Genomic DNA, 114,115 nt, shown 5'->3' with positions numbered 1-114,115 from the left:
TTTCCTGGACGCTGATACCTTGGAGCCGTTCGTGACGTGGGGAACCAACCCGGGCCAGGGCGTATCCCTGTCGCAGACTATCCCGTTCCCGTCTGTTTTTGGTGATGAGAATGCCAAGGCCGCTGCTGAGCGTGCACTGGCCTACATGGACTTGGAGCCCGGTACGCCCATGAAGGACATCCGTGTTGACACGGTGTTCTTGGGTTCCTGTACTAATTCCCGCATTGAGGACCTGCGCTCCGCGGCGGATATTATCCGCGGCCGCGAAAAGGACCCGAACATCCGCATGTTGGTGGTTCCCGGTTCTGCCCGGGTCCGTTTGGAAGCAGAAGCCGAGGGTCTGGATAAGGTGTTCATGGACTTTGGTGCAGAGTGGCGATTTGCTGGTTGCTCCATGTGCCTGGGCATGAACCCGGACCAGCTGGAACCGGGCGAGCGCTGCGCATCCACGTCCAACCGCAACTTTGAAGGCCGCCAAGGCAAGGGCGGGCGTACTCACCTGGTCTCTCCCGTGGTGGCAGCTGCTACCGCTATCCGCGGAACCCTCAGTTCGCCCTCGGACCTTGAACCAGCCACCCTCGAACCCGCCAACTCAGTAGCGTAAGGAGCTCACCATGGAAAAGTTTTCTACCCACACCGGCGTTGGTGTTCCGCTGCGCCAGAGCAACGTTGACACGGACCAGATCATCCCTGCCGTGTATTTGAAGCGGATTACCCGCACCGGTTTCGAGGACGCCCTGTTCTCCAGCTGGCGCAAGGATCCGGAATTCATCCTGAACCAGGAACCATACACGGCCGGGTCCGTGCTGGTTGCCGGCGCTGATTTTGGTACGGGTTCCTCGCGTGAACACGCGGTGTGGGCATTGAAGGACTACGGTTTCAAGGCCGTGCTGTCTTCTCGCTTTGCCGATATTTTCCGTGGCAACTCGGGCAAGCAGGGCCTGGTTGCTGCTGAGCTAGCCCAGGATGATATTGAGTTGATCTGGAAGGTGTTGGAGAACGCTCCGGGCACCGGGATCACAGTGGACCTGGTAGCCAAGATGGTCACGGCAGGCACCGTGGTGGCCCCGTTCCAGATTGATGACTACACGCGCTGGCGCCTGCTCGAGGGCCTCGATGACATTGGCCTGACACTGCGCAACGAACCCGACATCACCGCGTTCGAGGCTACGCGCCCCTCGATCAAACCCACAACCCTGCCAGCCAAGGTCTAACTTCAGCCGTACGGTAGTGATAGCCGGCCCGTCCCTTCAGGGGTGGGCCGGCTTTTTGGTTTACGAACAATGCCGGCCTCGAACTGCTAAGGAATGGGGGCAACTTCACTTATTTGAAGGCAACCCCGCAGCGTGCAGCAGTGCCACCAGCCGGCGTGCATCACGCAAGTCATCCCAAACCCAACGCACCACCCTATAACCTCGCGCACGGAGCCGGTCCTCGCGTATCTTCTCCGCCACAACCACCTCCGACGGTGTTTTTCCCTTGAGGTATTTTTGCGCGGAGTACTTCTCATACCCATCAAATTCGCCCAGTACCTTGAATTCCTCCCAGTCAAAATCCGCCAGTCCAATGAAACCTCGGTCATCCCAAAATGCTTGTTGTAGGAAGGGGCTCGGGAAGCCGTTGAGGATCATGATGGCGCGGCTCCACGATTCGCCGGCAGACTCAGAGCTACCGTTGGCGAGCCTGACCACCCGTTCCACCCGTGTTCGTTGTACCGCGCTTTTCAGCAGGGCAGCGCTGGCAATGACATGGTTTTCAGTGAAGTTGAGCTGCGTGTGTGGTGGGGAGCCTGGCAATATGTGGTGGCTCAACACCTTGTCCATGACGGGTAATGCGTGGGTGAGTGGCAAGCGGATAGCAAGGTCTCTAGCTACCTGAGGTGGTGGTGTTACAAGCAGCCCAAACATCCTCCAAGGCGGAGAGTCTCCTTCTACAGCAAGAACACGGCGAACTCCGTGACTGCTCTGACCTCCCTTGGCGGTGGGAAGCAGAACACTCTGTACCTCTTGAGGGATGCGTAGAAGAGGGAGCCCCATGATCTGGGCAGCCGATTCTCTGGCAAATACCGGAGGATTTTGTGCCAGTTCGTGTACGGCTTGAATAGTGACCCGATACTTCTCCCACGGTTTGTAGCTGTTCCATAGATCAGCAGGCAGGTAGAGGCCACGCCGAACACGCACGAGTGCTCCGGACTTTGCCTGTACTGACAGCCTCTGGGCAGAATACTCGTCAATGTATTTGTTGTCCGGCCTAAGGAACTGTGGCACCTGAAACGTATCCATCAACCCAGCTTGCCTGCCATTCGCCAGCCCAGAGCTCGTGGTGCTGCAAAGTGTGAGCCACAAAGTGGTTAACCCTGGCTGTGCAGGAATATCCGCACAAGATTGTGGGCAAAGTGGCTCAGTTCAGCGCGCTAGAAGGGCAAAAATAGACAGGAACGGAACCAGCGGAGTCCGTTGTTAAGATTCGAGGCCTGTTGACGGGCCTCAAATCCTAACAACGGACTCCCCGCCTTTTCGGGGCGAGCTTAGAGGCCCGAGCCGCCACGTTTTACGCATCCTGCGCCGGAGAAACTATGCTTGACGCAGGCCCCGGACTATACCGGGGACCCCGGTGTGAACCGGGCAGCCCGGTGGGCCGGGACAACCCCGGTGTGAAACCGGGAGCAAAGTGTGGAACAAAGGAACTAGGTGACCATGAGCAGAATTCTGACAGTCCGTGGCGGTGTCCCGCTCAAGGGACGTGTACAGGTGCGCGGCGCCAAAAACCTGGTCCCCAAGGCGATGGTTGCCGCATTATTAGGCAATACGCCCTCGATTTTGCGTAACGTCCCTGAGATCAAGGATGTTGAAGTGGTGACATCACTGCTGCAACTGCACGGTGTCACAGTGGTCAAGGACCCCCTAACAGGCGATCTCACTTTGGACCCCGCCAATGCCAAGAAGGCCAATACGGCTGAGATCAACACCCATGCCGGTGACTCCCGCATCCCGATCCTGCTGTGCGGACCCTTGATTCATTCGATCGGGCACGCCTTCATTCCAGATCTTGGCGGGTGCAAGATTGGTGACCGCCCCATCGACTACCATCTGGAAGTGCTGCGCAAGTTCGGTGCCGTGGTGGAAAAGACCAGCGGCGGCATCTCCATTACCGCGCCGCTGGGCCTAAAGGGCACCAAGATTTCCCTGCCGTACCCCAGCGTTGGGGCCACCGAGCAGGTACTGCTCTCGGCAACACGCGCCGAGGGCATCACCGAATTGACCGGTGCCGCCACCGAGCCGGAGATCATTGACCTGATCGCCATCTTGCAGAAGATGGGTGCTATCATCTCCGTGCAGACTGACCGCACCATCCGCATCGAGGGTGTGCAGGAACTGACAGGTTATGATCACACCGCCCTGCCCGACCGCAACGAGTCCGCGTCCTGGGCCTCAGCGGCCTTGGTGACCGGAGGCGATATTTATGTTGAAGGCGCCAGCCAACGCGACATGATGACGTTCGTGAACACCTTCCGCAAGATTGGCGGCGGCATGGACATTCACGACGACGGCATCCGGTTCTACCATCCCGGCGGCGCCTTGAAGCCACTCATCTTGGAAACGGACGTGCACCCCGGCTTCATGACGGACTGGCAGCAGCCCCTGGTGGTTGCCCTGACCCAAGCCGAAGGCGTCTCTATTGTCCACGAGACTGTCTATGAAAACCGCTTCGGTTTCACAGAGGCACTGACCCGCATGGGCGCCAACATCCAGCTCCATCGCGAGTGCCTTGGCAGCATCCCGTGCCGCTTCGGCCAGCGCAACTTCATCCACTCGGCCGTCATCTCAGGTGCCACACCACTGGTGGGCGCTACCATCAACGTCCCCGATTTACGTGGCGGCTTCAGCCACATGATCGCAGCCCTGGCCGCCCAAGGCACCTCCACGGTGACGGGCATTGACGTGATCAGCCGCGGCTACGAGCACTTCACTGAAAAACTTGACGGCCTAGGTGCCGACTTCGACATCCGCGATTCAAATAAGGCGCTGATTTAGAAGTGGCCAAGCGCACCATGTCCCGGCGCACCCGGGCGTTCTTTGCCCTTTTGGCAGGGATTGCCCGGCCCCTCATGAACGTTCTCACGGCCAAGGAATGGCACGGCACAAAGAAGCTGCCCCACGGCGAGGGTTTCATTGTGGTGCCCAATCACTGCACGGAAATTGATCCGATTGTGGTGGGCCACATGCTCTACAACCAAAAGATCATGCCGCACTTTTTGGCCAAGGACGGGCTGTTCAAGACTCCCGTGCTTGGCGCGGTGCTGCGCGGTGCCCACCAGATCCCGGTGGAACGTAGCGGAGCAGGTGCCGGAAAGTCACTGGATGTGGCCAAGGAAGTCCTCGGGCAAGACGGTGCCGTGGTGGTCTATCCCGAAGGGACGCTCACGCGGGATCCCGATCTTTGGCCCATGAAGGGGCGCACCGGTGCCGCCCGGCTCGCGCTGAATACCGGTGCCAAGGTCATCCCGGTTGCCCATTGGGGTGCTCAGGAAGTTTTCCCGCGCTACGCCAAGGGTTTTAAAATTTTCCCCCGCAAAACTACCCATGTGCTGGTGGGGGATCCCGTTGACCTGAGTGAATTCATGGGTAGCAGCGGGGACAAGGCCACTCTTGACGCCATGACTGAGAAGATCATGGGGGCCATTACCGAGCTGCTGGAAACCCTCCGCGGCGAGAAGGCGCCCGCCGAACGCTGGGATCCTGTGGCCCACCAGCAAAAGTCTCACGGCAGGTTCGTGGAACGCGGTGCCGAGTCCCAGAAGAAGAGCAACACTGACGACGCCGGAACAACACAAGCAGGGGATCTTCAGTGAGCTACGTGGATGGTATTGCGCCTGTCAAGATAGCAGTGTTGGGTGCCGGTAGCTGGGGCACCACCTTTGCCAAGATCCTAGGCGACGCCTCTGCCGGCACAGATCGCAAGATCGTGTTGTGGGGACGCCGGCAGGAGGTAGTGGATCAGATCAATGATCTGCACCGCAATCCACGCTATCTCTCCACCACGGAGCTGCCCGCGAATATCTCCGCCTCCACTGATGTGCAAGAAGTGCTCAAGGACGCCGAGCTCGTGGTCCTGGCAGTTCCTGCCCAGACGTTGCGCGAGCAATTGCGCGGGTGGGCCGGGCACCTGGCCCAGGACGCCGTCGTCGTGAGTTTAATGAAGGGGCTGGAACTGGGCACGGACCAGCGCATGTCCCAGGTGATCGAGCAGGAATTTTCCATCTCCGCGGACCGCGTGGTGGTTATTTCAGGCCCCAACCTGGCCATGGAAATTGCGCGCCAGGAACCCACCGCCTCCGTGGTTGCCTGCACGGATGAGGACACGGCCAAGTGGGTGGCCAACGTGTGCAAGCCAAGCTATTTCCGCCCGTACACCGTCAATGACGTGGTGGGCGTGGAGATTGGCGGGATCGTGAAGAACGTGATTGCGCTGTGTGTTGGCATCTGTGAAGGGCAGAAGGTGGGCGATAACACGAAGGCCTCGGTCATCACCCGCGGGCTCGCCGAGACCACCCGGCTGGCGCTGGCATTGGGAGGGCGGGCCGAAACCATGGCCGGGCTGGCCGGGCTGGGCGATCTTGTGGCCACCTGTTCGTCCTCACTGAGCCGCAACCACACCGCTGGGCGCATGCTCGGCGAGGGGCTGACGCTCGATGAGGTCAACAACCGCATGACGCAAACCGCCGAGGGCATCAAGTCCGGGCGTGCGGTCTCCGATCTTGCCGCCAAGATGGGGGTCGATATGCCCATTACCAACGCCGTTGTGGGCGTCCTTGAAGGTAAACTGACTGTCGATGATCTGGGGCCGCTGTTGTTGGCCCGCCAATTGAAATCCGAAGGCGACTAACGCGTGACTACTGATTCCCCCGCTACAACTGCGCCCACACGCGTCGCCATTCTCTTTGGCGGGCGCTCCAGCGAGCATGCCGTGAGCTGTGTGACGGCCGCTGGTGTGCTGGGTGCCATTGACCGGACCAAGTACGACGCCGTCCCCATCGGTATTGCGAAAAACGGCCAGTGGGTTTTGGCTGGCGAGGAGATCGCAGGCTGGTCCCTTGCCTCCGCTGTGCTGCCGGAAGTTGTGGCGGGCAAGCAGAGCGTTTCCCTGGCTCACCTAGATGGCGGGCACCAGCTGGTGGTCTCGGAAGCGGGGACTGTTCCGCAGGAGCTGGGTGCCGTGGATGTGGTGTTCCCGCTGCTGCACGGGCCGTGGGGCGAGGATGGCACCATTCAGGGTTTACTTGAGCTCTCTGACACCCGCTATGTGGGTGCTGGTGTGTTGGCGTCAGCTATTGGCATGGACAAGCACTTCATGAAGGTGGTTTTTGAGGCTGCCGGACTGGCTGTGGGCCCGTATGTGGCCGTGAGTGACCGCGAGTGGACTGTGGACCCCGCCGCCGTCAAGGACCGCGTGGCAGCTTTGGGATTCCCCGTGTTTGTGAAGCCGGCACGGGCGGGCTCCTCCATGGGTATTTCCAAGGTGGATTCACTGGAGGGACTGGACGCTGCCATTGCCGAGGCTCGCGAGCACGATCTTAAACTCGTGATTGAGGCCGGAATTGTTGGCCGCGAAATTGAGATTGCCGTCCTTGAAGGACGCGGCAGTGACGCTCCGCGCGTCTCCCTTCCGGGCGAGATCGCCATGCTTGACGGGGCGCACCACGCCTTTTATGACTTCGAGGCTAAATACGTTCAAGGCGGGGCGGTGAACCTCAGCTGCCCGGCAAAGATGCCGGAGGCCGATATTGCCCGGGTGCAAGAACAAGCTGCCCTGGCGTTTGACGCCGTAGGCGCTGAGGGACTTTCCCGTGTTGACTTCTTCTACACCGAAGCCGGGGAATTAATCATTAATGAGATCAACACGATGCCCGGCTTCACACCGAGTTCAATGTACCCGCAAATGTGGGCGGCCTCGGGCCTGAGCTATCCGGACCTGATTGATGAACTGATTCAGTTGGCCCTGAACCGGAAAGTTGGCCTGCGCTAACACCCGCTGGGCCGCACCTTATAAAGAACCCGGATTAGTGTTCGGTCCAGCACGCCAAGATGGTGGTGGCCATTTGGAAGGCAAAGTCCGTCCGGGAGATGTTGTTCTGGCCCACGGTTGCTGACATGGCGGTTCCGTCCACGTGGAGGACCATGTTGTCCTTGGCAAAGACCACATCACCGCCGGCGGACTGATAGCCGGACAAGCCCAGGTTGGAGAGGCCTACAACGGGTGGGGCGGCTAAGGATGTGGCTAGTTTTTTGGCCTCTGCAAGTGCCTGCGCGTCCCCGGGCATAACCTTCACGGTCATGCTAAACGGGCCAGCCGCCAGGGAGTAGTTGCAGGTGTACGTCTGCCCGTCCCACGAGATAGTGGTTGCAGGGGTGGAGGAAAGCCCCAGGATCTTGGTGACGCTATCCTTGGCTTCGGCGGAGCAGACCATAGAGGTGGCCGCCGACGGCGCTTCTACCGTGCCTGCCATAGCCGACGGCGAAGAAGGGGCACCGCCCTGTGAGGCACCATTGACTGGGTTCATCGGGGCGGTAACTTCTGCCGCACAGCCGCCGAGAAGAATTGAAGCCATGAGCAGTCCCATCACCGCGGGATATGCCTTGTTCATTGCTATTTCCTTACTAGTGGTGGAGGAACTGTTGATGGCGGATATGTTGGTGGCGTCAGGCATCGGTATGTTCTAGCGAACGGTCAGGACACCGCGCATGGAAGTGTTGGATTCGCTGTGGAACGGGTAACTCCCGGGCTTGCTCGGTGCTTTGAAGGTGGCCATTGCCCCGGCTGCCACGGCCACGCTAAAGCTGCTGCCGTCCTCGGAGGTAAGAGTGTAATTGGCAGTATCCATATTCATCACGGTCACGGTGGATCCGGCCGCAACGGGGGTTGCATCACGGTACGCGCCTGCTTCGATGTGGATCATCGAGGCCATGCCGTTGCCAGCTTCGCTCATGCCGTCCATGGGCATCTCGGTTGACATGGGCGCCATAGCCGCCGGTGAATTTTCCGGAGCCGCAGCCATGCCACACCCTGACAGGCCAAGCAGCACTATCAGTGCGGCGGCCCCTTTGAGAGCTAGTTGCGTGTTCATAAGCGTCCAATCCAATACAATGTTATTCCGCGGTGCCGGGCCCTGCCCGGCAATGCCTGGCACCTGGGAGTGGCTAGGAGTTGTGGCTGGAGACGAGGTGTCCAAAAACAACAGTGTTTTCGGTGTATTCACCGGAGGAGGTATCAAGGCCACCGCAGGTGATGAGGCGGATCTCGGCCCTGTTCGTATTGCCGTAAACGGCAAGGGTCGGGAAGGTGGCCTTCTTGACCACCTCGAGCTTGTCGACTTCAAAAACGGCCACGGTTCCATCGGCGCGTGTCACCGAGAACTGCTCACCAGGCTTCATCTCATGCAGCCGGAAGAACAGGCCCTGTGGTGATGCCAGGTTGTTGACATGGCCAAGAATGACCGCGGGGCCCAGCTCCCCAGGCGTTGGGGAGTACTTGTACCATCCGCCGGGATCGCCGGGCTGACCGCCTGGAATCTCCATGGTGCCATCAGCTGCCTGGCCTAAAGGTTCAAGCGAGGTGTTGATGCCCACTTGCGGTACTTGCAAGCTGACGGGTGCAGATTCTGCCAGAACTGGACCCTCCGAAGCGGGCTTGACAGGTTTTGCTGCCGGGGCGGAAGTGCTCGCCTCGGCCGAGGGGGCCGGCGTCGGGCTGGTTGTTGCGGGTATTTGCGGTGCAGCTGTTTGCGCGGAGGTTGCCACCGGATCCGGGGCAGTGGCCGGCAAAGACTCCGGGGCGCACGCCGTGGTTCCTAGGACAAGTGATGTGAGGAGGACGCCGGCCGCCGCGGAAGCGGTGAGGCGCCCGCGGCGACTGGAGTTCTTATTCATGGGGTATCAGTCCGCGATCTGCTTCGAAGCGGTCTTCTTTGTGCGCAGGGCCAGGAAAGCACCCGCGGCCATCACGAGAGCTCCACCACCGGCATAGAGCGCAACATCAGGAGTGGCGCTGGTGGACTGTGTTACCGGCTGGGTCAGGCCCGTATCAGGAGCACCGCCCGGCATGGCAGCCATCTGGGAGACGGCAAGGGTGCCACACAGTGCCGGGGAGGTGGCAGCCAGCGGAAGGCTGGGAACCAAATCGCTCTTTGCATCCTGGGCAGCGGCCGGAAGTGTTGCCGGATCCAAACCATGGACCACCACAACGCCGGTGCCAGCCTTCATAGCTGCAATGGTTGCGGCATTCATGGTGAAGGTGCGCTCGTAGGTGTAGGAAGCGCCCATGCCTCCCACCTTCAAGTCCAAGGCGGCCTTGTCACTGGTGTCACCACTGGTGGATAAGGTGGTGCCAATCTTTCCGTACGAGGGACCACCCTCGGTTGTGCTGATCACTCCGTCCTTGTTGGTATCGGCATCCGGGCCAGGACACGTACCCATGGCATCAATGTGGATGTGCTGGACATGCGGGTAGGGGGCGCCATCGAATGTTGCCGCGAGCCCGCTGACGTTTTCGGTGACTGTTGCCTGATCTCCGGTCAAGGTGATCATGACACTGCCAGTGGCATTGCTGCCGTTGAGAGCTCCAAGGTTTGCCTGGTAACTCGTGGTGCCGTTGTCATCAGCCATGGCTCCTGCCCCAGAGAATGACAGTGCAGCCAACGCCAAGGCGGGGACAATGAGGAAAGCAGATTTCTTATACATAAGAGATTTCTCCTTATTTTTCTGAGACTTCAGCTTTGAGGCCTCACAGTACGTTCGGAGCCAGGCCGCCAGCGGATTGGAACAATTCCCAGGTTCAGAGAAATTGTCTTCCCGCTGATCTGCCGGGCCGCCATCGCAGGCTCGTGAATTCCGCCCAAACACGGGCCCATACCCCCTACACGCCGCGAGTTGGAGCGCCACATGATGAATGGAAAATGCGACGGGGCTTAGAGCCAGACAAAGCGGATAAAAAACCAAATGGCGTAACTTAACCCCGCTGTCTTGGCCAATAACGACTAAACTCACACCCCGCCCCTATGCTGTCCCTATAGCCGTCTGGTAGGAGGAGTGCTTTGCGATGGTCGGTCCAATAATTCGGGTGGGTATTGTTGATGACAGTGAAGTGGTGCGGATTGGCTTTTCGGCGGCTGCCGCCATGGATGCCAAATTTGCGCTCCAGGGCATCAAGGTAGTTCTGGCTGCTGAAACTGTTCCGCAACTGCTGCAATCGCCAGTAAGCATGTTAGATGTTGTGGTCCTTGATTTGTCCCTTGCGGACGCGTCGGAGCCAGGAGAAAATGTGCGCCTCTTGGTGGATGCGGGCTATCCGGTTCTGGTTTTTAGCGTGGCCGAGAACACCAACGCCATCAAATCTGCTTTGGCTGCCGGGGCCGCCGGGATCGCGCGCAAGGGTGATGACGTCAAGGACGCTCTGGACATGGTTCGCAGGGTTGCAGCAGGAGAGACCATTGCGAGCCAGGAACTGGCCATCGCCATTTCCTCGGATTCACTTTTTATGGCGGCCGAGCTCAGTGATCGCGAACGGGAAACTCTTAAGTTTTATGCCACCGGGTTTACCGGGGTCCAGATTGCTCGGCGCATGAATGTCTCGGTGAATACCGTGGGCACCAACATCAAGCGTATTCGAGAAAAATATGCGGCGGCCGGCCGGTATGCGCCCACCAAATTGGAGCTCTATCACCGCGCTTTGGAAGACGGAATCATTCCCACGGGATTGAGCTAGTACACAACTAAGCGTTTATTGACCCTAAGGGGAGCTCTTGCCTGTACCGCAACCAAACAGCGTTCTGCTACCCAACACAGTGCAGATGACGGAATTAGTGTTGGCCCGCTCCATTGGGGTGTTTTCACTACTGTTAGTGGCGTTGGCGCTGCCTGATCTGCTGCAGGATACGGGCGGTCCTGCCCACGTTTGGTACACAGTTATTGTTGTCCTGATCCCGGTGCTGGTGGTTGCCGTCATGGTGCCTACCCAACGGCAAGGGTTGCGCCGAATCTTTGCAGGTACTGTGGCCTGGTTGCTCCTGGTGGGGTTCTTGTTGTGGCATCTGGGCCTGATTGGTAATTCGCTTGGCCCGGATGCACGGCCTTGGTCGTGGGGCATTGCCGGTGCCGGGGTGGGACTGGCTGCTGTGGCCAAAAACACCCGTATGGCCAGCTTGTACGGATTTTGTTTTACGCTCCTGGTGTTGCTCATTCCCGCCATGCCGGCCGGTTCTTCCCGGGCCTGGGCGGATTCGTGGCAGGATGCTTTGCTGACAGCCGCCATGACTGCAGTCATTGTCGCCCCCATTTGGGCACTGCGTCAGGCCGTTCAAGAATCAGAATCAGCGGCAGTCACGGCATTGGAGAAGTTCGCTGCTGCGGCCCGTTCCGAAGCCATCACTGTAGAACGCATACGCCTGGATGCCCTCACCCATGACATTGTGCTGAGCACGTTGATTGTGGCCTCCCAAGCCGTGACCCCAGAGGTTGTGGCGGCGTCGCGGAAGACCGCCCGGCTGGCTCTAGCCCAGATGGATGCAGTGGGGGAGGCGACCTCTGTGGCTGCCGAACTCACCATTGCGGAGTGGCTGGGCCGGATGAGGGTGGCTGTATCCCTGCACGGAGGCTCCCTTGACGTCCCGCCCCCTGGTTCGCAGGCACCGGCAAGTCTTTCCCTGGTTGCTGGCCGGGCCATAGTTGAAGCCACCACAGAGGCGGTTAAGAACAGCATTGCGCACGCTCCCGGTTCATTGACTGCTGTGACGGTATTTTTTCCAGCGTCACAGGTCATTGGAAAGCCCCAGGTAGCCGTTGAGATCGCGGATAATGGGCCAGGTTTCGATGTAGCGGATATTGCCATGGAGCGCATGGGCATCAAGGTTTCCATCGTGGAACGAATGCTGGGTGTCCAGGGCAAGGCCGCAGTGACTTCAAGTCCTAGTACAGGGACGCTGGTGCGGCTGGAATGGAGCACGGACGGAGGGCATCATGGATCAGCTCAGAACTAAGTGGCTGGTTCTGGTCTTCGCCACGTGCATGCCCATCGCTCATGTGATTATGGGGTTAGCCAACACGGCTAAGGTCAGTTCTTTATGGCAGTACCTTTTGGCCATGGTGATCTGTCTGGGTCTGGTGGTGCTTTTGTGCGTGGATATGGACAGTGGGACCATACCGTTGAAAACAGCGTGGCTTGTTGTTGCCGGGGTTGTGGTCATGGAATTGCTGGTGACAAGTGTTCTGCCGCTTGGGATTCATCCAGGCTATGCGGCATGGCAAAACGGCGCGATTCAGATGCTCCTGGTGGCCTTAGCATTCCGAGGGCGAACGTCCCTGGCATGGCTTGGCATGGGAGCCTTCGCCGCTCTTGACATGAGAGCCTCACTGGGCCATGGGTTATCTCTTGTTGACGGGTTGGCGTTAGTGTTGACCCCCATTATGTGGATGGTGATTGCCACTGCCGTCCTGATGGTCTTGGGACGCAGTAGGAACAACATTGCGGTCTACTCGGAGCAGAGTCAGAAGGCTGCCCTCAGGCTGGCATGGGAAGAGGCCCACAATATTTACCGGGCGCAACGGCTGGTGGAATTGCAGGAGGCTACGCGTCCGGCACTGGAAGCGATTGCCTGCTCGAAGCTGACGGATGAACAGCGCAGGGAATTGACGTTTCTGGAAGCCGGGTTGCGCGATCAGATGCGCGGCAGGACGCTGGTGACCGGGGGAGTCCCGGATGCTGCCCTTGCTGCCCGCAAACGCGGCGTCAAGGTTGATCTGCTTGATGACAGGAAAGCGCCTCTGCCTGGCGCCATCGCTGCTGACGTGTCCCGGAAGCTATTGGAAGTTTTGGCCCAAGCGCAGGCGGGAACGGTGCGAGTGCGCGCCTTGCCTGTAGGGGAAGTCCCCACTGTCACGTTCCTCGCTTTCGACGAATCAGCAGACCAGTTTGAAACTTATGCTGAAATCAGCGTCCCCCACTCTGAACCGGACAGGTAGAACCTTTGATAAAGACCCCGGAATTCGGTCCTGCCCGCGTGCCTTCAAGCGCCATGGGCCGTGCGCTGGTTTTGCTACTGGCCCTGGTACTCACGGGCTGCACACTGGCGCCACCGGCCGGTGAACGGCTTGCAGCGGAGGGAACCGCCACCGCGGATGGAGTGCTGCTGGAAGTGGACCGCGCTACGGTGAGCCTGCCCGGTGGAGCCGTAGCACCAGGAACCACTGTGAGTGCCGCCATCAAAGCGGCGGTGCCACCGCCTGCAACACAACCGCCTCCAACACAACCGCCTGCAAAAGCCAGCACCGCTGGCGTGGAACTGCTTCCTGCGGCCAGTGACCAGCTGACCGTCACAGTGGGTGAAGAGCTGGCAGCAGGCACGTCAATGACTATCACCATGGCCCTGTCCCGCGTTCCGGAAAGGTCGGGGCTTGATCCCTCACCAGCTTCCTTGGCATTGGCCCACCTGCGCAGCGGAGAAGAAGTGCCGGACTTACTCAGGGTGTCGCTGATAGGAGAGACAAACACTGGCCGAATCTCCGCCCAGGTTCCGGCCGGTGGAACCTTTTGGGCTGTCTACGCGGACGTTTCCTCGCTGCTGGGCGAGGTGTCACGCTCTTTAGCGGCCACGGAAACCGCCAACAAACCACCATGCGCGGATAAACCTGTCTCGGTAGCTGGCATGAGGTTCACTGCAGCCTCAGCCACAACCTCAGCCACAACAGGCTCGTGGGCCTGTTTGCGGGAGAACAACGGCATGCTGGTGGTCGCGGTGGCGGCGAAATCAGCTGTGCCGCTGCGCGTTGCCTCCCATGAAAAGCTTCTGGGAGCCCCGGTCCTCGATGAAAAGCTGCTCCAACCTTATTTCCGCCAAGTTCTCCAGCCGTTGCTGGAACGGCACAAAGATCTGGCCGGCGCTCTGCCAGGGGTGGTGACGGAGTACGAAACCGCGGCAGCCGGCGTCGAACATCAGGAATGGGAACTGCGCCCCTACCCGGCCATGTTCCTCCTGCAATACGTGGCCACGGTGGTGCAGACCACCTTGGATGGCGCTATTGAGCCGGCCACCATTGATGCCAGCCGCACGGCCGCTTGCGTGGCGCCCTTACTCGAGGCAAACAAGGAGGAGCTTGCTCTTAAAGAATCTTGGGCTGCGCCCTTCGTGAAGGATTTCATGAATTGCGTGGCAACGTCCCTGGAGATTAGCCAGCGCATGGATGTTTTGCTCGGTGCAGTCAATGCCGTGCCAGATGTGGTGGCGGGAGCCGCAATCCTAGAATGGGATGAGCTCCAACCTGGCCAGGGCACCAGCGTAGCCATTGCCGGCGCCATGGAATGGAGCACATATTCGGGCACACTCAATGATGCAAGAATCAGTTTTGAGCACCCCGTCGGGTGGACCGTCATGGATGGCTCGGTCAACCCGCAATTTGGTGCCAGCAACGCCTTGGTGGTGTACGACCATCAGGGCAACCGTAAGGCCGCCATGAACGTGGAGGACGGCGTCCATGTCAGTGGCCCCGTTGACCTCCGTCCCGTGAGCCATCTAGGGGGCGGATCTGACGCCGCACCCACGCGCATCCCAGGGGCTGAGGTGCGGGCGGTGGCGATGGATCTTTCGTCTCAGCCGCAACTGCGCACCCGGGACTTGGCGGATCACAAGGTGCAATTGTCCATGTCCTTGTCCACGCGCAGCACGGATGGTGCGGCATTGAAGGAGCTGGCTGTTGGCCGGCTGGAGGGTCAAGTGGTGGTTGAAACCGGTGTGAGATCACGCGCACAAAACCAGACACAGCGGTATGTCATGTTTGCCCACAGCGACGGCTTTGAGACCATTGCGGCCGCCCAGGAGTATGCCAAGGGTGGTGAATTTAGGGCTATCCAAAAAATGTTGGCGTCCTTCAAGGGATAAACTGGACGCTGGTCGCATCCTGCCTCAGCACACCACGCACATCTTGGCGCAGGCAACATTCTAGGAGCCTTCCCCATGAGTACTGAGCCCGTACAGCAGCCGAACATTATTCGGTGGACCCACAACGGCGCCGAACAGAGCGCACTGTGGGTGAGCGCCAGTGGGGCAGCCATGCCCAAAAAAGTGCTGGCTGTGGATGATTCTCTCACCGCGGATGAGGCCTACCGGCTCGCTGCACAGGGGACAGCTTTGCTTTGGCTGGGCGATTACCACAATGCCCGCCAGCTTCTTTCGGCCATGGCCCGCCGGCTGCCTGTTTTTTCAAGGCTCGACGGCGAATCAGTGGCCCAAGCGTTCTACCGCTACCGCCAGGGACGGACACAAAGGGCCAAGATGCTTGGGCGCGTGCTGGTGCCGCTGGCTTCCGGCCCCGCCGTGGCATTGCGCCGCGCCCCGGATGTCAGCCAGGCGTGGCTCTTGGCAGCAGGTCCCGTGGAGGAGACCACTGTGGCTCCGTTGCAGGATGTGCTGGGTTCCATCGGTGCTTTGGAATGGCGGCGCAACGGATTGTTTGTGCAGGAACTCGATGCTGTGATCCGTCCTCATTACGGCACTTTTGCCCCCATCCGAAGTGAGTATTTAGCTCTTGTAAACTCTGCTGCCCTGCCCTCAAAGGAACTGGCCTTCGACATTGGCACAGGCACCGGCGTGTTGGCTGCCATCCTCGCCAAACGCGGGGTGAAAAAAGTAGTGGGTACTGACACTGAAGCTCCAGCAATCGCCTGCGCGCAAGAGAACGTGGCTGATCTTGGCTTCTCAGATTCCTTCGAGGCCGTCCAAATGAGCATGTTCCCGGAAGGGAAAGCACCCTTGGTGGTGTGCAACCCGCCTTGGCTCCCCGGCACAGCCAACTCCGTGCTGGACCACGCTGTCTACGATCCCAAGAGTCGTATGCTCAAGGCATTCTTGGCCGGCTTGGCCAAGCATCTGGAGCCCGAAGGCGAAGGGTGGCTCATCATCTCGGACCTGGCCGAACACCTGGGTCTGCGTTCCCGGGAGGAGCTGCTGGGATGGATTGATGCTGGCGGCCTGCAAGTGCTGGAGAAGCTTGACACGCCGGCACGGCACCCGCGATCCATGGATACCGCTGACCCCTTCTTTGCCGCCCGGTCACAGGAAGTCACGTCCTTGTGGAAACTAGCTGCCAAAGCCTTGGCTTCCTGAGACGTTGACCATTTGCGGGGTCCGGAAAGACTCGCTGTGTGCGGATCCGGTCCGGTGTTTGTGTGTGGGCGTGGCAAAATTGCGTCCATGAATGATGACGCTGAGATTCCCCTGCCTACCGGTAAAAGCTGGAAAGCTCGACGCAATGTATCCCTGCTTTTTTCTTGAGGCTGTTCCTCGTGAGAGCCATTCTTAGCGGAGCATTCGTGGTGAATCTAGCTAACAGCTCCAACAGCCAGTCAAAGTAGATCAGCGATGCCTTCTCATATGAGGCCAACCGCCTGTCAAGGCCCAGGAGGGTTCAGCGTCGAAGGCGTGCTCAACTGTCTGCACCGATGAGGGATTGGGCGCCAAGACCTTGGCCGCCATGACGCTGGGGCTCAGAGAGTTTCGAGGTGCCAACGTGCTTTCCTCTACGCTTGCCACTGTGGGGACCGGACCAAGCGTTGATGGCCAGTCCATTGCCATCAAGGACGGACGGCGCCATTTTGACTATCGCTGATGCCCTCGCCTCGGACGCTTTGGTCCTACACCTGGATAACTCCGGGTTGCGCTAAGGACTCAAGCCAAATTTCCGCCCTTATCCGGCCAGCACCGGAGTGCTGTTACTCTCCGGTTACTGCTGGGTGGCTGAGTCGCCAAGGCCCACACATCCGCCGGTAGCCGGAATCTTTGCTGCTGCCGCCGAGATCTGGGTCAGCACGGTGTCCGAGGGGACCTTGTTATCTCCCAGGATCACTTCTGTCGCGGGGTTTCGGCCATAGGTGGTGAACGTCCACGTGTCCTCACCCTCCTTGATGACCCAGTCCACACCATTGACGGTGACGCACCTGTCAGTGGTGGGGCCGGGTACCTGTACGCCGCACCGCAGAAGCACCGCGGCAGGTTCACCCCATGCCGCTGTCGATTGGCTGGAGGTGGTGCGGCGCTTCGCGTCGGCAAGTGAATCAGGCAGAGCCACCATCATGGGCGCACAGGCCGGATTGTTGGCATCGGGCGCTAAATCGATGGTCACCGCTGGGGTGCACGCCGTGAGTACGAGCAGGGCAGAAGCGGCAATGGTGGCGGTACGCAGGGCAGAAGACGCAAAAAAACGCATGATCCAAGCCTAACGGCTTGGCGCAGCGCCACGAACCCGGAGGCTGTGGCGCCGCGCTGCGGGCCTTATAGCTTTTCTAGAGCTTGTAGCTTCCCTAGAGGCCAGTGCGCTCGGGTCCTTCGATCCAGTTGCCGAGCAAACCGTTGTGCTGGCCAAGCGTCGGGGCGGGGGAGGGCGCAACTGAACCGGTCAGCCGCAGCGGTGAAGCCAGTGTCTTGAAACCGTCCGACTCTATGGCCACATTGCCGCGGTGTGCAGCATGTTCGCTGCTGAGGGCCTCATTGACGGTGTGCACCTTGGAGACCGGAACATGGTGGGCCGCGAGCAGTTCCAGTGCCTCGTCGTCCGTGAAGGGCTGCAGTGCTTCTTCCAGTGCCGCCCGGAATTCAACAGGGAATTCGTTGCGGCGGGTTTGTTCGTTGAAACGTTCATCCTCGAGCCACTCGGAACGATTCAGCGCCTCTGTCAGCCGGGGGAACAGACGATCTCCCGCGATGGCGATGGCGATGGAGCCGCGGCCGGTTTGGTAGGTGCTAAACGGGGTGGACATGGCGTGGTCGTTGCCGCAGGCCACCGGTTCTTCGCCGTGTAAGGCCCGCATGCCCACCGATTCCAGGACGGAAACCAGGCTGTCCAGCATGGCCACGTCGATGTGCTGGCCCCGGCCGGTGTTGTGCCGTTCATTGATGGCAGCAAGGGCCGCAATAGCCCCGTAGAGGCCCGGAACTATGTCACCAATGCTGATACCAACTCGGGTTGGATCCCCGCCGCGCAGGCCGGTGATGGACATGAGCCCGCTCATGGCTTGGGCGATCAGGTCATAGGCCGGCGCATTTTTGAGTGGCCCATCTTGCCCAAAACCGGAGATGCTGACAATAACGAGTCTGGGGTTTTCCACCATCAGACTTGCCGCGGAGAGCCCCAACCTGTCCATGACGCCGGGCCGGAAGTTTTCAATGACGATGTCGGAGCGCCTCACCAAGGCGAGCAGGCGCTCACGTTCCTGTGCAACCTTCAGGTCCATGGTGATGCCGTACTTGCTGCGGTTGAACAGGCGGTAGTAAGCCGATTCGCCGTTGTACCAGGGACCAAAATGGCGGGAGTCGTCGCCGTCCGGGCTCTCCACCTTGATGACTTCAGCGCCCAGATCGGCCAAGATCACGGCGCAGAACGGTCCCGCCAGGACCCGGGAAAGATCCAGCACTCGCAGGCCTTGAAGGGATCCGGGACGGTTCAGTGCGGCGGGGAGAGGCTCGGGGCTGGCGGAAGTGATCATCGCAGATATGGTCCTTAGAAGATTGCTGGGCCCGGGTCTAGGGCGCAAGTTACTTCCATCACAGCATTGAAAGGGGACGCAAAACAATTAACTGGCCCGCTGTACGTCTGTAATCACAGACTTACGCGGAATACAATGGTCGTATGAGTTCTGTGAATTTACCCCAAGTGCCCGCAGCCAGGAACGTGTTGGCTATGTTGCGCTATATCGCATCGCAAGCCGGACCCGTGGGGGCCGCGTCAATTGCCCGGGACGTGGAGCTGCCCCGCTCAACCACCTACCATCTGCTGTCAGCGCTGATAGATGACGGCTTTGTGGTGCACCTGCCCGAAGAGCGCAAGTATGCGCTGGGTGTGACCGCGCATGAATTGGGTACGGGCTACTCCCGCCAAGTTCCGTTGCAGCGCCTGGCCCGCTTCCCCATGGCCCAACTGGTTGAGCGCAGTAGACGCACGGCGCACCTTGCAGTGATGCATGGGCGTGAAGTTATCTACGTCATTGAGGAGCGGGCAAAGCGGCAAGCCACGCTGGTGACCAATCCGGGTGTCAGGCTTCCCGCCCACCTGACCGCAAGTGGGCGCGCCATGTTGGCCACCATGCCAGCGGAGCAGTTGGACGCCCTCTATCCGGGGCCTGAAGCCTTCCCCCAACGCTATGAAAACGGTGTGCATTCGGTTCAGGCGCTCAAGGAGCTATTGGCCTTGGTTCGGGAAAGAGGATTTTCCTGGGAAGAAGACGAGGTAACGAACGGTTTCTCCAGCTTGGCTGTTCCTGTTCTTGACCGCAGCGGCCATGCCCTAGCCAGCGTGACTTTGACCGTGTCCAACCGTCCCGCGTTGAGCCCGGCAGCGGCGGCCAAAAATGCCCTTGAGGGAGTGATTCAGGAGCGCGCGGTCCAGCTAGAAGATCTAAAAACGCAGTGGCTGCCCGAGGTGAACCGGTGTGCAAGGGAAATCTCCCGGCGGCTACGCCCCAATATTTAATGCGCTCGGCGCGCAGCTGGCGGACCACGCAACTATAAATTCTCCTTCGAAGCCATTGTTTTCGACAGTCTTGCGGGTATATCGTTAACTATCGTTCGTGTATCGTTCAAAAATTATTTGAGGAGAGCAAAATGCATAACTCATTCCCAGTCGGTGGGTTCGGCGGCGCCAATATTGATGGTGTCTGGCAAGCAGTTGAAGAATTGCGTTCACGGTTTGAAAAGCGCCCCGGAACCCGGGCTGGCCGCGGCGAGGTACGGGCGGCCGTACTGGCACTGCTCGCCGAGGAACCCATGCACGGCTACCAGATCATCCGGGAAATTGAGGAACGCAGCGGTGGTAACTGGAAGCCCAGCGCTGGCTCCGTTTACCCCACCTTGCAGCTCTTGGCTGATGAGGGCACCATCGCGGCCGAGGAATCCAATGGGCGCAAGATCTACTCGCTCACTGAGGCTGGGCGGGAAGAGGTCCAAGGCAGTGATGCAGCAGCGCCGTGGGACTCAACGGCCCCTGGATCTGGCGGATTTGCTGCGCTACCCAAGGCTGGTATGGAGCTTGCCCAGGCTGCCGCTCAGGTAGGGCGGACAGGGAACAAAAAGCAAGTTCAAGAGGCTGTCGAAGTCCTCGATGAGGCGCGGCGGCGGCTCTACACTATCCTCGCCCAAGGCTGAGAAGGGTGGCGTCGGAGCATCGAGACCCGGCAGAAACGGTAGTGAGTGCGGGGGCTGCCCGCGCTCGCTACCGGCGCATCCTGCGCTTTGCCGCCTGGCACCTGTTGGTGACGTGGTGGTTTGAACTGTTCCTGCCCCGCATTGGGCTGGGCAGCATCTCTGCGCGCACGCGCCCGGCGCGCATGAAGCGCTTTGCCCAGCGCTTCCGCACGCTCGCGCTGAACCTGGGTGGCTTGATGATCAAGGTAGGTCAGTTTATGTCCTCCAGACTAGATGTGCTGCCTCCTGAGCTCACTGCCGAGCTAGAAGGGCTCCAAGACGAAGTTCCGGCTGTTGCGTTTGCGCAGATCCGCAGGCTGGCCGAGGCTGAGCTGGGTGCGCCGCTGGAGGACATCTTTGTCTACGTTGACGAGGTACCGGTAGCCGCGGCATCCCTGGGACAGGCGCACCGTGCCCAGCTCCGTTCCGACGATGCCCAGCGCACCGGCCTCCAGAACGTGGTGCTGAAAGTTCAGCGCCCCGGCATTGGTGAGATTGTTGCTGTGGACCTTGCGGCACTGCGCCGGGTAGGGCGCTGGCTCAGTAGGATCCGGATTGTCTCCAGCCGCGTTGACATGCCAGCACTGATGGAGGAATTTGCGCAGGCCAGCCTTGAGGAGATCGATTATCTGCACGAGGCGGCTAGTGCAGAACGCTTCGCTGCCGACTTTGCCCAGGATCCTCGCGTGGGAGTACCCGCGGTGGTGTGGGAACGCTGTACACGCCGAGTGCTCACACTCGAGGACGTAACGGCGATCAAAATAACGGATGCGTTGGCTCTGCGTGCGGCGGGTATAGATCCGGCGCAGGTGGCCTCGGTATTTGCCAGTGTCATGTTCGAGCAGTTGTTCACGAGCGGGTTCTTCCATGCTGACCCGCACCCCGGCAATATCTTTATCACCCCCGCCGTTGATTCCGGAGCGGGCGCAGGCACGGTCTCTGAAACGGAGCCACGCTGGGAATTGACGTTCATTGATTTTGGCATGATGGGGGAGGTCACGCCTAAGACCCGCAGCGGTCTGCGCAAGTTGTTGATTGCGGCCGCTGCTCGTGACGGCAAGGGCCTCGTTGCGGCTATCAATGACGTGGGTGTGCTGGTGCCTTCGGCGGACACTGGTGAGCTGGAACGGGCGCTGACGCAGCTGTTCGCACGGTTTGGCGGGATGGGATTTGCCGAACTTCGGGAAGTTGACCCCCGGGATTTTGTTGATTTCGCAGAGGAGTTCGGTGATGTGGTGCGCTCACTGCCATTCCAGCTGCCGGAGAATTTCCTGCTCATCATCCGGGCCATGTCACTGACCTCAGGGGTGTGTAGCTCCTTGGATGCTAAGTACAATCTGTGGGATTCCGTGGAACCCTTTGCCGCTCAACTGTTGCGGGAGGAGGGCGGGAATTTCATCAAGGACGCCGCGACTCAAGCCGTTGAGGCGGTGAGCCTGACGCTGCGCTTGCCCCGGCGCGTGGACGGGTTTCTCTCACGAATTGAAGAAGGCTCGCTGCCGGTGACGAACCCCCGGTTGGAACGCCAGAATGCCAGATTGCTTGGTTTAACGCGCCGGCTGGGTTCGTTAGTGGTTTTTGGGGCACTGCTCATAGCCGGTGCGCTGGTGCGGTCTGAGGACATAGTGCTGGGCAGTGTACTGATGGGAGCGTCAGTGCTGGCATTGCTGCACGGCATGTGGGTGGGCCGCCGGCGATAAATGCCTACGCTCAACGAGCGGCTGGGTTTCTACCGCCAGAGCGTACTGCCAGTGACTAAACTCAACTAGCTTCGCTGCCACCTGTCAACGCCGCTCAGTACCGCGGCTTCGGCTTGGCGGGAGCCAACGCTGACGCGCACACCCTCGCCAGGAAAACAGCGCACACTGACGCTTTCGGCCAGGCACGCCCCTTCTAGTGCGGCCGATGCATCGCCCACTGGCAGCCAAAGGAAGTTCCCGCCACTGGCAGGAACATCGATGCCGCGAGCGGCCAGCTGCGCCTGAAGGTTGCTGCGGCCCGCACGAACCGTTGCGATATTTGCCGCTAGGGCTTCCGTATCAGCCAGTGCGGCAACGGAGGCTGACTCGGCGACGGCATTCAAGCCAAAGGGCGGTGAAACGGCACGGACGTGACGGGAAATGTCCGGATGAGCAACCAGGAAGCCGGCACGCAGTCCGGCCAGACCGTACGCCTTCGAAAAGGTGCGCAACAGGACAAGATTTGGGTACTTGACTCTCAAAGTGAGGCTGTGCTGGAAGGAGGTTTCGGCGTCGTCCGTGAATTCCAGATAGGCCTGGTCCAGGACGACCAGCACACGGGCGGGGATGCTCGCCAAGAACTCTTCCAGTTCCTGGCTGCCCAGCACTGTTCCGGTGGGATTGTTGGGGCTGCACAAGATTATGGCGGCGGTGGAATCGGTGACTGCATGGGCCATGGCAGGTAGATCGTGCCGATGGTTGGCGGTCAGCGGGACCTGAACATCTAGGGCTCCGGTGAGGCGAACCAAAATGGGGTATGCCTCGTAGCTCCGCCAGGCAAAAACAACGTCTTTGCCCGGCCCGGCAAAAGCGGTCAGCAATTGCTGAAGCACGGCGAGCGAACCGCCGCCGGTCACCAAGAGGTCTTGGGCAATGCCGAGTTGCTGGCTCAGTGCCTTGATCAGGGGATCACCGTCAATGGTGGGGTACTGCTGGCAGTGCTGGGCCGCGGAACCAATCGCGGCCAGCACCGCCGGGGAGGGAGTCAAGAACGATTCATTAGAGGAGGCGCGCCACAAGGGAGCGAGCGCGCCGCCAGCCTTGGAATAGACCGGCAGCGAGGCCACTACATCCCGTGGAACAGGCATAGATGGAAGGGATGTTGCATGTGACACTGAACGCTCCTTGCGGTGTGGCCCGGGTGGTGCCAGATGGCGCTGGTGGTGCCAGATGGCGCTGGTTTAGACGCTGGCTGTGACGTCGGAGTCGTCGGCGGGGTAGATCATCTCTGCCGGCGGGTGGTTGAAGCGCTTGGCCACTGGGTAGTAGACCGCTGCCGTGACAATCAAGCCCACAATCCAGGAAATGTCCGCGCCGCCCAGTAGCGGCGTGATGGGACCGGTATACAGGGTCTGGGCCAGGAACGGGATCTGCACCAGGACGCCCAGCAGGTAGGTCAGCAGTGCGGGGACGTTCCACGCGCCGTAGCGGCCCTTGGGGTCGTAGAGGGCAGGGACATCAACCTTTTCCTTCGAGGAGAAGTAGAAGTCAACGAGGTTGATGGAACTCCAGGGGATGAACACCATCAGCAACAGCAGCACGAAGTTTTTGAAGTTAGAGATGAAGTCATCCGATGCCACCAGGGCAATGATCACGGAGACGGAGATGAAGCCGATGACGTAGGCAAAGCGGACCCAAGGAGCGAAGCGCAGTTGACGGGTGAAGGCGCTGACCGAAGTCAGGATGGTCATATAGCCGCCGTAAGCGTTGAGCGTGTTGACCGTTAGCTTGCCCACCACAATCACGATGTACATCAGGACAGCGATGGCTCCGCCACCTGCAAGGTCACCAACGAAGGCCACTTGGTTATCAAGGAAGCCCTTGCCTGCAGGCATGGCGATTGCTGCGAACATGGCCCCAAGAGTCATGGACCACTGGGCGCCCAAGACGGCACCGGACATGCAGGCAAAGAACGTCTTGCCGGCGGGGGTGTTAGCGGGCAAGTAGCGGGAGTAGTCCGCAACGTAGGGCCCGTAGGTCAGCTGCCAGCCGGCACTGAGGGAAATTGAGAGCAGGAACGTGGTGACGGTGAAGCCACTCACGCCCATGACGGAGCCGACGTCGTGCTTCAAGAAAAGCTGGATGGCCAGGTAGCTAAAGCCAATGATGCCCACGATCGTGGAGATGCGGCCCAGCATGTGGATGTACTTGTAGCCCAGCGTGGCTACCAGAACCGTCAAGGCACCAAAGATGATGACGCCCACTGCGGGGTTGCCGGTGGGAATGATCTGATTCACTGCCTGGCCGGCCAGGACCGCGCCGGTGGCTGCGAAGCCTAGGTACATGACGATGACCAGGATCAGCGGAATGACGGCGCCGAAGACACCGAACTGGGCGCGGCTGGAAATCATCTGTGGCATGCCCAACTTGGGGCCCTGAGCGGCGTGCAATGCCATGACGGTGCCACCGAGCACGTTTCCGATCAGCAAGCCGATGATGCCCCAAAATGCGGTAGACCCGAAGATGACGGCGAGGGCGCCGGTGACGATCGCCGTGATCTGCATGTTCGCCCCAAACCAGAGGGTGAACTGGCCAAAGGGTTTGCCGTGGCGCTCCCGGGCTGGTACGAAGTCAATGGATCGGCGTTCGATGGCCGGCCCACTCTTTCGTACGGTTTGAATCCTTGACATGTCATTCCTCCGTTGGAATAGGTTTGGGTCCCCCGAATTTTCTTTAATCCATCTGAGCACGAAAGACCACGGGTCAGTGACGTGCTTCACTGAAGCCGTCTGTGTTCCGAGACTAAGGACCTATTTCTGTGATCTGGGGCATTTTTGGGGTACTTCTCGGGCTATGTTCAAGTTACGCCGCGATGTGCCGGCGGCGCGGAGGTGCGCTCTATCAGCCCCGCAAGGCTGACCGGCCAATAACCAACCATTGAAGGAGAATTCCCTTGACTGCAACATCCAATGCTGCTTCAACAGCTGCTGCAACTTCCGCGTCTCCTGCGTCTACCGCTGCCGCAGACGCCGGAGTGGAGGCTGCCATCCTTCCCTATCCTGACGGCGACTTCTTCGGCTTCGAAAGCCTGCTGCCTGCCGATGAACTGGCCCGCCTAAATGAAATCCGGGACTGGATGGAAGCCAACGTTCGCCCCATCGCCCGTGACCAGTGGAGCCGCAGCGAATTCCCCGTTCACTTGATCCCCAAGGTCGCCGAGCTGGACATGATCAGCCCCGTGCGCCGCCAAGGTTATTCACACCTTCTGGCCGGCATGATTACGGCCGCGATTCACCGCGTGGATGCTTCCTTCGGTACCTTCTTCAGCGGACATGACGGACTCTTCACCGGTTCCATTGAACTGCTCGCCTCCGAGGAGCAGAAGGCCGCTTGGCTGCCAGATATTTATGCACTGAGGAAGACCGGAGTCTTTGCCATCACCGAGCCCAACGCCGGCTCCGACGTTGCCGGGGGCACCACCACAACTGCCGTGCGGGAGGGGGACTCCTGGGTACTGAATGGTGAAAAGCGCTGGATTGGCAACTCCACCTTCTCCGACTACGTCATTATTTGGGCCAAGGACGTTGCTGACGAGCAGGTCAAGGGCTTCCTTGTTGAGACCTCTCGGGAAGGTTTCAGCGCAACCCTGATAGAGAATCGCATTGCCCTGCGTGCGGTCCAGAATGCCGATATTGTCCTGAAGGACGTGGTGGTGCCTGACTTTAATAAGCTGGCCGGCGCCAACAGCTTCCGTGACACGAACAAGGTACTCAAGACCACGCGGGCAACCGTGGGTTGGCAGGCCGTGGGCATCCAGATGGCAGCGTTTGATGTGGCGCGCCGGTACGCGGTGGAGCGCACGCAGTTTGGCAAGCCGATTGCCAGCTTCCAGCTCATCCAGGAGCAACTAGTTACCATGCTCTCCAATGCGCAGGCTTCCATGGGCATGATGGTCCGGTTGGCGCAAATGGAGGATGAGGGCACCACCCGCAACGAGCATTCAGCCATGGCGAAGGCGTTCGTGACCAAGTGCATGCGCGAAACCGTGGCCTTGGGCCGCGGAGTTCTGGGCGGCAACGGTGTGTCCGTGGACTATGAGATGGCCAAGATCTTCTGCGACGCCGAGGCCATCTACACGTATGAGGGCACCTACGAGATCAACACCTTGGTTGCCGGCCGCGCGATCACCGGCATTGCTGCGTTCGTCTAGTGAGTGCGTCTGCGCCGCAAGGGCCAGAGGTACGTTAAACCGATGCGTGTAGCTCGCGTAAAAATACGCGCAGCTCTCCGGTGGCGCTACGTCAGAGGCTGCCCGTGTAACTAGCGGAAGCCTCTTTGCAGTTATGCCACTTCCAAGGGGTAGTTGTGGCCATCAGGCACACGTTCTGGTGGTCCCAGCTACCCCTTTGCTCTCCCCTCGCAGCGGCGAGGCGGACGCGGCGGGTGAGCTGCCGGCGTCGTGCTTCCCAGAAGTCTCGTTGTCTTGGATCACAGACGCCTAGCGCGACTGGGACCTATGAATGTGGGGCGAGCAGAGGTTGTATAGAAACATAGAAACTTTCGCCGGAGCTTCCCGGCCACCAATGTACTAATAGCTAAGGAATCTCTCATGGCAACGATGCATGACCCCTCCCGCACCATCCGCGCTGACCGCGGCACCGAGCTGAGCGCCAAATCATGGCAGACCGAGGCGCCCCTTCGCATGCTCATGAACAACCTGGATCCGGAGGTTGCTGAGCGGCCTGAGGACCTGGTTGTGTACGGCGGCACAGGCCGAGCGGCCCGTTCTTGGGAAGCCTATGACGCGATTGTTGCCACGCTGAAGACCCTCGACGACGACGAGACCCTTCTGGTGCAGTCGGGCAAACCAGTTGGGGTGTTCCGCACCAACGTCTGGGCGCCGCGCGTATTGCTGGCCAACTCGAACCTGGTGGGGGACTGGGCCACATGGCCCGAATTCCGCAAGCTCGAGGCCGAAGGCCTGATGATGTACGGCCAGATGACCGCCGGCTCATGGATCTACATTGGTACCCAGGGGATTCTGCAGGGCACCTTTGAAACCTTCGCCGCCATTGGCGAGAAGCGCTTCGGCGGCACCCTCGCCGGCACGCTGACCCTGACCGGCGGCTGCGGAGGAATGGGCGGCGCCCAGCCACTTGCAGTCACCTTGAACGGTGGCGCCTGCCTGATCGTTGACGTTTCTGAAGAGCGACTACGCCGCCGTGCCGGCAAGCGCTACTTGGATGAGGTTGAGACAGATCTCGACGTGGCCCTCGAGAAGGTTCTGGCCGCCAAAGCCGAGAAGCGCGCCCTGAGCGTGGGCATTGTTGGCAACGCGGCAGAAATCTTCCCGGAAATTCTGCGCCGCCACCAGGCTGGCGAATTCACGGTTGACATTGTCACGGACCAGACCAGCGCCCACGATCCGCTCTCCTACCTGCCCACCGAATACACGGTGGAAGAATGGCACACCGAGGCAGCCAATGACGAAGAGGGCTTCACCAAGAAGTCCCAGAACGCCATGGCCCGCCACGTCCAGGCCATGGTGGAATTCCAGGATGCCGGAGCTGAAGTGTTTGATTACGGCAACTCCATCCGTGACGAGGCTCGCAAGGGTGGCTACAACCGGGCGTTCGAGTTCCCCGGCTTTGTCCCGGCCTACATCCGCCCGCTGTTCTGCGAAGGTATGGGCCCGTTCCGCTGGGTGGCGCTCTCCGGAGATCCCGAAGATATTCGTGTGACCGATGAGGCGCTGAAGGAACTGTTCCCGGAGAATGCGCACCTGCACCGCTGGCTCAACGCCGCTGCGGAACACGTTGAATTTGAGGGCCTGCCGGCACGTATTTGCTGGCTGGGCTATGGCGAACGTGCCAAGGCTGGTGTGCTGTTCAACGAACTCGTTGCCTCGGGTAAGGTGTCCGCACCGATTGTTATTGGCCGCGACCACTTGGATTCCGGTTCCGTTGCTTCTCCGTACCGCGAGACTGAGTCCATGAAGGACGGGTCCGACGCTATTGCCGACTGGCCGTTGTTGAACGCCATGCTCAACACCGCCTCCGGTGCCACTTGGGTTTCCATCCATCACGGCGGTGGCGTAGGCATTGGCCGTTCCATCCACGCCGGCCAGGTCTCCGTGGCTGACGGGACCGCGCTTGCGGGGGAAAAGCTTGCCCGGCTGCTGACCAATGATCCCGGTATGGGCGTTATCCGCCACGCCGACGCCGGCTACGAGCGTGCCGTAGAGGTGGCCGCTGAGCGTGGGGTGCGTATCCCAATGCAGGAGCAGTAAGACAAAAGGGTGGTGGCCGGCCGGGGCTGCTGGATCAGGATGAGTAAGTATCCAGATTCAGCGGCACCGGTGGGCCATTTTGCGTTGGAGACTTAGACGTTCCATATGGCGGCGTCAAGATCGCCCGGCCGCCAGCCCCGGGTGCGCGCAGCCTCATGGATAGCGTTTGAAATATGTGAGTAAGACAAATCAAGAATTCCAGCATCAATCACCCAACGCTTGATGCGGATGTCGACGGAAAACACCAGTAGACAGCCCTGTCAAGATGTCGAAATAATCCAGCGTTTACGGCCCTACGTGCTTGACCTTCCGCAATACCCTCCGCAAGGAGTCGCCGCTGCAGGACTGCATCGACAATTATGGCCCCGATGTGTTGCCAGCCACGGGAGAGCTGCACTGCCCCACTGATGCCCACTTCATCGAGGTGGCGAAGAAGATTTGTATCAGTCGTTACAGTCATGTGGGCAGGATCTCACAATGTGTCCGTACATTCGTGGGGCGCGCTGTCTAGGCTTCATTTACCCCATGGGTACGTCCGCCCCCGTGAAAATTGCAGCTTCAGGTATCCAGGGAGAATTTTCTCAGCCCACATCCCAGATGGGGGGCGGGTTCGTGGTGGTTCGCGCTGCGCATGGCGGGGAAGGCTTTAGTGGCCGGCCGGGGCTGCTGGGTACCGACGGCCGTAACATGAGGCATGAGCCTTTTGGAACTGACTGGTGATGGCATGGGTTGGCCGGGGTGGTGGGAATGGCTGGCGGCAGTGGCGCCCGTGATCGCCTCGATTATGGTCGCCGTGGGGATTGTGCCAGCGGGGATAACCATCCGCAGCGGCTACACGACGGCCCGGCTTTCGCGCTGGTGGGGGCAGGCCCAGTGGGCACTGGATGCCTCCTTCAGCCCGATTCCGGAAAAACAAAAGGCCGGTCTGCGCCTGCTAAGAGTCTTGGCTGCCCAGAAATGGCTCGGGGCCGGGGAGCTGAGGGTCCTTGAAGCTGCCGTGGAGCGGCCCCTGGCCGACGCTGCACGGGCTACAGCTGCACGGGCTATAGCTGCACCGACCGCGGCAGCCCCGTCCATCGTGGAACCACCTCACGAGGTTGCCGTGGAAGCCGCCTGGCTGAAAGTTAGCCTGGACCTTCGGCTAAACCAGGTGACGCCGGCATGGATCAAGGAAATGGCCGGCGAGGAACCGTGACGGGAAGGGTGCGGATCAGCGCTTCCATCTGTACGGAGTGGTGGTGGAGACTTTGAGTAGCCCGGAGCGTTCCAGGATGGGGCGCGAATCCTCCGTGGAATCGCTATGCGCCAGCAACTTCCCTGCGGCCAAGGCCGAGTGGGCGCGGGCTGCGGTCAGGGCCCGGTAAATCCCGCGGCCTCTGAATTCTTTGAGCGTTGCCCCGCCCCAGATCCCGGCAAAATCTGAGTTGGGCACAGGTTCCAGCCGGCCAGCGCTGACCATTTGGCCTTGGCTTTCTGCCACCCACAGCTCCATGCCGTCATTGCGGGCCAGCCGGGCCATCAGGGAGTCGGCCTGACGCGGGCTGGCAGGGTCCCCAAAGGCTTCATCGGCCATAGCGGACATGGCACGCACGTCGTCGTCAGAGAACACTTTCCGCAGGCTCACGCCGTCGGGCAGGGGCACAGCACGGGCCAACCCCTCCAGCGGGCCAACCATGATGGATTCAGCCTCATCAGGGGTGAAGCCATTGGCTAGCAGCGCTTCCTGCAAGCCGGGGGCGTGGTCATGGCCGCGAGTTTTCCACTCAACCTCAGTGATGCGCGGGTCCGCTTGGAAGTGGGATATCGCGGTGGCGACGAGGACTGCGATTTCTCCTGCGTCCGCCCCACCCAAGTCCTGATAAGTGATGAAGCCACGGCCGCCGTCGAACGTGACAAGCCGCAGCGGGCCCTCAAGGGTGACGTCGATGGCGCTGGGGGTTTCCGCATCGGTGCGCAGCTGCTGATCATAGGCCCGAAGGTACTGCTCTGTGATTGTCATTGGCTTCAGCTTCTCACGGAAGCGGCGTGGGGGAGGGTGTCCTGAGCATGTGAGTGAGACGATCGCAAAGTGGTGAGCGTGTGGCCGAGCCCGGGGATTAGCAGCGGTGAAGCAGTCAAGAAGTACAAGATTGTTCAACAACCTGTTGCTCAGATTGTTCAACAACCTGTAGTGTACTTCTCATCGCCCCTTCATGTGACGGCAGTCACCCGCAACTTAACGGATGGAATCATGGCTACTACCACTGCAAAACCGAAGCTCAGCGCTTCCGCACGGCGCACGGCAATGCTCGGTGCCATGTTCCTCATGGCCACCAGCGCAATTGGTCCTGGATTCATTACTCAGACCACTGAATTCACGGTCCAGATCGGCGCCTCCTTCGCCTTCGCCATTGTGGTGTCCATCCTGGTGGACATCGCCGTTCAGCTAAACGTCTGGCGCATCATTGGCGTCTCTGGACTGCGCGCCCAAGAAATAGGCAATAAGGTCCTGCCGGGTGCCGGCTGGGTGCTTGCAGGCCTGGTCTTCATCGGTGGGATGGTTTTCAATATCGGTAATATCGCCGGAACCGGCCTGGGCATGAACGCCATGTTGGGGCTGGATCCCAAGATTGGTGGGATCATTTCCGCAGCCGTGGCAATCCTCATTTTCCTCTCCAAGCGTGCGGGCATGGCCTTGGACAAGATCGTGGTGATGCTCGGTGCCATCATGATTCTGCTGATGCTTTATGTGGCCATAGTTGCTGCGCCTCCCGTAGGTGAAGCGCTGAAGAACGCTGTGGCTCCGGAGAATATTAACTTCCTCATCATCACCACGTTGATCGGTGGCACCGTGGGTGGTTACATCACCTACGCCGGTGCGCACCGCATGGTGGACTCCGGCGCCGCCGGTGTGGAGAACGTCAAGGACATCACCCGGACCTCAATCTTGAGCATCATTGTCACGGGCATCATGCGCGTGCTGCTTTTCATGGCCATCCTTGGCGTAGTTGCCGGTGGCGCGGTGCTGACCAGCGACAACAAGGCGGCAGAGGCCTTTGGCCACGCGGCCGGCGACATTGGTATCCGCTCCTTCGGTGTGATCCTCTGGGCCGCGGCCCTGACCTCGGTGATTGGTGCCGCCTACACCTCAGTTTCGTTCATCACCAAGTCCAGCACACCCGAGCGCACCCGGAACCTCATCACTGTCGCCTTCATTGCCGTCTGCGCGGTCATCTACCTCTTCTTGGGACAGGCCCCGCAGACGCTGCTGATCTTCGCCGGCGCCTTCAACGGTCTGATTCTGCCCTTCGGCTTCGCGATCCTACTCTGGGCCGGTTGGCGCCGTAGGGACCTCCTGCAGGGTTACGCGTATCCGAAGTGGTTGCTGATCATTGGTGTGGCTACCTGGTTACTCACCTTGTTCTTGGGTTGGAACTCGCTGGCCGGTCTGGCCAAGCTCTGGGTCTAAGCGTTAGGGTCCCATCCGGGCAGCCCTCTTTGGGAAATTTTGAAAGGAACCGTCACGCCATGACCGCAATTGACCGCAACGCTTCGCTACCGGCAAATCGTGCCGAGCTGTCCCCGGCGCAGGCACGGGAACTCTTCCGCAACGGCCTGGTTGGACCCACCGCAGGGTTCTCGCGGGGCTACGCGCAGGCAAATCTGATCATTGTGCCCAAGGACCAGGCCTTTGACGTGCTGCTCTTTGCCCAACGCAACCCCAAATCTTGCCCTATCTTGGGCGTGCTGGACGCGGGGGAGACCAGCGGGGAACTGCTGGCAGGTGGAGACATCCGCACGGATGTTTCGCAATACTGCGTTTATGAGAACGGCATCAAGATTGCCGAACCCACGGATCTGAACGAGTATTGGCGCGATGATTTGGTGACGTTCATAGTGGGCTGCTCGTTCACGTTTGAGACAGCCTTGATGGAGGGTGGAATCTCCATCGCCCACATCGAGGCGGGCGTGAACGTGCCCATGTTCAAGTCCAACATCCGCAGCGCCTGCGCTGGATCCATGTCCGGGCCCATGGTGGTCTCCATGCGCCCCATCCCCGCCTCCCAAGTGTCCGACGCCGTACGCATCACCTCGCGCTACCCGGCCGTGCACGGGGCGCCGGTGCACATTGGCAATCCCGAAGAGTTGGGCATTATGGATCTTTCCAAGCCCGATTTTGGTGATGCTGTACACATCCCGGCCGGGCATATCCCGGTGTTCTGGGCCTGCGGAGTCACGCCTCAGGCCGCGGTCATGGAATCACGTCCCGCGCTGGCCATCGGGCACGCCCCAGGGCACATGCTCATCACCGATGCCAGGGACAGCCGCTACCTGGTGCCCTAGCCGTTCCTAGGCACCGAACGAAGCCCTACAAAGCCAGAAATCACGCAATCACAGATTGTTGAACAATCTGGCTTCATGGTGCATCCTTAGAACCAACCAATTCACGAGACCGGGGTCACAAATGCCATACATCGACTTGAACGCTGACGTCGGAGAATCCTTCGGCAATTGGACCATGGGGGATGACGCGGCAATATTCGTCCCAGTTTCCTCAGCAAATGTTGCTTGCGGATTCCATGCGGGAGATCCCAGCGTCATTGCTCAGACCTGCCGCGACGCGGTTGCCGCGGGTGTCACCATTGGCGCGCACGTGGGATACCGGGACCTGGCCGGCTTCGGCCGCCGCTTCCTTGACTGTTCCCCCACCGAGCTCGCCGACGACGTGCTCTATCAGCTCGGTGCCCTCGAGGCGCTGGCGCGGGCCGCCGGATCGGGCATTAAATATGTCAAACCGCACGGTGCCCTCTACAACACCATCGTCCATCACGAAGCCCATGCCCAGGCCGTGGTTGATGCTATCCGCGCCTTCGGTTCAGACCTGCCTGTGCTCTTGCTGCCCGGTTCGGTTGCTCTCACCAAGGCTGCGGCGGCTGGACTGCGGCCTGTCGCCGAGGCATTCGCCGACAGGAACTACAACCCCGACGGCACCCTGGTCTCACGCCGGGAAGCAAATGCGGTTCTGCACGACGCCGGACAGGTCACCGAAAACATGGTCCGTCTGGTCACCGAGGCGAAAATCGTGGCCATCGATGGTTCGGTGATTCCGATGAACGTTGAGAGCATCTGCATGCATGGGGACACCGCAGGGGCCGTGGACATGGCCACGGCGGTGCGCGCAGGCCTAGAAAACGCGGGCGTCAGCATCAAGAGCTTCGTATGAGCATCCTGGCCACGCGCTTCGCAGGTTCCAAGGCGGTGCTCGTTGAGCTTTCGGACCTCGATTCGGTACTGGCCCTGGCCGCATTGCTGAGCGCTAACCCGCTGCCGGGTCAGATCGACGTCTTAGCCGCGGCAAGCACTCTTTTTATCAAGGCAGATTCCACGGCGAGCGCAGAGAAAATCGCTACCGCGGTGTTGGCCATGGAACTTTGCGCCGCGGGATCCAACACCGGTTCGCTCGTTGAAATACCCGTGCACTACGACGGCGAAGATCTTGCCGAGGTCGCCGGGCTGACCGGACTGAGCATCGAAGCCGTCATCAACGCGCATACGCAGCAGATATGGCGGGCGGCCTTCGGCGGGTTCGCGCCGGGCTTCGCCTATCTCATGGGTGAAAATCAGCTGCTCAACGTGCCACGCCGTTCCACTCCGCGCAAGGTGGTCCCCTCCGGGGCCGTGGCACTGGCCGGAAATTCCTCGGCCGTTTACCCACGCCAATCACCCGGCGGCTGGCAACTGATCGGTCACACCGACGCAGTGCTATGGGATCTTGACCGTGAAAAACCAGCATTGATCCGCCCTCAGGACCGGGTGCGCTTCGTCCCGAGCCGCGAGGCTCTGCAGGTGTCCCCGGTGCCAGCTAAAACCAACGTACCGGTGGTGCCGGATGGAACCACCTTGCTTGAAATCTTGGACCCGGGTCCGCAATCCCTTATCCAGGATCTGGGCCGTCCCGGGCTGGGGGATCTGGGTGTCTCCGCTGCGGGATCAGCCGATACTCGCTCAGCAGCCCAGGCCAACCGACTGGTGGGCAACGCGCCCCAGTGCGCCGTCATCGAAAATCTCATGGGTTCGCTGAGCCTGCGTGCTCAGAGCGATGTGGTCCTGGCTGTTTCTGGTGCTAGCGCAACCATCACGGTGGAACCGGTGGATGGAGATGACTTCCACGGTGCACGCGAACTTTCCATGGACACTCCTTTTGCTTTGCTCGATGGTGAAACCCTCAGGCTCACTCCCGCAGGCAACGGCTTACGCAGCTATCTTGCCGTTCGCGGTGGCATCGATGTGCCTCGGGTGCTTGGCTCACGCTCCACCGACTCCATGTCTGGCATTGGCCCGGATCCGCTGGCTCGCGGCACCAAGCTGCCCGTTGGAGCCATCCACGGTGCCCACATTGTTGGCAACCCGGAATCCTCAACGCTCCCCGTGCCCGACGCGCAGGGTATCTACACTTTAAGGATCAGTCCTGGCCCCCGCGATGACTGGTTTGATGCTTCGGGGCTTGCCCGGCTGACAGGACAAATCTGGAGCGTCTCGGCCGAATTCAACCGCGTCGGCATTCGTCTGGCGCTTGGGGCTAACGCCACAGCACTGGAGCGCACCCTCACCGGCGAACTGGCCTCGGAGGGCGTCGCGGCCGGTGCCCTGCAGGTCCCGCCCTCGGGCCTGCCGGTTCTTTTCTTGGCAGATCATCCGGTGACCGGCGGGTATCCGGTCATTGCCGGAGTCATTGCCGAGGACCTGCCCGCGGCCGCTCAGTTGCCCCCTGGTGCCGCTATCCGTTTTGTTTTGACCGATCTGCACGCCCCCATTCAGGCCCGCCCCGATGAAGGAATCCACGCATGAAAAAAGTATTGATCGCCAACCGCGGGGAAATCGCCGTCCGCATTGCCCGCGCCTGTGCCGACGCTTCAATGGTTTCTGTGGCCGTATATGCGGATCCCGACGCCGATGCGCTCCACGTGCGCCGAGCCGATGAAGCCTACGCACTCAACGGTTCCACGGGTGCACAGACCTACCTGAATATCCCCAAGATCCTCGAGATCGCTGCACGCTGCGGTGCCGATGCGGTGCACCCGGGATACGGGTTCCTCTCCGAAAATGCTGACTTTGCGCAGGCCGTCATCGACGCCGGGTTGAGCTGGATTGGGCCCACCCCGGAGGCCATTCGGTTGCTGGGTAACAAGGTCACGGCCCGTGAAATCGCGGTACGCGCCGGAGCCCCGCTGGTCCCGGGCACCGATGGCCCCGTAGCATCGGGTGCCGAGGTCCGCGCCTTCGCAGAAGAATTCGGTATGCCGGTGGCCATCAAGGCAGCCTTCGGCGGCGGTGGCCGCGGCATCAAGGTGGTGCGTAGCTTCGAGGAGATTGACAACGCCTTTGAATCGGCGGTCCGTGAGGCCACCTTGGCCTTTGGCCGTGGGGAATGCTTTGTGGAACGCTTCCTCGAAAAGCCGCGCCACGTCGAAGCCCAGATACTGGCTGACACGCACGGCAACGTGGTGGTGGTGGGCACCCGCGATTGCTCACTGCAGCGACGCAACCAGAAGCTCGTCGAGGAGGCGCCGGCCCCGTTCCTGAGCGAGGAACAGCGCGCCTCCATCCATTCCTCGGCCAAGGCCATCTGCCGTGAGGCCGGATATCATGGCGCCGGCACCGTGGAATATTTGGTGGCACCGGATGGACTGATTTCCTTCTTGGAGGTCAACACCAGGCTGCAGGTTGAGCACCCGGTCACCGAGGAAACCACCGGAGTGGACCTCGTAGCCGAGCAATTTCGTGTTGCCGCGGGACTGCCGCTCTCCTTCACCGAAGACCCTGCACCGGTGGGCCACGCCTTCGAATTTCGCATCAACGCCGAAGATCCTGCCCGGGGCTTCCTGCCCGGCCCGGGCCGCATCACCGCTTTTGAGGCACCCACCGGTTCGGGTATCCGAGTGGACTCCGGGGTGCGGACCGGATCTGTGGTCCCCTCACACTATGACTCGCTGATGGCCAAGCTGATCGTCACCGGAGCCACCCGCGCCCAGGCGCTGCGCCGGGCTAAGGTGGCGCTGGATGAAATGGTCATCACCGGTGTCCCCAGCGTGTTGCCGTTTCACCGTGCCGTGGTGCGCCATGGCGACTTCGCCAACGACGAGCGCTACGGGGTCTACACCACGTGGATCGAATCCGAGTTTGCGCAAGAGCTGGCCTCCAGCCCGGAAATCGCCGCCGCCCAACCGGGCTCCGAACGCGAAAGCCTCACCATCGAGATCGACGGCAAGGCCATGAACATTGGCCTGCCAGCTTCACTAGTTGAGTCCATCCGTCATGGCGCAAGTTGCACAGCACGGGATGCTGCGGTTGAAAATATTGCTGCGGCCACCGATGAAGCCGCGCTGAGCGCACCGATGAACGGGAATTTGATCAAATGGGTCCTCGAGGACGGTGCGGTGGTGGCTGAGGGTGACATCGTGGCGGTACTGGAGGCGATGAAGATGGAATCGAACATCGTGGCGCACAAGGCAGGGGCATTTACCCGTGGCGACCAGCAACCTGGTGTTGCCATTTCCCGTGGCGATATTCTCGGAACCATCGCTTAACACTTGGTGGTGCGTGGTTGGGGACGGGGTTGGATTAGATTGGGACGATGCCAATGAGCGCGTTATTTTCAGCCCAGCCCCTCGCAGAGGGGTCTACCCACGCGCACACCGGCGCCTGGGTAACTTCCGTGATCCGCGCCCGCATCGCGGAAGGCCAGTTACTTCCGGGGGCCAAGCTTTCTGAACTAGCGCTCTCCGAAGCATTGGGCGTATCCCGCAATACCTTGCGTGAGGCCTTTACAGTGCTTGATCATGAGCTGATCATCACCCGCATCCCTAACCGCGGCGTCTTTGTGGCGTCCCCCGGCGTCGCGGGCGTGAAGGAAATCTACGGTGTGCGGCGCATGATCGAACCGGCAGCTGTCCTCTGGGGAAAACAATTAAACGTTGCGGCGTTGGCGGACGTGGTGGTTGATGCCCGGGCTGCGCTCGCAGACGGTGACATTGCGGCCATGGCCGATGCCAACCAGCGCTTTCATGAGGAGTTGGTGCGGGCCACCGGTAGCGAACGCCTGCAGGAATTAATGACCCGCGTGTTGGCACAAATGCGCTTGGTGTTCCATGCCATGAGCGATGCTCCGGACTTCCATTCACACTACGTGGAACTCAATGGCACACTCGTGACGCTATTGCAGGACAACAAGCGCGAGGAGGCTGCTCACGCGCTGCGAATTTACCTAGACCGGGCAGAAGCTGAACTGCTCGAGCATTTGGAGCAGGAAAACTAAGCTGCTGGGTGCGGTCGCCGCGCACAGGCATAGCCTTTCCGGCGAGGCTGGACGCAACCTCGCCGGAACCATGGCCGGTATTCTCCCGGCTACAGCGGCGCTGGCTCTCACTGCGGTGGCTCTTAAGATGTGGACCTCACGGACCAGAAATCGCTGGCCAGCGAATGGTTGAGCAGGTACGCATAGGGCATGGTGGCGTACCCGGCCATGCCCCATCCGGTACCCCATGAATTGCGGATGGTGAAGCGCTGGCTGGCGTCGTCGTAGCCCACCGCCACCACGCAGTGCCCGCCCAGGACGCTCTCGCTGCTTGCAGGCATGGGCACCACTCCCGTACTGGCTACCTCGGCACTTTCGAAACTGTCGTAGACGGTGAAGCCGAACACGATGGGGAACCCGGCCGCTAGGCATCCCTTCATATTGCTCAATGACTGGCTGACGCGAGAGTAGCTGATGGCACGGTCGTCTTTGGCAGCGGCGTAGCACTTGGCCGAAGGCTTCTTAGCGAACTTTGTGATGTCGTAGGGCCAGAGAGTTTCATCGCACGCCCCGGTGCTGGCCACGGTCTTGATGCCATCACGGATCTGGGCGCCCGAATCTGAATCCACGGTGCCCTCAATGACCCTTTCGTTGTAGTAAATGAACAACCGTGACGGGGTGGAGGTGTCAGCTTGGCCCTCCTTCATGGCGTCAAACTGCAGCACCCCTGCGACGCCGTTTCCGGTGCAGGATCCGAGCTGGCCCTGATCGTAGACGGGAGGGCAGTTGGGACGCAGATCCACAGCCGGCGGCAGGCTGGCCTGAACAGCCGGCGGCGCCGCAAAGTGGTAGTCACGCTGGTCCGGGAGATCCGGGATCCAGCCGTATCGGGCATTGGTTCTGGGCATGATGACAGGCCTCCTCCGCCCCGCTGTGGTCGAGACAGGCCTGGAACAGCGTGGCTAACTTCGACGTTCCTCCTCCGTGCGTGGCGCGTCAAGGTTGGTCTTGCTCGGAGGCATGCTCGCGGCAATGCCAACTGAACTCATCGAGTTGAACCTCAGCAGGCATTGGTCCCGGCTTCGGCGGCTATCGGGCTTTGCTGGCTGGGATGTCCACATCGAAGACGGTCTGGTCGATGTCGATAAGTGCTAGCTTGACGGCTCCGTGGAGAACGCCACGGTCTCCCAGCTCAGAAGTTCGCAGAATGGGGTCGGAGACCAACTTCCCTGCCAGATTTTCAGTGAGGCGGCGAATGATTGCTGGGCCGCCCTGCCCAATGCCGCCGCCAATGACAATGATCCTGGGATCGAGAGTCAGCGCAATCGCCCGGATACCGAGCGCCAGGTCACTGCAATATTTATCAAGGTCGGTTTGCTCCTGGATGTCACCCTCGGTGTCCAGCATGGTCTTGATATCTGGATAGCTATCCAGCCGCGACCAGCCAAGCTCCGGCATCTCGCCGATGAGACCTGCGGCTCCCCGGTATCCTCGCACTAGACGTCCGTCCATGACTATGCCAAGGCCGACGCGATAGCCGGCGAGGATGAAGACGAGATCCTCATCGACCGGGCTGTTTGACTGCCAGACCTCACCGAGGGCGCCCAAAGCGCTGTCGCCCTCGACCTGGACCGCGGTGTCATACTTTTGTTCAAAGGCGGCGGCGAGGTCGGTGCCAACCCAGCCAGGCATGTCTGGACCACCGTAGAATGTGACGGTTCCTTCACGCAGGACCCCGGGGCTGGCGACCCCGATTGACCAAATCGCTGCCGGTGGAATATCCATTCCTTGCAGTAGCGTGTCGATTTCACGAAAGGTCGTCTCGAGCCTTTCTTCCCTGCTCTGAGTCGGGGCAAGTGAGGCTTCATGTTCGGCCAGTGGCTGCCCGTTGAGATTGCAAATTTGGATCCGCAAGGTGTGTGCGCCAACGTCCACGCCCATGATGAATCCCTGATTGGTATTGAACTGGTAAGTCTTGGCTGGACGCCCCATCAGCGAGGGGCTGTCCGGGGTCGACTCCACTGCCCAGCCGTCCTCAACCAGTTCTGCGACGATGTCGCCCGCCGCGGGGCGTGAGATATGCAGTTCGCTGATGATGTCACTGATGGTGACCGCATCATGGCGCATACGGTTTAGTGCAGATTTGGCGTTGATTTGGCGTTGCAAGGTCCGTCCCGCGACGACCGGTCGCCGTTTCTCTTCCATTCAGATTCCATCCTTGACATTGATGTAATGCAACCTTACTGTAAATGCAGATCATTAAGTAACTTACTTAACTAGCACCTGAGGATGTTCATTGACGAACACAACCATGCACCTTGCCAGATCATCACCACGTGGTGCTGGCGAAATTTCGCCATCCAAACGGCGGAAACGAACGGGCCAAGGTCGTGCTGCTGCGCTTTTCCTCCTGCCAGCCGGCCTAGGATTCGCGATCTTCTACTTCTACCCCACTGTGCGTGGACTCATACTGAGCTTCACGAACACCACCACGCTTCAGAGCGGATCCTTTATTGGAATCGACAACTACACCAAGGCGTTCAGCGATCCGCTGTTCTTGAATGCACTTGGGGTGACGTTTCTCTACGTTGTGATCAACATTGTGACCCAAACGCTTTTTGCGCTCGCCTTGGCCTTCATGTTGCATCGCGTGGCCAAGGCCGCGTTTTGGCGATCCTTTGTGCTGCTGCCCTGGCTCGTCCCCGGTGTTACAGCTGCTTTGTTGTGGATGTGGTTGCTTGACCCATCCCTGGGTCTGGTCAACGGGATTTTCGATTCTCTGGGCTGGACTCAGCTTCCCTTCTTTGCTGCCCCTGAAAGCGCAATCACTACGGTGGCCATGGTCAATACCTGGCGGTACACCGGCTATGTAGCCATTCTGCTTCTTGCCGGAATGGAAAGTATCCCAGGAGGCCTGTACGAGGCCGCCGCACTGGACGGGGCCGGAGAATGGCGAATGTTCCGTTCCATCACAGTTCCATTGCTTCGGCCCATCCTGACACTGGTACTCATCATTTGCATGGTTGGTTCGGTGCAGATCTTTGACACCATCGCGGTGGCAACTGAAGGAGGGCCACTGAACAGCACCAACGTCCTTTATTACTATATTTTCCAAAAGGCGTTTACCAACTTCGACCTGGGGTACGCAAGTGCGATGGCTGTGGTGGTGTTGGCGATTCTCGCTGTCCTCACCCTTTTGCAGTTCAAACTCTCCCGCGGCAACGAATCGGACCTCAGCTAATGACTACCAATCTGAACATCAAGCACGTGGCCAAAGCTGAGCCCGGGAAACTGAACCTTCTCAAACTCATTGGCTGGATATTCCTTATCATTTGGGCAGTCCTGGTGATCGCCCCACTGCTCTGGACCCTCAAGAGCTCCCTGAGCGTGAACGACCAGCTGTTCCAAGGTCCGCTTTCGGGGCTCACAGCACCGGTGACAATTGATAACTTCCTGAGAATTCTTGGCTTCGGATCATCCGCTGCCGCCGAGGGCGGCAGCGGGGCAACATTGCCATTTGCGCAATTTTTCGTCAACTCCGTGGTTTACACGGCACTAACGACTCTAGGCCAGGTGGTGTGCTGCACCATGGCTGCCTATGCCTTCGCCAGGCTCCGTTTCCCGTTGCGGAACTTCATCTTTGGGATCTTCCTGACAGCGTTGATGATCCCGCCGATTTTCACCATGCTCCCCAACTTCCTCCTGATGAAGAACCTAGGCCTTGTCAGCACCATGGCAGGGCTGGTGCTCCCAACTTTGCTGATGACACCCTTCGCTGTGTTCTTCATGCGCCAGTTCTTTCTGTCCGTACCTAGGGAAATTGAGGAAGCAGCAATCATTGACGGGGCAAACCACTGGACGCTATTCAGCAGGATCGTGGCGCCCATGGTCAAAGGACCGATTTTGACTTTAGGGATCATCACCGCCGTCCAGCAGTGGAACGACTACCTCTGGCCGTTGCTGATCGGAAGGAGCGACTCCAGCACGGTACTCACCGTGGGTTTGAGCAGGTTCCTCGCACAATCACCCAACGGCGCAATCGACTGGTCCGGTCTCATGGCTGGAAGCGTCCTGACTGTTTTACCTGTGCTGGCACTCTTGCTGATTTTTGGAAAAAAACTTGTGGGCGCAATTCAATTCAACGGAATCAAGTAAGGAAATACAATGAAAAAGAAGCAACTGAGCAGTCTGCTCGTTTTGACGGCCATGGGCGCCACCACTGCCTTCATGGCAGTTGGCTGCAGCTCCGGAGACAGCGGATCAGCAGACGGAACCGTCAACTTGAACTACGCACTATGGGACGACAAACAACTGCCCGCCTACCAAAGCTGTGTGGATGCCTTTGTCAAGGAAAACCCTGGCATCTCGGTGAAAGTCACTCAGACAGCCTGGGACCAGTACTGGACGAACCTCACCACGGAACTGTCCTCAGGAACAGCCCCCGACGTGTTCACCAACCACGTGTCTCGGTACCCCGAACTTGCTGCCAACAACCAGCTTCTGGACCTCCAGCCGGCCGTCGATGCGGCCAAGGTGGATATGGGTCAATACCGTGCGGGCCTCGCCGAGAATTGGGTCAAGGACGGCAAACGTTATGCATTGCCGAAGGATTTTGACACCATCGCCTTGGCTTACGACAGCCAGAAGCTGAAGGACGCCAACATAGACCCGGCCAGCCTGAATGATCTCAGCTGGAATCCCAAGGACGGTGGAACGTTTGAGCAAGTAATCGCTGAGTTGACCTTGGACAAGAATGGCAACAACGGGCTCAGTGCTGATTTCGATAAGAAGAACATTAAGACCTACGGTCTGTTGGCCTATGAACCAGGAGACGGGTTCGGCCAGACTTGGTGGGGGAACTTTGCGGCGAGCAACGGGTTCACCTATACCGAAAAAAACCCGTTTGGCACGCAGTACCACTACGACTCACCTGAATTGGCTGACACGTTGACATGGTTCCGTTCAGTGGTTGAAAAGGGTTACATGCTGCCGCCGGAGAAGCTCGGAAAGCTCGGCCCGGTGCAGCTTCTCTCTTCCGGTCAGGTAGCCATGAACACCAACGGGTCTTGGCAGATGAATGCTTTTACGGAAGCAAACAAGGACATCAAGTTTGCCAAGCTGCCCGTGGGGCCTGAGGGACGCAAGTCACTGCTGAACGGCCTGGGTGACTCTGTCTACGCCGGCACCAAGCATCCTGAGCAGGCCGAGAAGCTGGCGCTGTACTTGGTGTCACCAGAATGCCAGAACGCCGTGGCGAGCAAGGCCGTCGTGTTCCCCGCCATCACCGAAGCTGATGCCACGGCGGTGGAAGCATTCAAAAATAAGAGCACCACTCCCATCGATCCGTCGGCCTTCATTGAAACCGCCGATGAAAAGAATGGCACAGTCCTCTACCCCATCACGGAACATGCTACTGAAGTCAATAAGATCGCCGGTGACGCAATCGATGCCATTATCCGCGGAACAAAGCAGGCGCAGCCTGCTTTGGCGGAAGCACAGCAGCAGATCAACTCCCTGTTCGGAAAATAGCCAAGGACATCACCATCAATACCATTGACGTCGCAATGACGGATCTCCAATACTCCGGTAAGCCCTTGATTGCCCCGGTGCCGCCCATGGGCTGGAACAGCTGGAATTGTTTCCGCTGCCATGACATCAGCGAACAAAAGCTAATTGAGGTTGCCGATGCGCTGGTTGCCAGTGGCATGCAGGCGGCAGGCTTTGACACCTTTGTCATCGACGATTGCTGGCAGGCCCACACCCGTGGCGCCGACGGACGTCTGCGTTCTCACCCGACCCGGTTCCCATCCGGCATGGCTGCCCTGGGGCAGGAATTGAAGGCCCGCGGATTCAAGTTCGGCCTCTACGCCTCACCTGGACGCAAGACCTGTGCCATGATCTACGACCGCTACCCGGGCCGGGACCTAGGCTCCTTCAACCGGGAAGAGCTGGACGCCCAGACTTTCGCGGGCTGGGGCGTGGACTTTCTCAAGTATGACTGGTGCGAAGCCGATGAGGACGGCACCGGACTGCGCTACCCTGACGCGTTTGAACGGATGGCTCTGGCATTGGAAGGCACGGGCCGGAAGATTATCTATTCGATCTCTGAATACGGTCGCACCGAACCGTGGACCTGGGCCGGGGATTATGGGCACATGTGGCGCACCACGGTAGACATCGAGCGGAACTGGGCCTCCATCATGTCAATCGCAGACACCCAGGCACTGATCACCGAGTTCGCCGGCCCCCACCACTGGAATGACCCGGACATGCTTCAGGCTGGTAACCCTGGCCTGAACAAGGTAGAGGAGGAAACCCACTTTGCTCTGTGGTGCTACCTCGCCGCGCCCCTGATGGCCGGTCATGACCCCCGCACCATGAGCGATGGGGTCCGGGAGCTACTCACGAACCCGCACCTGCTGGGAATCGACCAGGATCCCCTTGGCAAGGCCGCAAGCCGGACCCAGCCAGTGCAGGACGTAGACGTGTGGGCTCGCCCGCTCAGCGACGGCGAGGCCTGGCTGGTGGTGAACAAGACCGAGAACACCATCCACCTCACCCATCAGGACGGAGAACTGCGCTTGGGCCAGGTCACCATCAGCCCCATCGCAGCCGGTGCACAAGTGCTGCCGCTGCGCAGCGGCAGCCCTGCACCTCTCACAGAAGGAACTCTGTGGGATATTCCCCCTCACGGATGCCTGGCAGTCAGCCACCGGGACTAAGCCAAACGCGGCCAAGAAAAATGCACGACCGGAAATGCCGCTTTGTCTGCGGGGCCCAGGCTCCCGGGCCAGGCGGCATTTTCGCGCATAAGTAATGTTGCTCCCATCTAACTGATCCGCCAGACGGTGGAGACGAACTTACCCTTCGTTCGGCACCCGCCGGCGTTGCCCGTGCCGCAGGCTAGATCTTGTCTACCGGAACAAACGCGCTGAACGATCCAGAAGTTGCAGATCGCCTCGGCCTGGCCGCCGCGAGCCAACACGAGCGACTTGCTTTCTGTCAGTTTTGTTCAGTGGTCTTGGGCACCGTTGACGATCGGGAGTTGTGGCGGGATGCGGCCGCTAACATTCACCTCTGCCCGGCCTGGGTCGAGTCGTTCCCAAGGGCCGTTGCCGTTCCACACAGGGTGGGATACCTCTGGCGTGTTTTCCCAATCGTTCCAGTCGTTGACTCGGTGACTACCCGGTGAGGACTGCCAAAAGGTGGTCCCTGCCGGTAACGAGGCAATCGCAATCCATGACATCAGTGATTCTGGGACGCCATAGGGAGTGTCCATGAGGTTGTTCCCATGGAGAGTTGCCTTACCTGTCCGGAGCGTAACGGGGGTGAGCAGAGTTGAAATATCGGACCACCCCACGAACAAGGATGGTTCGGCGAGAGCGAGCGCATCGAAATCAAGATGGGGAATGACGTCGATGGCGCTCTCCCTCCCCATGGCGGAACAACGGCTTTGACCATGGGGTCCAAAAATATCCGCATCAGCTCTTGGGCCTGTTGCTCCACCGGGGCACGGATGTGAGTGGCGCCGTCCAGGCAATCAGCGACTTGGACTACGAACCCACGATCACGCAGTTGTTGGACCGCAAAGTCGAGGCGTCCCTGAAGTTTTTTACTGATTCCAATCGACCCCGCCGTCACTCCAACGATGTCTGCTGGCCTAAGTAACCGAAGGCATCGAATCTCCAACAACTCTACTCGCACGCGCTAAGAGCAGCCTGGGACGACCGGCTTGAGGAAGGTGAGACGACACCGGGAGCGACAGAGAACTTGCACGGGCTCGAGTCGGCAGACACGATGAGAGGTCAAGGCTCAGCTGTCGCCAAGGAACGGCGTCGGCAGGTGCTGTTTGGGACCGAGCCTGCCAGCGGCAGCCCCCTGTGGGCTGCGCGCCATGTCACGGGCCAGAACCTGAGAAATCTGCTGCAAAGTGCCGGGCAGCAGCCCACCCAACGCCCGTGCTGCATATCTGTGCACACGGGACGCCCGGAGCGCCCTGATGAAATCCATGTTCCCCGTGATTAGTGGAGGCGTCTGGGCACCCGCAATACCGAGCAGGTAGTCGGGGCTGACAGCGAAGTGTTCCGACAGCGCCGTCAGCAGCCGAGGGTTTGTAACGACGCGCCCGGTTGCGTCCTTCATATAAAACCATCGGGCCCTGGAAAGGTGCACCCCACGGGCAGTGCACGCCGCCGCAATCTCGTTGAAGGTCACGAGGCTGCCCTTTTGCACGATGCTGGCATCGAGCAGCAGCTGAAGTTTGCGGGACAGCACCAGCTGTTGCGAGGGCTGCTCGGTGCCGAAGAGTTCGCTTGAGCCGGGGTTCATGGGTTCTTCCTGCCCTTTTATTGAGTGGGAGCCTCAGTGCGGCTTGGACCACCAGAGTTCGAGCTGGATGTTATCCGGGTCGCGGAAGACCAGTGCGGCACCGTTGGCCGTGTCCTCGGCGGGGGAGTGAACCACGTCCAGAGCAGCCAGCTGCTTCTGCCAGGCATCCAAGTCGGAGCGTTCGGTGACGCTGAAACCCACATGATCCAGGCCCACGCTCCTGTCGTCGAAACGGCCCACGGGGACCTCACTGTGCTGGTTCAGCCCGATGATCAGCCCCGTGGCCTGGTGCACCAGCACAATCATGATCCGGTTGCCCAAGTCCACCCGCCGCAGCCGTTTCAAACCGAGAACCTTGACGTACCAGTCCGCGCTGGCTTCTGCATCGCTGACGGAAAAATCAATGTGCGACGGCATACCGAATGTTGGCATGTCGGCCTCCTCAGTAGGATCGGACGATCTTGCTCCGAGCCTATCCCTGAGGTTGCCCGGCTGCGATGGTCGGTCTAGAATTGAATCACAGCGGTGCATCTTGATTCAGGATGAGCTTCCATCGATTCCATTCACCAACACCAGAGGGAATAAGGTGCAAGGCAATGCGCACGAGTGACCGAATCCGGCACTATCGTGAGAAGGCCGGATTGACGCAGCGGGGACTTGAAAGTCTGACTGAAATATCGCAGTCCACAATCAACCGGATTGAATCCGGGCGGCGTCCGGTGAAGCCCTACGAGCTGACGGCTATTGCAGAGGCTCTTGGCTGCCCCGAATCAAGCCTGGTTGAACATCATGAAGTTCGCGACCGCATCCAGTGGACGGCCCGGACAAACTCCACCGCAGTGCCTGATCCCAGCACCGCGAAGGACTTCCTTTTCTATTTGCTTGAAATGGACACCTATCTGAGGGGCGTCCTGCAACCGATTGAGTCCTCTTGAGGGGCCACGACCATGGACAATGAAGCGGTTGCTGCCCATGCGGCAGACAGATTTCGCGAGAAGTATGAACTGGGTGACGCGCCAATTAGCGATCTCAACGACTTGCTTGAGAGCTATGTGGGCATCGATGTGGCCATCGTTCCCATGGAACCGGGGATGGACGGAATGGTTGTGCACGATCCCCACACAGGCCAGCGCATCATTTCAGCGGCCTGCAGCCAATCTCCTGAACGGCAGCGGGCCACACTGGCGCACGAACTGGGGCACATTGAACTCGGAGACTACGCAGACGGCGGATTGATTCAGTGCCAGGTAAGAACTCCTCAAGACACTCGCGCCGACGCCTTTGCCCGACACTTGCTGGTCCCCGCCAAAGGCCTCGAGGCCTACCTTGAAGGTCAAGCATTAGCCAAGGGCCAGCTGACAGAAGCTGACATATCCAAAGCCGTAAGATACTTCGCTGTCTCACCTGCACTGCTGCTCATCCAATTGGAAAGGGGTGGATGGCTTGCCAGCGGACAAAAGGAAGCTTGGCGCAGCCTGAGCGTGCCCGGACTGGCCGCCCGCTTTGGGTGGTCCGACGAGCACCGGGCATCCCGGGTGAAATCGGCAACGCAGCAACCACCCATGCGCATAGTTGCCGAAGCCGTCAGAGCCTACGAGAACAACCTTGTGGGCCTTGAAGCCATCGCAACCATTCGAAACATGGACGTGGCAACGTTGCGGGACGAGTTCGAATCCAACGGCATCCGGCCCAAACAAGTGAATCCGCGGCCAAGGAGATTCGGGAGAAACAAGTGATGCTCCCTGGCGCGGCGGGTACGGAACATCATCAGAGCGAGTTGATCGTCCTTGACGCCGGGCCGGTCTTAAACTTCATGGGCAGGAAGGACACCACCAACCTCTACCTGAACTGTCTGAAGAACATGACCGGGAAAATTCTCATGTGGGCACCGTCAGTGACTTCACAACTCACTGGGACTGGCTGAAACGCAATGCGCCACGCGGCATGAGCCTGACCGGTAAGCATCGTGGTGAGATGGTGCTGGTTGCCCATGCTCGACTGCTTCTTGCCCAGGGCAGAGATGTTGTAGCCATGATCGACGACCAGGACGCCATCAAGCTTGCCGAAAAAGCAGGCATCGACACATTTACCACCGTCGAGTTCTTTCAGGAATGCGTCCAACGGAACTTCATCACGACCAAAGCTAGAGTTGAAGCAACTTTATGGGTTCGTATGCACCCAGGACGACGGACTGCTGCCGTTTGCCCGAACAGAGCTGGTACACGAATTCACTTCACCATCTGGTTAGCCCTGGGCCCTCCCAGCTCGCACCGGGTCCACCAATGTCACACCCTTCCGATACGGTTAATCCATGAACCTCACCGTGGCGCAACTCTCCGAATCCGAGCTTCTGGCCCGCATCTTCCCGCGCCTGCACGCCGGCACCACCACCCTGCTGGGCCCTGGGGATGACGCCGCCATCATCGCCGCCCCGGACGGACGCACCGTCATCTCCATCGACACCCAGGTCCAGGACAAGGACTTCCGCCTCCTCTGGCCCAACGGCAGCACCTCCTCCGGGTTCGACGTCGGCTGGAAGGCCGCCGCCCAAAACCTCTCCGACATCAACGCCATGGGCGCCATTGCCACCGCCATGGTGGTCAGCCTCACCCTGCCAAGTACGACGCCGGTGGGCTGGGTTGAGGACTTCGCCAACGGCCTCAGCGCCGCCATAGTTGCGCTCGGGGCACCCCAGTGTTCGGTAGCTGGTGGGGACTTATCCGGAGGCAGCGAACTGGTGATCACCGTGGCTGTGACGGGCTCCCTTAATGGGCTGGATCCGGTCCTGCGCAGTGGCGCCCAGGTAGGTGACCAGGTGGCCGTGTGTGGAAACATGGGCTTCTCAGCCGCCGGCTGGGCCCTGTGCGAGAGTTCAATTCCCCCGTCCGCGCACACACCCGCCATGGCACAAGCCGCTGCGCTCTTCGCGCGTCCGGTCCCGCCCCTGGCTGCAGGGCCCGTGGCCGCCAAAGCCGGGGCCACCGCCATGATGGACATCTCTGACGGACTGCTGCGTGACGCCGGACGGATCGCGGCCGCGAGCAAGGTCCGCCTCGACTTTGATTCCTCCATGCTGGCGGCCCAGGCAGAAAAACTGATGGAAACCGCCGTCGAACTTAAGGAAAATCCGCTGCAGTGGGTGCTGACCGGCGGGGAAGACCACAGCCTTTTATCCACATTCCCGGCCAGTCAGATCCTCCCGGAAGGCTTCGTTAGGATAGGCTCAGTAGTGTCTGTGGACGCCGCAAAAAGTGCTGTGACCGTGGACGGACAGAATTTTGAAGGCGCCGAAGCAGGCGCCCTGGGATGGGATCATTTTGCAGTCTAAGATCACCGCAACTGCACCCGTAGTCCGCCGCTGGCTGGCCATGGCCGAGCAAACATTGGCCAATCACAGTGACAGGCTCAACGCCATCAACATCTACCCGGTGGCGGATGCGGACACGGGCACCAACTTGTACCTGACGGTCCGTGCAGCCGCTCAGGGACTGGCGGAGCTGGAACCATCTGACGTGGGCACCACCATGGCTGCCGCCGGACGGGCCGCCATGGAACAAGCCAGGGGCAATTCTGGAACGCTCTTCGCCGTCTCGCTGGCAGCCATGGCGGAACCTCTTTTTGATGCGCAGCGCCTCAACGGTCCGCTTCTGGCCTCCGCCTTGCACCGCGCTCAATTGAGGGCTTGGAGCGCGTTGAGTGAGCCCATGCCGGGTACCATTCTTTCGGTGTTGGAAGCGGCTGCCCGGGGTGCGGCCTCTGTGGGATCCGCCATGAACGGCGATGAATCCAACCTAACGTTGGCGCACACCATTGAGAGTGCTGTTAGTGCTGCCCGCCAAGCCGTGGTGCTCACTGAATCCCAGCTGGTTGTGCTCAGCGAGGCTCGAGTAGTGGATGCTGGCGGTGTGGGGTTGCTGTTGATTCTTGACTGCCTGCGATCGGTGATTGTGGGCGAACCCTTGCAAGAAGACTTACTGGACGGGCTTTCCGGCTACAAAGTACAGGATCCCAACATTGCTCTTTCCATGCCGGCGCAGGAGGGTGTTGAAGTCATGTGCACCATCTCCTTGACACCGCTGGCCGCGGCCGGGTTGCGCTTGGAACTTGATGGCATGGGTGATTCCGTCATCATGAGTGCTGTTTCTGAACAGGCTGATCCCACGGGAGCCTACCCGTGGCGGTTGCATGTCCACGTGCCCTCGGCGCCCATGGCGCTGGAAGCCATCCGAGCTGTGGGTGATCCAAGCAATGTGAGTATTTCAGCGTTATCCGCCACGGCTGCCGAGGACTCCCATGAGCTTCTCTGACCTCAGCTCAGCTTTCCCCAACCCGGCTCAAGGCTATACGGATTTAGGCCTTGAACTCTCCAGACTGATCGGCACGCCCTCGGCTAAGTCGGTAGCCAAGAATCTGGAGATTCTCACAGTCGGGCAGATGCTGCACCAATTCCCGCGCCGGTACCTTGCCCGCGGGGACTTGACCGATCTGGACCTCCTACAGATCGGCGAGGAGGTCACCATCTTGGCCCGCGTGGTAGCCCTCACCACGCGGTATATGCAGACGCGCAAGGGCACCATCAGCGATGTTGTCATCACGGATAACTCCGGACGCCCGGCCTCCTTGGTCATTAGCTTTTTCAACGGTTTCAAAGCCAAAAAAGAATTACAACCCGGTGTGCTGGCCATGTTCTCCGGAAAAGTGGGGTTCTATGGCGGAAAACAGGTCCTGACCAACCCCGGTTATGTTCTTTTACCGGATGATGAATTGGCAGAGCATGAGGCGGAGCTGCACTCCGCCAAACCCGTGCCCGTCTACCCCGCCACGGCAAAGTTTCCCAGTTGGAAAACCGAAGACATCATCAAAGCGATCCTGCCGGCCCTTGACCTTGAAAAAGTTCCAGACCCCGTACCCAAGCACATTGCCGCCCGCGAGCAGCTTTTGCCCTTGGCGGAGGCCTACGAACAAATACACCGGCCTGCCGATATGGAGATGTGGCCTCTGGCCCGCCATCGTTTTCGCTTTCAGGAGGCCTTGGCCTTGCAAACGGCCCTGGCTCAGCGGCGTCTTGAAGCCATGCGTCAGGACGCCACCGGACGCGCTGCCGTCCAGGGCGGCTTGCTGGACGCCTTCGACGCGCAACTTCCGTACACCCTGACCGGCGGTCAGGTGGAGATCGGGTCATTGATCTCCCAGGAAATTGCGGCCGGACACCCCATGCACCGGTTGTTACAAGGAGAAGTGGGCTCTGGCAAGACACTGATTGCGTTGCGTGCCATGCTGCAGGTGGTGGACGCAGGTGGGCAGGCGGCCTTTTTGGCTCCCACCGAAGTGCTGGCCGCCCAACATATGAACTCCATTACGGCGCTCTTGGGGCCCTTCGGTGCGGGGACCCTGCTGGGAGGGCCGAACGCCACACAAGTTACCTTGCTGACGGGATCCATGCCTGCCGCCGCCAAGAAGAAGGCCTTGCTGGCGGCTGCAACCGGTGAAGCAGGCATTGTTATTGGCACGCATGCGCTTTTATCTGACACGGTACAATTTGCTGATCTGGGCCTGATTGTGGTTGATGAGCAGCACCGTTTCGGTGTGGAGCAGCGTGACGCGCTGCGGGCCAAGGCGCTCAAACCTCCGCACCTGCTGGTCATGACGGCCACGCCCATTCCGCGCACCGTTGCCATGACAGTGTTTGGGGATCTTGAAGTCTCCGAATTGACCGAGTTGCCGGCCGGGCGAACACCCATTCTCACGCATGTGGCACCCTTGGCCGAGCACCCGGGCTGGGAGGCCCGGGTGTGGCAGCGTGCCCGTGAAGAGATCGACGCCGGCCGGCAAGTCTATGTGGTGTGCCCCAAGATCGGGGATGAAGACTCGGCTGGGACGTTGCTGGAGTCAGTGGAGAACAACGCATCCGACACCCGCCCCATGGCTGGGGTACTGGGCGTCTTACAATATTTGCGGACAGTTCCCGCGTTGGCCGGCCAGCGCATTGAAATGTTGCATGGGCGCCTGGACAGTGGTGAGAAACAAGACACCATGGCGGCTTTCACCTCGGGAGAGATCAACGTTTTGGTGGCCACCACGGTGATTGAGGTGGGGGTTGATGTGCGCAATGCAACGCTCATGGTCATCTTGGATGCGGACCGCTTTGGCATGTCTCAACTGCACCAGCTCCGGGGGAGGGTGGGGCGCGGTGAGCACGCCGGCACGGCCCTGTTAGTGACGGGGCTTGAGCATGATCATCCAAGTCGCAAACGGCTGGAGGCAGTGGCCGCCACGATTGATGGTTTTGTGCTGGCCCAGCAAGATTTGCAGATGCGCCGCGAAGGCGACATTCTGGGAGCCAGACAATCCGGGGGAGTCAGCGGGCTGCGGATACTGAGCGTGGTGCGGGACGAGGACTTGATTGGGCGGGCTAGAGAAGATGCCACTGCCATTGTCACCGCGGACCCGGAGCTGGAATTCCACCCTGCACTGAAACTGGAAATTGAAATGTATTTGACGCAAAAAAGTGAGGCTTTCCTTGAACGTGGTTAGAAATACTGGCGCAGTGCGGGCCCTGGCATGAGCCGGATCGTTGCCGGAGCCGCCGGTGGCAGCCCACTGGTCTCAGTACCAGGAGAAGGAACACGGCCCACCACGGACCGGGTCAAGGAAGCCTTGTTTTCGCGGCTGGAATCCATGAACATGCTCGCTGGCACCCGGGTCTTGGATCTGTACGCCGGGTCTGGATCGCTCGGGGTGGAAAGTGCCAGCCGTGGGGCGGCATCTGTTGAACTCATCGAGTTCAATGACAAGGCCGCAGCCGTGTGCCAGCGCAATGCTGAACTGGTTAATAAGGTCATAGGCTCCAAGATTGTCAAAGTTCAACGCGCCAAGGTGGAATTGTTCCTTGACCGGGGCGTTGAAGCCGGTGCGGATCCGTGGGGCCTTGTCTTCATGGACCCGCCCTATCCGCTGACCGAGACGGAGCTGTCCCTGGTACTGGAGTTGCTGGCACCACGTCTGAGTCCTTTCGCCGTGGTGGTGGTGGAGCGTTCGGCGAGGACACCTGAACCTGCCTGGCCAGCTGGCCTGGAGCGCTTCGCTGAGAAAAAGTATGGCGAAACACGGCTTTGGTTCGCCGAACCCGCCGCTGCTGGAGACTGAAAGCCTGCTGCCGGCTGGAAGGGAACATTAGAAATGTGTGAGCTTTGACATGGGGCTCTTTTGTGCTGAAAAATGTCTTCCGGCCCGGACGCTCGGGGCGGCCTGCTGACGGCGTGTTGCCCGTGTTCAAGCGGAAGTGCCCTCCCGGCGGTGGCAGGCAGCAGCCAGATTCGCTGCTCGCGCTAGGGCGTGGGAGGAACCGGCGAATGCGCTCAATTATGAGAGAAACCGCCCAATTTGGTGTTCTGGTGAATTTGTTAGCCGATGCAGGTGGGCAATCATGAAGACATGACCACTACGCACAACACAGCAAAAAAATACTCCATGAGCACACTTGCTGGAGCTTCCCTTCTCCTGCTGGGGCTCTCTCTTGCCGGCTGCTCCACGAGCACCCCGGAAGCAACCACAGAGACCTCAAACAGCGCTTCCTCCACCCAAGGTGGCGCTGAGGCGGCCGTTGACGTTCAAACTCCCGTCTCCACCGCGACCACCCCGTCCGCCACGGCCAGCGAGAAGGCCAGCGAGAAGGCTGGAGCGCAAGGACGCACAGTCACCATGCATGTTGAGGGCGCCAAGAGCGATGCCCTGGTCAAGGCTCTTGTAGTCACCGACGATGGGAAGGAAAGCGGTGGTGAGATGACCAGCCAAAAGCTGCCATTCGATCAGGAAGTAACCCTGCCTGCCGGTGCCGCTTTCACCAAGGTTCTAGTCCTTGGCAAGTATGCTTCCGGTGCCACCGGCGAAATTTCGTGCTCCATCAGCATCGATGGTGTCAACGTCTCCAGCCAGAGCTCCACCAACCACAAGCCGGCCGAGTGCTTGTTTGTTGAGAAGAACACCAAGTAACACTGATGTGGCCGCAGCGCGTTAAGCCAGAGTTGTAATGCAACACTGAGATAATGGAGCACTGAGACAATGGAGCACAGAAGGACTCCCGCCCGGAACAGCTAAGAGATATGAGGTGAGCATGACAGATCCCCTTGCAGCTGATGTTGAGCCGGAAATTGTTAGGTACGGGGACGCTGGCCCGCAATTCGTGGAACTTTGGGCGCCACCGGTTGAAACGCCCAAGGGATACGCCATCCTGATTCACGGCGGTTATTGGCGCTCATTATGGGACACCACGCTCATGCTTCCCCTGGCCTACGATCTACTGGCTCGCGGCTGGGCTGTGGCGAACCTCGAATATCGAAGTGTAGGCAATGGCGGTGGCTGGCCAGTAACACTCCAGGACGTCCACGCTGGCATCCAGTGCGCCAAGGATGAACGCCCTCAGTGGTGCGCCGCGGGTGCGGTGGTCAGCATAGGCCATTCGGCGGGCGGTCAACTGGCGCTTCTTGCCGCTCACCTTGTAGATGCCGTGGTGGCGCTGGCGCCAGTGACTGACGTGCGGCGCGTCGACGCCGAAGAGTTGGATGACAATGCCGCGCTCGGCTTCATGGGCGCTCACTATGCTGACATGCCGGACGCGTACGGCTTGGCCTCACCGATCAGCCAGCTGCCTCTTGAACGGCCCATCCTCGTGGTACACGGGGATGTTGATGTGTGGGTCCCGGAAGGTCACTCGGAAGACTTTGTCCAAGCGGCTGTGGCCGCTGGCGATGATATAGATTTCCAGAAGATTCCAGGTCTGGATCATAGGGCTGCCATAGACCCGGCTGCGGCGCATTGGGATGACACTGTGCGGTGGATGGAACAGACGAAGGACTTGCTGGCCAAGGCATGAGAATTGCTGATCCGTTGGAATAGTCCAATGCCCTGCCCGCCCGGCCAATCGGAGGGGAGGCACTCTTCTGGCAATCCCGGGTCGAGATAAGGGATCTTGCGCCACAGGTCAATCATGGTGACATAGGTGGCAAACGCCTCAGCATCGGCGCCCACCTCCTCTGTAGCGACGTGTTCGTGGAACTTGATAAAGTCTCGGTGCAGGGTTGCAACCGCGTCCAAGTCCCACCATGTGGCAACTACCTCGCGTAGATTTCCGGTTACCTGCGGGCGCGAGGTGGTGAATACTACCGCCCGCTCGCCCAGATCCAAAGATTCGAGGATCTCTTGGATTTCCTGACGAAGATACTCCGGAGCTATCCACAGGCCTGGGGAGACCATCCCGCACCCAATCCAATGCAATTGCCGGCGCAATTGATGCCGGCGTTCGCGTTCGGACTCTGGGAGGGAAAAGGAGAGCAGGCACCACGGGTCCTGTGCATCCATGGAGCGGGGGTTATGGATGCGCCTGTCGCCTCGCTCCAGCATGCGTGCCGCGCGTGAATCCACCTCATACCCAGCCACCCCGCTCCGTTCGGCGGCAACTACCACGCCCTTTTTTCGCAGGCGTGTTAAGGCAGTCCGGGTCAGGGTTGCTGGAATCTGCAGCGCGTTCATCAACTCAAGGATGGACGTGGTTGACATCCATCCCCCTGCGTCCCTGAGGTACAAGCCGATGACTGTGCGCAAGAGGGAAGCGGTGCTTCCCGGCCTTGAATCCATGTCATCGAGGACCGCCGTCACGTCAGTGATACCAAGACTTCCCTGATTGCTTGGATCCCGGCCTGAACCTCGGCAAAACTGGTACTGAGCGGGGAGAGGCCAATGCGTAATCCGTGCGGTGGGCGGAAGTCTGGAATCACTCCCTGCTCCCACAGGCGGGCTGTGACTTCGCCGAAGAGCGGATGGTTCACGCTCACATGAGATCCGCGGCGGTCAGGGTCTCGAGGACTGGCAATTTCGGCACCGAGGGGCACCAACAGTTCCTCGGCCAAGGCCAGTGCATGCTCGGTCAGTGCTATTGATTTCTCGCGTATGGCATCCATGCCGACCTCGGCAATGAGCTCGGTCATGTCCTTGAGCGGCTGCATGGCCAGGATGGGGGGCGTGCCGGTAATGAACCGTCGCACAGTGGCAGCAGGCTCAAAGTTGGCTGACATCCCGAAGGGATCTGCCGCACCCATCCAGCCCCAGATAGGCTGCCGCAGCGAGGAGAGCAGCGAGCTGTTGACGTAGGCCAGCGCGGGTGCGCCGGGGCCGCCGTTGAGGTACTTATAGGTGCAACCCACGGCAAGGTCCACTCCCCATGCGTCAAGTTCCAAGGGGACAGCGCCAATGGAATGGCTAATATCCCACATCATCAACCCGCCAGCGGCTTTGACCATGCTGGTGATAGTTGGAGCATCGGCCAGGAAACCCGAACGGTAGGCAACATGGCTGAGCAGCACCACGGCAGTGCGCGGCCCAATGACGGCGCCAACATCCTCGGCAGTGACACCGGTCAGGGGATCTGGATCGATCCAAACAATCTCCGCGTCACGTTCGGCGGCGATCCCTTCAACTATGAATCGGTCGGTAGGGAAGTTATCGCGATCAATGACGATCTGATTCCGGCCCGGCTGCCCATCCAGCCCTGCGCGCAACAGCTTATAGAGCAATACGGATGTTGAATCCCCTATAAAACTCTGTCCGGGTGCTGCGCCCAGAACAACCTCGCCCAGCCGGTCGCCCACAGCGGTGGGCTCATCCATCCACTTCTCACCCCAGGATCTAATGAGAGAAGTGCCCCACTCTCCCTGGACAAAAGCAGCAAGATTACCGGCCGTGACACGCAGCGGCCGGCCCAGTGAATTTCCGTCCAGGTAGGCAATGACAGAGCCACCTTCGGGCTCAACAAAGTAATCGCGGTAAGGTGCCAGCCTGTCCTTGGCATCTAGCTGTGCGCTGGTGGGAGGGGAAAGTTCCGGGCTCTTGATCATCGGGTGTCCTAGGGGAGGAGGGGAATCAGTGCAAAGAGGAATGGAAGTCAGAAGTGGAGAAAGTGTGATGAGGAAACTGTGACGCTATTTGCCGATTTCTGTGCGAACCGCGAAGAGTTCGGGGAAAAACGTCAGGTCCAGGGCGCGCTTGAGGAAATCCACTCCGGAGGACCCGCCGGTGCCGGGCTTGAAGCCAATGGTCCGTTTGACCACGCTCATGTGGCGGAATCGCCAGGCTTGGAAGTTGTCCTCAAGGTCCACCAAGTCCTCACAAGCTTGGTAGAAACTCCACTGCGTAGTGTCCGACTCATAGATTTGTTTGAATACGGGCACCAGCGCTTCCTGAAATACCCATGCTTCGCTGACGTCTCGTTGAAGAATGTGCTCCGGGATGGCGTAGCCGCTACGAGCCAGTGCGTGCAGGAAGGCGTCGTAGACGGTGGGTTCCGCCAGGACGGTGGAGAGGAGTTTGTGGGCCTCCGGATCAGACTCAAAGACCTTGAGCATGCCGCGGTGTTTATTGCCCAAGATGAACTCCACTGCCCGGTACTGGAAGGACTGGAAGCCGGAGGATGAGCCCAGCGAACCGCGGAATTGTGCGTACTCACGGGGAGTGAGGGTGGCCAGAACCGACCACTGCTCGGTGAGTGTCTTCTGGATATGTTTGACCCGGGCCAGACACTTCAGGGCTTTGCCGATCTCGTTATTGTCCATCAAACGCCGGCACTCAATGAGTTCGTGCAGGACAAGCTTGAGCCACAGTTCGCTGGTCTGGTGCTGGATGATGAACAGCAACTCATCGTGGTGTTCCGGGGAGCTCACAGGGTGCTGGGCCGAGAGCAGGGCATCCAGATCAAGGTAGCTACCGTAAGACATGGTGGCGTTGAAGTCCGTGCGGATAGTGCCTTCTATCTCGCGGACGCCTTCGGGGGTCTGTGCGTGGGGGCAGCTCATCTAAAGACTGTATCACTATGATGACGAGCGTCAAGAAGCTGAAATAGTGAATCGGAATGTGGGTGGTGAGGTGTTTTGAGAAGAATGGTGAGGCCCCGGCCAGCACTGGCATAAATACGATGGGCGGCACACTGCCAGCGCCAAGGAATGGCGAGTATTTTTGAGAGTGGGAAACTTTCTTGGCACCAGATGTTGCCCGCCACTGTTTGACCACAACTTCATCTTGAGGCCGTGAGATCCTCCCTAGTGGGACAAGGGGTACCGCTGCGACCGTTCCTTCTCTTGAAAGGATGCAGCTCATGCAATATCTGATCCCATTCATCCCGGTCCTGGCTGTGATTGTTGCGCTGGTTGTGCTGGGACTGTTGGTCCGTGGGGCCGTAAAGCTGATATGGCAGGTGGCCGAACCCAACGAGGCTCTGATCATTTCCGGGTTCACGCGCGGCAATGTAGGCACCGCAGAGGGCATGGATTTCAAGATTGTCACCGGCACGGGTGCGTTTGTCATCCCGGGGCTGCAAACCGTCCGGGCGCTTTCGCTGACACTGAATGAGACTGAACTCCAGGTCAATTGCGTCACCTCGCAAGGGATCCAGGTGGTGGTCCAGGGCGTTGTCATTTTCAAGATCGGAGATTCCACGCCGTTCATCGCCAATGCGGCCCGGCGCTTCCTCGGCCAGCAGGCCAAAATGGAGAGCCAGGTCTACAACGTATTTGAGGGCCACCTGCGTTCGATCATCGGCTCCATGACCATGGAGGAAATCATCCGGGAGCGCGACAAGCTCGCATCTCAGGTGCGCAGCGCCAGCGGTATTGAAATGGAAAAGCTGGGCCTGGTGGTTGACTCCCTACAGATCAAGGACCTAGAAGACCCCACCGGCTACATCCAAAACCTGGCGAAGCCGCACATTGCCCAGGTCCAGATGGAGGCCAGGATCGCGGAGGCCACCCGCAACAGGGAGGCTGCAGAAAAGGAGGCCGAGGCCGCATCCCTGATCGCGGATGCCCAAAGCATCTCCGCCATCCGGCAGTCGGCAGCAGCAGCCAACGCTCAAACTGCTCAGGCCAACGCCGCTCAGGCGGGCCCTCTGGCGGACGCCACGGCACGCCAGCAAGTAGTGGTCCAGGAAACTGAAGTTGCCAAGCTCGAGGCTGACAGGGAGGAGCAAAAGCTACAAACCTCCGTCCGCAAACCCGCTGACGCCAAGGCTTACGCCCAGCGGACCGAGGCCGAGGCGCAGAAGGCTGCCGATATCAGCGCCGCCGAAGCCCGGGCCAAGAAGACGGAACTAGAGGCACAGGCAAACGCCACGGCGGCCGCGGCCATGGCCGGGGCCACCCGCGTCACGGGGGAAGCCGAGGCCGCGGCGACGAAGGCACGCGGGGAGGCAGCGGCGTCGGCCATCAAGGCCAAAGCACTGGCTGAAGCGGACGGGATCAAGGCCCGGGCCGAAGCCTTGGGCACCAATCAGGAAGCCGTCATCAGCCAGCAGCTGGCCGAAAACATGCCAGCAATTGTGGCCGCGGCGGCAGAACCATTCGCCCACGTGGGCCAGCTGACAGTCCTCAACGGCGGCGAAGGCGTCAACAACATGGTGGGTGGCATCCTGGCCCAGGTAGGGAACTACCTTCCGGCGTTGACGGATGCCTTGCGGGAATCGAACGGGCCCAGGACAGCGAAATCATCCCCACAGCAGGTGCCGCAGCGCCCGGAGGGGGAGGCACATGCGCAGTGAGCTTGATAGGTCCCTGACGGGAAAGATCGGCAGGGTCAGCGGTGGGGTGGGGCCGGACACGCTGGGGGAAGTCATGCTGGAGGTGCGCGGGGGCACGGCAGCGTATTTGGCCCGGCCCTACGACGGTTCCAGCATGTACGCCGTGGGGGAGCGGGTGCTGGTCATGTATTTGGAGCCGCCGCAGACGGTTTACGTTGAGGAGTTGCCCGAGTTTCTGCAGCGTCCCACGTAGGGTGGGAGGAAAATTGCAGGACTACTTTCGTGAAGGACTTTTTCGTGGAGCAACTTCGGGTCGGTTTGATCGGTGCCGGCGGCATTGCTGGTGTCCATATTGCCGGATGGCAGCAACTGGGTGCCCACGTGAGCGTGTATTCGCGCTCCGGTGCGGCCGGGCTGGTGGCACGGTATGCCATCAAGGAAGTTCACAGTCTTGAGGATCTGTTCCAGGCCTCCGATCTCATCAGTATCCTCACGCCCACGCCCTCGCATCACGGCTATGCCATGGCCGCGATCGCCGCCGGCAAGGATGTTATTTGTGAGAAGCCGCTGGCGGAAAATGCTGCCCGAGCGGCAGAGATTCTCCGCGCCGCCCGGGCTGCCGGGACACGGCTATTCCCGGCCCACGTGGTGCGCTTTTTCCCGGAGTATGCCGCTGCCAAGGCCGCCGTGGAGGCCGCGAGGCGTGCAGGGGGTGCTGAGGGCGCCGGGGAACCCGCTGTCCTGGCACTGAGCCGCTCCAGCGCGGGCCCGGCCGAAGGCTCATGGTTCTACAACGAGGACTTAGGTGGCGGGATTATCAGAGACCAGATGATTCATGACATTGACCAGGCCTGCTGGCTAGCCGGTGAAGTGATCAGCGTCGAGGCCTATCAGAATCCGCCCAGTGTTGAGTCAATGGTGCCCCGGCCTGTGCGAGCTCAGGTGATTTTGAAGCACCGCAATGGTGCGCTTAGTACACTGCACGGCGAATGGGGCATGGACGGCCTCCCCTTTAGCACCAGCGTCAGCATCGAGGCGGCCAACGGTGGCACCATCTTCGCTTGGCCGGAGGGGGATATGGTGCCCGCGTCGGTGAATGAACCCGGGGACTACCTGCCAGTTCAGGATGTGGTGAACAGCCCGTACACCCTGCAAAATGCGGAGTTTGCCGCGGCCCGCGCCTCTGGGGAGCCGGCTCGTGTCTCCCCGTACGACGGCGTCATGGCGGTTGCGCTGGCGGATGCCGCTTATGCGTCAATTGCGCTGGGCAGGGCTGTGGAGTTCTCGGCGGCAGCGGTGCAGGCGTTGGTGGAGCAGCCCTAGCCACCCCGCCTCGCGTCTCCTTCTGGACGCTCCCCGCTTTCGGGGCGGTAGGAGTTTGACCGTTGACATGAACTAAGTATTCGGCATAAGTTCGGGGCATTGCACCCTTGCCGAGTTAAGGCTGGAATCATGCGTCTGCGGTCCTTTTCAGTTCTCCTTGTCCTCAGTTTTTTGACCGGATACTCACTGACTGGATGCAGCGGCACGCCCTCTGGTGAGATGGCCGGGGATCCGACTGGAGATAGTCAGCTGAGCAACGGCGGCAACGGTACCGGTGGTGGTGGCGTAAGTGCCACGGACGTTGTCGTCCTAGAACCCGTCCCCGACGTAGACATCCGAACGGTCGACTTGAACAACGTTATGTGGCTGTTCTCTAACGAAGGTTTGAGCGTTCCGTACGAAGTAAAGATTGTGAATGGCGCCGCCGTGGTTGATGAAAACGGGTTCCCCGCCAACTACGCCGTCAAGGATGTGAGCTACGGAGATATTGACGGTGACGGTGACGAGGATGCAGTGGCATCGATCGTCCGCACACAAGACAATGGCTACAAAGTGCTCTGGTATGTGTGGCTGGCCCAAGGTGCTGAGGCGGTACAGCTCCAATACCCTGTAGCTCAAACCAGCAGATGCGGCACATTGGTGGAATCCTTGGTTTTCGGGGACGGTGCGCTCAACATCACCGAGTATCTCCGGATTCAGGGAAAAGATGACAGCGTCCCGTGCTCCGACCATGGCACGGGTCTGAATAAGCGCTCTATCACTGTTTATACCGAGGGCGCGGAGTCGTGGCCGGTTCAGAGCGCTCCTGTTGCCGCATGGGGCGGGCTTTGTCCGCAGACACGGTGGGACGAGACCTCACCTGGTGTACAAGATCTGTGGGCTGCGCCTTCTAAAGATTCCCCGGTTACCGCGACTGCAGGGCCTGACGGCGGAGCAATGTTTGAACTGCGGCAGGCACCGCTCGTGCAGCGTGATGGGTGGGTCCTGATTGGCGTTAAGCTCGCCGGGATGGCCGATGATCGCGGCGCCACACAGTTGCAGTGTGCTTGGGGCGCGAGCTGACCTTGCCTGGGTGCTTTAGTTGCTGGATTGAATCTCAGGATTGACCCGGTGCTGAACAAGATGAGCGACATCGCGATGGGCGGACGTTGCACAAGAATAAAAATCCGATGGAATACAGTCCAGTAACTGTGGTGCTGGACAGGCCCCCCAACAGTGTTCCCTTCCAGGGGAGCCTGCCCATGGAGTGGTAAGACAGGCCGTGTAACGGTACTCTCTCGCTAGGCGCAGCCTCGCGAGGGCTCGCTGGGTGCGGCGTGGGGGATTGAAAACCTGACGTTGACAGGCCCACGGGGCTGTCATAAGTTCAGGACACTGCACACTTGCCGAGCCAAAGGCTTCAATTATGCGTACCCGGACTGCAATCATTGCGCTCACTCTTGGAGCTATGGCATTTTCCTCACTGACGGCCTGCACTGGTGGGACTGCAGAAAAATCAGGGGGTGGGGGAGAATCAGGCGGAGCTACCATCGGCACTACCCCAACGAGCCTGGCTGGCACTGAACCTTCAGCCTTTTCAACGCCCCCCGCTGCAACGGCCTCCAGCCAAGTGGATATTAGGAGCGTTGATCTGGCCAACACCACGTGGCTGTACTCCTTCCTGGGACGTGAACTCCCGTACGAGGTGACGCTGGTCAACGGCGAGGCAACGAAGAATCCCGGGGAGTTTTCCAGCTCTTTCAAGCTTGGCCAGGTGGTCTATGGCGATGTTGACGGGGATGGTGATGAGGATGCTGTGGCCCAGCTCAACGGTGCGACGCCTGAGGGTAGTAGAGGTTTTTGGTACATCTGGATCGCTGATGTGTCCGGGGCTGTGCAGCTGAAATATCCCATAGCTGAAACCACCTGTTACGCACTAGTCCTGCCGCCGGAGATCACCGATGGGGCCATCAATCTGACGGAGTACCTGCACATTCCTGGAGTTGATGACGAGATTCCATGCTCTGAGCCGGGTACGGGTTTGAAGAAACGAACTATTACTGTCATCACAGATAGCACAGGTTCAACAGATGGCTCCGGACCAGAGATGTGGCCGGTACAGACGGCCCCGGTTGTTGCTTGGGGTGGCATGTGCCCTGGACCAGCAAATCCTGACGCTACACCAGGTCTAGTCGATCTGTGGGCGAGTCCGTCTAAGACTGCCCAGGTGGCTGCCACTACCGAACAGGACGGCGAAATTTTTGAGCAAATCGACTCTCCCTCAGACTCTCCCTTAGTAGAACGTGAGGGATGGAGCCTGGTGGGCTTTAGAATATTCGGTGTCAAATCGGACCTTGGCGGCAAGGATTTGGCCTGCGCTTGGGCGCCCAAGTGACGTGAAGCTTGGCAGGGGATCTAGCTAGGTGGTCAGCTCGTCCACGTCAGTTCCAGCCAAAACCGTTGCCGGATGCGGCCCTGCTGCCACGAGTGCCTGAGCCCAGCCGTCAGGCCACGGCTGGTTCCGCCCCAGCAAGATGATATTGCCCGGATAGCGGCGGCTAAATAGCATGCTCGTACCATAAGCGGCCACGTTGCTCATGGCTTCCTGCATGGCCTTCGTTTGGCTCGTGACCAGTGTGAAACCGGGCTCGTCACCCACATTGACCGCGAGTACCCCTCCCGGTGCCAGACGTGCTGCGGCTTCTCGGTAGAAATCTGCGCAGGCGAGGTGGGCAGGTGCCTCGGGGCCGCTGAAAATGTCCAAAATGATGACATCGAACCTCAGCTCCAGAGGCAGGGCCGCCATCTCCTCCCGAGCGTCACCTACGTGGGTGTTTAAGACAGTGCCCGCGGGCAGCGGCAAGGCTTCCATAACAAAGTCCAGCAGTCCCCGTTCCAGTTCAACGGCGTGCTGCACAGATCCGGGCCGGGTGGCTTGGATGTAGCGTGCCAACGTGAGGGCACCGGCGCCCAGGTGCAGCGCCGTGATGTGCTCACCGGCGGGTTTGACCAGATCAATGGCATTGGCAATGCGTCGCAGGTATTCGTAGAACACTTCATGCGGTGCAACAAGGTTTACGTGCGACTGCTCCGCGCCATCAATACTCAGAACGAAAGCATGATCGTGCCAAGGATCGGGTTCGATGGTGGCATGGACGCCGCTGGTGCGCAGGAAACGACTAGGTATCGCCATTAGAGCTTGTCTTTCAAGGTGGCGAGGCGTTCGGCAGCCTGCTCCAGCAAAGGCTCCTGCTTGCAGAATGCGAAGCGCAAAAGGGAACGGGTGCGGTGGGCGCCCTCGGGGTGGCAGAACACCGGGACGGGAATGGCGGCCACGCCAATGAGCTTCGGAAGCCGGCGTGCCAGTGCGGTGGCGTCGGTGATGCCCAGCTTTTGAGTATCGGCGTTGATGAAGTACGTGCCCTGTGGCAGGTAGACATCTAAGCCCGCTGCACGGAGTCCTTCGGCGAGGATGTCACGTTTGCGGGCAAGCGTTGCCGCCGCGTCCGTGAAGAAAGTATCCTCCATCCGCAAGCCAGCGGCAATGGCACCCTGGAAGGGCGTACCGGAGGAATAGCTCAGGAACTGCTTGACGGTGCGGGCCGCAGCCACCAGCTCCGCCGGGCCAGAGAGCCACCCAATCTTCCAGCCTGTAAAGGAGAAGGTCTTCCCGGCAGAGGAAATGGTGAGCGTACGGGCGGCGGCGCCGGGGAGCGTGGCCACGGGTATGTGACGGGTACCGAACGTGAGGTGCTCGTAGACCTCATCGGTGAGGATGACGGCGTCGTACTTGATGGCGAGGCGGACCACTTCGGCCAGCACCTCCACGGGGAACATGGCACCGGTGGGGTTGTGCGGGTTGTTGAGGATAACCAACTTGGTACGAGGGCTGAAAGAATTTTCCAGCGTTGCCAAATCCGGCATGAAGTCCGGTGCCAGCAGCGCCGCGGTGGTGTGGGTGGCGCCGGAGAGCCCGATCATGGCGCCGTAGGAATCATAGAAGGGCTCAAAAGTGAGAACCTCATCGCCCGGGCCCGTCAACGCCAAAACTGCGGCGGCGATGGCCTCGGTGGCGCCGGTGGTGATGATGACCTCGTGCTCCGGGTCTAGGGAGATGCCGTAGAAGCGGTCCTGGTGTTCGGCAACTGCCCGGCGCAAATCGAGGATGCCCTTGCCCGGTGCGTACTGGTTATTGCCTGCGGCGATGGCTTCCTGGGCGAGCTTGCTCAACTCGGCAGGGCCGTCCTCATCGGGGAAGCCCTGACCCAAATTGATGGCTTGGTGATGGTTGGCGAGGGTGGTTATTTCCTCGAAGATGGTCACGCCAAGGGAACCGTCAGGGCCCAGCAGGTTGGCGCCTTGCGCGGTTCGGTGCCAGGGCGTGCTCATGGGTGCTCCTAAAGTAGTGCGGGTTACGTGGCTACGTTACCGGCACGGGCGCGCTAAGCCCTAGTAGGCGGCCGGGAACTATCCGGTGCCGCCCGGCCCTGGTGGATTGCTGCCGGAGCATTACTGGTCAGTACTGTTTGGAACATGACGGTCCCACAACAAAACATTGGTCAGAGGTATGCCGCGTCGGCTAGATTCGTGGGTATGCGACGCGCCGTATGCCCCGGATCCTTTGACCCTATCCATAAGGGACACATTGAGGTGATTGCCCGCGCGTCCGGCTTGTTTGATGAGGTCATTGTGGCCGTGTCCACAAACTATGCCAAGAAGTACCGGTTTACTCTCAATGAGCGTTTGGAGATGGCCCGGAATACCTTCTCCGCACTGTCCGGAATTGTGGTGGAGCCCATGGGCGAGGGGCTGCTCTCTGACTACTGTCACGCCCGTGGTGTCTCCGCCATTGTGAAGGGACTGCGTTCATCCTCGGATTTTGACTACGAGTTGCCTATGGCCACCATGAACCGTCAGCTCTCCGGCGTGGAGACAGTGTTCCTTCCCGGCGACAGCCGCTACCTGCACCTTTCCTCCACACTGATTAAAGAAGTGCACACGCTGGGCGGAGATGTGGCGGACTTTGTCCCGCGTGCCGTGTTGCGCCGTTTGCAGGGAGACGTGGGGCCAGACACCACCCCTGTCGCAGTGGTCCAGCCCAAGCGGTAACCGCCTGTGCCCGTTGCGCTTGCACCGGCGGACGTGTGCAGATGGTTGAGGGCATTATTGTTCGGGTGGGCGAGGGGGTTCAGCCGGACCGCCAGCGGTGCCGGGATCCACCCCCGGAGGGAACGTGGTTTCCGACAGCGGCGAATAAGCGAACCAGCCGGTGCCCGGGAGTGCTGAGAAGGCCTCCAGCCGGGCCTTTTCCGCCGCGGCGGCCGCAACGAGGGCCAAGAGGGCGCTGGCGGCGGCTGGATTCGCAGCAGGAACCCCTGAGGTGAACATCCGCCGCTGTGCCCCATGCTCGTAGGAGTGGAATTCGACGGAGAACATCTCACCGAGCTCCTCGGCCAGTTTCTGCGCGAGTGAGTTTCCAGTGAAGGTGAAAGTGGCAGCCGCCTCAGGGGACACCCACTCATCATCGGCCGTCAGGGACGAGTAATAGCTCGCCTCCCACTCCTGCAAGGCCGCAACCAGTGACGGGGAGAGCGCCGAATCGTGGTACGACAGAGGGTCATGGAGCCATAGGGCGGTGCCTGCATAGTCGGGGAACAGGCGCACCTTGATGAGGCCATCGAACCGGGCACGGGCGGCAACAGCTGGCTCATCAGTCACTGATGTGTCCACGTCAACCACACAGCCGGTCACCTTCTTGTGCGGCGATGGGCCGGAGCTGGCAGGTGCGGCAGGCGGCGGGTAGCTGCCCAACGGCCTGAGTATCTGGGGTTCTCCGGGAGCGGGCACCCATGATGTTCCCTCCGGATTCTCGGTGGCATAGATCAGTGAGGACTCGGTGAGGGCAACAATGGTTCCCTGAACCCGGGGGAAACCCTCCGGGGCGGCGCCGTAGTCGGTGGCGCTGAGGATACCCGTGACGGTCAGGTGCCCGGCCACCCGCCGCGGTGCGGCCCAGAAAACGGAGAATCCTTCACATTCCAGCTCCGTGGGAAAGGTGCCCAGCTCCCCGCCGGGATGATCCGGACGGGGTACCGCAACGCAGGTCAAGGTGATCTCCGTGCCGAAGCAGCCGTAGAAACCGTGAGGATTGACGTCAGGGGTTTCCAGCACCAGCACATGATCCAGCAACTGGCCAATGGCAGGAGGGGCAATATCGCCATCGCCAATCTGCCAGTCGGGAATGTACACAGGAATGATCATGGCAATTACTATGCCTTGAAGTCGCTGTCAACGGTAGGTGGGCCGATCTGCCGAGCCAGCTATCCGGCGTCGTGCGTTCCAAGGCCCCTCAACGTCGCCGCCCTGGGGGAAAACGGGTGCTGGCGCAGGGATTTGTGCACCACCATCTGGCTGAGAGTTACATCACGCAGAGCAGTTCGCCGAGTGGGCCCTTTTTGTCGTAGACTGAATAAGGCCAATTTGGTCTGGTACCACTCATTTTGATGCCCGGGAGCTTTCGGGCTACGATAGTGCGTCGGTCATATGTTCTTACAGGAGTTCTCATTAGCGAAACCACGTTGGGCACCAAGCCCAGCCATGGCACGCCCCTCACCGTTAGTGTAAGGGAGCTTGGGCGCAGCCCAGGCAGTATGTGGAAGTTCGAAGAGCGTATACCTGTGCCGGAAGATTTTGGCACCCCGCTCATTGGCGCGGTTCCGCGATCCGAATTGGATCTGGAACTCCGTTTTGAGGCCGTTCATGAAGGTATTCTTGTTTCGGGTAACGTACTTGTTGAAGTGACAGGTGAGTGCTCCCGCTGCTTGGAGACGTTCGAGGATGACTTCGAAGTCGATGTGCAAGAACTTTTCTTCTACGAGGAGCCGTCCGCGGAATTCCTTGAACAAGAAGAAGATCAGCAACGTTGGGTCGAGCACGATTCTGTCGATCTTGAACCGGTGTTGCGGGACGCAGTGGTAACCGCCCTGCCGTTCCAGCCGGTGTGCCGGGAAGACTGCGAGGGTCTGTGTTCCGAATGCGGAATACACCTTGCGGATGAGCCGGGGCACCATCACGAGATCCTAGATTCTCGGTGGGCTGCCCTACAGGGCTTAACCGGCGAAGAAAACTAGCAAATAAGTTTTACTCATGGGCAGATGCCTGTGAGTTATCGAGAGAAAAGAGTTTGCCGTGGCTGTTCCCAAGCGGAAGATGTCCCGTGCCAATACGCGCGCACGCCGTTCCCAGTGGAAGGCCACCGCGCCTGCTCTGGTCAAGACCGTTGAAAACGGCGAGGTTGTTTACAGCCTGCCGCACCAGGCCAAGGTCGTCACCGACTCAGCTGGTACCGCACTGTTCTTGGAATACAAGGGCCGTAAGGTTGCTGACGTCTAAAACGTCCGTGCGGGCATTCGCCCGTTCGATTGGTTAATATTTAGCAGGAGTGTCATGTCCGCAGAACTTCCATCACCGGAACTCACGGACGGACACAAGCTGCTGTTGAAGCGTCTCGGTGTCAGTATTGATGCCGGGACGCTTCGTCTTGCCCTGACGCACCGTTCCTACGCTTATGAAAACGGTGGCATCCCCACCAACGAGCGCCTTGAGTTCCTGGGAGATTCCATCCTGGGTTTCTCCGTCACGGACGCGCTCTACCGCGATAACCCCACACTTCCCGAGGGGGACCTGGCCAAGCGCCGTTCCTCCGTGGTCTCCACCCGCGCCCTGGCCTCTATTGCCCGCGAGCTCGGTGTGGGTGAATTCATCTATTTGGGCCAGGGCGAACGCCTCACCAAGGGCCGGAATAAATCTTCCATCCTGGCTGACACCATGGAAGCGCTCATCGGCGCCACCTACCTCACGCACGGCATTGAAATTGCCCGCCAGCTGGTCATGCGCTTAGTTGGCCCGCTGCTGGCCGACTCTGCTGTCCTGGGCGCCGGGACCGACTGGAAAACCAACATTCAAGAAATTTCCGCCGCCCGCCACCTCGGCAGCGTTGTTTACGAGATCACCGGCACCGGCCCAGACCATGACCGCAGCTTCTCCGCGGAGCTGGTCATCGGCGGCCAGCACTACGGTTCCGGCGTTGGTCCGTCCAAGAAAGAAGCCGAGCGCGCCGCCGCAGCTGCCGGTTGGATAGTGTTGGGAGAGAAGTTTTCCCCCACTGCCAAGTACGACGCCGACCCCTCCTCCGAAGCCGGCTCACCCACCGCGTCGCCCTCCGGGCAGTAATGCCTGAGTTGCCCGAGGTTGAGGTAGTCCGCCGGGGTCTAGAACGCTGGATTGCCGGGCGCACCATCACCTCCGTTGCTGTGCCGGACCCGCGCTCCATCCGCCGTCACGCATTGGGTGTTGAGGACTTCCGCGGCAACCTGCTCGGTACCACGGTGTTGGACGTTGTCCGGCGAGGCAAATTCCTGTGGTTTCCTCTCAGTGACGATCCCTCCTCTACTGCCGTGCCACACACTGCCCTGGTGGCGCATCTGGGCATGAGCGGACAACTATTGGTGGAATCACGGGAGCAGCCGCACGAAAAACACCTCAAGGTCCGGCTTTCCTTCTCTTTGCGGCCCGATGCGCCCGAGGAACTGCGGTTTGTTGATCAACGAATCTTCGGCGGACTCTTTGTCACCTCTCTCATTCCAACCTCCGATGGACTCCCCGGAGGTAGCGGAGAATCGGGTTTGGCCTTAATCCCGGCTGAGGCCGCTCACATTGGCAGGGACCCGTTGGATCCGGACTTCGATCTGGAGGCGCTGCATCAGAAGTTCCGCGCACGGAAGACCGGGCTGAAACGTGCCCTGCTGGACCAATCATTGGTGTCCGGGATTGGCAATATTTACGCCGACGAGGCGCTCTGGGCGGCCAAGATGCACTACGCCCGCCCCACCGAGACCATGCGCCGTCCCGATACGGAGAGAATCATTCATGCCGCCCGCGAGGTCATGACCAGAGCTTTGGATGCCGGCGGGACCAGCTTCGATTCCCTCTACGTCAACGTCAATGGCGCTTCCGGCTACTTTGCGCGGTCCTTGAATGCCTACGGCCGGGAAGGCAAATCCTGCTACCGCTGCGAGGAACTTGGCCTAACCAGCATCATTGGGCGTGAAACCTTCATGAACCGCTCTTCCTACAGATGCCCCTTCTGCCAGCCGAAGCCGCGCAACGCCCGTCTCTGAGGGCATTGATTGGCACGTTTTGTAGCCGCCCCAAGTAAGTAGTTGGGTTAATAATCCAGCACAATAACAAGAGCCCTTGTGCGCCACATCACGTTATCGATAACATGTGGTTGATTCTTATCCCAGATATCTACTTTGCCTGAAGAGATTGCGAGTTCTGCAACGTGCGTAAATCAAAGTTCAAACCCAAGGCGCCGTTTGGCTGGAAGTCCGCCACGGCCGCGCTGATGGGGTTAGCCCTGGTGGGCGGCCTTGCCGCGGGTGGAGTGCAGCCGGCCCAAGCATTGGACAACGGCCTTGCTCTGACACCGCCCATGGGGTGGAATAGCTGGAACCAAGTCCGTTGCTACGGTTTGAACGAGACCATGGTCAAGGCCACCGCAGATGCCATGGCGGCAAATGGCATGGCTGCGGCAGGCTACGAGTACGTAGTGGTTGATGACTGCTGGCAAGGCGGCCGGGGGACTGACGGTGTTTTGTTCAGCCATCCAGACCGTTTCCCCAGCGGCATGAAGGCACTGGGAGACTACATTCATTCAAAAGGCTTGAAGTTTGGAATCTACGGTGTTCCGGGAACAGAGACCTGCGCGAATTTCTGGGATAGCTATCCCATCTATGGGCTGGGCAGCTTGAACCATGAACAACAGGATGCCGATACCTTTGCAACCTGGGGTGTTGACTACCTCAAGTACGACTGGTGCAGGGCTGACGAAACAGACCAGCTCAAACGCCCCGCCGCCTTTGGCAAGATGCGTGATGCTCTGAAAGCAACCGGGCGGAACATAGCGTATGGAATCTCCGAATACGGTGTCACCGAACCCTGGACTTGGGGTGCTGATGTGGCCAATCTTTGGCGCACCACCCATGACATAGCACCCAACTGGGGATCCATCACGGGCATCATCAACTCACAGGCCGAGCTTTCGCCCTATGCGCGCCCCGGCGCATGGAATGATCCTGACATGCTGCAGGTGGGCAACGGAAGCCTGACCGCAGATGAGAACCGCAGCCACTTCGGCATGTGGGCCATGTTGGCTGCACCGCTCTTTGCAGGCACCGATCTGACAAAGCTGCCGGCAGAGACTGTAAAAACCATCACCAACCGGGAGGTTATTGGCGTAAATCAGGACCCCTTGGGCAAACAGGCTGTGCGTGTGAGTAACGCAAACGGTCTGCAGGTGTGGGCCAAGCCGCTCTCTGGCGGTGACATCGGAGTGGCGCTGTTCAACACCACTGGCGCAACGGCCACCGTTGGCTCTACTGTGACGCAGGTAAATGGCCAAGGATCCTACAGTGTCCGGTCGCTGTGGGACGGGGTAGACGTGGCCAACACGTCCAGTTCGTTCTCTGCCACGGTGCCCAGCCACGGCACAGCAATTCTGCGACTGACACCGGGCGAAAAGCCTGGCCTGCCGACAACTCCGTCAGTTTCGGGTCAACTCTCACTTGCGGCCGGTGAGTCTGGCACCCTCGAGGTCAGTGTCCGCAACGGTGGCACGGCACCTCTGACGGGCGCAAGCCTGCAGTTCGGCACTGCAAGCGGTCTGACATTGCCCACAGCAGCAGTGCCTGTAGCTACAGTAGCGCCGGGCAGTACTGCCAAAGTATCTGTCCCTGTCACGGCCGCAGCGACCGCCGGCGGCAGCATTGCCGTACCGGTGACACTGACCTCAGGCACGTCCAGCTATGCCTTCCAACTCGGAGTTGAAGTCCGCCTCCCCGACACAGCCTACGTTTCTGACCTTGCGTGGATCAGCTCATCAAACGGCTGGGGCCCGCTGGAACGAGACAAGGCAGTAGGCGATAAGGCAGCCAACGACGGCCCGGCACTGAAGCTGGCCGGCATCACCTATCCCAAGGGACTGGGCGCCAACAGCCCGGCCAGTGTGAAAGTCAATGTCGGCGCCCAGTGCACCACATTCCAGGCCGTTATTGGCATCGATGATGACGTCAAGGCACGAGCGGCTACCGACAAAGTTGTTCCGCGCAGCACCTTCGAGGTGTACGCAGACGGCAAACTCGTCAGCAACACAACCATCGCCATGGACACCAACTCACCCACAACCATCAGTGTGGACGTCAGCGGTGCCCAGATTATTGAGCTGCGAAACGCTCTTGTGGGCACTGCCAACACTGCGTCATGGCATGCATGGGCGGACTGGGCAGATGCCAAGCTAATCTGCGGTGTGGTTCCAGTGGAGCCCACGGCTCCTGCGACTGATCCGGCGACGACTGCTCCTGCGACGACTGCTCCTGCGACGACTGCTCCGGCGACGACTGCTCCTGCGACGACTGCTCCTGCGACGACCGCTCCTGCAACCACGGCTCCGGCTACGACTGCTCCGGTAACCACTGTGCCCGCGACAACCGAGGCAGGCACGGGGAGCACCACTACGGCCGCACCCGGCGCCCTCGTTGCTAAGGACGTCTACCAGGGCAATGCGATCACGTTCAAGGGCGCGGGATTCCGCCCGGGCGAAATGGTCCAGGGCACAGTCTTCAGCCAGCCCATAAGCCTCGGATCAGTACAGGCCGACGCGCAAGGCACCGTGTCCATTGGATGGATTGTTCCGGTCAATTTTGCAACGGGTGAGCACAAGATTGTGCTGACAGGCGCGGACTCGGGACAGACGCTGGTGGGCTTCTTCAACGTGCTGAGCCCGGGCCAGTCCGCTGACGGAGACTTGGCCAGCACTGGCGCCAACACCAACGCTTTGTGGGCTGCGGCCAGCCTCATGGCGCTCCTGGGTGCCGGTATTGTGATTGGCAACCGTCGACGCGCAGGACTGCACAGCTAGCAACACCTAGGCCGGCTCTACCGTGTCAGGGGATTCCTGAGCCAGCCAGCAATTGATAGACAAAGGTGGGGCCCGGTGAAGCATTCGCCGGGCCCCGCCGTTGTTGTCAGCAAGATAGTTCCCATGACCCGAACGGTGTGAGCCGAACCAAATACAGCAACAAAGCCCTGCAGCAGGACAGTGACACAGCAGAGCTGGCTGCCGTTGCCATTTCGTTGCAAACAGACACTGGGACAGCGGCGCTCCCCGCTATATGCTGACAATGAAAGAGGATGACGTCCGTCTATGAGGCGGACGATTTGTTTGTGGCGGGGACTTCTCCCTCGGGGTGGCCCGAAAGGCTTGGTGAGACCATGAAAGCACGAAAACTGCTCTTTCTTGGGCTGGGACTAGCAGTAATCATCTTTGCTGGAGCTATTACCTTGAACCTTCTGCCTGGAAAGCAATCCGGGGTTCAGGGAGACGGATCCGCCGCCGCACCACCGGTTTCCCAGAGTGCGTCTCCTGCGAGTCCGCCAGCCGCAAATCAGTCAAGCAAGGCATCGCCCACTGCCCAGAGTACTGCGCCAGCCACAACTGCCAGCCTCAAACCCAAGATCACCCTGCCCGTTGAAGGGGGAGGGCCAGCTCTGAGCCCAGATCCGGGCCGTCCATTGGAAGTCAATAGTCCAGCCCCCTCAGCAACTCAAGTACTTCTTCCCAGTTCGAAACCGCAGCTACCTCTCGTGGTGGCACCGTTGCCACAGTCTGCGGATGCGGCAGGGAAATTGGCGCCGGGGTATCCAGAGCAGGCACTCCCGGCACTTGAGGGATCAAAAATCATTAGCAGCTCTGTCAGCCCCCAGAACGCCATCTTGCAAACCAGCCTGGTTGCAAACACCGCCCGCGAGCCGCTGGCAGTGAAGGCTTTCTATCAGGCTCACTTTGCGCCGCTGGGTTTTGGTAGTACAGACGCACCGGCCTCGGCCGGTTCAACGGCAACGTGGTTTACCCGTGGAACTGACAAAGTCACCGTAACAGTCACACCCATCAAAGGTGGAGCTTCCTATATTGTCTACGGCGTGCTGCACGCCGGAAAATAGGATCACTACACATGTATCTGTCCTTTTCTGACCGTAAAGGCGGCAAAGCCGCACAAGCGTGGCCTTCCAGTACGCCCTTCAAGATTTCCCCAGTGATCATTTCGCTGGGGATCGTGAGCATGTTTACCGATATTTCCTCGGAATCTGTAGCAGCTGTGCTCCCGCTGTACATCACTGGTGTTCTGGGGCTGTCCATGGTGGCTTATGGCTTCCTGGACGGCATCCACCAAGGTATCTCAGCCATTGTCCGCATTGGTGCCGGATGGACGGCAGACCGCGGCGACCGGCACAAGGCGATCGCCGTTCTCGGCTACGGCCTATCAACTTTCGCCCGGGTGTGGCTGCTCTTTGCAACAGGTTTTGGTGCCATTACAGCAGTCATTGGCCTGGACCGAATTGGCAAAGGTATTCGCACGGCACCCCGGGACGCCATGATCACCGAAGCGGCCCAGCCTGAACACCTGGCCCGGAGCTTTGGTGTGCACCGAATGCTGGACACGGTAGGTGCCACTATTGGCCCCCTGCTGGCGTTTATAGTGCTGCTACTGATCCCCAACGGCTACCACACCGTCTTTGTCGTGTCCTTGGCCTGTGGTGTTCTTGGTCTAGCAGTGCTGGGACTCCTTGTTCCAGGCCGGCGGCAAAGGGTGCTGGAGAAGCAAGCAGCTATAGCGGACACTGCTTCGCAGGCTGTTTCTCGCGCGCCCTTCGCATGGCGTGAACTGAACAATCCCCAGATGCGCCGGCTACTCCTGCTGGCAGGGATATTGGGGCTGGTCACTATAGGTGATGGCTTCATCTACTTGGTCTTGCAAAGCAAGGCCTCGTTTGCAGCAACATGGTTTCCCTTGCTCTATGTTGGGACCAACCTCGCTTATTTGGTGCTCGCAGTGCCGCTGGGCAGATTGGCGGATCGGTGGGGGCGCTTGAGGGTTTTTATCGCAGGACACGGAGCCCTGCTCGCAGCCTATCTGTGTGCGGTACTGCCCGCCACAGGAGCAGCATTCACTATTGGCGCCCTTCTGCTACTTGGCGTCTTCTACGCTGCCACTGATGGTGTTCTGGCAGCTTTGGCCGGTCAATTCTCGCCGGAAGCCAGCAAAGCCAGCGGCATTGCGGCTGCGCAGACGGTGGTTGCGGCCTCACGCTTCTTCGCCTCCGTTGGATTCGGCACCTTGTGGTTCATGCTTGGTCGTGAACATGCCATGGTGGTTGCCGCCGTGGCGCTGGCAGCCGCATTGGTTGCGGCCGTGATCCTTGTCCGCAGACTTTTACCTGGGGCTAAAAGCGGAGACTCCGCCTTGGATGCCGTATGAGTGCGCGGACCCGTATGGCATGGCTGGCTGCCATCACCATAGTGGTGCTGGGGGCTGCTGTCATCTACGCCTTGTGGTCCTACAACCAGTATCAGCTGCGTGCGCAGAGTGCCTCAGGAGTGGCGCTTTCAACGGATGAGACCTGGCACACCGGCCCGCGCATCATTTTTAGAAACACCGCGCCGGGTAGCGGATATGGGCACGTAGCCATGGTCCCACTGGAAGAGCCTGCGGGGCCCCGGACCGTCACCGAGGCGGTCTGTGACAGGGTATATGCGGCCGCAGGAACCCAAATGTGCCTGCGGACCAACGCCGGTATTGTGACAACCTTCCAGGCGGTGCGGTACGACTCGCAGTGGCGCGAACAACAGGACTATCCGTTGCCGGGAAATCCCAGCCGGGTGCGGGTCTCATCTGATGGGCAACTTTTCGCTACAACTGTTTTTGTCACGGGCCATGCCTATGCGCCGGCAAGTTTTTCCACTGCCACAGTCATTACCAAAACGGCTGGGGGAGATCATGGCAACCTGGAGGACTTCACCTTGCTGGTTGATGGGGCGCCCATAGCCCCCGTAGACAGAAATGTGTGGGGTGTCACCTTTACTCAGGACCAGAACACCTTTTATGCCACTGCCGCCTCGGGCCAGAAGACATGGCTGGTACGGGGCGATCTTGCACAACGGACCCTGACGTCATTGCGAGAAAATGCTGAGTGCCCCTCACTTTCCCCCGATGGGACAAAGATCGCGTTCAAAAAGAACCTCAAGCCTGGGCCCACACCTTTTTGGAACCTGGCGGTGCTGGAGTTGGACAGCAATACGGAAACCCTTCTGGCGCAGCCGCGCAGCATAGATGACCAAGCGGAATGGCTCAATGATTCAACACTCCTGTACGGGCTGCCTCGTGAAGGAGCCGTAGGGGATGAAGATGTTTGGTCGGTGGGGATCGAATCAGGTGCAGTGCCGGAACTTTTGATTGAGCATGCCTGGTCGCCGTCGGTACTTCGATAATCGGTGCGGGAGCTAATCAGTGCGGGACGCTGAACACCACGTCAACGAAGTAGTTTGTAGCGTTCCAGGAATTCACGGGCATCGCGCCTCCGGAGCCGTACATGTACAGGCCGTTACTGCCAGCGCTCACGCTCAACGGGCCCTGCGTAAAAGCAGTGGCGAAGAATGCGCCAGTTGAGGAATAGGCGCCGTTGGGGGCGTAGTAGGAAACCGTGTAGCTGCCTCCTGCCGTCAGGGACACCGGGGTAGCAAGAACAGCCGTTTGCCATCCCGAAGTTGTTTCATTGGTGAAGTTAGCCGTGGCCAGCCGGTTTCCAGCCGAATCCCACAGGGACCCCGTGTGGGCCCCATTATTGCCAATTCCCTTGAAGAAGCGGATGGCAGTAACGGAACCTGCCGTTGCGGGCGTAAAGCTAACGCCCAGTTCAATGGCCGAGCTGTCATCAGTATTGGACAAAACATCCGGCGTCAAGGATCCAAAAAGGCTGCTGCTGGTGCTGTTCGCGGCCACTGTCCTAAACGTCCAGCTCGTTGCGGCTAGCGCAGCGCCCTGAGCCGAAACAAGGTTATCCAAGGAAACCGTGATGGCGGAGTCCGGAGGCAAAGCGGCAGCAGGGGTGAAGTTGAGAGTCTTACCGGAATTACTGGCCGTCACAGTGCCCGCTACGGGACTTGTCCCGGCCAGTACAGTCACGGAGTAGCCGGCTGCTGGGGGGCTGGAGAACGTGGCGGAGAGGGCCGAGGTGACAGGCTGATCCAGCGCCCCAGAAACAGGCACTGTCGATAGTAGCTGCAGCGGCAAAATTGTGGCTACTGGTTCGAAGCTCACATCAACCAAGTAACTACTGGAGGAAGTCTTACCCGGGAAATCGGAGGTATAGGAGTACCGCCCCTGACCAGCAGAGACGTGGAGCGGGCCCACAGAGACATCGTTGCCGTAGCCGCCTGGACTGGCGGAATAAGTGCCTACCGGGTTCGTGTAGGCGGCAATGTACTCTGCCCCGGCCGAGACAGGCACGGGGCTGGCCAAGGTCAGGGTCTGCCACCCGGCAGAGTTTTCTCCAGAAAAGGTGCCGCTGCCAAGAACTGCACCAGCGAGCGAGTACAGCGTGCCCTGATGAGTTCCGCTGTTGCCCGGTCCTTTGTAAAACTTGATGGCGGTGATTTTGCCATTGGTGGCGGGGCTGAACCTTACGCCCAATGACAGGGGAGTTCCATCGGCAATGGAGAGCACGGCGGGTGTGGCACTGTCCTGATACAGGCTGCACGGGCACGCGCCTACTGCGGTGTCAGCATTGGCCGTGGTGATGGTCCACGAGGCACCCTCCGCAACATTCTCACCCGTGGTAGCCGTGGCGCTGAGCGTTGCTGTGTAGCTTGTGGCATTGGACAGCGCGGCCGACGGCGTGAAGGTGGCCCGGCGGGATCCGGGGTCGTAGCTGGTTGTCCCTGCAACGCTCACCCCCGCGGCAGTTTTGAGCGCGATGGCAACGGTATTCGCAGTGACAGCTTTTGAAAGCACCGTGCTGAGTGTTGTATCAACAGGCACGCTTCCCGCACCCGCAATGGGCTGCTGGTTTCCGGCGCTCAGTGGCGTAAATACAGGGTTGAACACCACATCGACAAGGTAGCTGCTAGAGGAGCTGTTGGTGGGGAAATCAGAGGTGTAGGAGAACCGCCCCTGCCCGGAGGGGACATGGAGAGGGCCACTATTAGAGTCATCGGCGTAGGCTCCCGGAGTTGCAGAGTACGTGCCTTCAGGGTTCGTATAGGCGGCAATATATTCAGTTCCGGCCGTGACCGGAACGGGAGAGGCAAAGGTGGCGCTCTGCCAGCCGGTAGTGCTTTCGGCAGTAAACGTGACGGTGGCCAACACGGCGCCGTTGCTGCCGTATAAGGTGCCGGTGTGCGTGCCGGTGTTACCTGGGCCCTTGTAGAACTTAATCCCATCGATGGTTCCCTTGGCTGTGGGGCTGAACTTCACACCCAGCGCCAAGGGAACACCATCGGCGATGGCGAGCACGGCGGGTGTGCTGCTGTCTTGATACATGCTGCAGGGGCAGTTGCCAGCCGTAGCATCCGGGAGCACCGTTTTGAACTGCCATGTCTTTCCCACTGACACGGGCATGCCATTGCTGCTGGCTGAGATGGTGGCTGTGTAGCTGGCGTTTTGTGCCAGTGCCGTGGCCGGTGTGAACAACGCAATGCGCGTTGCCGGGTTGTAGCCCGTAGTTCCAGTAACGCTGGCACCGGCCGAGGTTTTCAGCGAGATGTTGACGGACGCTGCATTGACATCCTTGGACAGTACAGCACTGACCGCCGTGGTGACGGGCACGCTGGATGCGCCATTGGCGGGTTGCTGTGCGGTGGCTGACAAAGGAGAGTTGTCGGTGCTTTCAAAGACGGCGTCCACAAAGTAGTTGCTGCCTTCGTAGCTGTCGGTGGGGAACTCTCCGGAGGTGTTGTACACCCCCGCAGCCGGTGAGCCGAAGCCACCTGCAATACTGAGCGGGGCTGCCGTGGTGCCTCTGTAGTCCCAGAAACCGCTCTGGTAGGAGTAGCGGCCCTTCGGGGCAAGGTAGGAGACAACGTAGCTTTGCCCGGCGAGTACCTGGACCGGGGATACGAAGGTGGCACGTTGCCAGCCACTGCCACTTTCAGCGGTGAAGGTGGCCGTGGCCAACTGGGCCCCTGAGCTACTCCAAAGATAGCCGGTGTGAGTTCCCGTGTTAGCTTCACTCTTATAAAAGCGCACCCCGGAAATGAAGCCATTCTGGTTGGGTGTGACGCGCATCCCCAACATCAGCGAACCGTTGTCCCCGGAGTCCACTGTGGCGGGAACCGTTTGGCCCAGAGCGCTATAAGGACCGCCCACCTGGAGGTTTATCTGGGTGGGTGTGCCTGGATAGTTGGCGCTGTCATCGATGGCCCGTGCCATCAGTGCCACTGTGCCCACTCCGTGTTGGATGTAGCTGTAGCTCCAGTTGGTGGTCCCCGTTGCCGGATGCCAGCTGATTCCGCCGTCGCTTGAAAGTTCGACGCCGGCCACCACCCCGCCGGTGTCACTGGCGGTTCCGGTGACGGTGACCTTGGCACCGTTGGCGATGGCGGTCCCGTTAGTTGGAGAAGTGATCACGGCTACGGCCGGTGTTGTATCGGTGCTCTTGCTGGCGGCGTTCAAGGCGGGGTCTCTGGTTGCCGGTTGCGCCCCCATATCGGCCAATAAGTTTAGTTGTGCCTGACGCATCCGGACATCGGCAGGTGCCCCGTCGCCGTCGTGCGTTGCATCCAAACCCCACGACCACTGAACGGACCCCGCGGAGAAGATCAATGCCCCAGCAGAGTTCTTGTACAAGGTGATGTTGTGTGTGGTGGTTCCGGGCTGCACCAGATTGCCGTAGTCCATGAGGTATTGGGGTGTTGGCCCCACAGTGGTGGACAGGCGGATCAATCCTTGGGGCCGGAAACCATTATCAATGTCCTCATTGGATTCATAACCTACGGTGTGGGGAGCCAAGGCGGCCTGGGTTCCGGGGGCCAGTTGGGTCAATGAGGTGTTGCGCCACAAGCGGGTCTTGCCTTCCGCTGCGGAGACAGTGACCGGAAGGTCAGTGTAGTTGGACATGTAGATGGTGCCGCTGAGCGCATTTTCTGGGATGCCGCCGCCATTGGCGGGTGAGGCAAAGCGGGGGTCACGCCACGTTCCCGTCCACTGATTGCTCGGATCTATTTTGCTGTTGGACCAGGTCTCCTTATAGGAAGTGATAGTGCGGTAGTTGCTGTTGTCCGTGGTGGACGGCTCGTAGCGCGTGCGCCAGTAGTCATCATTGCCGGAGAGGAATTGGAGGTTGAGACCAGCGTTGGCGGCTGCCTCAATGTTGCTGCGCTGGGCACCTGACCAGTATTCGTCATGGCCTACCGATAAGAACACCTTGTGGTTGCTCAGGAGCGAGCCGTACCTGTCAGTGTCCACACCGGATTGGTAGGCAACGTCATAGCCGTTTTGTTCTAAGTAACGCACCATGGCATATTCGCTGGCGAAGTAGAAGTCACGTCCGTCAACGTCACCTCGTGTCACCACAGGACGGTTGTAGCTGATTTTGAAGGCCCGCCCTATGTCAGCACCTTGGTAAAAATCCGCGCCTCCGTAGGTGTTGTAGGCCTGCCAGGTGGGGTCTGAGGTCTGGAAAACAACGTCGGCATGGCTGGCATCATTGCGCACCACAAAAACTATGTGACTCCTGCCGCCATCATCCTTGCGGGTCAGCAGGGCCACATAGACACCGGAGACTGCCGTGCTGGGGACGTTCCAGGTTGCGGACAAGCCCCACGTGCCACAGTCATAAAGCTGGGTGCTGACATCGCTGAGGCACTGTGGCTGAATCTGCGGAAGCGGAGCAGAGGGGATGATCGAGTCAATCTTTCGGGCACCGAGCCCGCCGTAGAATCCCGTGCGGAAGATGTCGATGGAGTAGGCCTTGGCATCAGTTTTGATTTTGAACCCAATGCTGGAACCAACATTGACGCTGATGTCAGTGGAGAATCCCTGAATGGAGTCATCGCCCGCCCCGTTAATGTCCCAAACTTGCGGATCTGTGCCTGGTTTGGAGTTTTCACAGGAGATCAGGTTGCTGCCGGGCCCGCAGGACTCGGCAGCTGATGCAGCAGCCACAACACCGCTCACCAAACCGCTGAACGCTAGAGCCGTGGCAGCAATTATTGCCAGTACGTGGCGGTGTCTAAGACCGGTGACTGCACGTAGTTTCAAGTTCGGACACCTATCTCCAGCGGCATGCCCGCCACACAGGCAGGCATGAAATAAAGTCCCGCCACCGAAGTGATGGCGAAAACCTCTTTCACCTGTGACGATAGGGTGCACACGTTGGGCTAATCAAGAGATAAGGCCACAAACAAGTGGTGTGGACGCAAAAGCAAGTAGTTGTTAGCGAAAAATATGCGTCATTATTACAGAGTCCGCATCATTACAGAGCTCGGTAGTGCTCTGCCAATCGGCTCAGTCCCTCGTCTAAGGACACCGCCGGAGTCCAGTCCAGCACGGCCTGCGTGTTCCGTTGATCAAACCAGTGGGCTGTGGAGAGTTGTTCGGCCAGGAAGCGGGTCATGGGCGGTTCGTCGTGCACCCATCCACGCGCCCCTGCAACAGTCCAGGCCTTTTCAATGACCGAGCCTGCGCCGCGGGCTAACCAGCCAGGTATGGAATAGCCAGGAGCGGGCACGCCGGCAGCCGCACAGATCCCGGCAATGAGTTCACCTACAGGGCGGGGTTCGCCATTGGTGACCACCAGAGCCTGACCGTGAGCCTGATCCATCCGTTCAAGTCCGCGCACTATGGCCTCGGCGGCGTTGTCCACATAGGTGGTGTCGATGAGTGCGCGCCCGCCGTCCAAGAGCGGCAAGCGGCCTGTCCGCGCACGTTCCACCACGCGTTCCACCAGCTGAGTGTCACCTGGACCCCAGACAACGTGGGGACGGATGGCCGTGACCCGAAATGCCGGGGAGTTCTGCGCCAGGGCAATTTCCTCAGCCGCAGCTTTGGACCGGGCGTAGTGACCGCGGGCCAAAGCCGGGTTAGCTGCCCCCGCGGTGGCGCCCACAATGGAACTGCCAGAGTGTGCCACTGAGGGGGAGGAGACAAACACAAAATCCCGCACACCCTCATGCTGTGCTGCTCTCAGCAGCTGGCGTGTGCCAACAATGTTGGTGGCGAGAAACTCATTCCACTCTCCGGTAAAGGAGACCTTGGCCGCCAAATGTACTACGGCGTCCATCCCCGCTACGGCGCGTGCCGCAACATCGGGGTCAGCAATGGAGCCCTGAATCGATTCCCACGGGGCTTGGACGGCCCGGCGTTGCAAGCTTCGGACAAGGTATCCACGCTCATGCAGGAGTTGGGCCACAGCCCGCCCCAGCATTCCACTGGTGCCTGTGACGAGCACCTTGCGCTGTGGAGAACTCCCCACATTGTGCGCCGGGGCAGCATCACCGATCACGGCTGGCCGGCTTTTTGCCCTGCCAGCAACCGTGCGGCCCAGCGTGAGAGCTTCGCCCTGTCGATCTTGGAGTTGTGCCGCACATCTGTGGGCATGGCGTCAATGGTGATCACGGCAGCCAACGGAAGTCCCACGGACAACGCCGCAGCACGCACTGCCGCCGCGAGCGGGGCAGCTGCCAACCCTGGACGCTTGATGGCGGGAGCAGTTTCTACGATCGCCACGGCAGCCTGAGTCCCCATGGGTCCAACGCCAACAACGGCAGCACGGGCAACTCCGGGCACTTGTTCCACCGCCTGCTCGCACGCCACAGGTGTTTTGACGCCGGTGGGGGTTGTGAGAATGTGCTCCATCCGGCCCTCAACCCACAGCCGGCCCTGCGCATCCAGATGCCCAACATCGCCTGTGCGGTGCCAGCCAGGAATGGAGGTGCTGTGAGTTTGCGTGATCCACAGGCGGTCATAGCGTTCCTTGACGTGCGGAGCACGCACCAGAATCTCCCCGGTGACTTCGGCGGCGGTGGTGGGCGAAAGGTCAAGCCCTTGCGCCAGCACGGGCGCTATGGCAATGGCGGCGCCGCTGACAGGGGTTCCAACACACACACCATTGCCTGCCCCGGCCGCAAGAATGCCCGGTAAGTCAATATCGGTGACAGGCAGCGCTTCCGTCATACCGTAGGGAGTGTGCAGAGCCGCATTGGTGGTCAGCTCCTGCACCTGGGTGAGTAGCCGTTGACCCAGGGGTGCACCTGCCGAGAGGAGAAGTTCGACGCCGGCCAGCACCTTCCGCAGGGCAGGCGTGAGTTCCGCAGCGGTGGCCACCACGTTCACAAGCGCGGCGGGGGAGGCGAACACCACTGTTGCATCAATGGCAGCGGCAGCTTCGGCCAAGGCCTTGGCGGTCAAGGTGCGCGGGGCGGTGACATCCATGTCGGGAGTGACAGTGGTGGCGCCCAAGGCCGGGCCAAGAAGGGCAAAGGGTGCAAAACCGGCTACCAGTGACGTGCCCGCTTCAAGCCGGTAGGTGGCTTTAAGGGTGTCGCGCATGGCGGCCAGCCGGCGGTGTGTGTACAAAACACCCTTGGCCGGTCCGGTGGAACCGGAGGTGAACAGCACTGCTGCATCGGCATCCGGTGCGGGGGTGCTAAAGGTGCTCGCATACCCGGCCAACCGGGTCACGCGACCATTGGCCAGTAACTGCGGAACCGTGCCGGCAACCTTAAAGAGGGCTTTCTTGGCTGTTGCTGTGGCAGGTGGGAAATCTTCCGCGGCAATCCTAATGCCGGGCCAGTTGTACAGACGGGCACCAGCCAAAGCACGTTCAATCCCAATCAGGAAGTCAGGCCCGGCTCCCTTGATGGCGCGGCTGAGCCCCTTGGTGCCCAGCCCCGCGTCGGCCACCACAATGACGGCGCCCAGACGCAGGCAGGCGTAGATCAAGGTAGTTAGATTGATGCCCGGCGGCACCAGCAAACTGACCCTGTCTCCGGCCTTGACACCGAGTTCACGCAGTCCTGCCGCGAGATCGTCCACATCGCAGGAGAGCTGCGCCCAGCTCAGCGAACGTGTTCCGCCGTCGGCCAACATATCCACCACCGCGGTGCTGGTATCGGCAGTGCGGGCATCGAGCTCGGCCAGCATAGGGACATACTGCGTGTTCGTGCTGTCCTGGGTGGGGGCTTGCTCAAGGGATGCGGCTTGATCAGATGTCGGGAAACGCTGCGCCAGCCAGGTGAATGTTGGTGCCGCTATGTCACGATCTTCCTGGACCAGGTGGCTAGCACCTTCAAAACGGTGCACATCGGCGTGGGGCAGGCGCGTGATCAGATCTCGCAGGTATCGATCTGAGAAGACCGGGTCCTTGGGGCCCCACATCATCAGGGCAGGCACGCCTAGGGAACGGATATCAGAGGACACAGCATCCAGTGCAGCCCAGGACGGGTGCTCTGGCGTTGCCGGAATATCGGCCACAAAATTACCTACCCCGGTACGCCGGGCCACGGAGCGGTATGGGGCCATGAATGCTGCGCGGACCTCCGCGCTCAGGGTGGGCGCAGCGAGTCCGTGCGTGACACGCAAAAAGGCCGAAGTGGTGCTGGTGCCCCATTGGTGGACGGCGGGGTGTAGGGCAAGTTTTAGAGCTGGCGGAAGGGTGAAACCTGCCGGGTGCACGGCCGTGTTGGTCAGTACCACGGCGGCCAGCTGGTCCTTGTGCCGGGTGGCCCAGCCCAGGGAAATGATGCCGCCCCAGTCGTGTCCCACACTCACCACAGGCCCGGTAAGGCTCAGTGCGGCGGTGAAGTCAGAGAGGTCGTTGATGCGGTCCTCGAGGCGGCGGAAGGTGCCCGTGCGCTCGGAGAATCCCATATCCAGCTGGTCTACGGCGATGACGCGCCACGGGCCGCCAGCGGCAAGAGTTTCGGGGGAGGTAGCCCCGGCCAGGAGGGTGCGCCACAGATAAGACCACGTGGGATTGCCGTGCACGCACAGCAGGGTGCCTCGAGGGGCCTTGCCGGTGGCCAGCACGTCGGACTCATTGTCCAGGTAGTGCCATTGCCTGCTGGTGCCTACAGGATCAACGGCGGACGTGGACGGGACCGTGAGTACCTGCTGCCACGCTGGAGAGACGCCGGGCCATGGTTGGGACACGGCCGTGTGCTCGGAAGTCACTGCTACCACGCAATTTCCATCATGGCGGTGTTCAAGCCTGAGCCCACACCCATGCACAGGACCCGATCGCCACGGTTCAGGCTCTGGGATTCCTGCGCCAAGGTCATGGGCAGCGAGGCTGGGCCCACATTGCCCCATTTGGGGAATGTGATGGGCACCCGCCCCTTGACCAGATTCACGGCCTTGATGATGGCGTTGGTGTAAGAGTTGGAGACCTGGTGGGTGACGTAGCGGTCCATGGAGCGCCAGTCCCAGCCGTCGGTGTGGGCCTCATGCCAGGCATCAGTGACCAGTTCCAGACCATTGTCCAGCAGTCCTTTGGTGTCTGTGAACATGCCGTCAGGCCCGCCCACACACAGCTGGTGGTGCTGCGTGCCGGCACGGGAGACGCCGCCCACTATGCGGTGACCTTCGGGATGCAGATCTGCCGGGCCAATAACGGCAGCGGCCGCGCCGGAACCCAGCGTCAAGGTGGCGAATTCTTTGAGATAGTCCTCACGGGTGGAGGTTTCCGCGTTCAGACGGTTGAAGGTGTTTTCCTGCGTGGCCTGGGCGTCCTCGCCCGCCACCACCAAGGCGTACTTGATCTGGCCGGAGTCGATCATGTTCGCAGCCAAGGTCATTCCGTTGACGAAGCCCAGGCAGGCGTTGGCCACGTCAAAGTTCATGGCCGAGGAGGGTAGCCCCAAACCGTTGTGCACCTTCACGGCAACGGAGGGTTCAAGATTGCGTCGAGTGACGGAGGTATTGATCAGCAGGCCCACCTGGCCCGGTTCAATCCCGGCCTCGGCCAGCGCCTTGGCACCAGCCTCAATGGCGGCGTCGTCAAAGTCTGTGCCCGGGGCCCACCAGCGGCGTTCCTCCACACCGGCCACACGCTCCAAGAGTCGTTTGGAGAGGCGCAGACGTTTCAGGCTCGGGGCTAGACGGGCGTCGAAGTCACTGGATTTGACAACAATCGGAGCCTCAATGCTGGAAACAGCGAGCAAGGCGGTGTTGTGGTGACGAAACGTAGCGTTGCCGATCAAGTTCCAGCCTTTTTCTTAGGTATCAAGTGTTCAACGTCACCGGGAAAACCAGTGACTTTGCCTTGATATGTGCTAGAACGCCTGAGGACGGCACCCATACATATCAAGACCCACCCTTAACTATGCACCTTGAGGGGTGTTCACGCACATACGCCACAACGTATACACGGATCTAGGCGCCCGGGTGGGATGGGGAAATTCACGGTAGATTGGCCTGTGAGAAACACACCCGGCGCAGGAGAAGAAAACAGTTTGCATCTAAAAAGTCTTTCCGTGCGCGGATTCAAGTCCTTCGCGTCGGCCACCACTTTCGACTTTGAACCCGGTGTGACAGCTGTTGTGGGCCCCAATGGTTCGGGGAAATCCAATGTGGTTGATGCTCTTGCCTGGGTCATGGGGGAGCAGGGTGCCAAGACGCTGCGCGGTGGAAAAATGGAAGACGTTATTTTTGCCGGTACTTCCGGACGTCCGCCTTTGGGCCGCGCCCAGGTCTCACTCACCATTGACAACAGCGACGGCGCCCTGCCGATCGACTATGCCGAAGTCACCATCTCACGCACCCTGTTCCGTGCAGGCGGCTCCGAATACGCCATCAACGGGACCTCCTGCCGCCTTCTGGACATCCAAGAGCTCCTCTCCGATTCGGGGCTGGGCCGTGAAATGCATGTCATTGTGGGTCAAGGCCAGCTGGATAGGGTGCTGCACGCCACCGCTGAGGATCGCCGCGGCTTCGTTGAAGAAGCCGCCGGAATCCTCAAACACCGCCGCCGCAAAGAAAAAACTCTCCGCAAGCTTGATGCCATGGGCGCCAACCTGGCCAGGCTCAATGATCTGACGGGGGAGATCCGCCGCCAGCTGACACCTTTGGGCAAACAGGCGGCTGTGGCCAGGCGTGCACAAACCGTGCAATTTGATGTCAGGGACGCCAAAGCTCGCCTGCTGGCTGATGATCTTGTGAGCCTGACACAAACCGTGGCACGCGATGAAGCAGCAGAACTATCCCTCAAGAACCGCCGCGAACAGGTGGAGCGGGAACTACAAGCAGCCCGGGAGAAGCAGGCGGCACTGGAACAGGAAGCCGCAGCCGCCACACCCGTCCTGAACGCGGCACGGGATAACTGGTACCAGTTATGTTCCTCCCGCGACCAGCTCAAGGCGCTGGGAATGCTCGCCGCAGAACGCCGGCGTCATCTTGGAGCCACGGAGACGGCGCCGGACCCCAGCCGCGACCCGGACCGCTTGACTGAACAAGCAGCACGGTTGCGTGAAGAGGAAGCTGAGCTGGATCTTGCCTTGGAGGAGCGCCGCTACGGGTTAGAGACAGCCATGGAAATCAAGGAAGATGCCGAGGCTGCCGTGCGGGGCGAAGAGCAGCGAGTGCGGGATCAACTCCGTGCCACCGCCGACCGCCGCGAAGGCTTGGCCCGGTTAGCCGGTCAGGTTGCCTCCGCCCGCTCACGGGTCGAATCGGCTGAAGCCGAGATTGGCCGGCTGCACCACAGCAAGGCTGCCGGCGCCGAACGGCACACCCAGGCGGCGGCGGAGTTTGCCGCCCTCGAATCCCAGGTAGCCGGAGTAGAAGAGGGGGAGGAACGCCTCGATGCCGATTACGAGGACGCAGCCGCAGCCCTTGAGGAAATGGACACGGCGCTTGAGGCGCTCACCCGGGAGCAGCTGGCTGCCGAGCGGGCCCGCGAGTCCCTGACCGCCCGCCGCGATGCGCTTGCCGTGGGGCTGCTGCGCAAGGATGCCAGTGCCCAACTACTCGAAGCCCGCCCGGACGGTGTCATGGCCGCCATGGCTGCGCTCATCCGGGTGGTACCCAGCCATGAAAGCGCCATCTCTGCGGCCTTGAATGCAGCCTCCGAAGGGGTTGCGGTCACGGGACTTTCCGCGGCACTGTCTGCGCTGGAGCTTGTTAAAACGCACGAGGGTGGCCGGGTCACCCTGGTGCTCGCCGGGTCAGCCAGCCCTGATGAGCAGCCGGCGGAGCTGGTCCGATTGCAACAAGTGGCAGCTGCTGCCGCGGCTGCCATTCCCGGCGCGCTGCTGGGACGTGCACAGGCTGATGGCCCCGCGGAGCTGGCACAAACTCTCGACGCCTTGTTGGCAGGGGTTGTGCTGGTCCCCGATGCGGCTGCAGCCCAGGAAGTTTTGGCCCGGGATACTGCGCTGACGGCAGTCACGGCTGACGGTGACGTGTTCACCCAGTGGTGGATTCAGGGCGGCTCAGCCGTGGCCCCGTCGCTGCTGGAATTGCAGGCAGCGGTGGATGAGACTGAAAGTGCACTGGCGCAGGCAACGGCCCGCGGCGAGCAGTCCCGTTTTGCGCTCGCAGGCTTGCAGGGGCGCAGGGCCGCCCTGGCTCAAACTGCGGAAACCGCCCTGGCCGCACTCAACGAGTCCGACGCGCGGCTGGCAGCCGTGGCTGAACGTCTGGGCCTGCTGGGGGCCACGTTGCGTTCGGCTGCAGGAGAGTCTGAACGTCACGTCCAGGCCGTCCACGGGGCAACCGCCAACCTTGAACGCGAACAACACGCACTGACGGAGATAGCGGCACGGCTGGCCACAGCGCAACAGGCCCCGGCCGGCCTTGAACCGTCCATGGATGAGCGCGATTCCCTGGCTGCGGCAGCCACGGCTGCCCGCGCGGTGGAGCTGGAAACCAGGCTCTCGCTGCGCAGCACCGAAGATGCCCTCACGGCTACGCGCAACCGGGCGGCGGCGCTGGAACGGGCGGCCGCCACGGAGCGGGCAGCTCGGGAGCAGGCGGCGCAGCGGGCCCGGCGTCGGCTGTTCCAAGCGAAGAAGGCCTCCGCCGTGGCGCTGGCAAGCCACCAAGTTCTGGTGCTGGTGGAAGAGTCCATCGCCTTGGCCGAACAGGTCCGCGATGAGGCCGAGGAGCAGCGGGCGGGCCGTGACGTGGAATTGATGAGCGTTCGCAGTGCCACGGTGGAGGCTCAGAAGGAGCTGGCGCGGCTGACCGATTCTGTGCATAAGGACGAGCTGGCACGTGCCGCCCAGAAGCTGCGAATTGAAACGCTGGAAAACAAATCCATTGAGGAACTTGGGCTCAGCGTGGACCACCTCCTTGCGGAATATGGCCCCCACACGCTGGTTCCGCTGGGCCCCGGTGAGGTTACGGACAAATGGGCGGCACTGCGCATGGCCGTGGATGAGGACGGCAACCAAGTCCGTGAAGGAACCCCGTTTGTGCGCGACGAGCAGGAAAAGCGGCTCAAACGGGCCGAACGGGATCTGTCAGCCCTGGGCAAGGTCAACCCGCTCGCCCTGGAGGAATTTGCGGCGTTGGAGGAACGCCACCAATTCCTGTCCGCCCAGCTAGAAGACCTGAAGGCCAGCCGCCGGGACCTCATGGACATCATCAAGGAAGTGGACGCCCGCGTTGAAGAGGTCTTCACGGCCGCCTACGCGGACACGGCTATCCAATTTGAGCGCGTCTTTGCCCGGCTCTTCCCCGGCGGCGAGGGCCGCCTGGTGCTGACTGATCCCACGGAAATGCTGACCACAGGGATTGAGATTGAGGCGCGGCCCGCAGGCAAGAAGATCAAGCGCCTCTCCCTCCTCTCAGGTGGCGAGCGCTCGCTGACGGCCGTGGCGCTCCTGGTGGCCATCTTCAAGGCCCGGCCATCACCTTTTTATGTCATGGACGAGGTCGAGGCGGCGCTCGATGACACCAATCTGGGACGGCTCATCAGCATTCTTGAGGAACTGCGTGAATCCAGCCAGCTGATCATCATTACGCACCAAAAACGCACCATGGATATTGCTGACGCACTCTATGGGGTGTCCATGCAAGGCGATGGCGTCTCCACCGTCATCAGCCAACGTATGGACCGGGCTGCTGGAGCATAAACCCCGCGCGCTCGGTGCCGCTGCCGGGATAAGGCAAGTTCCACGGTGGCTAGGCCGGGTGGGTGTCCTTCGCCGGTAGCCACAGCACCATGGCTAGAAGTGCCACGGCCGTTGCCATGAGGAACGCCGGGCCGTAGGAGAAGGCGTCCACGAGCAGTCCCGCCGCGATGGGGCCAATGATGGCGCCCAGATCGGAGCTCATCTGGAAGGTGGCCAGGACCTTGCCGCCGGAGCGCTCGTTGCCTATTACATCCGCCACGGTGGCTTGCTGGGCCGGGCCCATGAGGCCGCTGCCCAAGCCTGCGATGGCTGATATCAAGAAGAACCAGAACTCATTACCGGTGAATCCGAGCGCGCCCATGGCGAGGCCGTTGACGGCTAGTCCGCTCAGAATCATGGGCTTGCGGCCCCAGGTGTCTGCCAATTTTCCGGAGAAAGTCAGGGCAACTCCTGTGCCGATGGCAAACACGGCCAAGGAAATGCCGGCTACCTCTGGACCGGCGCCCAAGGCGGCCGTGGCAAAGAGTGGCACCAGGGCCATGCGGAGGCCGAAAGCGGACCAGCCATTGGCAAAGGCGGAGCCCAGAACGGCGCGGTAGGTAGGCAGGCCCAGAGCAACACGCAGCGGCAATACCTCTTTTTTGACGGCGGTAACAAGCCCCTTCCGGTTCGCTTGAGCAGAGGCCGCTGGCAGTTGCGTTGCCACGAGCACCGCCACCAGAACCAGGGCAGCGGCGTAGACCAGAAACGGCAGGGCCATGCCAAAGCCTGCAAGGAGTCCACCCACGGCGGGGCCGGCAATATTACCGAGCAGGAAGGAGCCTGAATACAGGCTAGATACCCGTCCACGTGCCTGGGGCGGGGCGAGCCGGATCAATAGGCCCATGGCCGCAACGGTGAACATGGTCGAACCAATGCCGCCCAAGCCCCTATAGATCAGCAGCTGCCAATAATCTTGTGCGAACGCACAGGCTGCCGAGGAGGCTGCCACGATGAGGATGCCCAGAATGTAGGTGCGGCGCTCGCCCATCCGTTCCACCAGCCAGCCGCTCAAGGGGGCAAAGGTCAAGCGGGTGAAGGCAAAGGCGCTGACAACCACAGCGGCGGCTGTCACGCTGACATCGAAGCTTTGTGCGAATTGCGGCAAAACCGGGGCCACAATGCCAAAGCCAATGGCAATCATGAAGGCGGCAGCCACCAGTACCTTGATCTCGCGGGGTAGCTTCGCTGCGGGCAGATCCTTGGCCTGTTTGGGCCGGCGTATAGACATAGACATCACTGACGAGTGTCCCACATGACGCGAAAATTGGTCCTGTGCCCACCCGTGAGGCCCCGGCAGTGAGGCTCTGCCCCGGGCGTGAGGCCCCCGTGAGAGACTAAGGGGGTGAATGAAACTCTTCCCATCCTCTTGTCCATCGTGGTTGTGCTCGCCGTCATTGGCGGTCTAGTACCCGTCTTCCTGAACGCTCGCCGGAACCGCCAGAACTACACCGGCCCCCGCGATGCCAATGACCCCGCCCCGCTGGATCCCACAAGTCAGGGGGACGCCCAAGGTGGCGGGACTCTGGTGGAGGACCGCCCGGAAACCATCGCTCCGCAGCCGGCCATTTTGCCGGAAGAATTGCTGGAGCCGCTTGCCCCTGCCGCCCCGTCGCTCGAGACCCCGCTGCCTGTTGAGGGCCGGTTGGTGCGCCTACGGGCGCGGCTGTCCAAGTCCAACAATGCGCTGGGCAAGGGCCTGCTGGCGCTGCTCTCCCGCGACACCATTGACGAGGACGTGTGGGAAGAGGTTGAGGAGACACTGCTGCTGGCCGACATCGGCACGGATTCCACCATGGAATTGGTGGACACACTGCGTGACCGCGTGAAGGTTCTGGGTGTGCGTAGCCCAGAGCACGTCCAGTCGATGCTGCGTGAAGAGCTCATCAAGCTTGTGGATCCCTCCATGGACCGCACACTGAACATCACCCGCCATGATGACCGCCCGGCCGTGCTCATGGTGGTGGGCGTCAACGGCGTGGGCAAGACCACCACCGTGGGCAAGCTGGCCCGCGTGCTGGTGGCCGAGGATAAGGACGTGCTGCTGGGGGCCGCCGATACTTTCCGAGCTGCCGCTGCCGAACAGCTGGCCACGTGGGGTGCGCGGGTGGGCGTTCCCACTGTGAAGTCCGACGTCGACGGAGCGGACCCTGCCTCCGTCGCCTTTGAAGCAGTCAAGGTGGGCATTGAGACGGAAGTGGACGTGGTCATGATTGACACCGCAGGCCGCCTGCAGAACAAGATCGGGCTCATGGATGAGCTGGGCAAAGTTAAGCGCGTCATTGAGAAGCAGGCCACGGTTGATGAGGTACTGCTGGTACTGGATGCCACCACGGGACAAAACGGTCTCACCCAGGCGAAGGTTTTTGCGGAAGTAGTTAATATCACGGGCATTGTGCTGACCAAGCTCGATGGCACGGCAAAGGGTGGCATTGTGGTGGCCATCCAGAAGACACTGGGAGTCCCCGTGAAGCTGGTGGGCCTGGGCGAAGGTGCCGATGATCTGGCCCCCTTTGACGCCGAAAGTTTTGTTGATGCACTTCTAAACTAATGGAATTGGCGGGAGTCCAAGACTCTGAGCTGAACAACAAAAAATGTCCGCCACGGCGGGCTTTTTTTGTTTAAACCGCCATCAGAGATTCTTACTCCGGGGGTCCGGTGCGGCGTGAGATTACCTCCGTGGGGTGCGGCAGGGGCGGCCTTGAAATCAGCGGTTTGTGTATCTAGGCATCCTTTTCTGGGAACGGATGATCTTTCATGGTCTAGTGCTTGTTGAAAACGTTTAACGCACGAAGCGTCGAAAAACCGTGACGCTGCGCATGGCCACCGTGGTCCTGCGCCTGCGCCTGCGCCTGCGCCTGCGCCTGCGCCTGCTCAACCGAGGTGGCGCCGGCCTGCTCAGCCATTCGGCCCGCACAACGCTCATGCGCCGCAGCAGGAACATTGATCAAGAGCAGCGCAGCAAATTTGACGGTCTTAACGTGCGCGAAGGCGTCGCTGCCCACGGGATCAGTGAGGTCATGACCAAGGCCGGCATCGTCTAGCCACCCCGAACTCCCGGGAAGCGAACGGCTGGGGCAGTGAGCGGCTTGGCTGGAAACACGCCGGAAACGTTGTTGACGCGGTAAGTTAACTCCCCAGCGCAAGACGTAACGCAGTGGAAACTTATTCCACGTCCGCGTGAAACACGCAGCAACTTTCATTGTAAGAGTCCACCATGCACAGCCCCGAAGACGCGGCAGGCAACAACTCTTGCAACGAAAGGCCAGCAACATGAATACTGGCGATACAGCATGGGTCCTAATCTCAGCAGCCTTGGTGCTGCTCATGACACCGGGGCTTGCATTCTTTTACGGCGGCATGACACGTGCCAAAGCCGTCCTAAACATGATGATGATGAGTTTCGGCGCCATTGGCGTTGTTGCCGTTCTTTGGATCCTGTTCGGCTACTCGGCTGCCTTTGGCACCGACCTTGGCGGGGGACTGCTGGGGAACCCCTGGGAAAAGCTGGGTCTGCGAGGAGTCCTGGACACCGGTGACGGCGCCCCATTGGTTGGCTCTGTCCCCGAAGTTGTCTTCGTAGGGTTCCAAGCAACCTTTGCCATCATCACCGTAGCGCTCATCACGGGGGCCATCGCGGACAGGGCAAAGTTTGGTGCCTGGCTGACCTTTGCCGCCATCTGGGTCACTGTGGTGTATTTCCCGGTGGCACATTGGGTTTTTTCCTTCACCGAGGATGCCAATGGCAAGCCGACGGGTGGATGGATAGGCCAAGGACTCGGAGCCATTGACTTTGCCGGAGGCACTGCTGTTCACATCAACGCCGGTGCCGCAGCCCTGGCACTGGCCTTGATCCTTGGCCGGCGTAAAGGATTCGGAAAAGATCCCAGCCACCGGCCCCACAACCTCCCCTTCGTGATGTTGGGGGCAGGGCTACTCTGGTTTGGCTGGTTTGGTTTCAATGCGGGGTCCGCGCTCGGTGCCAATGCCGTGGCTGGCTATGCCTGGATCAACACGCTTGCCGCACCTGCAGCTGCCATCCTTGGCTGGCTCTTGGTAGAGAAAATCCGTGATGGACACGCCACCTCACTCGGGGCAGCATCGGGGGCCGTGGCCGGACTTGTTGCCATCACCCCCGCATGTTCGGCAATAACGCCGCTATGGGCGCTGGTGCTGGGGCTCTTGGCCGGGATGCTTTGCGCGCTAGCAGTCGGGTTGAAGTACCGTTTGGGGATTGATGACTCACTGGACGTTGTTGGGGTTCACCTGGTGGGTGGCCTCGCAGGGACCTTGTTCATTGGCTTGGCGGCTGATCCGAATTCACCCGCCGGTGGCCGGGGTCTGTTCCACGGTGGCGGGCTGGAACTTCTGGGCAAGCAGGCCATCGCCGCCGGGGCGGTTATGCTCTATTCCTTCCTCGCGGCCTATGCCATCGGGTGGATCATCAACAAGACCATGGGATTCCGCATCTCAACAGCCCACGAAGCTGCCGGAATTGACGTCTCAATCCACGCCGAATCCGCCTATGACTTAGGCGGCCGCGCCACGGGCAGCTTCCAACCACTCTCCGGCAAGAGGCCCGCTGCGGGTCAGTCCGGAACCGATCACCTCACACCAGGGCGCAAGTCCGCAACACAGGAAGCCACGGTGGACGCATGAAACTCATTACAGCCATCATCAGGCCGGAACAATTAGATGATGTCCGCAGCTCGCTTGAAAGTTATGGTGTGCAGGGGCTGACGGTCAGCTCAGCGCACGGTTATGGGCGCCAGCGCGGCCACACCGAAATCTACCGAGGTGCCGAATACGCTGTGGACCTGCATGCAAAAATTCGCATCGAGGTCTTGGCCACGGATGAGGTGGCCTGGGACTTGATGGACATTATTGTGGGCAGTTCCAATACGGGTAGTCCCGGAGATGGCAAAGTGTGGATGGTGGCCGTGCTGGAGGTTATGCGAGTGCGCACAGGTGAGAGGGGCACCGCAGCCATCTAGAGAGTTAGTCGTTACTGGTGGTCCAGGCCTGCGGGCCCGAGGAGCCGGCCGCATAGTTTTCCATGGGGACGGCTCCGGACGCCCAGGCGGCAAACGTCGGTTCCACGATCCGCCAGCACTCTTCGGCGGTATCGCCACGGACGGAGAGCAAGGGATCTGCGCGCAGGATCCCTTCCAATACTTCGCCATAGGGTAGGAGAGGGTCACTGCCCAGTTCTGCTTCCAACTTGACTCGGTCAAGGGTGAAGACATCTCCCGGGCCGTTGACATCGAGGTCCAAGACCAGCGTGTCCGGTCCGAAACCAATATGCAGGCGCGTGGGGGAGTCTGTGCCTTTGAAGCCGACGGGCAGATGTGGAACCGGTTTGAATGTGACGACCGCTTCCTTACGGGCGTTGCCTAGGGCTTTCCCTGAGCGCAAAATGAACGGCACTCCCGCCCAACGCCAATTGTTTATGTACACTTCAACCTCTGCGAGGGTCTCGGTGTCATTTGCTGGGTCCACACCGTCTTCATCGATATAGTTCGGGACCTTGCGCTTTCCAATAGTTCCCGAAGTGTAACGCGCCCGGCGTGTGTACTCGGCCAAATCGTGACCGCTGCGGCCAATGGTGCTGGCTCTTAGTACGGTGGCAATGCTCGAGCGGACGTCTTGCTCACCCAACGTTGCCGGGGGTTCCATGGCCATGATGCCCATGACCTGCAGCAGGTGACTTTGGATCATGTCACGCCCTGCACCAGCATGATCGTAATAGCGGGCTCTGTTTTCCAGAGTGAGTGCTTCATCAAAGAAGATCTCTACCTTTTCAATGTGTTCCCCGTCCCACGAATGCTCCAACAGCCGGTTGGCAAAGCGCAGGCCCAAAATATTCAAAACTGTGGACTTACCCAGGAAATGATCCACTCGGTGGATGTGGTCCTCAGGAACCAAGGTGGCCAAGGTGGCATTGAGTGCGCGAGCCGATTCAACGCTGGAACCAAACGGCTTCTCCATAACCAACCGGGTGCCTTCTGGCAGATCCTCGGGAGTCAATGCCGTGCACGCTTTCTGGCTCACCGCCGGGGGTAGGGCAAAATACAGTGCCACTGGTCCGGGAATATCTTTGAGGAACTGGCCCAACGCTCCCTTGGCGGTCACATCAAGTTGGTGGTAGCTACTTCCCTCTTGGAGCTGGTGCAATTCTTTGATCCCGGTGTCCGTCGAAGCCCCGTCGGGTTCCATAGCCTCGGAAAAGCTGTCCTTAAGCCGGTCCTGCCACTGCTGCGGAGACCAATCATCACTGCCAGCTCCCACAAGATTGAGCCCCGGTGCCCGGCCCGAAGCAATCAGCCGGGCCACGCCCGGCAACAAGAGACGGCCTGTGAGATCTCCCGAAGCCCCCAAAATCACTAAAGTCTTGATCCGCCCGCCGGGGTCCGCAACTGAAGCCGGGGAACCGGCGTCGGGCTGGTTGGATTGTGTGGAGCGCTGATTGCTGGAAGCTGCAGTGTTTTTCATCACGTCTTCAGCATGCCACCAATTGGGGCCCTTTTCATGGTCTGGCACAAGCGCCCACAATTTTCTTTGCCGTGATGTAGTTGCTGGCGAACATGAGGGGTATGCAACGAAGAGGCGCCGTAGTTGGTACCCTTGATAGTTGAGTCCCTCAGGAAAGGGAGTGGAGCGGTGTTAGCGCCGTCCCACCGGTCTCATCCTGAATAACGTAAATTGCCGCGCACCATGCGCGGGCCGGCCGCAAGGCTGTCCCGCGCGGGCGTTGGTTAATCCCTGACGAATAATCCCTGACGAAAGAAGTGCGCGGCGCGTGTTCAACTCACTATCTGATCGGCTGACAGCAACCTTTAAGAACTTGCGTGGCAAGGGACGGCTCAGCGAAGCCGACGTCGACGCCACGGTGCGCGAGATCCGTCGGGCCCTGCTGGATGCCGACGTCGCCGTGCCGGTGGTTCGCGAATTCACCGCCAAGGTCCGCGAGCGGGCGCTCGGTTCCGAAGTCAACGAGGCGCTGAACCCGGCGCAGCAGATCGTCAAGATTGTCAACGAGGAACTCGTGGCAATTCTGGGTGGTGAAACCCGCCGCATCAACTTGGCCAAGAACCCGCCCACCGTCATCATGCTGGCCGGTTTGCAAGGTGCTGGCAAGACCACGCTGGCCGGAAAGCTGTCCAAGTGGCTCAAGGGCCAGGGCCACAGCCCCTTGCTGGTTGCTGCGGATTTGCAGCGCCCCAACGCCGTCAAGCAGCTCCAAGTCAACGGTGAGCGCGCCGGTGTTCCCGTGTTCGCACCGCACCCCGGTGTCTCCAGCGAGTTTGAATCCGCCACTGGCGATCCCGTAGCCGTTGCCCTGGCCGGGTTGGCGGAGGCGAAGTCCAAGCTGCATGACGTGGTCATTGTTGACACGGCCGGGCGCTTGGGCATTGATGCGGAACTGATGAAGCAGGCTGCGGACATCCGCGCTGCCATCAACCCCGACGAGGTCCTCTTCGTCATTGACGCCATGATCGGCCAGGATGCCGTCAACACGGCCCAGGCGTTCAACGAGGGCGTCAACTTTACTGGTGTAGTCCTGACCAAGCTCGACGGCGACGCCCGAGGTGGTGCCGCACTCTCGGTTGCCTCCATTACCGGCAAGCCCGTCATGTTCGCCTCCACGGGTGAATCGCTGGATGACTTTGAGCTGTTCCACCCTGACCGCATGGCCAGCCGAATCCTGGACATGGGTGATGTCCTCACCCTCATTGAGCAGGCTGAAAAGAACTGGGATAAGGGCGAAGCCGAGCGCATGGCGCGCAAGTTCGCCGACCAAGAAGATTTCACCCTAGATGACTTCCTCTCCCAGATGCAGCAGATCCGCAAAATGGGCTCCATGAAGAAGATGCTCATGATGATGCCCGGCGCCGCCGGCATGCGCCAGCAGCTGGAGAACTTCGACGAACGCGAAATTGACCGCGTTGAGGCCATTGTTCGCTCCATGACCCCGCACGAACGTGTTGCGCCCAAGATCATTAACGGTTCCCGCCGCGCCCGTATCGCCAAGGGCTCGGGCGTGCATGTTTCCGAGGTCAACGGCCTGCTGGAGCGTTTTGGCCAGGCTCAGAAGATGATGAAGAAAATGGCTCAGGGCGGCGGCATTCCGGGCATGCCCGGCGTGGCAGGCCCCGGCGGTTTCAACAGTGCCCGCAAGGGCAAGCAGGGCCCCAAAAAGAAGGCGCGCTCGGGCAACCCGGCCAAGGCTGCCGCCGAGCTTAAGGCCGCGCAGGAGAAGGCCAACGCGCCCAAGTCCCTGCCCACCGGTGCCGCGTTTGGTGCCGGCGCCGAGGACTTTGACCCCAGCAGCCTGAACCTGCCTAAGGGCTTTGAGAAGTTCCTGGGCAAGTAGGCACATACCAGGGTGCACGCTAGCATCACCCACAGGCAGTGATCAGGACCCGTAGGGGAATCTCCAAGTGATTCCCCTACGGGTTCATCTTTTTAAAACCTAATTTACCCACGACAGTTCCAGTTTGTAGATTCAGACAGCCCGTAAGAGTCACGCGAAGACCAAACTGATCTACCACCGCGGGACTCTGCCATGGAGGCGCAAAATAAAAACATTGCGATTACGTGGGGAACCGAAAGTAAGCCTTTCTGTTATTGGGAATTTTGGCAGTATCTTTTTTGACTCTGACCGGATGGACTCCAGGAAACGGTTCAGACAATAACACCGGAAGCTCGGCATCTTCACCGGGTAAGGCGGCCAACACGGCAACTTTTTGCCGAACCGCCCAACACGGTCCCCAACTGGATTTGGCCGTTAGTGCGCATCGCTGATTTTTCGGTATCCAACATTTCCGATCTGCAGCAGCTGATGTTCCGCCCGCTGTATTGGTTCGGCAATGCCGGAAAGGCCGAGGTCAGTGACCAGCTGAGTTTGGCGGCCCAGCTTCTGTCTAGCAACCGGGCAACACGCTCGCCATCACTCTCAAGGACTACAAGTGGTCCAACGGGACGGACGTTACCTCCACTGCTGTCATGTTCTGGTACAACATGTCCAAAGCCGAAAAGACCAACTTTGCCGCCTATGTACCGAGGCAGTTCCCGGACAACCTTTCCTTAGCTACTGCACCGGATGCTAAGACAGTCGTGTTCACAACCGACAAGGTTTATAGCGAGCAGTGGATGCTGTACAACCAGCTCAGTCAGATCACACCGATGCCCCCGGCCTGGGCTATGACCAGTGCCACGGCCAAGGGCGAGTGTGCCACGAATGAGGCAAGCTGTGCAGCCGTTTACACCTATCTGGTGTCCGCAACCAAGGATCTGCCTACCTACGCAACGAACCCGTTGTGGAAGGTTGTTGACGGCCCCTGGATGCTCAAGAGTTTCAACGCCGACGGGCACATCACCTTCGTCCCGAATACCAAGTACTCCGGATCGGTGAAGGCCACCCTGAAGGAATTCATTGAGGTGCCGTTCACTACGGACGCCGCCGAGTTCAATGTCTTGCGCGGTGCCAGCGCCATAGATGTGGGCTATATTCCCACGCAAGATCTGAGCTCCCCGCGTCCTGCCAACTCCACACCAGATCAACCAGGGCCAAATCCACTCAGTGCCAACTACACTATGGCGCCGTGGAATCTGTACGGCATCAACTACTTCCCGATCAACTACAACAACCGCACGGTGGTGCCGGTCTTCAAGCAGCTGTACTTCCGCCAGGCACTGCAATCCGTGGTTGACCAGAAAGGAATCATCACCAACGCGGCTAAGAATTACGGCTTCCAGACCACCGGCCCCGTGCCGCTGTTCCCGGAGAGTCCGCTGATTTCTACCACGGAGCAAACTAACCCCTACCCGTTCGACATCTCCGCAGCCACCAAGTACCTCACGGACAATGGCTGGTCCGTCACGCCGGGCCAGGCAGCAGCGTGTACCAAACCCGGAACGGGGGCCGGTGACTGCGGGGCCAACATCAAGGCTGGGCAGCCCCTGACCTTCACCTTGCAATATGCCAGCGGCCAGCAAACCATCACCACGGCCATGGAATCGATGAAGTCCAATGCCGCGCAGGCCGGAATCGTCCTGAATCTGGTCCCTGCACCCTTCAACACGGTCACTGGCACCGCCATCCCCTGTACCGGTGCAAGCTGCACCTGGGAGATGGGCAACTGGGGAGGCGGCTGGGTGTACGCACCTGACTACTACCCTTCCGGTGAGACTCTGTTCCAGACAGGGGCAGGCTCAAACAGTGGCAGCTATTCCAACCCGGCCATGGACAAGCTCATCGCCGCAACCACCACTGAAAGTGGCACTGCGGTGATGCAGGCCTACGAGAATGCCTTGGCTAAGGATGTACCCGTAATTTGGCAGCCAAATTACACGTACAGCCTGACCATGGTTGCCAACGCGCTCAAGGGTGTCACACCCCAGAGCCCGTATGCGAACCTCACCCCCGAGAACTGGCATTACTAAAGGCTCGGAAACAAGGTAAAGCGCAACTGCAAAACGCACCTGGAAACGGATCAGGGATGAGGTGGCGAGGGATATGATCACCCACAACGAACGGCACAGGCGGGCCGTATCATGATTGGGTATATCCTTCGCCGCGTCCTCCAATCCATACTGGTGGTCCTTGTGGTGACGGTCATTGTCTTCATTTTGCTGCACCAGCTTCCAGGCGGTGCTGCACGGGCCATTCTGGGCCCGCGGGCCACGGCAGCCCAGATCGCAGACTTCAATGCCGCCAACGGCTACAACCAACCATTGTTTATCCAGTATTTCCGGCAGCTGGGGCAGTGGCTCACCGGCAACTTTGGCTTCTCCATAAAACTGAATCAGTCAGTGAGCTCACTCTTGGTTCAGCGCATGCCCAAAACCATCATTCTGGGTTTACTCTCGCTGCTTCTGACAGTCATCGTGGCCATCCCCGTGGGCATCTATCAGGCAGTGCGCCACAACAAGTCATTTGATTACATTGCCACGGCATTATCCTTCATCTTCTACGCGGCACCCACGTTCTTCATTGGGCTGATCATGATTGAAATATTCGCCCAAAACCTGGGGTGGTTCCCCCCGGAAGCACCCCAGTCTGACGGCATCGGCCCCATTTTTAAACAATTTGACGCCATGATCCTGCCCATAGTTACCTTGGCGCTCTTGAGCATTGCCGGTTTTTCCCGGTATATGCGCTCCTCGGTGCTGGACAACATTGACCAAGACTATGTCCGCACAGCCCAAGCTAAAGGCGCGCCGCCGTCGCGGGTTCTCTACCATCATGTGCTGCGCAACGCTCTGATCCCCATCATCACCTTGCTGGGACTATCCCTTCCTGCCTTGTTTGCCGGGGCGTTGATTACGGAATCAATTTTCAACTTTCCAGGCATGGGACTGCTGTTTTGGCAGGCTGCCCAGGCCTCCGACTACCCGGTGGAGCTTGGTGTTGTGATCATCACCGCCTTTGCCACGGTGGCGGGAAACCTCTTGGCCGATATTTCCCTGGCCGTCATTGATCCGAGGGTGAAGCTATGACAACCATCCGCCCGGGCGCCGGCGAAACCGCCCCCGGCCTGACAGACAGCGGTGAACAGCCTGCCCCTCTGGGCGCCACCGGCCTTCCCGTGGGCAAGGCGAAGAGCATGTTCCGGCTGGGCTTTGAGGTGTTCGTGCAGAACCGGCTCGCCATTGTGGGCTTGTTCCTGCTGCTGGCTGCCGTACTGTTCTGCTTCCTAGGTCCTCTGATCCGCCCAAGCAATCAGATCACTGTCAACCTTGACCAGGTGACGCTGCCGCCGGGCCCCGGCCACCCGTTAGGGACTGACGAGACTGGCTATGACCAGTTGGGCCGGCTCATGACCGGCGGGCAGGTGTCCCTGATTGTTGGTTTCTCAGCTGCCGTCATCGCCACGATCGTCGGGACCGTCTGGGGAGCCATTGCAGGATTCTTTGGCGGCTGGGTGGATGCGGTCATGATGCGCATTGTGGATGCCATCTTGTCCATTCCGATCCTGTTCCTCCTGTTGTTCCTAGTCACGATCGTTAAGCCCAGTGTCCCCGTCATGGTGTTTGTGCTGGGGCTGACGGCCTGGCTGGTTCCGGCCCGGCTGGTACGTGGGGAATCCCTGACCCTGCGCGTGCGCGAATACGTCCAGGCCGTCCGTGTCATGGGAGGCACCTCCTGGCATGCGGTGCTGCGGCACATCATGCCCAATGTGGTGGGCACTGTCATTGTCAACGCCACATTCCAAGTAGCCGATGCGATCTTGCTGGTCGCCTACCTTGGCTATCTGGGTTTGGGCATTGCCCCTCCGTCCACCGACTGGGGCGGGATGCTCAGTAACGGCACTGCCTTTGTGTTCACCAATTATTGGTGGCTGATTTACCCGCCGGGGCTGGCCATCATCATCGTTGTGGTTGCCGTGAACCTAGTGGGTGACGGGCTCAGGGACTCCGTGGAGGTCCGGCTCCAGCGCCGCTAACCCGCAGCTCCGATAGCCCGCAGCCCCGCAATACAGTAGCGCCGCAATACCGCAGCGCAGTAGCCTGAAGGAGACGCCGCCATGGCACTGTTGGAGATTAAAAACCTCAGTACCGAGATCCGCTTGAGTAAGTCCGTGGTGTATGCCCTTGAGAACATTAACCTGCATGTGGATGCCGGTGAATGCCTGGGTTTGGTGGGGGAGTCGGGCAGCGGAAAAACCATGACGGCTATGTCCATTGAGCGCCTGTTGCCGCCAGGCGGACGCATCACCAACGGGGAAATCCTGTTCGACGGCGAAGACCTGATCACGTTGCGCGAGTCCCGGCTGCGAGAAATTCGCGGTGGAGATATTGGCATGATCTTTCAGGACCCCATGACGTCCCTGAATCCGGTGCTTCCTGTGGGGGTCCAGGTGGCCGAGCCGCTGATGCTCCACCGGGGCATGAGCAAGTCAGCTGCTCTCAAGGAAGTGGTGGAGATGTTTGGCCTGGTCGGCATTCCCAGCCCGGCCCAACGCATCAACGATTTCCCGCATCAGCTCTCCGGAGGGCAGCGCCAGCGTGTCATGATCGCCATGGCCCTGATCTGTCAGCCCAAGATGCTCATCGCGGACGAGCCCACCACAGCCTTGGATGTGACGGTGCAAAAGCAGATACTGGAACTCGTGGCCCGGCTGCGCCAGGAATTTCACATGGCCATGATCTTGGTGACACACGATCTGGGCGTCATTGCCGGCAGTGCGGACCGTGTGGTGGTCCTTTATGCCGGCAAGGTCGCCGAGATGGCAGACGTGCACACGCTCTTCTCCGCCCCCAAACACCGTTACACGGATGCCTTGTTCGAGGCACTGCCCGAGCGGGTGGCAGGGACGGGGGAGCGCCTGTACTCCATTCCGGGCCTGCCACCGGATCTGACGGAACCCCCGCCGGCGTGCCGGTTCGCCCCGCGCTGCCGCTTCGCCGTGGATCTCTGCCGCGCCCAGGTCCCGCCCATGACCACCATCGAGACCCCGTTCGGGCCGCAGCAATATGCCTGCTTTGTCCCACGCACCACGCCGCTGTATGTGCCCGAGGCCGCAGATTTGCGCACCACCGTCCCCGAGCTCGCCAGGGTGGCGGCTGCTGAGCTGGAAACCGGAATGGACCTTTCACGGGTGGAGGGCCGTGCCGGAACCTTCTTGGGCGGGCACCAAGCCCATGCGCCGGCCGGGCCTGCTCTTGCCGAGTCAGATCCAGCCGGAGAAGCGCCGTCGGCCGGCTCGTCGTCGGACGCTAGGGGCTGGGTGGCGCCTGCCACCTTCATCCCCAAGGATGGCGTGCCACTGTTGCAGATCACAGACGTGGTCAAGGACTTCCCTGTCACAGCCGGGGCTATCCTGCGCCGCCATGTGGGTGACATCAGTGCAGTCTCCGAGGTGACACTGGCCATCCCGCGCGGCACCACGCTGGGCTTGGTGGGGGAGTCTGGCTGTGGGAAGACCACGCTGGGCCGGCTGGTGGTAGGTCTGGACTTGCCCACGAGCGGGTCAATCTTGTTCCGTGGTCGGCGTATCTCACAGCTGCGCGGCAAGGAGGCGAAGGAGGGCCGGCGGAACGTACAGTTCATGTTCCAGGACTCCTACGCCTCCCTGGACCCGCGGATGCGGGTTCGTTCCATCTTGCGCGAGCCGCTGGACATTCAACACGTTGGCTCGGCTAGAGAACGTAATGACCGCGTCGATGAACTACTGGCCGCCGTGGGGCTGCCAGCCCGGGCCGCCGAACGGTACCCGCACGAATTTTCCGGTGGCCAGCGCCAGCGCATCGGCCTGGCTCGGGCGCTGGCATTGCAACCCGGGCTGATAGTCGCCGACGAGCCCGTTTCAGCGCTGGATGTCTCCGTTCAGGCGCAGGTGCTGAACCTGATGAAGGAGCTCCAGCATGACCGCGAGCTGACTTACTTGTTCATTAGCCACGATTTGTCCGTGGTGCGCTATCTATCTGACGTCATTGCCGTGATGTATCTGGGCAAGATGGTGGAGGTGGGCCCGGCCGCCGAGGTCTATGCTCACCCTCAGCACCACTACACGCGCGGGTTGATAGACACTGTGCCCATTCCCGACCCCGTGGTGGAGCGGGCCAAGGCCAAACTTGGCGTTGCCGGCGAGTTGCCCTCAGCCATGAACCCGCCCAGCGGCTGCCGTTTCCGCACCCGCTGTCCTGCGGCTCAGGAGATTTGTGCGCAGGTGGTGCCGCCTCTGCAGCCCGGAGGTGGAACGGTGCCCCTGCCACCTGAATCTCTGGTGGAAGCCACCGCATCGGCTGCCGCAGCCGGAACCGTGCCTCACCTGACAGCGTGCCATTTCCCCATCAACGCTCACGCCGCCGTCGACACTCTGCTCGGTGGGCCTCCTCCCGGCGGGGGAATGTCAGAGTGATCCGGTACCCTGCCTAAATGAGTAAAACCCGGATTGTGTTCGTCCACGGGCTCGACGGGTTTGGTGCCGCAGCCTGGCCCGCCCAGCACTTGCTGGCCGGGCGCTATGACGCCTTGTTCCTCAAGCGCAGCGGATTTGATGCGTTTGCAGAGCCTACGGCGACAAATTTTTTTAGCGACGCTCGGATTGTTGCCGATGCCTTGGGGGCAGGCGGCCATGTTGTGGCGCACGCCCAAGGTGCCATTGCGGCCATGATGGCTGCCGTGGAACACCCGCACTTGGTCCGGTCACTGACGCTGGTGGAACCGGCACTGACCTCCTTGACAGCGGAACTACCGGCAACCATGGCGTACCGTGAGCACCTGGAACCGCTGTTTGCCCGGCGCACTGAGCTCAGCGACGAAGATTTTGCGCGCGAGTACTACCGGCTGACGGCTGCCCCTGGAGGGGCCGGTTCCGGAGGGTACCGTTCGGGGGTTTCCGGAACGGTTGGTGCCGGTTCGGGACGGACCGTGACAGGTAGTGCTCAGGGGCTTGAATCCGTTGGCCGAGTCGCGGCACGGCTGCGCCTGCAGTCCCCGTCATGGGAAGCGCCGCTGCACATTGTGCCAGGCGTCCCCACTCTGGTACTGACAGGTGGTTGGGAACCACTGTATGAGGAAGTGGCTGATTACCTCGCCACCACGGGAGCCCGGCACGTGGTGTCCCGCGGCGGCCACCGTCCACAGGATACCGAGGAGGGCGCAGGAATCATCGGATCATTCATAGCTGAAACGCAGGCACGTGTCACCGGTGGCCAGCTGCGGGGCTGAGACGGCCCCGGTACCCTTGACGGGTTGCGTGACTGCGGCTCCAATCACATGTCACAGCCGGGAACTAGACTTGCGCCATGCTAGAAATTCGGCCCGCAGCGCTCAGTGAGTTCTCGCTCCTGCCTGAGCTTGAGGCCGCAGCGGACCAGGCGTTTGGTTCCCTGACACCGCCTCTGCCCTACGGAAACTTCCCGCCGCCCGGGACAGCGGTTGATTATGCCGGTGCCTTCCACATCATGGTTGCCGGCCGCCCACCAGTGGGCTTCATCCGGTTGGAGATTGTGGACGGTGCGGCGCATCTGCAGCAACTGGCCGTCAGCCCGGACTACGCACGCCAAGGGATTGGGCGTGCCCTCGTGGCAGCCGCCAAAGCCTGGGCGCGTGAAGCGGGATTCACTTCCATGACACTCATTACGTTCAAACAGGTGCCCTTCAATGCCCCCTTCTATGCCAGGTGTGGATTCACGGAGCTGCGACCGGAAGAGTACGGACAGGAACTGGCCGTGCTGCGTACCGCGGAGGCGGCTGCGGGTCTGGACGGTATGGGCGCCCGGATAGCCATGAAGGCCGTTCTGCCCGCCTAGCAGCCCCCGCCCCAAGAACCCGTGCCCCTAGAACCCCGCCCCCCGGAATAACTTGAAGCTTCAAGTAGTTGTGGTGGTGTAATCGCGCTAAACCTTGGAGCAAATGTGACCGCCGCACAAGACCTTTTGTCAGCAGAGCTCACCCTGGGCACCGTGATGCTCAAGGTGGGCAACATGAAAGCTATGGCCGACTACTACCACCGGGCCTTGGCTCTGGATGTAGTTGCCGAAGCGGACGGTGGTCAGTACTTGGGCCGCGGCACCACACCTTTGGTGCACCTGCAGCCAGCCGGGAATCTGCGCATTCCGGGCAGCGGCGAGGCCGGGCTCTTTCACACGGCACTGCTCTTCAATCACCAGTCCGCTCTGGCCGCCACGGTAGCCACCGCAGCCCGCTACAACCCCCAGGCCTTCGCTGGCAGCGCAGATCATCTGGTCTCCGAGGCCTTCTACTTCACCGACCCCGAAGGCAATGGCATTGAGCTGTACTGGGACCGTCCACGGGATCAGTGGAAATGGAAGAATGGCGAGGTGGAGATGGCCACCCTGTCCCTCCCGCCTCAGCGCTACCTCGAATCGCACCTGAGCGAGGAATCCGTGACCGAACAGCGCAATGCGGCGGCCGGCGTCGGGCATGTCCATCTGCAGGTGGGTGAGATCCGCGCCGCGGAAAAGTTCTACGTGAACACTCTCGGCTTTGAAAAGAGCGCAGGATTCCACGGTCAGGCACTGTTCGTCTCGGCGGGCGGCTACCACCATCACATGGCTATGAACGTGTGGAACAGCCGCGGTGCCGGTCCCCGCAAGGACACCCTCGGGCTCGGGGAGGTGCTCATTCAGGTGCCCGGCAAGGACGACGTCGGGGCCCTGGCGGAGCGTTTGGCACACCACGGCATTGCCGTTGCCGCAACGGGTGCCGAGATTCAATTTGCGGATCCGTGGAAAAACCGGATCCGCGTTAGTGTTGATTCCGTACAGTCTGGGCATTAACGCCCCGGGCGCCCGGGGATAATGCATCCCGGATCACCAACTTGAAAGGCTTATGCGTGGCCAATTACTCAGAGTTCTTCATTGCCGACCACCACCAGGCTGTTGCCCGGGCCAAGGCGCGGATGGCAGGGAAGTCTCCACTCATTGACGTGCCGGTCCTGCCAACTCCGGGCCTGAGCGACTTTGAAATTGAAGTCTTGGGCGAATTTGCCGTCAAGAAAGTCCATGCCACGGGTGTTGGGGCGGAGCTCAGCTTGGTTGATATTGAACTGGATAACTTGTTTGCCGTGCCGGATGCGCTCCTTGAGGTCTTTGCAGAACTTGATGCCCTCGAAGAGCCCGAGGACATTGCCGAGCTGGCTGCGCAATGGGCTGCTGTGGAGGAAATGGAATCCACCCCGGAAATCACCGAGCCGCTGCTGCGCGCTCTGGCTGCCATGGCCGCAGCAGCCTTGGCAGCCGCCGAGGACAACGCGAAGATGGCCCTGTTCTTCTACTCCGCCGAGTAACATAGCCCGGAACTCTGCCGCATGGAACTCTAAAATGATCCTGATCCCGCTTTCGGACCCCGAAATTCCGGGATCAGAAAGCGGGATCAGGATCATTTTCGCGAAGTCGCATCCGTTGGTTCTCGTCCATGACGGATGACACACAAACTCGGTTGCGTAACGAGTCGCACAGTCCGTTATTAATCTGGCATAATGGACAGGTACTCGATCCGCATGGCCCCTCTCTCCGTGTGATGATCCTGTCCTTAGAAGTCCGCCGCACGGCCCGCCCCACGGGAGCGTAAAACGGATTTCGCCCCTTTTTCGAACCAGGAGTAACCACAAAAGTGGCTGTAAAGATTCGCCTTAAGCGCTTTGGTAAAATGCGCGCCCCGTACTACCGCATCGTCGTCATGGACTCACACTCAAAGCGTGACGGCCGTGCCATCGAGGAAATCGGTAAGTACCACCCGACCGAAAACCCGTCCTTCATCGAGGTCACCAGCGACCGCGCTCAGTACTGGCTTTCCGTCGGTGCTCAGCCGTCTGAGCCTGTTGCCAAGATCTTGAAGATCACCGGTGACTGGCAGAAGTTTAAGGGACTCAAGGGCGCCGAAGGCACCTTGAAGACCAAGGCTCCCAAGGTTCCCTTCGTAGCTCCGGAAGCCAAGAACGTTGTTGTCAAGGAAGCCATCACCAAGAAGGCCAAGAAGGCTGACGAGGCAGAGGCAACCGAGAGCACCGAGGCCGAGTAACTTGTTGGCTGAAGCGCTGGAGCACCTTGTTCGCGGGATAGTTGACTCTCCCGAGGACGTCAAGGTGAGCGTCAAGAACAACCGCCGCGGGGAATCCCTCGAAGTGCGAGTTCATCAAGACGATCTGGGCCGGGTTATTGGCCGCCAGGGTCGCACCGCCCGTGCCTTGCGCACAGTGGTTGCCGCTCTGGCCCATGGCGAGCCGGTGCGTGTTGACGTTGTTGACACGGATCGCCGCCACTAACCTGGCCGGATCTTGGAGCAGCTAGCGCTGCATCAAGTTTTCAGCAGTAAAGCCAAACATTTGGCCCCGGCACCAACACGGTGACGGGGCCAAATTTTTCCCCAAATTTCAGCAACACATGAGGAGTACCCATGCAGGTCCAGGTCGCCCGGATTGGCAAGCCCCACGGCATTAAAGGTGAAGTGACTGTTCTGGTCCTCACCGACGCCCCCGACTCCCGCTTTAGTCCCGGCGCCGAGTTCGTTGTGGAACCGGCCACCATTGGCCAGCTCACCGTCAAGAGCTCGCGCTGGAACAAGGACATCCTCCTGCTGGGCTTCGAAGGCACCACCACGCGCAATGAAGCCGAGCTGCTGCGCGGCGCCAGCCTGTTCTTCGAATCCGATGATGACCAAGACGACGACGCCTGGTACGAACACGAATTGCTGGGCCTTGAAGTGCGGGTAGGCAAGGCCGTGGTTGGTAAGGTGACGGGGCTGCGGACCCAGGCCGTGCAGGATCTGCTCATCGTCGAAGACGCCGATGGGGACGAGGTTCTGGTCCCGTTTGTTGACGAGATTGTTCCCGAGGTCAACATCGAGGACGGTTATGTTCTACTGACCCCACCGGCCGGTCTGTTCACTGTCAACAAGGAAGTCAGTGCCAGCGACGAGTCCGGCGAGGCTGCCGATCTCACCGGCACCAAGCCCACCACCGGCACCGACGGTTCGGAAGGAACGCAGGCGTAATGCGCTTTGACGTAGTCAGCATCTTCCCCGAATACCTGGCACCCCTGGATCTGAGCCTGATCGGCAAGGCTCGCACGGAAGGGTTGCTGGAACTGGTAGTTCATGACTTGCGCAGCTACACGGCTGACCGGCACCGTACCGTGGATGACACACCCTACGGTGGCGGGGCAGGCATGGTCATGAAGCCGGAACCGTGGGCGCAGGCCCTCACCGACATTGCCGCCACCTCCCCCGCGGCCGACGGCGCACGGCCCACCTTGGTTGTGCCTGCCCCGGCTGGTGAGGTTTTCAATCAGGCTCTGGCCTACGAACTTGCCCAAGAGAAACATCTTGTCTTCGCTTGTGGCCGCTACGAAGGCATCGACGAGCGGGTGCTGGAATGGGCTGCGGAGGACTACATTGTCCGCCCCGTGAGCCTGGGTGACTATGTGCTCAACGGTGGCGAAGTTGCTGTGCTGGCCATGGTGGAAGCCATTGGCCGGCTCATCCCCGGTGTGGTGGGCAACCCCGAATCCCTCATTGAGGAGTCCCACTCTGACGGGCTGCTGGAATACCCCGTCTACACCAAACCCTCCAGTTGGCGGGATCGGGAAGTCCCCGAGGTGCTGCTGAGCGGCAACCACGGCAAGATTGCTAAGTTCCGGAGGGAACACCAGCTGCGCCGCACCGCGGAGCGCCGCCCGGATCTGATTGACGCTCTGGACGTCTCCAACTTCAGTAAAGCCGAACGCAACGTGCTCTGGGAACTTGGGTACGCCGTCGAGCATGGAAAAGCAATCAAACGCCAGGAAAGCTAGTTAACTCAATTAGTTCCAGAGCCTTGAGTGTGGCAAAATAGACAGATGTGCTCGACTGGGCGCGTTCCTGCTACAGGGGGAGCGTTCGTCAACAGGCAGCACACCGGTGTCCCATCCATGGGAACCGGTCCAATTCTTTCGCTTCCCAGGACTGGCTGTATGCCGCCCGCGGGAAACGTGACACAAAGTAAATGACCTGTGGCGTTTACCTGGAGTGAGAAAATGCATCTTCTCGATTCTGTTGACGCAGCCAGCCTGCGCAGCGACATCCCCACCTTCCGTGCAGGCGATACCGTTAATGTTCATGTGAACATTATTGAAGGTTCCCGCGCACGTGTTCAGGTATTCAAGGGCTTTGTCCTTGGCCGCCAGGGCGACGGCATCCGCGAGACCTTCACGGTCCGCAAGATCTCCTTCGGCGTCGGCGTAGAGCGTACCTTCCCGGTACACTCCCCGGTACTGGATAAGATCGAGGTCGTTACCAAGGGTGACGTGCGCCGCGCCAAGCTGTACTACATGCGTAACCTGCGCGGCAAGGCTGCCAAGATCAAGGAAAAGCGCGACAACCTTCCCACCAAGTAACAAAGGGATTCGCACTTTGACTCAAGCGAAACGCCAGTCCAGGAAACTGGGCTGGCGTTTTGTTGTTCTTGGCGTAGCGGTCATCTTTCTTTTCCTGGCATTGGTCCGCAATGTTTGGATGGATGTTTACTACATCCCGTCGGAATCCATGGAACCGCTGCTTCTCACCGGCGACCGCGTTTTGGTTTCCCGGGTGGCCTTCACCAACAGGGCCATTGAACGCGGCGACGTGGTGGTCTTTGACGGTAGGGGATCATTTGTGCCCTGGAATTCGGGGGCAGGAGACGTAGCTGACGCCATTGTGGGGGCCGGACAATGGCTGGGACTGGTGCCCAATGACAACATCTACGTCAAGCGCGTACTTGGCGTTGCCGGAGACACGGTCAAATGCTGCTCCGCGAGCGGATTGTTGGAGGTCAACGGCGTCCCTGTTACTGAGAGTTACCTGTATCCCGGGGATGATCCCAGCGCGTTGACGTTCGAGGTGCGCGTCCCACAAGGTAAATTGTGGCTAATGGGTGATCACCGCAATGTTTCCTTGGATTCCAGATCTCTTCTAGGAGCTCCCGGGGGCGGGCTGATTTCCACTGAACGGGTCATTGGTTCTCCGATCGCCACGGTGTGGCCACTAGGCCGAATGCACGTGCTTGAGCAGGCCTCCGGCAGTGGTAAGTACACCGCTGGGTTGCCGTAAACGTTTTTCTCACACCTGCCCCAGGTGTGGATGTAGGTAGCTAGAGATGACTTTGCTAAGGAAATAATCGCTGATGCAACACAATGTTCCAGAAGAGTCCGGTGAGCCGGCTCCCCAAGGGGAAACCACCCCGGAATCTTCAGATGCGAGGGTGCGTCAGGAGCATCGTGCCCGCCATTTGAAGTCAGAGCCGGCCACGCATGTTCCAGATTCTGCCGGACAGCGAGTAGGCAAGCAGGCGCTGGCATGGGGCAAAGAACTGCTCACCATTGTTGTTATTGCCCTGGTGTTGTCCTTCCTGATCAAGACTTTCCTGTTCCGTGCCTTCTACATTCCTTCCGGTTCCATGGAGAACACCCTGGAAATTAACGACAGGATCTTTGTGAACCTGCTCGTGCCCCAGCCATTCGCTCTCCAACGCGGGGACGTCGTCGTTTTCAAGGACACACAAGGGTGGCTCAAGCCGCAGACCAACGTCAACGGGCCCACAGGATGGCTCAGCGACGTGGCCACCTTCATTGGCCTGGCACCGGATAGTTCCCAACAGCACCTGGTTAAAAGGGTTATTGGCATGCCAGGAGACAAGGTTGTCTGCTGCAACAATGATGGAAAAATCACCATCAACGGCACTGCCATCACCGAGCCTTACCTCTTCCCTGGAGCGGCACCCTCGGACACCACTTTTGAGGTCACCGTCCCCGAAGGGCACTTGTGGGTCATGGGGGACCATCGCAACAACTCACAAGATTCGCGCTACCACCAGAGCTATGATCAGAGTGGCTTTGTCCCGATCGCCGATGTTGAGGGTAGGGCTGTTGTTATTGCCTGGCCGCTGTCCCGGTTAGGTTTCCTGGGCAACTACCCGGACGTATTTGCCGACGTACCGCAGCCGCAGAGTAAGAGCGTGAGCACCAGTGCCGACACCACGGCAGGCCCGTAATGGCAGCCGCGGCGCCCACCCTTGAGTGGGAGCGAGAACTCGCCGCACAGGGCTATTTTGCTGTGGCGGGGTGCGATGAAGTAGGGCGAGGCTCCCTGGCTGGACCTGTCAGCGTTGGCGTGGTCATCATCCATCCGGACACAGCCCGCGAACTACCCGGCGTCAAAGACAGCAAACTCTTGCGTGTATCAGTCCGGGAAGCACTGGTACCCGCCATCATTGATTGGGCTGCAGCCAGTGCTGTAGGCCATGCCCAGGCGCCGGAGATTGACGCCCTGGGATTGGTGAGCGCACTGCGGCTGGCTGGCAGCCGGGCCATGGCCCAGGCGGCAGCGACCGTGATTCCTGACTTTGTCATCCTCGATGGTAATCAGGACTGGCTTTCAGCTCCGGAGCCGGATCTATTCTCGCCCGCACACGAAGCAGAGGCTGCCGTGGCGCCGTGGCGGATCCAGACACGAATCAAAGCTGACATGACCTGCCTCTCGGTGGCGGCCGCCAGCGTCCTGGCCAAAGTGGAGCGTGATGGCATCATGACAGGGTTGGCTCAGGAATTCCCTGCGTTCGGCTGGGACTCCAACATGGGCTACGGAACCGTGGCACACAAGGCCGCCATTGCCAGCGAAGGCCCCACCGACCATCATCGCAAGACCTGGCGCCTGCTGTAGAAGCTGTCCCCGGCTCCGTTCGCCAGCGTGGCCCGTTGGATAAGTGGGCACTGCGTGATGGATGATGGATGCATGAGTGCTGAGGATCTGGAAAACTACGAGACTGAGATGGAACTACAGCTTTACCGCGAATACCGGGACGTGGTGAATCTGTTCAGTTACGTGGTGGAAACTGAACGCCGATTTTATTTGGCCAACCACGTAGATTTGCAGGCCCGCTCGGCAGACGGCGAAGTTTACTTTGACCTGACGCTGCAGGATGCCTGGGTATGGGATGTCTACCGTACAGCCCGGTTCGTCAAGAACGTCCGGGTCATCACGTTCAAGGACGTCAACGTTGAAGAGCTCATGAAGTCTGACGATCTGCAGATCCCCAAGGACGGCGAGTTGGGTTCCTTCGGCTGAGCAGCTTGGCACTGCCCTCAACTGTGCCTCACCTGAGCTGGCACTAACACCCTTGCTGCCAGCCACACCCTGAAGCCACACCGTGGGTCTAAGAACGACGCCGGAACTTGCCTTCCGCTCGTATTCTTTGCCGTGCGCTGTTCCTCCACAGCCGCCGCGTAGCCGGTACTGTCCACACTGGGGCCTTGCTCCCTTTATCTGCGCTCCGAACCCGGCAATGCTGGCCGTGGAGGCAGTCATGAAAGCAAAAGATATACTCGGCCAGACCGGTGAGCGGATGGCCGCAGACTTTTTGGAAGACCGCGGCATTCGGGTCATTGACAGCAATTGGCGGTGTCCTAGCGGCGAAATTGATCTCGTGGCGTTAGATGGTGGCGAACTAGTCATTGTTGAAGTCAAAACGCGCCGCTCCCGCCGGTATGGGGATCCCCTCGAAGCCCTGACGCAGGCCAAACTGTCCAGGCTGCGCACTTTGGCTGTGCTCTGGGCTAGGGAGCATCAGTACGTGGGAGGATCTTTGCGCATTGATGCTCTGGGCATTGTCATGGACACGGCTGGTCCGCCGAGCTTCGACCACCTCAAGGGGGTGGCTTGATGAGTATGGGACGGGCGTTTGCCGTGGCGCTAGTGGGCCTGAACGGGCACGTGATTGAAGTTGAGGCTGACATTGGCCAGAAATTGTCAAATAAATGACACATGGAAGATTTTTACGTCGGAAGGGTTCGTAACGCCAGTGGTAGTGCTATTTGTTGTCGTTGGGATTCCAAGTAAGCCGTTCCACGGGGGAGGCGGCAGCGCGGCGGTCGCGGTGCTGAAAGAGCTCGGCTGCGGAGGTCAAAATCAACAACGGTTTTTCATGCAGGGCCTTTATGCCGAGCTATCGTTGGCGGCCCGCGAGGCAACCG

At 60.2% G+C, this 114,115-nt stretch carries 100 protein-coding genes and 2 pseudogenes (1 of these 102 cut by a window edge); 73 read left to right on the top strand and 29 right to left on the bottom strand.

All coding sequences use genetic code 11. The features are described from left to right. Both ABIB48_RS13370 and leuD read left to right on the top strand, forming a co-directional pair. The coding region (locus ABIB48_RS13370; RefSeq protein WP_354213292.1) for an aconitase family protein at positions 1 to 604 on the top strand (604 nt) is incomplete at its 5' end. Between the two features lie 10 nt (positions 605 to 614). After that, a complete protein-coding gene (gene leuD, locus ABIB48_RS13365; RefSeq protein ID WP_354213291.1) occupies positions 615 to 1,214 on the top strand; it encodes a 3-isopropylmalate dehydratase small subunit in 600 nt (199 codons plus the stop codon). Positions 1,215 to 1,319: 105 nt separating this feature from the next. Here the strand turns inward: leuD and ABIB48_RS13360 are convergent, their stop codons facing one another. After that, positions 1,320 to 2,282, bottom strand: a complete 963-nt coding sequence (locus ABIB48_RS13360) for a hypothetical protein (RefSeq protein ID WP_354213290.1) — start codon at positions 2,280 to 2,282, stop codon at positions 1,320 to 1,322. A gap of 414 nt (positions 2,283 to 2,696) precedes the next feature. Here ABIB48_RS13360 and murA point away from each other — a divergent pair, with 414 nt between their 5' ends. The 4 genes from murA to ABIB48_RS13340 are packed head-to-tail and all read left to right on the top strand — an operon-like array spanning position 2,697 to position 7,026. Then, positions 2,697 to 4,034, top strand: coding sequence for a UDP-N-acetylglucosamine 1-carboxyvinyltransferase (murA, locus tag ABIB48_RS13355; protein WP_110107400.1), 1,338 nt, complete (start codon positions 2,697 to 2,699; stop codon positions 4,032 to 4,034). Between the two features lie 17 nt (positions 4,035 to 4,051). After that, positions 4,052 to 4,852: a lysophospholipid acyltransferase family protein gene (locus tag ABIB48_RS13350; RefSeq protein ID WP_315913371.1), complete on the top strand. Its 801-nt coding sequence runs from the start codon at positions 4,052 to 4,054 to the stop codon at positions 4,850 to 4,852. After that, positions 4,849 to 5,886 (top strand): NAD(P)H-dependent glycerol-3-phosphate dehydrogenase, encoded by a 1,038-nt coding sequence (locus ABIB48_RS13345; protein WP_354213289.1) that lies wholly within the window; start codon positions 4,849 to 4,851, stop codon positions 5,884 to 5,886. The genes ABIB48_RS13350 and ABIB48_RS13345 overlap by 4 nt, the downstream gene beginning before the upstream one ends. Positions 5,887 to 5,889: 3 nt before the next feature. Then, positions 5,890 to 7,026, top strand: coding sequence for a D-alanine--D-alanine ligase family protein (locus ABIB48_RS13340; protein WP_354213288.1), 1,137 nt, complete (start codon positions 5,890 to 5,892; stop codon positions 7,024 to 7,026). Positions 7,027 to 7,060: 34 nt separating this feature from the next. Here the strand turns inward: ABIB48_RS13340 and ABIB48_RS13335 are convergent, their stop codons facing one another. The 4 genes from ABIB48_RS13335 to ABIB48_RS13320 all read right to left on the bottom strand — a co-directional run bounded on the left by ABIB48_RS13335 (position 7,061) and on the right by ABIB48_RS13320 (position 9,737). Then, positions 7,061 to 7,609 carry a hypothetical protein gene (locus ABIB48_RS13335; protein WP_146213088.1) on the bottom strand — a complete coding sequence of 183 codons (549 nt, stop codon included), beginning with the start codon at positions 7,607 to 7,609 and terminating at the stop codon, positions 7,061 to 7,063. A gap of 108 nt (positions 7,610 to 7,717) precedes the next feature. Next, positions 7,718 to 8,125 carry a cupredoxin domain-containing protein gene (locus ABIB48_RS13330; RefSeq protein WP_110107405.1) on the bottom strand — a complete coding sequence of 136 codons (408 nt, stop codon included), beginning with the start codon at positions 8,123 to 8,125 and terminating at the stop codon, positions 7,718 to 7,720. A 73-nt stretch (positions 8,126 to 8,198) separates the two neighbouring features. After that, positions 8,199 to 8,927 carry a class F sortase gene (locus tag ABIB48_RS13325; RefSeq protein WP_354213287.1) on the bottom strand — a complete coding sequence of 243 codons (729 nt, stop codon included), beginning with the start codon at positions 8,925 to 8,927 and terminating at the stop codon, positions 8,199 to 8,201. A 6-nt stretch (positions 8,928 to 8,933) separates the two neighbouring features. After that, a complete protein-coding gene (locus ABIB48_RS13320; RefSeq protein ID WP_354213286.1) occupies positions 8,934 to 9,737 on the bottom strand; it encodes a hypothetical protein in 804 nt (267 codons plus the stop codon). Positions 9,738 to 10,095: 358 nt separating this feature from the next. On the opposite strand from ABIB48_RS13320, the gene ABIB48_RS13315 reads away from it, so the two are divergent. From ABIB48_RS13315 to ABIB48_RS13295, 5 genes are all read left to right on the top strand, one after another. Beyond that, a complete protein-coding gene (locus tag ABIB48_RS13315; RefSeq protein ID WP_354213285.1) occupies positions 10,096 to 10,761 on the top strand; it encodes a response regulator transcription factor in 666 nt (221 codons plus the stop codon). A gap of 85 nt (positions 10,762 to 10,846) precedes the next feature. Continuing rightward, complete coding sequence (locus ABIB48_RS13310) at positions 10,847 to 12,031, top strand: sensor histidine kinase (RefSeq protein WP_354213284.1); 1,185 nt, start codon at positions 10,847 to 10,849, stop codon at positions 12,029 to 12,031. Further along, complete coding sequence (locus ABIB48_RS13305; RefSeq protein WP_354213283.1) at positions 12,012 to 13,013, top strand: DUF8320 family protein; 1,002 nt, start codon at positions 12,012 to 12,014, stop codon at positions 13,011 to 13,013. The genes ABIB48_RS13310 and ABIB48_RS13305 overlap by 20 nt, the downstream gene beginning before the upstream one ends. A gap of 5 nt (positions 13,014 to 13,018) precedes the next feature. Beyond that, positions 13,019 to 14,926, top strand: a complete 1,908-nt coding sequence (locus ABIB48_RS13300; protein ID WP_146213090.1) for a hypothetical protein — start codon at positions 13,019 to 13,021, stop codon at positions 14,924 to 14,926. A 75-nt stretch (positions 14,927 to 15,001) separates the two neighbouring features. After that, positions 15,002 to 16,150 (top strand): methyltransferase, encoded by a 1,149-nt coding sequence (locus ABIB48_RS13295; RefSeq protein WP_315913171.1) that lies wholly within the window; start codon positions 15,002 to 15,004, stop codon positions 16,148 to 16,150. Between the two features lie 616 nt (positions 16,151 to 16,766). On the opposite strand, the gene ABIB48_RS13290 is transcribed toward ABIB48_RS13295, so the two are convergent. Together ABIB48_RS13290 and ABIB48_RS13285 are read right to left on the bottom strand one after the other, a co-directional pair. Next, the gene (locus ABIB48_RS13290; RefSeq protein WP_110107420.1) at positions 16,767 to 17,249 is read right to left on the bottom strand and encodes a DUF3515 domain-containing protein; all 483 of its coding nucleotides are present in this window, start codon (positions 17,247 to 17,249) and stop codon (positions 16,767 to 16,769) included. Positions 17,250 to 17,343: 94 nt separating this feature from the next. Then, a complete protein-coding gene (locus ABIB48_RS13285) occupies positions 17,344 to 18,525 on the bottom strand; it encodes a CaiB/BaiF CoA transferase family protein (RefSeq protein WP_354213281.1) in 1,182 nt (393 codons plus the stop codon). Between the two features lie 143 nt (positions 18,526 to 18,668). On the opposite strand from ABIB48_RS13285, the gene ABIB48_RS13280 reads away from it, so the two are divergent. The 3 genes from ABIB48_RS13280 (at position 18,669) to ABIB48_RS13270 (ending at position 21,918) form a co-directional block, all read left to right on the top strand. Then, positions 18,669 to 19,508 (top strand): IclR family transcriptional regulator, encoded by an 840-nt coding sequence (locus ABIB48_RS13280; RefSeq protein WP_211315163.1) that lies wholly within the window; start codon positions 18,669 to 18,671, stop codon positions 19,506 to 19,508. A 131-nt stretch (positions 19,509 to 19,639) separates the two neighbouring features. Then, the gene (locus ABIB48_RS13275) at positions 19,640 to 20,179 is read left to right on the top strand and encodes a PadR family transcriptional regulator (RefSeq protein ID WP_110107426.1); all 540 of its coding nucleotides are present in this window, start codon (positions 19,640 to 19,642) and stop codon (positions 20,177 to 20,179) included. Positions 20,180 to 20,184: 5 nt separating this feature from the next. After that, positions 20,185 to 21,918 (top strand): ABC1 kinase family protein, encoded by a 1,734-nt coding sequence (locus ABIB48_RS13270; RefSeq protein WP_354213280.1) that lies wholly within the window; start codon positions 20,185 to 20,187, stop codon positions 21,916 to 21,918. 65 nt (positions 21,919 to 21,983) lie between these two features. Here ABIB48_RS13270 and ABIB48_RS13265 read toward each other — a convergent pair whose 3' ends face one another. Further along, positions 21,984 to 23,072: a histidinol-phosphate transaminase gene (locus ABIB48_RS13265; protein WP_354213279.1), complete on the bottom strand. Its 1,089-nt coding sequence runs from the start codon at positions 23,070 to 23,072 to the stop codon at positions 21,984 to 21,986. A 66-nt stretch (positions 23,073 to 23,138) separates the two neighbouring features. Further along, positions 23,139 to 24,587, bottom strand: a complete 1,449-nt coding sequence (locus ABIB48_RS13260; protein ID WP_110107432.1) for a purine-cytosine permease family protein — start codon at positions 24,585 to 24,587, stop codon at positions 23,139 to 23,141. 344 nt (positions 24,588 to 24,931) lie between these two features. Between ABIB48_RS13260 and ABIB48_RS13255 the strand changes: the two genes are divergently transcribed. The 3 genes from ABIB48_RS13255 to ABIB48_RS13245 all read left to right on the top strand — a co-directional run bounded on the left by ABIB48_RS13255 (position 24,932) and on the right by ABIB48_RS13245 (position 29,381). Then, positions 24,932 to 26,107 carry an acyl-CoA dehydrogenase family protein gene (locus tag ABIB48_RS13255; protein WP_315913374.1) on the top strand — a complete coding sequence of 392 codons (1,176 nt, stop codon included), beginning with the start codon at positions 24,932 to 24,934 and terminating at the stop codon, positions 26,105 to 26,107. 399 nt (positions 26,108 to 26,506) lie between these two features. Beyond that, positions 26,507 to 28,186 carry a urocanate hydratase gene (hutU, locus tag ABIB48_RS13250; RefSeq protein ID WP_110107436.1) on the top strand — a complete coding sequence of 560 codons (1,680 nt, stop codon included), beginning with the start codon at positions 26,507 to 26,509 and terminating at the stop codon, positions 28,184 to 28,186. 694 nt (positions 28,187 to 28,880) lie between these two features. Then, on the top strand, positions 28,881 to 29,381 hold the full coding sequence (locus tag ABIB48_RS13245; protein ID WP_354213278.1) for a hypothetical protein: 501 nt from the start codon (positions 28,881 to 28,883) through the stop codon (positions 29,379 to 29,381). Positions 29,382 to 29,396: 15 nt separating this feature from the next. On the opposite strand, the gene ABIB48_RS13240 is transcribed toward ABIB48_RS13245, so the two are convergent. Next, positions 29,397 to 30,185 (bottom strand): GNAT family N-acetyltransferase, encoded by a 789-nt coding sequence (locus ABIB48_RS13240; protein WP_354213277.1) that lies wholly within the window; start codon positions 30,183 to 30,185, stop codon positions 29,397 to 29,399. A gap of 231 nt (positions 30,186 to 30,416) precedes the next feature. Between ABIB48_RS13240 and ABIB48_RS13235 the strand changes: the two genes are divergently transcribed. The 6 genes from ABIB48_RS13235 (at position 30,417) to ABIB48_RS13210 (ending at position 37,481) form a co-directional block, all read left to right on the top strand. Continuing rightward, positions 30,417 to 31,634, top strand: a complete 1,218-nt coding sequence (locus ABIB48_RS13235; RefSeq protein ID WP_354213276.1) for an NRAMP family divalent metal transporter — start codon at positions 30,417 to 30,419, stop codon at positions 31,632 to 31,634. Between the two features lie 59 nt (positions 31,635 to 31,693). Then, positions 31,694 to 32,509 (top strand): putative hydro-lyase, encoded by an 816-nt coding sequence (locus ABIB48_RS13230; RefSeq protein ID WP_354213275.1) that lies wholly within the window; start codon positions 31,694 to 31,696, stop codon positions 32,507 to 32,509. A gap of 121 nt (positions 32,510 to 32,630) precedes the next feature. After that, a complete protein-coding gene (locus tag ABIB48_RS13225) occupies positions 32,631 to 33,389 on the top strand; it encodes a LamB/YcsF family protein (RefSeq protein WP_354213274.1) in 759 nt (252 codons plus the stop codon). Then, entirely contained in the window at positions 33,386 to 35,014 is a 1,629-nt protein-coding gene (locus tag ABIB48_RS13220) for a 5-oxoprolinase subunit B/C family protein (RefSeq protein ID WP_354213273.1), read from the top strand. Before ABIB48_RS13225 ends, ABIB48_RS13220 begins: the two co-directional genes overlap by 4 nt. Then, on the top strand, positions 35,011 to 36,753 hold the full coding sequence (locus tag ABIB48_RS13215; RefSeq protein ID WP_354213272.1) for an ATP-binding protein: 1,743 nt from the start codon (positions 35,011 to 35,013) through the stop codon (positions 36,751 to 36,753). Before ABIB48_RS13220 ends, ABIB48_RS13215 begins: the two co-directional genes overlap by 4 nt. 47 nt (positions 36,754 to 36,800) lie before the next feature. After that, complete coding sequence (locus tag ABIB48_RS13210) at positions 36,801 to 37,481, top strand: GntR family transcriptional regulator (protein ID WP_502914135.1); 681 nt, start codon at positions 36,801 to 36,803, stop codon at positions 37,479 to 37,481. Between the two features lie 122 nt (positions 37,482 to 37,603). Here the strand turns inward: ABIB48_RS13210 and ABIB48_RS13205 are convergent, their stop codons facing one another. Both ABIB48_RS13205 and ABIB48_RS13200 read right to left on the bottom strand, forming a co-directional pair. Further along, positions 37,604 to 38,368 carry a C1 family peptidase gene (locus tag ABIB48_RS13205; RefSeq protein WP_315913181.1) on the bottom strand — a complete coding sequence of 255 codons (765 nt, stop codon included), beginning with the start codon at positions 38,366 to 38,368 and terminating at the stop codon, positions 37,604 to 37,606. 181 nt (positions 38,369 to 38,549) lie between these two features. Continuing rightward, a complete protein-coding gene (locus tag ABIB48_RS13200) occupies positions 38,550 to 39,665 on the bottom strand; it encodes an ROK family transcriptional regulator (protein ID WP_315913182.1) in 1,116 nt (371 codons plus the stop codon). A 91-nt stretch (positions 39,666 to 39,756) separates the two neighbouring features. Between ABIB48_RS13200 and ABIB48_RS13195 the strand changes: the two genes are divergently transcribed. From ABIB48_RS13195 to ABIB48_RS13180, 4 genes are read left to right on the top strand one after another with little or no spacing between them, the layout of a single operon-like run. Further along, the gene (locus tag ABIB48_RS13195) at positions 39,757 to 40,701 is read left to right on the top strand and encodes a carbohydrate ABC transporter permease (RefSeq protein ID WP_315913183.1); all 945 of its coding nucleotides are present in this window, start codon (positions 39,757 to 39,759) and stop codon (positions 40,699 to 40,701) included. Then, complete coding sequence (locus ABIB48_RS13190) at positions 40,701 to 41,615, top strand: carbohydrate ABC transporter permease (RefSeq protein ID WP_110107455.1); 915 nt, start codon at positions 40,701 to 40,703, stop codon at positions 41,613 to 41,615. The genes ABIB48_RS13195 and ABIB48_RS13190 overlap by 1 nt, the downstream gene beginning before the upstream one ends. A 9-nt stretch (positions 41,616 to 41,624) precedes the next feature. After that, on the top strand, positions 41,625 to 42,989 hold the full coding sequence (locus ABIB48_RS13185) for an ABC transporter substrate-binding protein (protein WP_315913185.1): 1,365 nt from the start codon (positions 41,625 to 41,627) through the stop codon (positions 42,987 to 42,989). Between the two features lie 35 nt (positions 42,990 to 43,024). After that, positions 43,025 to 44,182 (top strand): glycoside hydrolase family 27 protein, encoded by a 1,158-nt coding sequence (locus tag ABIB48_RS13180; protein ID WP_315913186.1) that lies wholly within the window; start codon positions 43,025 to 43,027, stop codon positions 44,180 to 44,182. A gap of 290 nt (positions 44,183 to 44,472) precedes the next feature. Here the strand turns inward: ABIB48_RS13180 and ABIB48_RS13175 are convergent. The 3 genes and pseudogenes from ABIB48_RS13175 to ABIB48_RS13165 all read right to left on the bottom strand — a co-directional run bounded on the left by ABIB48_RS13175 (position 44,473) and on the right by ABIB48_RS13165 (position 46,220). Beyond that, positions 44,473 to 45,101, bottom strand: a pseudogene (locus ABIB48_RS13175) (LD-carboxypeptidase). 171 nt (positions 45,102 to 45,272) lie between these two features. Next, complete coding sequence (locus ABIB48_RS13170) at positions 45,273 to 45,788, bottom strand: hypothetical protein (protein WP_110107463.1); 516 nt, start codon at positions 45,786 to 45,788, stop codon at positions 45,273 to 45,275. A 33-nt stretch (positions 45,789 to 45,821) separates the two neighbouring features. Continuing rightward, complete coding sequence (locus ABIB48_RS13165) at positions 45,822 to 46,220, bottom strand: VOC family protein (RefSeq protein WP_354213270.1); 399 nt, start codon at positions 46,218 to 46,220, stop codon at positions 45,822 to 45,824. Positions 46,221 to 46,384: 164 nt separating this feature from the next. Between ABIB48_RS13165 and ABIB48_RS13160 the strand changes: the two genes are divergently transcribed. Next, positions 46,385 to 46,723, top strand: a complete 339-nt coding sequence (locus ABIB48_RS13160; protein ID WP_354213269.1) for a helix-turn-helix domain-containing protein — start codon at positions 46,385 to 46,387, stop codon at positions 46,721 to 46,723. Between the two features lie 12 nt (positions 46,724 to 46,735). Next, positions 46,736 to 47,524 carry an ImmA/IrrE family metallo-endopeptidase gene (locus tag ABIB48_RS13155; RefSeq protein ID WP_354213268.1) on the top strand — a complete coding sequence of 263 codons (789 nt, stop codon included), beginning with the start codon at positions 46,736 to 46,738 and terminating at the stop codon, positions 47,522 to 47,524. 103 nt (positions 47,525 to 47,627) lie between these two features. Here ABIB48_RS13155 and ABIB48_RS13150 read toward each other — a convergent pair whose 3' ends face one another. Then, the gene (locus ABIB48_RS13150; RefSeq protein WP_354213267.1) at positions 47,628 to 47,909 is read right to left on the bottom strand and encodes a hypothetical protein; all 282 of its coding nucleotides are present in this window, start codon (positions 47,907 to 47,909) and stop codon (positions 47,628 to 47,630) included. A 190-nt stretch (positions 47,910 to 48,099) separates the two neighbouring features. On the opposite strand from ABIB48_RS13150, the gene ABIB48_RS13145 reads away from it, so the two are divergent. The 6 genes from ABIB48_RS13145 to ABIB48_RS13120 all read left to right on the top strand — a co-directional run bounded on the left by ABIB48_RS13145 (position 48,100) and on the right by ABIB48_RS13120 (position 54,660). Beyond that, entirely contained in the window at positions 48,100 to 49,116 is a 1,017-nt protein-coding gene (locus tag ABIB48_RS13145) for a thiamine-phosphate kinase (RefSeq protein ID WP_354213266.1), read from the top strand. A gap of 40 nt (positions 49,117 to 49,156) precedes the next feature. Then, positions 49,157 to 50,095 (top strand): DAK2 domain-containing protein, encoded by a 939-nt coding sequence (locus ABIB48_RS13140; RefSeq protein WP_354213298.1) that lies wholly within the window; start codon positions 49,157 to 49,159, stop codon positions 50,093 to 50,095. After that, positions 50,082 to 52,322, top strand: coding sequence for an ATP-dependent DNA helicase RecG (locus tag ABIB48_RS13135; protein ID WP_354213265.1), 2,241 nt, complete (start codon positions 50,082 to 50,084; stop codon positions 52,320 to 52,322). Before ABIB48_RS13140 ends, ABIB48_RS13135 begins: the two co-directional genes overlap by 14 nt. Before the next feature lie 27 nt (positions 52,323 to 52,349). Continuing rightward, positions 52,350 to 52,934 carry a 16S rRNA (guanine(966)-N(2))-methyltransferase RsmD gene (rsmD, locus tag ABIB48_RS13130; protein ID WP_315913194.1) on the top strand — a complete coding sequence of 195 codons (585 nt, stop codon included), beginning with the start codon at positions 52,350 to 52,352 and terminating at the stop codon, positions 52,932 to 52,934. Between the two features lie 324 nt (positions 52,935 to 53,258). Next, positions 53,259 to 53,780, top strand: coding sequence for a hypothetical protein (locus ABIB48_RS13125; RefSeq protein WP_354213264.1), 522 nt, complete (start codon positions 53,259 to 53,261; stop codon positions 53,778 to 53,780). A gap of 121 nt (positions 53,781 to 53,901) precedes the next feature. Next, complete coding sequence (locus ABIB48_RS13120; RefSeq protein WP_354213263.1) at positions 53,902 to 54,660, top strand: alpha/beta hydrolase family protein; 759 nt, start codon at positions 53,902 to 53,904, stop codon at positions 54,658 to 54,660. On the opposite strand, the gene ABIB48_RS13115 is transcribed toward ABIB48_RS13120, so the two are convergent. From ABIB48_RS13115 to kynA, 3 genes are all read right to left on the bottom strand, one after another. Further along, positions 54,570 to 55,421 (bottom strand): PaaX family transcriptional regulator, encoded by an 852-nt coding sequence (locus tag ABIB48_RS13115; RefSeq protein ID WP_354213297.1) that lies wholly within the window; start codon positions 55,419 to 55,421, stop codon positions 54,570 to 54,572. The two genes, ABIB48_RS13120 and ABIB48_RS13115, sit on opposite strands and share 91 nt — an antisense overlap. Positions 55,422 to 55,438: 17 nt before the next feature. Continuing rightward, positions 55,439 to 56,677 (bottom strand): kynureninase, encoded by a 1,239-nt coding sequence (locus tag ABIB48_RS13110; RefSeq protein WP_354213261.1) that lies wholly within the window; start codon positions 56,675 to 56,677, stop codon positions 55,439 to 55,441. A gap of 84 nt (positions 56,678 to 56,761) precedes the next feature. After that, complete coding sequence (gene kynA, locus ABIB48_RS13105; protein WP_110107482.1) at positions 56,762 to 57,631, bottom strand: tryptophan 2,3-dioxygenase; 870 nt, start codon at positions 57,629 to 57,631, stop codon at positions 56,762 to 56,764. A 299-nt stretch (positions 57,632 to 57,930) separates the two neighbouring features. Between kynA and ABIB48_RS13100 the strand changes: the two genes are divergently transcribed. From ABIB48_RS13100 to ABIB48_RS13080, 5 genes are all read left to right on the top strand, one after another. Next, positions 57,931 to 59,367, top strand: a complete 1,437-nt coding sequence (locus ABIB48_RS13100; protein ID WP_315913199.1) for an SPFH domain-containing protein — start codon at positions 57,931 to 57,933, stop codon at positions 59,365 to 59,367. Beyond that, the gene (locus tag ABIB48_RS13095) at positions 59,357 to 59,599 is read left to right on the top strand and encodes an NfeD C-terminal domain-containing protein (protein WP_110107486.1); all 243 of its coding nucleotides are present in this window, start codon (positions 59,357 to 59,359) and stop codon (positions 59,597 to 59,599) included. The genes ABIB48_RS13100 and ABIB48_RS13095 overlap by 11 nt, the downstream gene beginning before the upstream one ends. Before the next feature lie 29 nt (positions 59,600 to 59,628). Then, complete coding sequence (locus ABIB48_RS13090; protein WP_354213259.1) at positions 59,629 to 60,669, top strand: Gfo/Idh/MocA family protein; 1,041 nt, start codon at positions 59,629 to 59,631, stop codon at positions 60,667 to 60,669. A 129-nt stretch (positions 60,670 to 60,798) separates the two neighbouring features. Then, positions 60,799 to 61,731: a hypothetical protein gene (locus tag ABIB48_RS13085; RefSeq protein ID WP_354213258.1), complete on the top strand. Its 933-nt coding sequence runs from the start codon at positions 60,799 to 60,801 to the stop codon at positions 61,729 to 61,731. Between the two features lie 343 nt (positions 61,732 to 62,074). Then, a complete protein-coding gene (locus tag ABIB48_RS13080) occupies positions 62,075 to 63,043 on the top strand; it encodes a hypothetical protein (protein ID WP_354213256.1) in 969 nt (322 codons plus the stop codon). 24 nt (positions 63,044 to 63,067) lie between these two features. Here ABIB48_RS13080 and ABIB48_RS13075 read toward each other — a convergent pair whose 3' ends face one another. Together ABIB48_RS13075 and ABIB48_RS13070 are read right to left on the bottom strand one after the other, a co-directional pair. Continuing rightward, entirely contained in the window at positions 63,068 to 63,841 is a 774-nt protein-coding gene (locus tag ABIB48_RS13075) for a spermidine synthase (RefSeq protein ID WP_354213255.1), read from the bottom strand. Continuing rightward, a complete protein-coding gene (locus ABIB48_RS13070) occupies positions 63,841 to 65,037 on the bottom strand; it encodes an aminotransferase class I/II-fold pyridoxal phosphate-dependent enzyme (protein WP_354213254.1) in 1,197 nt (398 codons plus the stop codon). The genes ABIB48_RS13075 and ABIB48_RS13070 overlap by 1 nt, the downstream gene beginning before the upstream one ends. A gap of 204 nt (positions 65,038 to 65,241) precedes the next feature. Between ABIB48_RS13070 and coaD the strand changes: the two genes are divergently transcribed. Further along, a complete protein-coding gene (coaD, locus tag ABIB48_RS13065) occupies positions 65,242 to 65,757 on the top strand; it encodes a pantetheine-phosphate adenylyltransferase (RefSeq protein ID WP_315913204.1) in 516 nt (171 codons plus the stop codon). Between the two features lie 54 nt (positions 65,758 to 65,811). Here coaD and ABIB48_RS13060 read toward each other — a convergent pair whose 3' ends face one another. After that, positions 65,812 to 66,909 carry an immunity protein CdiI family protein gene (locus ABIB48_RS13060; RefSeq protein ID WP_315913205.1) on the bottom strand — a complete coding sequence of 366 codons (1,098 nt, stop codon included), beginning with the start codon at positions 66,907 to 66,909 and terminating at the stop codon, positions 65,812 to 65,814. Between the two features lie 416 nt (positions 66,910 to 67,325). Here ABIB48_RS13060 and ABIB48_RS13055 point away from each other — a divergent pair, with 416 nt between their 5' ends. From ABIB48_RS13055 to ABIB48_RS13020, 8 genes are all read left to right on the top strand, one after another. Continuing rightward, entirely contained in the window at positions 67,326 to 67,778 is a 453-nt protein-coding gene (locus tag ABIB48_RS13055; RefSeq protein WP_373366694.1) for a YceD family protein, read from the top strand. Positions 67,779 to 67,836: 58 nt separating this feature from the next. After that, a complete protein-coding gene (gene rpmF / locus ABIB48_RS13050) occupies positions 67,837 to 68,040 on the top strand; it encodes a 50S ribosomal protein L32 (protein WP_315913206.1) in 204 nt (67 codons plus the stop codon). 54 nt (positions 68,041 to 68,094) lie between these two features. Beyond that, positions 68,095 to 68,880, top strand: coding sequence for a ribonuclease III (rnc, locus tag ABIB48_RS13045; protein ID WP_315913207.1), 786 nt, complete (start codon positions 68,095 to 68,097; stop codon positions 68,878 to 68,880). Beyond that, a complete protein-coding gene (gene mutM / locus ABIB48_RS13040; RefSeq protein WP_354213250.1) occupies positions 68,880 to 69,827 on the top strand; it encodes a bifunctional DNA-formamidopyrimidine glycosylase/DNA-(apurinic or apyrimidinic site) lyase in 948 nt (315 codons plus the stop codon). The genes rnc and mutM overlap by 1 nt, the downstream gene beginning before the upstream one ends. A gap of 164 nt (positions 69,828 to 69,991) precedes the next feature. Further along, a complete protein-coding gene (locus ABIB48_RS13035) occupies positions 69,992 to 72,625 on the top strand; it encodes an NPCBM/NEW2 domain-containing protein (RefSeq protein WP_354213249.1) in 2,634 nt (877 codons plus the stop codon). Between the two features lie 353 nt (positions 72,626 to 72,978). Further along, on the top strand, positions 72,979 to 73,707 hold the full coding sequence (locus tag ABIB48_RS13030; protein ID WP_315913211.1) for a hypothetical protein: 729 nt from the start codon (positions 72,979 to 72,981) through the stop codon (positions 73,705 to 73,707). An 11-nt stretch (positions 73,708 to 73,718) separates the two neighbouring features. Further along, the gene (locus ABIB48_RS13025) at positions 73,719 to 75,023 is read left to right on the top strand and encodes an MFS transporter (RefSeq protein WP_110107325.1); all 1,305 of its coding nucleotides are present in this window, start codon (positions 73,719 to 73,721) and stop codon (positions 75,021 to 75,023) included. After that, a complete protein-coding gene (locus tag ABIB48_RS13020) occupies positions 75,020 to 76,033 on the top strand; it encodes a TolB-like translocation protein (protein ID WP_110107326.1) in 1,014 nt (337 codons plus the stop codon). The genes ABIB48_RS13025 and ABIB48_RS13020 overlap by 4 nt, the downstream gene beginning before the upstream one ends. A 16-nt stretch (positions 76,034 to 76,049) precedes the next feature. Here the strand turns inward: ABIB48_RS13020 and ABIB48_RS13015 are convergent, their stop codons facing one another. From ABIB48_RS13015 to ABIB48_RS13000, 4 genes are all read right to left on the bottom strand, one after another. Continuing rightward, entirely contained in the window at positions 76,050 to 80,801 is a 4,752-nt protein-coding gene (locus ABIB48_RS13015) for a DUF4082 domain-containing protein (protein WP_315913212.1), read from the bottom strand. A gap of 214 nt (positions 80,802 to 81,015) precedes the next feature. Beyond that, complete coding sequence (locus tag ABIB48_RS13010) at positions 81,016 to 82,044, bottom strand: NAD-dependent epimerase/dehydratase family protein (RefSeq protein WP_354213246.1); 1,029 nt, start codon at positions 82,042 to 82,044, stop codon at positions 81,016 to 81,018. After that, positions 82,041 to 84,722, bottom strand: a complete 2,682-nt coding sequence (locus tag ABIB48_RS13005; RefSeq protein WP_354213244.1) for an alpha/beta fold hydrolase — start codon at positions 84,720 to 84,722, stop codon at positions 82,041 to 82,043. Before ABIB48_RS13005 ends, ABIB48_RS13010 begins: the two co-directional genes overlap by 4 nt. After that, on the bottom strand, positions 84,716 to 85,741 hold the full coding sequence (locus ABIB48_RS13000; protein WP_110107327.1) for a 3-oxoacyl-ACP synthase III: 1,026 nt from the start codon (positions 85,739 to 85,741) through the stop codon (positions 84,716 to 84,718). The genes ABIB48_RS13005 and ABIB48_RS13000 overlap by 7 nt, the downstream gene beginning before the upstream one ends. A 252-nt stretch (positions 85,742 to 85,993) precedes the next feature. Between ABIB48_RS13000 and smc the strand changes: the two genes are divergently transcribed. Next, complete coding sequence (gene smc, locus ABIB48_RS12995; protein ID WP_354213243.1) at positions 85,994 to 89,617, top strand: chromosome segregation protein SMC; 3,624 nt, start codon at positions 85,994 to 85,996, stop codon at positions 89,615 to 89,617. Positions 89,618 to 89,666: 49 nt separating this feature from the next. Here the strand turns inward: smc and ABIB48_RS12990 are convergent, their stop codons facing one another. Next, complete coding sequence (locus ABIB48_RS12990) at positions 89,667 to 90,893, bottom strand: MFS transporter (RefSeq protein WP_110107329.1); 1,227 nt, start codon at positions 90,891 to 90,893, stop codon at positions 89,667 to 89,669. A gap of 108 nt (positions 90,894 to 91,001) precedes the next feature. On the opposite strand from ABIB48_RS12990, the gene ftsY reads away from it, so the two are divergent. The 4 genes from ftsY to ABIB48_RS12970 all read left to right on the top strand — a co-directional run bounded on the left by ftsY (position 91,002) and on the right by ABIB48_RS12970 (position 94,650). After that, positions 91,002 to 92,207 carry a signal recognition particle-docking protein FtsY gene (gene ftsY / locus ABIB48_RS12985; RefSeq protein ID WP_354213240.1) on the top strand — a complete coding sequence of 402 codons (1,206 nt, stop codon included), beginning with the start codon at positions 91,002 to 91,004 and terminating at the stop codon, positions 92,205 to 92,207. 256 nt (positions 92,208 to 92,463) lie between these two features. Further along, positions 92,464 to 92,700 carry a hypothetical protein gene (locus ABIB48_RS12980; protein ID WP_354213239.1) on the top strand — a complete coding sequence of 79 codons (237 nt, stop codon included), beginning with the start codon at positions 92,464 to 92,466 and terminating at the stop codon, positions 92,698 to 92,700. A 229-nt stretch (positions 92,701 to 92,929) separates the two neighbouring features. Further along, on the top strand, positions 92,930 to 94,315 hold the full coding sequence (locus ABIB48_RS12975) for an ammonium transporter (protein ID WP_354213237.1): 1,386 nt from the start codon (positions 92,930 to 92,932) through the stop codon (positions 94,313 to 94,315). Then, a complete protein-coding gene (locus ABIB48_RS12970; protein ID WP_110107334.1) occupies positions 94,312 to 94,650 on the top strand; it encodes a P-II family nitrogen regulator in 339 nt (112 codons plus the stop codon). Before ABIB48_RS12975 ends, ABIB48_RS12970 begins: the two co-directional genes overlap by 4 nt. A 4-nt stretch (positions 94,651 to 94,654) precedes the next feature. Here ABIB48_RS12970 and ABIB48_RS12965 read toward each other — a convergent pair whose 3' ends face one another. After that, on the bottom strand, positions 94,655 to 96,148 hold the full coding sequence (locus ABIB48_RS12965; RefSeq protein ID WP_354213296.1) for a glucose-6-phosphate dehydrogenase: 1,494 nt from the start codon (positions 96,146 to 96,148) through the stop codon (positions 94,655 to 94,657). 307 nt (positions 96,149 to 96,455) lie between these two features. Between ABIB48_RS12965 and ffh the strand changes: the two genes are divergently transcribed. The 19 genes and pseudogenes from ffh (at position 96,456) to ABIB48_RS12870 (ending at position 113,805) form a co-directional block, all read left to right on the top strand. After that, positions 96,456 to 98,030 carry a signal recognition particle protein gene (gene ffh / locus ABIB48_RS12960; protein WP_110107335.1) on the top strand — a complete coding sequence of 525 codons (1,575 nt, stop codon included), beginning with the start codon at positions 96,456 to 96,458 and terminating at the stop codon, positions 98,028 to 98,030. Positions 98,031 to 98,602: 572 nt separating this feature from the next. Further along, positions 98,603 to 100,102: pseudogene (locus ABIB48_RS12955) on the top strand (ABC transporter substrate-binding protein); the annotation flags it as partial. A 111-nt stretch (positions 100,103 to 100,213) separates the two neighbouring features. Then, positions 100,214 to 101,158 carry an ABC transporter permease gene (locus ABIB48_RS12950; RefSeq protein WP_354213235.1) on the top strand — a complete coding sequence of 315 codons (945 nt, stop codon included), beginning with the start codon at positions 100,214 to 100,216 and terminating at the stop codon, positions 101,156 to 101,158. Then, on the top strand, positions 101,155 to 102,105 hold the full coding sequence (locus ABIB48_RS12945) for an ABC transporter permease (RefSeq protein WP_354213233.1): 951 nt from the start codon (positions 101,155 to 101,157) through the stop codon (positions 102,103 to 102,105). Before ABIB48_RS12950 ends, ABIB48_RS12945 begins: the two co-directional genes overlap by 4 nt. An 81-nt stretch (positions 102,106 to 102,186) precedes the next feature. Beyond that, positions 102,187 to 104,523 carry an ABC transporter ATP-binding protein gene (locus ABIB48_RS12940; protein ID WP_354213232.1) on the top strand — a complete coding sequence of 779 codons (2,337 nt, stop codon included), beginning with the start codon at positions 102,187 to 102,189 and terminating at the stop codon, positions 104,521 to 104,523. Positions 104,524 to 104,540: 17 nt separating this feature from the next. Then, positions 104,541 to 105,335, top strand: a complete 795-nt coding sequence (locus ABIB48_RS12935; protein ID WP_354213231.1) for an alpha/beta fold hydrolase — start codon at positions 104,541 to 104,543, stop codon at positions 105,333 to 105,335. A gap of 77 nt (positions 105,336 to 105,412) precedes the next feature. Then, the gene (locus ABIB48_RS12930) at positions 105,413 to 105,919 is read left to right on the top strand and encodes a GNAT family N-acetyltransferase (RefSeq protein WP_315913227.1); all 507 of its coding nucleotides are present in this window, start codon (positions 105,413 to 105,415) and stop codon (positions 105,917 to 105,919) included. Between the two features lie 156 nt (positions 105,920 to 106,075). Continuing rightward, on the top strand, positions 106,076 to 106,909 hold the full coding sequence (locus ABIB48_RS12925) for a VOC family protein (RefSeq protein WP_354213295.1): 834 nt from the start codon (positions 106,076 to 106,078) through the stop codon (positions 106,907 to 106,909). 56 nt (positions 106,910 to 106,965) lie between these two features. Continuing rightward, positions 106,966 to 107,418 carry a hypothetical protein gene (locus ABIB48_RS12920; RefSeq protein WP_354213230.1) on the top strand — a complete coding sequence of 151 codons (453 nt, stop codon included), beginning with the start codon at positions 106,966 to 106,968 and terminating at the stop codon, positions 107,416 to 107,418. A 326-nt stretch (positions 107,419 to 107,744) separates the two neighbouring features. Continuing rightward, on the top strand, positions 107,745 to 108,152 hold the full coding sequence (rpsP, locus tag ABIB48_RS12915; protein WP_110107348.1) for a 30S ribosomal protein S16: 408 nt from the start codon (positions 107,745 to 107,747) through the stop codon (positions 108,150 to 108,152). Between the two features lies 1 nt (position 108,153). Further along, complete coding sequence (locus tag ABIB48_RS12910) at positions 108,154 to 108,396, top strand: RNA-binding protein (protein ID WP_315913230.1); 243 nt, start codon at positions 108,154 to 108,156, stop codon at positions 108,394 to 108,396. 131 nt (positions 108,397 to 108,527) lie between these two features. Further along, entirely contained in the window at positions 108,528 to 109,124 is a 597-nt protein-coding gene (gene rimM, locus ABIB48_RS12905; protein WP_110107352.1) for a ribosome maturation factor RimM, read from the top strand. Further along, positions 109,124 to 109,921 (top strand): tRNA (guanosine(37)-N1)-methyltransferase TrmD, encoded by a 798-nt coding sequence (trmD, locus tag ABIB48_RS12900; protein WP_354213228.1) that lies wholly within the window; start codon positions 109,124 to 109,126, stop codon positions 109,919 to 109,921. Before rimM ends, trmD begins: the two co-directional genes overlap by 1 nt. 222 nt (positions 109,922 to 110,143) lie before the next feature. Beyond that, a complete protein-coding gene (gene rplS / locus ABIB48_RS12895) occupies positions 110,144 to 110,503 on the top strand; it encodes a 50S ribosomal protein L19 (protein WP_110107356.1) in 360 nt (119 codons plus the stop codon). A 16-nt stretch (positions 110,504 to 110,519) separates the two neighbouring features. Next, positions 110,520 to 111,197, top strand: coding sequence for a signal peptidase I (gene lepB, locus ABIB48_RS12890; RefSeq protein ID WP_354213227.1), 678 nt, complete (start codon positions 110,520 to 110,522; stop codon positions 111,195 to 111,197). Positions 111,198 to 111,270: 73 nt separating this feature from the next. After that, positions 111,271 to 112,137 (top strand): signal peptidase I, encoded by an 867-nt coding sequence (gene lepB / locus ABIB48_RS12885; RefSeq protein ID WP_354213226.1) that lies wholly within the window; start codon positions 111,271 to 111,273, stop codon positions 112,135 to 112,137. Beyond that, positions 112,137 to 112,805, top strand: coding sequence for a ribonuclease HII (gene rnhB / locus ABIB48_RS12880; RefSeq protein ID WP_354213225.1), 669 nt, complete (start codon positions 112,137 to 112,139; stop codon positions 112,803 to 112,805). The genes lepB (ABIB48_RS12885) and rnhB overlap by 1 nt, the downstream gene beginning before the upstream one ends. A gap of 72 nt (positions 112,806 to 112,877) precedes the next feature. After that, entirely contained in the window at positions 112,878 to 113,210 is a 333-nt protein-coding gene (locus ABIB48_RS12875) for a DUF2469 domain-containing protein (protein ID WP_110107364.1), read from the top strand. A gap of 238 nt (positions 113,211 to 113,448) precedes the next feature. Continuing rightward, positions 113,449 to 113,805, top strand: a complete 357-nt coding sequence (locus ABIB48_RS12870) for a YraN family protein (RefSeq protein ID WP_315913235.1) — start codon at positions 113,449 to 113,451, stop codon at positions 113,803 to 113,805. Positions 113,806 to 114,077: 272 nt separating this feature from the next. Here ABIB48_RS12870 and ABIB48_RS12865 read toward each other — a convergent pair whose 3' ends face one another. After that, positions 114,078 to 114,115 carry the final stretch of a hypothetical protein gene (locus tag ABIB48_RS12865; RefSeq protein ID WP_354213224.1) on the bottom strand. Its footprint extends 1,126 nt past the window's final position, so only the last 38 of its 1,164 coding nucleotides appear in the window; the start codon falls outside the window, past its right edge — the gene reads right to left on this strand; it ends in the stop codon at positions 114,078 to 114,080.

It is taken from the genome of Arthrobacter sp. UYCu511, assembly GCF_040547105.1.
GTDB lineage: Bacteria > Actinomycetota > Actinomycetes > Actinomycetales > Micrococcaceae > Specibacter > Specibacter psychrochitiniphilus.
Note: the sequence above shows the minus strand (reverse complement) of the source record. Positions and strands in the feature narration are given on the sequence as shown.

What these genes read in the sequence shown, in the direction of transcription:
- ABIB48_RS13225 (WP_354213274.1), top strand. Translation starts at nt 32,631, where the DNA reads ATGCCATACATCGACTTGAACGCTGACGTCGGAGAATCCTTCGGCAAT.
- ABIB48_RS13200 (WP_315913182.1), bottom strand. Translation starts at nt 39,665, where the DNA reads ATGGAAGAGAAACGGCGACCGGTCGTCGCGGGACGGACCTTGCAACGC.
- ABIB48_RS13335 (WP_146213088.1), bottom strand. Translation starts at nt 7,609, where the DNA reads ATGGCTTCAATTCTTCTCGGCGGCTGTGCGGCAGAAGTTACCGCCCCG.
- ABIB48_RS13220 (WP_354213273.1), top strand. Translation starts at nt 33,386, where the DNA reads ATGAGCATCCTGGCCACGCGCTTCGCAGGTTCCAAGGCGGTGCTCGTT.
- ABIB48_RS13120 (WP_354213263.1), top strand. Translation starts at nt 53,902, where the DNA reads ATGACAGATCCCCTTGCAGCTGATGTTGAGCCGGAAATTGTTAGGTAC.
- ABIB48_RS13190 (WP_110107455.1), top strand. Translation starts at nt 40,701, where the DNA reads ATGACTACCAATCTGAACATCAAGCACGTGGCCAAAGCTGAGCCCGGG.
- ABIB48_RS13160 (WP_354213269.1), top strand. Translation starts at nt 46,385, where the DNA reads ATGCGCACGAGTGACCGAATCCGGCACTATCGTGAGAAGGCCGGATTG.
- ABIB48_RS13020 (WP_110107326.1), top strand. Translation starts at nt 75,020, where the DNA reads ATGAGTGCGCGGACCCGTATGGCATGGCTGGCTGCCATCACCATAGTG.
- ABIB48_RS13140 (WP_354213298.1), top strand. Translation starts at nt 49,157, where the DNA reads ATGGCCGAGCAAACATTGGCCAATCACAGTGACAGGCTCAACGCCATC.
- ABIB48_RS13125 (WP_354213264.1), top strand. Translation starts at nt 53,259, where the DNA reads ATGAGCACACTTGCTGGAGCTTCCCTTCTCCTGCTGGGGCTCTCTCTT.
- ABIB48_RS12930 (WP_315913227.1), top strand. Translation starts at nt 105,413, where the DNA reads ATGCTAGAAATTCGGCCCGCAGCGCTCAGTGAGTTCTCGCTCCTGCCT.
- ABIB48_RS13115 (WP_354213297.1), bottom strand. Translation starts at nt 55,421, where the DNA reads ATGGATTCAAGGCCGGGAAGCACCGCTTCCCTCTTGCGCACAGTCATC.
- ABIB48_RS12940 (WP_354213232.1), top strand. Translation starts at nt 102,187, where the DNA reads ATGGCACTGTTGGAGATTAAAAACCTCAGTACCGAGATCCGCTTGAGT.
- ABIB48_RS12975 (WP_354213237.1), top strand. Translation starts at nt 92,930, where the DNA reads ATGAATACTGGCGATACAGCATGGGTCCTAATCTCAGCAGCCTTGGTG.
- ABIB48_RS13215 (WP_354213272.1), top strand. Translation starts at nt 35,011, where the DNA reads ATGAAAAAAGTATTGATCGCCAACCGCGGGGAAATCGCCGTCCGCATT.
- ABIB48_RS13245 (WP_354213278.1), top strand. Translation starts at nt 28,881, where the DNA reads ATGAGCCTTTTGGAACTGACTGGTGATGGCATGGGTTGGCCGGGGTGG.
- ABIB48_RS13360 (WP_354213290.1), bottom strand. Translation starts at nt 2,282, where the DNA reads ATGGATACGTTTCAGGTGCCACAGTTCCTTAGGCCGGACAACAAATAC.
- ABIB48_RS13145 (WP_354213266.1), top strand. Translation starts at nt 48,100, where the DNA reads ATGAACCTCACCGTGGCGCAACTCTCCGAATCCGAGCTTCTGGCCCGC.
- rplS (WP_110107356.1), top strand. Translation starts at nt 110,144, where the DNA reads ATGCATCTTCTCGATTCTGTTGACGCAGCCAGCCTGCGCAGCGACATC.
- ABIB48_RS12870 (WP_315913235.1), top strand. Translation starts at nt 113,449, where the DNA reads ATGAAAGCAAAAGATATACTCGGCCAGACCGGTGAGCGGATGGCCGCA.
- ABIB48_RS13070 (WP_354213254.1), bottom strand. Translation starts at nt 65,037, where the DNA reads ATGAGCACGCCCTGGCACCGAACCGCGCAAGGCGCCAACCTGCTGGGC.
- ABIB48_RS13290 (WP_110107420.1), bottom strand. Translation starts at nt 17,249, where the DNA reads ATGCGTTTTTTTGCGTCTTCTGCCCTGCGTACCGCCACCATTGCCGCT.
- ABIB48_RS12925 (WP_354213295.1), top strand. Translation starts at nt 106,076, where the DNA reads ATGCTCAAGGTGGGCAACATGAAAGCTATGGCCGACTACTACCACCGG.
- rimM (WP_110107352.1), top strand. Translation starts at nt 108,528, where the DNA reads ATGCAGGTCCAGGTCGCCCGGATTGGCAAGCCCCACGGCATTAAAGGT.
- ABIB48_RS13095 (WP_110107486.1), top strand. Translation starts at nt 59,357, where the DNA reads ATGCGCAGTGAGCTTGATAGGTCCCTGACGGGAAAGATCGGCAGGGTC.
- rsmD (WP_315913194.1), top strand. Translation starts at nt 52,350, where the DNA reads ATGAGCCGGATCGTTGCCGGAGCCGCCGGTGGCAGCCCACTGGTCTCA.
- ABIB48_RS13315 (WP_354213285.1), top strand. Translation starts at nt 10,096, where the DNA reads ATGGTCGGTCCAATAATTCGGGTGGGTATTGTTGATGACAGTGAAGTG.
- ABIB48_RS12950 (WP_354213235.1), top strand. Translation starts at nt 100,214, where the DNA reads ATGATTGGGTATATCCTTCGCCGCGTCCTCCAATCCATACTGGTGGTC.
- ABIB48_RS13085 (WP_354213258.1), top strand. Translation starts at nt 60,799, where the DNA reads ATGCGTCTGCGGTCCTTTTCAGTTCTCCTTGTCCTCAGTTTTTTGACC.
- trmD (WP_354213228.1), top strand. Translation starts at nt 109,124, where the DNA reads ATGCGCTTTGACGTAGTCAGCATCTTCCCCGAATACCTGGCACCCCTG.
- ABIB48_RS13030 (WP_315913211.1), top strand. Translation starts at nt 72,979, where the DNA reads ATGAAAGCACGAAAACTGCTCTTTCTTGGGCTGGGACTAGCAGTAATC.
- ABIB48_RS12965 (WP_354213296.1), bottom strand. Translation starts at nt 96,148, where the DNA reads ATGAAAAACACTGCAGCTTCCAGCAATCAGCGCTCCACACAATCCAAC.
- ABIB48_RS13285 (WP_354213281.1), bottom strand. Translation starts at nt 18,525, where the DNA reads ATGATCACTTCCGCCAGCCCCGAGCCTCTCCCCGCCGCACTGAACCGT.
- ABIB48_RS13310 (WP_354213284.1), top strand. Translation starts at nt 10,847, where the DNA reads ATGACGGAATTAGTGTTGGCCCGCTCCATTGGGGTGTTTTCACTACTG.
- ABIB48_RS13170 (WP_110107463.1), bottom strand. Translation starts at nt 45,788, where the DNA reads ATGAACCCCGGCTCAAGCGAACTCTTCGGCACCGAGCAGCCCTCGCAA.
- ABIB48_RS13230 (WP_354213275.1), top strand. Translation starts at nt 31,694, where the DNA reads ATGACCGCAATTGACCGCAACGCTTCGCTACCGGCAAATCGTGCCGAG.
- ABIB48_RS13240 (WP_354213277.1), bottom strand. Translation starts at nt 30,185, where the DNA reads ATGACAATCACAGAGCAGTACCTTCGGGCCTATGATCAGCAGCTGCGC.
- ABIB48_RS13180 (WP_315913186.1), top strand. Translation starts at nt 43,025, where the DNA reads ATGACGGATCTCCAATACTCCGGTAAGCCCTTGATTGCCCCGGTGCCG.
- ABIB48_RS13260 (WP_110107432.1), bottom strand. Translation starts at nt 24,587, where the DNA reads ATGTCAAGGATTCAAACCGTACGAAAGAGTGGGCCGGCCATCGAACGC.
- ABIB48_RS13325 (WP_354213287.1), bottom strand. Translation starts at nt 8,927, where the DNA reads ATGAATAAGAACTCCAGTCGCCGCGGGCGCCTCACCGCTTCCGCGGCG.
- ABIB48_RS12970 (WP_110107334.1), top strand. Translation starts at nt 94,312, where the DNA reads ATGAAACTCATTACAGCCATCATCAGGCCGGAACAATTAGATGATGTC.
- kynA (WP_110107482.1), bottom strand. Translation starts at nt 57,631, where the DNA reads ATGAGCTGCCCCCACGCACAGACCCCCGAAGGCGTCCGCGAGATAGAA.
- ABIB48_RS13210 (WP_502914135.1), top strand. Translation starts at nt 36,801, where the DNA reads ATGCCAATGAGCGCGTTATTTTCAGCCCAGCCCCTCGCAGAGGGGTCT.
- ABIB48_RS12935 (WP_354213231.1), top strand. Translation starts at nt 104,541, where the DNA reads ATGAGTAAAACCCGGATTGTGTTCGTCCACGGGCTCGACGGGTTTGGT.
- rnc (WP_315913207.1), top strand. Translation starts at nt 68,095, where the DNA reads ATGTCCGCAGAACTTCCATCACCGGAACTCACGGACGGACACAAGCTG.
- ABIB48_RS13295 (WP_315913171.1), top strand. Translation starts at nt 15,002, where the DNA reads ATGAGTACTGAGCCCGTACAGCAGCCGAACATTATTCGGTGGACCCAC.
- ABIB48_RS13205 (WP_315913181.1), bottom strand. Translation starts at nt 38,368, where the DNA reads ATGCCCAGAACCAATGCCCGATACGGCTGGATCCCGGATCTCCCGGAC.
- ABIB48_RS13235 (WP_354213276.1), top strand. Translation starts at nt 30,417, where the DNA reads ATGGCTACTACCACTGCAAAACCGAAGCTCAGCGCTTCCGCACGGCGC.
- ABIB48_RS13305 (WP_354213283.1), top strand. Translation starts at nt 12,012, where the DNA reads ATGGATCAGCTCAGAACTAAGTGGCTGGTTCTGGTCTTCGCCACGTGC.
- ABIB48_RS13025 (WP_110107325.1), top strand. Translation starts at nt 73,719, where the DNA reads ATGTATCTGTCCTTTTCTGACCGTAAAGGCGGCAAAGCCGCACAAGCG.
- ABIB48_RS13100 (WP_315913199.1), top strand. Translation starts at nt 57,931, where the DNA reads ATGCAATATCTGATCCCATTCATCCCGGTCCTGGCTGTGATTGTTGCG.
- ABIB48_RS13275 (WP_110107426.1), top strand. Translation starts at nt 19,640, where the DNA reads ATGCATAACTCATTCCCAGTCGGTGGGTTCGGCGGCGCCAATATTGAT.
- ABIB48_RS12875 (WP_110107364.1), top strand. Translation starts at nt 112,878, where the DNA reads ATGAGTGCTGAGGATCTGGAAAACTACGAGACTGAGATGGAACTACAG.
- lepB (WP_354213226.1), top strand. Translation starts at nt 111,271, where the DNA reads ATGCAACACAATGTTCCAGAAGAGTCCGGTGAGCCGGCTCCCCAAGGG.
- hutU (WP_110107436.1), top strand. Translation starts at nt 26,507, where the DNA reads ATGGCAACGATGCATGACCCCTCCCGCACCATCCGCGCTGACCGCGGC.
- ABIB48_RS13155 (WP_354213268.1), top strand. Translation starts at nt 46,736, where the DNA reads ATGGACAATGAAGCGGTTGCTGCCCATGCGGCAGACAGATTTCGCGAG.
- ABIB48_RS13165 (WP_354213270.1), bottom strand. Translation starts at nt 46,220, where the DNA reads ATGCCAACATTCGGTATGCCGTCGCACATTGATTTTTCCGTCAGCGAT.
- ABIB48_RS13075 (WP_354213255.1), bottom strand. Translation starts at nt 63,841, where the DNA reads ATGGCGATACCTAGTCGTTTCCTGCGCACCAGCGGCGTCCATGCCACC.
- ABIB48_RS13135 (WP_354213265.1), top strand. Translation starts at nt 50,082, where the DNA reads ATGAGCTTCTCTGACCTCAGCTCAGCTTTCCCCAACCCGGCTCAAGGC.
- leuD (WP_354213291.1), top strand. Translation starts at nt 615, where the DNA reads ATGGAAAAGTTTTCTACCCACACCGGCGTTGGTGTTCCGCTGCGCCAG.
- ABIB48_RS13110 (WP_354213261.1), bottom strand. Translation starts at nt 56,677, where the DNA reads ATGATCAAGAGCCCGGAACTTTCCCCTCCCACCAGCGCACAGCTAGAT.
- ABIB48_RS13185 (WP_315913185.1), top strand. Translation starts at nt 41,625, where the DNA reads ATGAAAAAGAAGCAACTGAGCAGTCTGCTCGTTTTGACGGCCATGGGC.
- rnhB (WP_354213225.1), top strand. Translation starts at nt 112,137, where the DNA reads ATGGCAGCCGCGGCGCCCACCCTTGAGTGGGAGCGAGAACTCGCCGCA.
- ABIB48_RS13320 (WP_354213286.1), bottom strand. Translation starts at nt 9,737, where the DNA reads ATGTATAAGAAATCTGCTTTCCTCATTGTCCCCGCCTTGGCGTTGGCT.
- ABIB48_RS12945 (WP_354213233.1), top strand. Translation starts at nt 101,155, where the DNA reads ATGACAACCATCCGCCCGGGCGCCGGCGAAACCGCCCCCGGCCTGACA.
- ABIB48_RS13350 (WP_315913371.1), top strand. Translation starts at nt 4,052, where the DNA reads ATGTCCCGGCGCACCCGGGCGTTCTTTGCCCTTTTGGCAGGGATTGCC.
- coaD (WP_315913204.1), top strand. Translation starts at nt 65,242, where the DNA reads ATGCGACGCGCCGTATGCCCCGGATCCTTTGACCCTATCCATAAGGGA.
- ABIB48_RS13080 (WP_354213256.1), top strand. Translation starts at nt 62,075, where the DNA reads ATGCGTACCCGGACTGCAATCATTGCGCTCACTCTTGGAGCTATGGCA.
- ABIB48_RS13060 (WP_315913205.1), bottom strand. Translation starts at nt 66,909, where the DNA reads ATGATCATTCCTGTGTACATTCCCGACTGGCAGATTGGCGATGGCGAT.
- mutM (WP_354213250.1), top strand. Translation starts at nt 68,880, where the DNA reads ATGCCTGAGTTGCCCGAGGTTGAGGTAGTCCGCCGGGGTCTAGAACGC.
- murA (WP_110107400.1), top strand. Translation starts at nt 2,697, where the DNA reads ATGAGCAGAATTCTGACAGTCCGTGGCGGTGTCCCGCTCAAGGGACGT.
- ABIB48_RS13280 (WP_211315163.1), top strand. Translation starts at nt 18,669, where the DNA reads ATGAGTTCTGTGAATTTACCCCAAGTGCCCGCAGCCAGGAACGTGTTG.
- ABIB48_RS13330 (WP_110107405.1), bottom strand. Translation starts at nt 8,125, where the DNA reads ATGAACACGCAACTAGCTCTCAAAGGGGCCGCCGCACTGATAGTGCTG.
- ABIB48_RS12990 (WP_110107329.1), bottom strand. Translation starts at nt 90,893, where the DNA reads ATGTCTATGTCTATACGCCGGCCCAAACAGGCCAAGGATCTGCCCGCA.